The sequence below is a fragment of the Colwellia sp. BRX10-3 genome (assembly GCF_014077505.1).
GTDB lineage: Bacteria > Pseudomonadota > Gammaproteobacteria > Enterobacterales > Alteromonadaceae > Cognaticolwellia.
In genome coordinates, this window is sequence record NZ_JACGWA010000005.1 from 1 (window position 1) to 115,343 (window position 115,343).

At 37.7% G+C, this 115,343-nt stretch carries 106 protein-coding genes and 1 pseudogene (1 of these 107 running past the window's edge); 44 read left to right on the forward strand and 63 right to left on the reverse strand.

Annotation, left to right across the window (positions count from 1 at the left end):
* The first annotated feature begins 486 nt into the window (after positions 1-486).
* Positions 487-1,230: a hypothetical protein gene (locus tag H4J38_RS09310; RefSeq protein ID WP_182131529.1), complete on the forward strand. Its 744-nt coding sequence runs from the start codon at positions 487-489 to the stop codon at positions 1,228-1,230.
* A 114-nt stretch (positions 1,231-1,344) separates the two neighbouring features.
* On the opposite strand, the gene purD is transcribed toward H4J38_RS09310, so the two are convergent.
* The 6 genes from purD to prmA all read right to left on the reverse strand — a co-directional run bounded on the left by purD (position 1,345) and on the right by prmA (position 7,913).
* On the reverse strand, positions 1,345-2,631 hold the full coding sequence (gene purD / locus H4J38_RS09315; RefSeq protein WP_182131530.1) for a phosphoribosylamine--glycine ligase: 1,287 nt from the start codon (positions 2,629-2,631) through the stop codon (positions 1,345-1,347).
* Between the two features lie 64 nt (positions 2,632-2,695).
* On the reverse strand, positions 2,696-3,523 hold the full coding sequence (locus tag H4J38_RS09320) for a class I SAM-dependent methyltransferase (protein ID WP_182131531.1): 828 nt from the start codon (positions 3,521-3,523) through the stop codon (positions 2,696-2,698).
* Positions 3,524-3,750: 227 nt separating this feature from the next.
* Positions 3,751-5,346, reverse strand: coding sequence for a bifunctional phosphoribosylaminoimidazolecarboxamide formyltransferase/IMP cyclohydrolase (gene purH / locus H4J38_RS09325; RefSeq protein ID WP_182131532.1), 1,596 nt, complete (start codon positions 5,344-5,346; stop codon positions 3,751-3,753).
* A gap of 217 nt (positions 5,347-5,563) precedes the next feature.
* Positions 5,564-5,851 (reverse strand): DNA-binding transcriptional regulator Fis, encoded by a 288-nt coding sequence (gene fis, locus H4J38_RS09330; RefSeq protein WP_044832893.1) that lies wholly within the window; start codon positions 5,849-5,851, stop codon positions 5,564-5,566.
* 5 nt (positions 5,852-5,856) lie between these two features.
* The gene (dusB, locus tag H4J38_RS09335; protein WP_182131533.1) at positions 5,857-6,834 is read right to left on the reverse strand and encodes a tRNA dihydrouridine synthase DusB; all 978 of its coding nucleotides are present in this window, start codon (positions 6,832-6,834) and stop codon (positions 5,857-5,859) included.
* Between the two features lie 197 nt (positions 6,835-7,031).
* Positions 7,032-7,913 (reverse strand): 50S ribosomal protein L11 methyltransferase, encoded by an 882-nt coding sequence (gene prmA, locus H4J38_RS09340; protein ID WP_182131534.1) that lies wholly within the window; start codon positions 7,911-7,913, stop codon positions 7,032-7,034.
* Between the two features lie 186 nt (positions 7,914-8,099).
* On the opposite strand from prmA, the gene H4J38_RS09345 reads away from it, so the two are divergent.
* From H4J38_RS09345 to H4J38_RS09370, 6 genes are all read left to right on the forward strand, one after another.
* On the forward strand, positions 8,100-8,582 hold the full coding sequence (locus H4J38_RS09345) for a putative 4-hydroxy-4-methyl-2-oxoglutarate aldolase (RefSeq protein ID WP_182131535.1): 483 nt from the start codon (positions 8,100-8,102) through the stop codon (positions 8,580-8,582).
* Between the two features lie 70 nt (positions 8,583-8,652).
* Positions 8,653-9,618, forward strand: coding sequence for an NAD(P)-dependent oxidoreductase (locus H4J38_RS09350; protein WP_182131536.1), 966 nt, complete (start codon positions 8,653-8,655; stop codon positions 9,616-9,618).
* A gap of 487 nt (positions 9,619-10,105) precedes the next feature.
* A complete protein-coding gene (locus H4J38_RS09355) occupies positions 10,106-10,642 on the forward strand; it encodes a hypothetical protein (protein WP_182131537.1) in 537 nt (178 codons plus the stop codon).
* Positions 10,642-12,399, forward strand: a complete 1,758-nt coding sequence (locus tag H4J38_RS09360) for an OmpA family protein (protein WP_182131538.1) — start codon at positions 10,642-10,644, stop codon at positions 12,397-12,399. The genes H4J38_RS09355 and H4J38_RS09360 overlap by 1 nt, the downstream gene beginning before the upstream one ends.
* A gap of 125 nt (positions 12,400-12,524) precedes the next feature.
* Positions 12,525-13,019 (forward strand): Rab family GTPase, encoded by a 495-nt coding sequence (locus tag H4J38_RS09365; RefSeq protein WP_182131539.1) that lies wholly within the window; start codon positions 12,525-12,527, stop codon positions 13,017-13,019.
* Between the two features lie 3 nt (positions 13,020-13,022).
* Positions 13,023-15,155, forward strand: coding sequence for a bifunctional diguanylate cyclase/phosphodiesterase (locus H4J38_RS09370; RefSeq protein WP_182131540.1), 2,133 nt, complete (start codon positions 13,023-13,025; stop codon positions 15,153-15,155).
* A gap of 104 nt (positions 15,156-15,259) precedes the next feature.
* Here the strand turns inward: H4J38_RS09370 and H4J38_RS09375 are convergent, their stop codons facing one another.
* The 13 genes from H4J38_RS09375 to H4J38_RS09435 all read right to left on the reverse strand — a co-directional run bounded on the left by H4J38_RS09375 (position 15,260) and on the right by H4J38_RS09435 (position 26,284).
* A complete protein-coding gene (locus H4J38_RS09375) occupies positions 15,260-16,486 on the reverse strand; it encodes a cyclopropane-fatty-acyl-phospholipid synthase family protein (protein WP_310733461.1) in 1,227 nt (408 codons plus the stop codon).
* Positions 16,487-16,529: 43 nt separating this feature from the next.
* The gene (locus H4J38_RS09380; protein WP_182131541.1) at positions 16,530-17,348 is read right to left on the reverse strand and encodes a DUF1365 domain-containing protein; all 819 of its coding nucleotides are present in this window, start codon (positions 17,346-17,348) and stop codon (positions 16,530-16,532) included.
* Positions 17,341-18,624, reverse strand: a complete 1,284-nt coding sequence (locus H4J38_RS09385) for an NAD(P)/FAD-dependent oxidoreductase (RefSeq protein ID WP_182131542.1) — start codon at positions 18,622-18,624, stop codon at positions 17,341-17,343. The genes H4J38_RS09380 and H4J38_RS09385 overlap by 8 nt, the downstream gene beginning before the upstream one ends.
* Entirely contained in the window at positions 18,621-19,391 is a 771-nt protein-coding gene (locus H4J38_RS09390) for an SDR family NAD(P)-dependent oxidoreductase (RefSeq protein WP_182131543.1), read from the reverse strand. Before H4J38_RS09390 ends, H4J38_RS09385 begins: the two co-directional genes overlap by 4 nt.
* Positions 19,388-19,867 carry a nuclear transport factor 2 family protein gene (locus H4J38_RS09395; RefSeq protein ID WP_182131544.1) on the reverse strand — a complete coding sequence of 160 codons (480 nt, stop codon included), beginning with the start codon at positions 19,865-19,867 and terminating at the stop codon, positions 19,388-19,390. The genes H4J38_RS09390 and H4J38_RS09395 overlap by 4 nt, the downstream gene beginning before the upstream one ends.
* Positions 19,868-19,958: 91 nt before the next feature.
* Positions 19,959-21,362, reverse strand: a complete 1,404-nt coding sequence (phrB, locus tag H4J38_RS09400; RefSeq protein ID WP_182131545.1) for a deoxyribodipyrimidine photo-lyase — start codon at positions 21,360-21,362, stop codon at positions 19,959-19,961.
* A gap of 20 nt (positions 21,363-21,382) precedes the next feature.
* Positions 21,383-22,342, reverse strand: a complete 960-nt coding sequence (locus tag H4J38_RS09405) for a DUF523 and DUF1722 domain-containing protein (RefSeq protein WP_182131546.1) — start codon at positions 22,340-22,342, stop codon at positions 21,383-21,385.
* Positions 22,343-22,353: 11 nt separating this feature from the next.
* Positions 22,354-23,037 carry a ChrR family anti-sigma-E factor gene (locus tag H4J38_RS09410; RefSeq protein ID WP_182131547.1) on the reverse strand — a complete coding sequence of 228 codons (684 nt, stop codon included), beginning with the start codon at positions 23,035-23,037 and terminating at the stop codon, positions 22,354-22,356.
* Entirely contained in the window at positions 23,030-23,680 is a 651-nt protein-coding gene (locus H4J38_RS09415) for a sigma-70 family RNA polymerase sigma factor (protein ID WP_259365471.1), read from the reverse strand. Before H4J38_RS09415 ends, H4J38_RS09410 begins: the two co-directional genes overlap by 8 nt.
* Positions 23,681-23,747: 67 nt before the next feature.
* Complete coding sequence (locus H4J38_RS09420; RefSeq protein WP_182131548.1) at positions 23,748-24,323, reverse strand: LON peptidase substrate-binding domain-containing protein; 576 nt, start codon at positions 24,321-24,323, stop codon at positions 23,748-23,750.
* A gap of 257 nt (positions 24,324-24,580) precedes the next feature.
* The gene (locus tag H4J38_RS09425; RefSeq protein ID WP_182131549.1) at positions 24,581-25,141 is read right to left on the reverse strand and encodes a DUF3833 domain-containing protein; all 561 of its coding nucleotides are present in this window, start codon (positions 25,139-25,141) and stop codon (positions 24,581-24,583) included.
* The gene (locus tag H4J38_RS09430) at positions 25,138-25,779 is read right to left on the reverse strand and encodes a chalcone isomerase family protein (protein ID WP_182131550.1); all 642 of its coding nucleotides are present in this window, start codon (positions 25,777-25,779) and stop codon (positions 25,138-25,140) included. Before H4J38_RS09430 ends, H4J38_RS09425 begins: the two co-directional genes overlap by 4 nt.
* Positions 25,769-26,284, reverse strand: a complete 516-nt coding sequence (locus H4J38_RS09435; protein ID WP_182131551.1) for a DUF2878 domain-containing protein — start codon at positions 26,282-26,284, stop codon at positions 25,769-25,771. Before H4J38_RS09435 ends, H4J38_RS09430 begins: the two co-directional genes overlap by 11 nt.
* 141 nt (positions 26,285-26,425) lie before the next feature.
* Here H4J38_RS09435 and H4J38_RS09440 point away from each other — a divergent pair, with 141 nt between their 5' ends.
* A complete protein-coding gene (locus tag H4J38_RS09440; protein ID WP_182131552.1) occupies positions 26,426-26,842 on the forward strand; it encodes a DUF3429 domain-containing protein in 417 nt (138 codons plus the stop codon).
* 276 nt (positions 26,843-27,118) lie between these two features.
* On the opposite strand, the gene H4J38_RS09445 is transcribed toward H4J38_RS09440, so the two are convergent.
* The 4 genes from H4J38_RS09445 to H4J38_RS09460 all read right to left on the reverse strand — a co-directional run bounded on the left by H4J38_RS09445 (position 27,119) and on the right by H4J38_RS09460 (position 28,518).
* A complete protein-coding gene (locus H4J38_RS09445) occupies positions 27,119-27,334 on the reverse strand; it encodes a TIGR02450 family Trp-rich protein (RefSeq protein WP_182131553.1) in 216 nt (71 codons plus the stop codon).
* Entirely contained in the window at positions 27,331-27,597 is a 267-nt protein-coding gene (locus H4J38_RS09450) for a DUF3081 domain-containing protein (protein WP_259365472.1), read from the reverse strand. The genes H4J38_RS09445 and H4J38_RS09450 overlap by 4 nt, the downstream gene beginning before the upstream one ends.
* Positions 27,597-27,863 (reverse strand): DUF6482 family protein, encoded by a 267-nt coding sequence (locus H4J38_RS09455; protein WP_182131554.1) that lies wholly within the window; start codon positions 27,861-27,863, stop codon positions 27,597-27,599. Before H4J38_RS09455 ends, H4J38_RS09450 begins: the two co-directional genes overlap by 1 nt.
* Positions 27,864-28,014: 151 nt before the next feature.
* On the reverse strand, positions 28,015-28,518 hold the full coding sequence (locus tag H4J38_RS09460; protein ID WP_182131555.1) for a lactoylglutathione lyase family protein: 504 nt from the start codon (positions 28,516-28,518) through the stop codon (positions 28,015-28,017).
* Positions 28,519-28,612: 94 nt separating this feature from the next.
* Here H4J38_RS09460 and H4J38_RS09465 point away from each other — a divergent pair, with 94 nt between their 5' ends.
* The 5 genes from H4J38_RS09465 (at position 28,613) to H4J38_RS09485 (ending at position 34,490) form a co-directional block, all read left to right on the forward strand.
* The gene (locus H4J38_RS09465; RefSeq protein WP_182131556.1) at positions 28,613-29,485 is read left to right on the forward strand and encodes a LysR family transcriptional regulator; all 873 of its coding nucleotides are present in this window, start codon (positions 28,613-28,615) and stop codon (positions 29,483-29,485) included.
* A 283-nt stretch (positions 29,486-29,768) separates the two neighbouring features.
* A complete protein-coding gene (locus tag H4J38_RS09470; RefSeq protein ID WP_182131557.1) occupies positions 29,769-30,650 on the forward strand; it encodes a kinase in 882 nt (293 codons plus the stop codon).
* Positions 30,647-31,489, forward strand: coding sequence for a mannosyl-3-phosphoglycerate phosphatase (locus H4J38_RS09475; RefSeq protein ID WP_182131558.1), 843 nt, complete (start codon positions 30,647-30,649; stop codon positions 31,487-31,489). The genes H4J38_RS09470 and H4J38_RS09475 overlap by 4 nt, the downstream gene beginning before the upstream one ends.
* A 13-nt stretch (positions 31,490-31,502) precedes the next feature.
* The gene (locus H4J38_RS09480) at positions 31,503-32,729 is read left to right on the forward strand and encodes a glycosyl transferase (RefSeq protein ID WP_182131559.1); all 1,227 of its coding nucleotides are present in this window, start codon (positions 31,503-31,505) and stop codon (positions 32,727-32,729) included.
* 15 nt (positions 32,730-32,744) lie between these two features.
* Positions 32,745-34,490: a sugar phosphorylase gene (locus H4J38_RS09485; RefSeq protein ID WP_182131560.1), complete on the forward strand. Its 1,746-nt coding sequence runs from the start codon at positions 32,745-32,747 to the stop codon at positions 34,488-34,490.
* A gap of 17 nt (positions 34,491-34,507) precedes the next feature.
* On the opposite strand, the gene H4J38_RS09490 is transcribed toward H4J38_RS09485, so the two are convergent.
* On the reverse strand, positions 34,508-35,851 hold the full coding sequence (locus tag H4J38_RS09490) for a GGDEF domain-containing protein (RefSeq protein WP_182131561.1): 1,344 nt from the start codon (positions 35,849-35,851) through the stop codon (positions 34,508-34,510).
* A 13-nt stretch (positions 35,852-35,864) separates the two neighbouring features.
* Positions 35,865-36,824, reverse strand: coding sequence for an ABC transporter substrate-binding protein (locus H4J38_RS09495; RefSeq protein WP_259365473.1), 960 nt, complete (start codon positions 36,822-36,824; stop codon positions 35,865-35,867).
* 439 nt (positions 36,825-37,263) lie between these two features.
* Here H4J38_RS09495 and H4J38_RS09500 point away from each other — a divergent pair, with 439 nt between their 5' ends.
* The 3 genes from H4J38_RS09500 to H4J38_RS09510 all read left to right on the forward strand — a co-directional run bounded on the left by H4J38_RS09500 (position 37,264) and on the right by H4J38_RS09510 (position 39,183).
* A complete protein-coding gene (locus tag H4J38_RS09500) occupies positions 37,264-37,914 on the forward strand; it encodes a flavin reductase family protein (protein WP_182131562.1) in 651 nt (216 codons plus the stop codon).
* A gap of 134 nt (positions 37,915-38,048) precedes the next feature.
* Positions 38,049-38,474 (forward strand): thiol-disulfide oxidoreductase DCC family protein, encoded by a 426-nt coding sequence (locus H4J38_RS09505; protein ID WP_182131563.1) that lies wholly within the window; start codon positions 38,049-38,051, stop codon positions 38,472-38,474.
* Positions 38,437-39,183: an SDR family NAD(P)-dependent oxidoreductase gene (locus H4J38_RS09510; protein ID WP_182131564.1), complete on the forward strand. Its 747-nt coding sequence runs from the start codon at positions 38,437-38,439 to the stop codon at positions 39,181-39,183. Before H4J38_RS09505 ends, H4J38_RS09510 begins: the two co-directional genes overlap by 38 nt.
* 68 nt (positions 39,184-39,251) lie before the next feature.
* Here the strand turns inward: H4J38_RS09510 and H4J38_RS09515 are convergent, their stop codons facing one another.
* The 3 genes from H4J38_RS09515 to H4J38_RS09525 form a co-directional block, all read right to left on the reverse strand.
* Positions 39,252-39,863 (reverse strand): CIA30 family protein, encoded by a 612-nt coding sequence (locus H4J38_RS09515; protein ID WP_259365474.1) that lies wholly within the window; start codon positions 39,861-39,863, stop codon positions 39,252-39,254.
* Positions 39,864-39,906: 43 nt separating this feature from the next.
* On the reverse strand, positions 39,907-40,524 hold the full coding sequence (locus H4J38_RS09520) for an HAD family hydrolase (protein ID WP_259365475.1): 618 nt from the start codon (positions 40,522-40,524) through the stop codon (positions 39,907-39,909).
* Positions 40,525-40,801: 277 nt separating this feature from the next.
* Positions 40,802-42,901: a winged helix-turn-helix domain-containing protein gene (locus tag H4J38_RS09525; protein ID WP_182131566.1), complete on the reverse strand. Its 2,100-nt coding sequence runs from the start codon at positions 42,899-42,901 to the stop codon at positions 40,802-40,804.
* A 118-nt stretch (positions 42,902-43,019) separates the two neighbouring features.
* Here H4J38_RS09525 and H4J38_RS09530 point away from each other — a divergent pair, with 118 nt between their 5' ends.
* On the forward strand, positions 43,020-43,919 hold the full coding sequence (locus H4J38_RS09530) for a PHB depolymerase family esterase (RefSeq protein ID WP_182131567.1): 900 nt from the start codon (positions 43,020-43,022) through the stop codon (positions 43,917-43,919).
* Between the two features lie 44 nt (positions 43,920-43,963).
* Positions 43,964-44,761: a hypothetical protein gene (locus H4J38_RS09535; protein WP_182131568.1), complete on the forward strand. Its 798-nt coding sequence runs from the start codon at positions 43,964-43,966 to the stop codon at positions 44,759-44,761.
* 284 nt (positions 44,762-45,045) lie between these two features.
* Here H4J38_RS09535 and H4J38_RS09540 read toward each other — a convergent pair whose 3' ends face one another.
* Both H4J38_RS09540 and H4J38_RS09545 read right to left on the reverse strand, forming a co-directional pair.
* Positions 45,046-45,429 carry an MmcQ/YjbR family DNA-binding protein gene (locus H4J38_RS09540; RefSeq protein ID WP_182131569.1) on the reverse strand — a complete coding sequence of 128 codons (384 nt, stop codon included), beginning with the start codon at positions 45,427-45,429 and terminating at the stop codon, positions 45,046-45,048.
* A 377-nt stretch (positions 45,430-45,806) separates the two neighbouring features.
* Positions 45,807-47,885 (reverse strand): EAL domain-containing protein, encoded by a 2,079-nt coding sequence (locus H4J38_RS09545; protein WP_182131570.1) that lies wholly within the window; start codon positions 47,883-47,885, stop codon positions 45,807-45,809.
* Between the two features lie 419 nt (positions 47,886-48,304).
* Between H4J38_RS09545 and H4J38_RS09550 the strand changes: the two genes are divergently transcribed.
* Entirely contained in the window at positions 48,305-49,558 is a 1,254-nt protein-coding gene (locus H4J38_RS09550; RefSeq protein WP_182131571.1) for a S1C family serine protease, read from the forward strand.
* Positions 49,549-50,520, forward strand: coding sequence for an FHA domain-containing protein (locus tag H4J38_RS09555; protein ID WP_182131572.1), 972 nt, complete (start codon positions 49,549-49,551; stop codon positions 50,518-50,520). The genes H4J38_RS09550 and H4J38_RS09555 overlap by 10 nt, the downstream gene beginning before the upstream one ends.
* A gap of 165 nt (positions 50,521-50,685) precedes the next feature.
* Here the strand turns inward: H4J38_RS09555 and trpS are convergent, their stop codons facing one another.
* On the reverse strand, positions 50,686-51,690 hold the full coding sequence (trpS, locus tag H4J38_RS09560; RefSeq protein ID WP_182131573.1) for a tryptophan--tRNA ligase: 1,005 nt from the start codon (positions 51,688-51,690) through the stop codon (positions 50,686-50,688).
* A 52-nt stretch (positions 51,691-51,742) separates the two neighbouring features.
* Entirely contained in the window at positions 51,743-52,414 is a 672-nt protein-coding gene (gene rpe / locus H4J38_RS09565; protein WP_182131574.1) for a ribulose-phosphate 3-epimerase, read from the reverse strand.
* Positions 52,415-52,776: 362 nt separating this feature from the next.
* Here rpe and H4J38_RS09570 point away from each other — a divergent pair, with 362 nt between their 5' ends.
* Positions 52,777-53,421, forward strand: coding sequence for a TorF family putative porin (locus tag H4J38_RS09570; RefSeq protein ID WP_182131575.1), 645 nt, complete (start codon positions 52,777-52,779; stop codon positions 53,419-53,421).
* A gap of 105 nt (positions 53,422-53,526) precedes the next feature.
* On the opposite strand, the gene metL is transcribed toward H4J38_RS09570, so the two are convergent.
* Together metL and metB are read right to left on the reverse strand one after the other, a co-directional pair.
* A complete protein-coding gene (metL, locus tag H4J38_RS09575; protein ID WP_182131576.1) occupies positions 53,527-56,034 on the reverse strand; it encodes a bifunctional aspartate kinase/homoserine dehydrogenase II in 2,508 nt (835 codons plus the stop codon).
* Between the two features lie 103 nt (positions 56,035-56,137).
* The gene (gene metB / locus H4J38_RS09580) at positions 56,138-57,295 is read right to left on the reverse strand and encodes a cystathionine gamma-synthase (protein WP_182131577.1); all 1,158 of its coding nucleotides are present in this window, start codon (positions 57,293-57,295) and stop codon (positions 56,138-56,140) included.
* A 230-nt stretch (positions 57,296-57,525) separates the two neighbouring features.
* Here metB and metJ point away from each other — a divergent pair, with 230 nt between their 5' ends.
* Positions 57,526-57,870 carry a met regulon transcriptional regulator MetJ gene (gene metJ / locus H4J38_RS09585; protein WP_182131578.1) on the forward strand — a complete coding sequence of 115 codons (345 nt, stop codon included), beginning with the start codon at positions 57,526-57,528 and terminating at the stop codon, positions 57,868-57,870.
* Between the two features lie 347 nt (positions 57,871-58,217).
* Here the strand turns inward: metJ and H4J38_RS09590 are convergent, their stop codons facing one another.
* The 11 genes from H4J38_RS09590 to tsaE all read right to left on the reverse strand — a co-directional run bounded on the left by H4J38_RS09590 (position 58,218) and on the right by tsaE (position 70,481).
* Positions 58,218-59,459, reverse strand: coding sequence for a malic enzyme-like NAD(P)-binding protein (locus H4J38_RS09590; protein ID WP_182131579.1), 1,242 nt, complete (start codon positions 59,457-59,459; stop codon positions 58,218-58,220).
* Positions 59,460-60,074: 615 nt separating this feature from the next.
* On the reverse strand, positions 60,075-61,373 hold the full coding sequence (locus tag H4J38_RS09595; RefSeq protein ID WP_182131580.1) for an adenylosuccinate synthase: 1,299 nt from the start codon (positions 61,371-61,373) through the stop codon (positions 60,075-60,077).
* 126 nt (positions 61,374-61,499) lie between these two features.
* The gene (locus H4J38_RS09600) at positions 61,500-61,685 is read right to left on the reverse strand and encodes a DUF2065 domain-containing protein (RefSeq protein ID WP_182131581.1); all 186 of its coding nucleotides are present in this window, start codon (positions 61,683-61,685) and stop codon (positions 61,500-61,502) included.
* A gap of 146 nt (positions 61,686-61,831) precedes the next feature.
* On the reverse strand, positions 61,832-62,716 hold the full coding sequence (hflC, locus tag H4J38_RS09605; RefSeq protein ID WP_182131582.1) for a protease modulator HflC: 885 nt from the start codon (positions 62,714-62,716) through the stop codon (positions 61,832-61,834).
* Positions 62,717-62,719: 3 nt separating this feature from the next.
* Entirely contained in the window at positions 62,720-63,868 is a 1,149-nt protein-coding gene (gene hflK / locus H4J38_RS09610) for an FtsH protease activity modulator HflK (protein WP_182131583.1), read from the reverse strand.
* Positions 63,869-63,934: 66 nt separating this feature from the next.
* A complete protein-coding gene (gene hflX / locus H4J38_RS09615; protein ID WP_182131584.1) occupies positions 63,935-65,221 on the reverse strand; it encodes a ribosome rescue GTPase HflX in 1,287 nt (428 codons plus the stop codon).
* Between the two features lie 33 nt (positions 65,222-65,254).
* Positions 65,255-65,503: an RNA chaperone Hfq gene (gene hfq / locus H4J38_RS09620; RefSeq protein ID WP_182131585.1), complete on the reverse strand. Its 249-nt coding sequence runs from the start codon at positions 65,501-65,503 to the stop codon at positions 65,255-65,257.
* A gap of 119 nt (positions 65,504-65,622) precedes the next feature.
* Positions 65,623-66,579 (reverse strand): tRNA (adenosine(37)-N6)-dimethylallyltransferase MiaA, encoded by a 957-nt coding sequence (gene miaA, locus H4J38_RS09625; RefSeq protein ID WP_182131586.1) that lies wholly within the window; start codon positions 66,577-66,579, stop codon positions 65,623-65,625.
* 10 nt (positions 66,580-66,589) lie between these two features.
* Entirely contained in the window at positions 66,590-68,566 is a 1,977-nt protein-coding gene (gene mutL, locus H4J38_RS09630; RefSeq protein WP_182131587.1) for a DNA mismatch repair endonuclease MutL, read from the reverse strand.
* Positions 68,567-68,573: 7 nt separating this feature from the next.
* Entirely contained in the window at positions 68,574-69,893 is a 1,320-nt protein-coding gene (locus tag H4J38_RS09635; RefSeq protein ID WP_182131588.1) for an N-acetylmuramoyl-L-alanine amidase, read from the reverse strand.
* Between the two features lie 102 nt (positions 69,894-69,995).
* Positions 69,996-70,481, reverse strand: a complete 486-nt coding sequence (tsaE, locus tag H4J38_RS09640; protein ID WP_182131589.1) for a tRNA (adenosine(37)-N6)-threonylcarbamoyltransferase complex ATPase subunit type 1 TsaE — start codon at positions 70,479-70,481, stop codon at positions 69,996-69,998.
* Between the two features lie 377 nt (positions 70,482-70,858).
* On the opposite strand from tsaE, the gene queG reads away from it, so the two are divergent.
* Positions 70,859-72,004 (forward strand): tRNA epoxyqueuosine(34) reductase QueG, encoded by a 1,146-nt coding sequence (queG, locus tag H4J38_RS09645; protein ID WP_182131590.1) that lies wholly within the window; start codon positions 70,859-70,861, stop codon positions 72,002-72,004.
* A 21-nt stretch (positions 72,005-72,025) separates the two neighbouring features.
* On the opposite strand, the gene H4J38_RS09650 is transcribed toward queG, so the two are convergent.
* From H4J38_RS09650 to H4J38_RS09660, 3 genes are read right to left on the reverse strand one after another with little or no spacing between them, the layout of a single operon-like run.
* Positions 72,026-73,666 (reverse strand): response regulator, encoded by a 1,641-nt coding sequence (locus H4J38_RS09650; protein ID WP_182131591.1) that lies wholly within the window; start codon positions 73,664-73,666, stop codon positions 72,026-72,028.
* A 31-nt stretch (positions 73,667-73,697) separates the two neighbouring features.
* Entirely contained in the window at positions 73,698-73,904 is a 207-nt protein-coding gene (locus H4J38_RS09655) for a DUF1289 domain-containing protein (RefSeq protein ID WP_182131592.1), read from the reverse strand.
* Positions 73,901-77,527: a hypothetical protein gene (locus H4J38_RS09660; protein WP_182131593.1), complete on the reverse strand. Its 3,627-nt coding sequence runs from the start codon at positions 77,525-77,527 to the stop codon at positions 73,901-73,903. The genes H4J38_RS09655 and H4J38_RS09660 overlap by 4 nt, the downstream gene beginning before the upstream one ends.
* A gap of 347 nt (positions 77,528-77,874) precedes the next feature.
* Here H4J38_RS09660 and H4J38_RS09665 point away from each other — a divergent pair, with 347 nt between their 5' ends.
* Complete coding sequence (locus H4J38_RS09665) at positions 77,875-78,345, forward strand: hotdog fold domain-containing protein (RefSeq protein ID WP_182131594.1); 471 nt, start codon at positions 77,875-77,877, stop codon at positions 78,343-78,345.
* Positions 78,346-78,490: 145 nt separating this feature from the next.
* On the opposite strand, the gene orn is transcribed toward H4J38_RS09665, so the two are convergent.
* Positions 78,491-79,036, reverse strand: coding sequence for an oligoribonuclease (orn, locus tag H4J38_RS09670; protein WP_182131595.1), 546 nt, complete (start codon positions 79,034-79,036; stop codon positions 78,491-78,493).
* Positions 79,037-79,320: 284 nt separating this feature from the next.
* On the opposite strand from orn, the gene rsgA reads away from it, so the two are divergent.
* The 5 genes from rsgA (at position 79,321) to H4J38_RS09695 (ending at position 84,663) form a co-directional block, all read left to right on the forward strand.
* Positions 79,321-80,358 carry a small ribosomal subunit biogenesis GTPase RsgA gene (gene rsgA / locus H4J38_RS09675; protein WP_182131596.1) on the forward strand — a complete coding sequence of 346 codons (1,038 nt, stop codon included), beginning with the start codon at positions 79,321-79,323 and terminating at the stop codon, positions 80,356-80,358.
* Positions 80,359-80,387: 29 nt separating this feature from the next.
* Positions 80,388-81,269: an archaetidylserine decarboxylase gene (gene asd / locus H4J38_RS09680; protein WP_310733462.1), complete on the forward strand. Its 882-nt coding sequence runs from the start codon at positions 80,388-80,390 to the stop codon at positions 81,267-81,269.
* A gap of 45 nt (positions 81,270-81,314) precedes the next feature.
* Positions 81,315-82,061, forward strand: coding sequence for a glycerophosphodiester phosphodiesterase (locus H4J38_RS09685; RefSeq protein WP_182131597.1), 747 nt, complete (start codon positions 81,315-81,317; stop codon positions 82,059-82,061).
* Between the two features lie 223 nt (positions 82,062-82,284).
* Positions 82,285-82,671 (forward strand): BlaI/MecI/CopY family transcriptional regulator, encoded by a 387-nt coding sequence (locus H4J38_RS09690; RefSeq protein WP_182131598.1) that lies wholly within the window; start codon positions 82,285-82,287, stop codon positions 82,669-82,671.
* 33 nt (positions 82,672-82,704) lie between these two features.
* The gene (locus H4J38_RS09695; RefSeq protein ID WP_182131599.1) at positions 82,705-84,663 is read left to right on the forward strand and encodes a M56 family metallopeptidase; all 1,959 of its coding nucleotides are present in this window, start codon (positions 82,705-82,707) and stop codon (positions 84,661-84,663) included.
* A 2-nt stretch (positions 84,664-84,665) separates the two neighbouring features.
* On the opposite strand, the gene H4J38_RS09700 is transcribed toward H4J38_RS09695, so the two are convergent.
* Positions 84,666-85,157: a Spy/CpxP family protein refolding chaperone gene (locus H4J38_RS09700; RefSeq protein ID WP_182131600.1), complete on the reverse strand. Its 492-nt coding sequence runs from the start codon at positions 85,155-85,157 to the stop codon at positions 84,666-84,668.
* Between the two features lie 193 nt (positions 85,158-85,350).
* Between H4J38_RS09700 and H4J38_RS09705 the strand changes: the two genes are divergently transcribed.
* The 3 genes from H4J38_RS09705 to H4J38_RS09715 are packed head-to-tail and all read left to right on the forward strand — an operon-like array spanning position 85,351 to position 88,521.
* Complete coding sequence (locus H4J38_RS09705) at positions 85,351-86,052, forward strand: response regulator (protein WP_182131601.1); 702 nt, start codon at positions 85,351-85,353, stop codon at positions 86,050-86,052.
* On the forward strand, positions 86,052-87,458 hold the full coding sequence (locus H4J38_RS09710) for an ATP-binding protein (protein ID WP_182131602.1): 1,407 nt from the start codon (positions 86,052-86,054) through the stop codon (positions 87,456-87,458). Before H4J38_RS09705 ends, H4J38_RS09710 begins: the two co-directional genes overlap by 1 nt.
* A gap of 52 nt (positions 87,459-87,510) precedes the next feature.
* Complete coding sequence (locus tag H4J38_RS09715; RefSeq protein WP_182131603.1) at positions 87,511-88,521, forward strand: alpha/beta fold hydrolase; 1,011 nt, start codon at positions 87,511-87,513, stop codon at positions 88,519-88,521.
* A 29-nt stretch (positions 88,522-88,550) separates the two neighbouring features.
* Here the strand turns inward: H4J38_RS09715 and H4J38_RS09720 are convergent, their stop codons facing one another.
* A complete protein-coding gene (locus H4J38_RS09720) occupies positions 88,551-89,477 on the reverse strand; it encodes a cation diffusion facilitator family transporter (RefSeq protein WP_310733463.1) in 927 nt (308 codons plus the stop codon).
* A 90-nt stretch (positions 89,478-89,567) separates the two neighbouring features.
* Between H4J38_RS09720 and trmL the strand changes: the two genes are divergently transcribed.
* A complete protein-coding gene (trmL, locus tag H4J38_RS09725) occupies positions 89,568-90,032 on the forward strand; it encodes a tRNA (uridine(34)/cytosine(34)/5-carboxymethylaminomethyluridine(34)-2'-O)-methyltransferase TrmL (RefSeq protein WP_182131604.1) in 465 nt (154 codons plus the stop codon).
* A gap of 287 nt (positions 90,033-90,319) precedes the next feature.
* Here trmL and gpsA read toward each other — a convergent pair whose 3' ends face one another.
* The 4 genes from gpsA to H4J38_RS09745 form a co-directional block, all read right to left on the reverse strand.
* On the reverse strand, positions 90,320-91,327 hold the full coding sequence (gene gpsA, locus H4J38_RS09730; RefSeq protein ID WP_182131605.1) for an NAD(P)H-dependent glycerol-3-phosphate dehydrogenase: 1,008 nt from the start codon (positions 91,325-91,327) through the stop codon (positions 90,320-90,322).
* A 3-nt stretch (positions 91,328-91,330) separates the two neighbouring features.
* The gene (secB, locus tag H4J38_RS09735; RefSeq protein ID WP_182131606.1) at positions 91,331-91,840 is read right to left on the reverse strand and encodes a protein-export chaperone SecB; all 510 of its coding nucleotides are present in this window, start codon (positions 91,838-91,840) and stop codon (positions 91,331-91,333) included.
* Positions 91,841-91,903: 63 nt separating this feature from the next.
* Positions 91,904-92,164, reverse strand: coding sequence for a glutaredoxin 3 (grxC, locus tag H4J38_RS09740; protein WP_182131607.1), 261 nt, complete (start codon positions 92,162-92,164; stop codon positions 91,904-91,906).
* Positions 92,165-92,188: 24 nt separating this feature from the next.
* Positions 92,189-92,614, reverse strand: coding sequence for a rhodanese-like domain-containing protein (locus tag H4J38_RS09745; RefSeq protein WP_182131608.1), 426 nt, complete (start codon positions 92,612-92,614; stop codon positions 92,189-92,191).
* 275 nt (positions 92,615-92,889) lie between these two features.
* Here H4J38_RS09745 and gpmM point away from each other — a divergent pair, with 275 nt between their 5' ends.
* From gpmM to H4J38_RS09760, 3 genes are all read left to right on the forward strand, one after another.
* Positions 92,890-94,431, forward strand: a complete 1,542-nt coding sequence (gene gpmM, locus H4J38_RS09750; RefSeq protein ID WP_182131609.1) for a 2,3-bisphosphoglycerate-independent phosphoglycerate mutase — start codon at positions 92,890-92,892, stop codon at positions 94,429-94,431.
* Positions 94,432-94,471: 40 nt separating this feature from the next.
* On the forward strand, positions 94,472-95,626 hold the full coding sequence (locus H4J38_RS09755) for a murein hydrolase activator EnvC (RefSeq protein ID WP_220465500.1): 1,155 nt from the start codon (positions 94,472-94,474) through the stop codon (positions 95,624-95,626).
* A gap of 100 nt (positions 95,627-95,726) precedes the next feature.
* The gene (locus H4J38_RS09760; protein WP_310733464.1) at positions 95,727-96,491 is read left to right on the forward strand and encodes a divergent polysaccharide deacetylase family protein; all 765 of its coding nucleotides are present in this window, start codon (positions 95,727-95,729) and stop codon (positions 96,489-96,491) included.
* Positions 96,492-96,540: 49 nt separating this feature from the next.
* Here the strand turns inward: H4J38_RS09760 and H4J38_RS09765 are convergent, their stop codons facing one another.
* A complete protein-coding gene (locus H4J38_RS09765) occupies positions 96,541-97,305 on the reverse strand; it encodes a serine protease (protein ID WP_182131610.1) in 765 nt (254 codons plus the stop codon).
* 111 nt (positions 97,306-97,416) lie between these two features.
* Between H4J38_RS09765 and H4J38_RS09770 the strand changes: the two are divergent.
* Together H4J38_RS09770 and H4J38_RS09775 are read left to right on the forward strand one after the other, a co-directional pair.
* Positions 97,417-98,238 (forward strand): annotated as a pseudogene (locus tag H4J38_RS09770) (patatin-like phospholipase family protein).
* Between the two features lie 89 nt (positions 98,239-98,327).
* Positions 98,328-99,197, forward strand: a complete 870-nt coding sequence (locus H4J38_RS09775; protein WP_310733465.1) for a PEP-CTERM/exosortase system-associated acyltransferase — start codon at positions 98,328-98,330, stop codon at positions 99,195-99,197.
* A gap of 90 nt (positions 99,198-99,287) precedes the next feature.
* Here the strand turns inward: H4J38_RS09775 and prsT (H4J38_RS09780) are convergent, their stop codons facing one another.
* Positions 99,288-102,035, reverse strand: coding sequence for an XrtA/PEP-CTERM system TPR-repeat protein PrsT (gene prsT / locus H4J38_RS09780; RefSeq protein ID WP_182131611.1), 2,748 nt, complete (start codon positions 102,033-102,035; stop codon positions 99,288-99,290).
* A gap of 199 nt (positions 102,036-102,234) precedes the next feature.
* On the opposite strand from prsT (H4J38_RS09780), the gene H4J38_RS09785 reads away from it, so the two are divergent.
* Both H4J38_RS09785 and H4J38_RS17190 read left to right on the forward strand, forming a co-directional pair.
* Positions 102,235-103,089 carry a ThiF family adenylyltransferase gene (locus tag H4J38_RS09785; protein ID WP_182131612.1) on the forward strand — a complete coding sequence of 285 codons (855 nt, stop codon included), beginning with the start codon at positions 102,235-102,237 and terminating at the stop codon, positions 103,087-103,089.
* Between the two features lie 374 nt (positions 103,090-103,463).
* A complete protein-coding gene (locus H4J38_RS17190; protein WP_259365476.1) occupies positions 103,464-104,261 on the forward strand; it encodes a PEP-CTERM sorting domain-containing protein in 798 nt (265 codons plus the stop codon).
* A gap of 596 nt (positions 104,262-104,857) precedes the next feature.
* Here the strand turns inward: H4J38_RS17190 and prsT (H4J38_RS09795) are convergent.
* From prsT (H4J38_RS09795) to H4J38_RS17210, 5 genes are read right to left on the reverse strand one after another with little or no spacing between them, the layout of a single operon-like run.
* Positions 104,858-107,530 carry an XrtA/PEP-CTERM system TPR-repeat protein PrsT gene (prsT, locus tag H4J38_RS09795; protein ID WP_182131613.1) on the reverse strand — a complete coding sequence of 891 codons (2,673 nt, stop codon included), beginning with the start codon at positions 107,528-107,530 and terminating at the stop codon, positions 104,858-104,860.
* 44 nt (positions 107,531-107,574) lie between these two features.
* Positions 107,575-107,772 (reverse strand): UDP binding domain-containing protein, encoded by a 198-nt coding sequence (locus H4J38_RS17195; RefSeq protein ID WP_259365477.1) that lies wholly within the window; start codon positions 107,770-107,772, stop codon positions 107,575-107,577.
* The gene (locus tag H4J38_RS17200; protein ID WP_259365478.1) at positions 107,769-108,056 is read right to left on the reverse strand and encodes a hypothetical protein; all 288 of its coding nucleotides are present in this window, start codon (positions 108,054-108,056) and stop codon (positions 107,769-107,771) included. Before H4J38_RS17200 ends, H4J38_RS17195 begins: the two co-directional genes overlap by 4 nt.
* Before the next feature lie 19 nt (positions 108,057-108,075).
* Positions 108,076-108,309: a hypothetical protein gene (locus H4J38_RS17205; protein WP_259365479.1), complete on the reverse strand. Its 234-nt coding sequence runs from the start codon at positions 108,307-108,309 to the stop codon at positions 108,076-108,078.
* Positions 108,287-108,610 (reverse strand): hypothetical protein, encoded by a 324-nt coding sequence (locus H4J38_RS17210; protein WP_259365480.1) that lies wholly within the window; start codon positions 108,608-108,610, stop codon positions 108,287-108,289. Before H4J38_RS17210 ends, H4J38_RS17205 begins: the two co-directional genes overlap by 23 nt.
* A 618-nt stretch (positions 108,611-109,228) precedes the next feature.
* Between H4J38_RS17210 and xrt the strand changes: the two genes are divergently transcribed.
* The 4 genes from xrt (at position 109,229) to H4J38_RS09820 (ending at position 114,949) form a co-directional block, all read left to right on the forward strand.
* Positions 109,229-110,626: an exosortase gene (gene xrt, locus H4J38_RS09805; RefSeq protein ID WP_182131614.1), complete on the forward strand. Its 1,398-nt coding sequence runs from the start codon at positions 109,229-109,231 to the stop codon at positions 110,624-110,626.
* Between the two features lie 96 nt (positions 110,627-110,722).
* Entirely contained in the window at positions 110,723-112,921 is a 2,199-nt protein-coding gene (locus H4J38_RS09810) for a nitrous oxide reductase family maturation protein NosD (RefSeq protein ID WP_182131615.1), read from the forward strand.
* A gap of 38 nt (positions 112,922-112,959) precedes the next feature.
* On the forward strand, positions 112,960-113,898 hold the full coding sequence (locus tag H4J38_RS09815) for a glycosyltransferase family 2 protein (protein WP_182131616.1): 939 nt from the start codon (positions 112,960-112,962) through the stop codon (positions 113,896-113,898).
* Complete coding sequence (locus tag H4J38_RS09820) at positions 113,888-114,949, forward strand: GNAT family N-acetyltransferase (protein ID WP_220465501.1); 1,062 nt, start codon at positions 113,888-113,890, stop codon at positions 114,947-114,949. The genes H4J38_RS09815 and H4J38_RS09820 overlap by 11 nt, the downstream gene beginning before the upstream one ends.
* Before the next feature lie 35 nt (positions 114,950-114,984).
* Here the strand turns inward: H4J38_RS09820 and H4J38_RS09825 are convergent, their stop codons facing one another.
* On the reverse strand, positions 114,985-115,343 hold the final stretch of the coding sequence (locus H4J38_RS09825) for a glycosyltransferase family 2 protein (protein WP_182131618.1). Its footprint extends 544 nt past the window's final position; only the last 359 of its 903 coding nucleotides appear in the window; its start codon lies beyond the right edge, outside the window — the gene reads right to left on this strand; it ends in the stop codon at positions 114,985-114,987.

Consider the following 115,343-nt stretch of genomic DNA (forward strand, 5'->3'; position numbering starts at 1 on the left):
TCGTTGCTGCAGGCCTTGCCTGAAGCGAGATGCGCATTCTACGCACCTGAGTTTTAATGTCAACGTTTTATTTAAATTTATTTTAAAAGTTTGAAACTTTCAAAACCAACCAGTTTAAAACGTTACGTTAACTAATTCAGCCTAAACCGCGGTAGATAACTTATTAAAACAGCTCGTTGGGGTTACCCCTTGGAACTGGAGCGCATTTTAGAGATTTTTGGCTTCACGTCAACACCTAAAATGCATTTAATTGCGAATATGTGTTTGTTTGCTTTTTAATTGAACTAATCGGCTAATTTACAGACTAACCCTATGAAGTAAGCCAATTTTGGTGAGTCGTTTTCTTGTTTTCTTGTTTATTTGTTCATATGTACAAATAAACAGGAGATATAAAGTAACTTATACTCTATATTGATTTACTCATAAGAATAATAACCTTCAAATATAGTGGATCTTTCGACGATATTTGTACAGAGAGCATAACAAATGAAAAAAATACTCATCTTGTTAATGCTTGCTGGCATTAGTAGTACGGTTGTGGCGAAGGATGTTGCCGAATATAAACAGGAACGTTTAATAGCTAAGATATTAAACCAACAAGTAAAAAAACATAGAACAATTCAAAGCAGTGTCCATGCAATACTTTCACGCTATCCTGAAAAAGTTGATGTAGTTATGGCGGTTGCCTTAAAACGCTATCCGGAAGAGTATCGCCAAATTATGTTAGGCGCTTTATCAGCACAACCGGTACTAGCATGCGATGTCATAGAAAACGCCATAAAAGCTAAAGTCGCTCCTAGCAGTGAACTTGTTGAAATAGCCATAACAGCAGAGCCTGCTTATGCTCAAGAAATAGTTAACACTGCAGTTCAATTCAATCCAACTGAAATTGAAAATATTGTTCGAGTTGCTATACGAACTGAACCATACGATAGCAGTAATATAGTAAACAACACTGTATCTAGTTACCCAAGCAAAATGTTAAATATTCTGACAGCCGCTATTACAGCACTTCCTGAGCAGGCAACTAATATTGTCAAAGATATTTTAGCTTTATTTCCTAATGAAGCAGACACTGTAGTTGAAGCCGCAGTTCAACAGAGTAGTGATAGTCACAATAATGGTATTGTAAACGCTGCCATTGATTCAGGATTTGATAGGGATTCTGCAATTGCAGCCGCTGTAGCCGGTGGTGCCAAAAAAGAAACTTTGGTTACATTGAATAATTAGTAATTGGTCACTTTATTAATTCAATTGCTATAAAAAATTATGGGACGGGACACGTTCTACAAAAAAGCCCAGTAATTACTGGGCTTTTTATTGTCAAATTTTTATCAATTAATGTTAGCTTTGTTCTCGCTCAATAGCTCGATAAGCAATATCAGTACGATATTCAACACCTTGCCACGAAATTTGCTGCAATAACTCATAGGCTGCTTGTTGCGCTTGAGTAACATTATTACCTAGTGCTGTTGCACATAAAACACGACCACCTGCGGTAACTATGGCACCATTTTTTTCAGCTGTACCAGCATGGAATATTTTTCGATCAGATGCTTTATTTATATCTAGACCAGAAATAACATCGCCTTTGGGATAACTCGCCGGGTATTTAGCTGCCGCCATTACAACGCCTACCGCTGGGCGTGGATCAAAATCAATCGTTGCTTTGTCTAATTCGCCACGACAAGCCATCATACACAACTCAACAAGATCAGATTTTAATCGCATCATAATTGGCTGAGTTTCAGGGTCACCAAAGCGACAATTATATTCTATAACTTTCGGCGTGCCATCAGTATCAATCATCAAACCTGCGTATAAAAAGCCAGTATAAGGTGCGCCTTCTCTCGCCATACCTTCAACGGTAGGCATAATAACTTCATTCATAGCGCGTTGATGAATTTCAGGTGTAACAACCGGCGCGGGAGAATATGCACCCATGCCACCAGTGTTTGGTCCTTTATCACCATTGTAAGCACGCTTATGGTCTTGGCTAGTGGCAAATGCTAAAACATTTTTTCCGTCAACCATGACAATAAAGCTGGCTTCTTCACCTTCTAAAAATTCTTCAATCACCACGCGATGCCCAGCATCACCAAAAGCATTACCAGCAAGCATATCCTGAATCGCGTCTTCTGCTTCTTTAAGTGTCATAGCAACAATAACGCCTTTGCCTGCTGCAAGACCATCGGCCTTAACAACAATAGGGGCGCCTTGCGCTCGAACATAAGCAAGTGCCGGTTCAATTTCGGTAAAATTTTGATAACTACCAGTTGGAATATTATTTCTTGCTAAGAAGTCTTTAGTAAATGATTTTGAGCCTTCAAGCTGTGCAGCTTTTGCACTTGGCCCGAAAATCATTAAACCTTCAGCTTGAAAAGCATCAACAACACCATCGACAAGCGGTTGTTCAGGTCCGACGATAGTTAAAGCAACGTCATTGCGTTTAGCAAAGTCGACTAAGGCTGGAATATCGCCAGCAGACATCGCGATATTTTCCAGTTTAGCTTCTGTAGCTGTACCTGCATTACCTGGTGCAACAAAAACTTTTGTTACTGAAGATGATTGTGCAGCTTTCCATGCTAAAGCATGCTCACGACCGCCACTACCAATTACCAAAACATTCATTAACTTTAATTCCTAGTTTGTTAAATCGCTATAACTGTAGAAGTCAGGTTATAGCGGCTCAATATTATTTTACAAATTTTAATGTCATGCGATCACTTTCGCCAATCGCCATATATTTAGCTTTATCTTCATCGCCTAAGCGTAAAACTGGTGGTAAAGTCCAAACACCTTTTGGATAAACAGCCATATCTTTTGCGTTTGCATTTACTTCACTGCTTGCTGCGAATGTAAAACCAGCCGCTTTTGCTTGTTCAATAGTTTTGCTTTGCGATACATAGCCAACTGCATTTTTAGGGTCTACACCTTCAGGCAAGCGATGCTCAACTACACCTAACACGCCACCTTTTTTCAATGCTTTGTATGCGTCTTTAAAGGCTTGTTCTACCCCTTCATCACGCCAGTTATGTAAATTACGAAAAGTCAGTACCATATCGGCCGTGCCTGCAGGGGCAAGTTCACTTGCTTGACGTGGTACAAAGTTAGTTAACTCTACTTCACTAAAAACAGCATCACTGGCTAATTTTTTAACTAACTGTTTACGTGAATTGCTGTAATAGTTATCTTCGCCAGTATCAGGATATTGAGCTCCATACAGTTTACCTTTACCTTTTACTGCGGGTGCTAAAATTTCGGTATACCAACCACCGCCAGGTGTAATTTCAACCACTGTCATTGACGGATTAAAGCCAAAAAATTCTAAGGTTTCTTTCGGATGACGATATACATCACGCGCTTTGTTTATTGCTGAACGGTGATTTCCAGCGATAGCTTGTTCAAGTTGACTTTGCTGATGAGCATCTTGATGAGCGTTAACTAAACCAGAACATAATAAAGTTGCAGACACGATTGACGCGGTAAAAACTTTTTTAATCGTTTGAGTTGTTGTATGCATTGTTATCTTCCATTAACTAGTAAATTTTTATAGAGGATAGTTATAGCAGATTTCGTTAAGATGTTCAGTGCCGTTAGTCTTATCTTATCGATAAAAAACGACATTTAAACTTAATTGCGTGTATCTAAATATTAATTTTATTACACATTTACCTACCAACTATGATTTACACAACAAAAATGCTCAAGATAACGACTCTATCTGAGCATTTTCATCATCAGTATCAATTAATGGCGGAAGTGACGCATACCAGTGAATACCATAGCGATATTATGTTCATCTGCTGCGGCAATAACTTCATTGTCACGCATAGAACCACCAGGCTGAATTACTGCAGTTATGCCTGCTTCAGCCGCTGCATCTAAACCATCGCGAAATGGAAAGAATGCATCAGAGGCCATTACTGAACCAGCCACTTCTAAATTTTCATCCGCTGCTTTAATACCAGCTACTTTCGCAGAATATACTCGGCTCATTTGACCAGCGCCAACACCGATAGTTGAGCTATTTTTAACGTAAACAATGGCGTTCGATTTAACATATTTCGCTACTTTCCAACAAAATTGTAAATCGCGCATTTCTTTATCTGTAGGTTGACGTTTAGTCACTACCGTTAAGTCATCACTCTTTACGTTACCTTGGTCAGTATCTTGTACTAATAAACCGCCGTTAACGCGTTTAAAGTCAAAGCCTGTTGTTTTAGTATCCCATTGACCACACTCTAATAAACGCAGATTAGGTTTAGTGGCAACAATTTTTGCTGCAGCATCAGAAATGCTTGGGGCAATTATAACTTCAACAAATTGACGAGAAACAATAGCTTGTGCCGTATCTGCATCTAATTCACGGTTAAACGCGATAATGCCACCAAAAGCAGACGTTGGATCTGTTTTATAAGCGCCTTCATAAGCCGCTAAGATATCATCACCAATAGCAACGCCACATGGATTTGCATGTTTTACGATAACGCATGCTGGCTCATCAAATTCTTTAACACACTCTAAAGCGGCATCCGTATCAGCAATGTTGTTATACGATAAGGCTTTGCCTTGTAATTGAATCGAAGTAGAAACTGAAGCTTCTTCAGGACTTGCTTCAACATAGAATGCTGCGTCTTGATGCGAGTTTTCACCGTAACGTAAATCTTGCTTTTTAATAAACTGGCTATTAAAAGTACGTGGAAACTTTTGTTTTTCTACGCTAACAGCTTCATCACTGTTATATGCTGGTAACATTTTACCAAAGTAATTAGCAATCATACCGTCGTAAGCAGCCGTATGTTCATAGGCAGCAATAGCTAAGTCAAAACGAGTTTGATAAACCAAAGAGCCATTGTTCACCGCCATTTCAGCTAAAACACGATCATAATCATGAGCATTGACAACAATGGTCACATCTTTATGATTTTTAGCTGCAGCGCGCACCATCGTTGGCCCGCCAATATCGATGTTTTCAATGGCATTTTCTAATGAACAATTTTCATCAGCAACGGCATTAGCGAATGGGTAAAGGTTAACCACAACGAGATCAATAGCGCTGATATCATTTTCAGTCATCACTGTTTCGTCAATACCACGACGCGCTAAAATACCACCATGAACTTTCGGGTGTAAGGTTTTAACTCGACCATCCATAATTTCTGGGTGACCTGTGTAATCAGATACTTCTGTCACTTTAATGCCGTTTTCAGCCAATAATTTCGCGGTACCACCTGTTGATAAAAGGTCGACACCTTTTTCTGATAACGAGCGAGCAAATTCAACAATACCGGTTTTGTCTGAAACACTTAATAGTGCACGTTTGATTGGGCGTGGTGTATCCATGGTTTTTCTAATTACCTATAAATTAAAATAAAATGGTTGTCTGGTCTATGACACATGTCCGTCGGGTTGAGCAGTACTCTACATCACGTCCATTATCATTATTATGCATATTTACTTTTACGGAGTAAAAGTTGACTAACTGGATAACTTTTACATCTCTAAAAACAAAAAAGCACCCGAGGGTGCTTTTAATTGACAGGCTAACCTGTCGTACTTCTTAGTTCATGCCGTATTTTTTTAACTTCTTACGTAAAGTACCGCGGTTGATGCCTAATAAGTTAGCGGCGCGGGTTTGATTTCCACGCGTATATTGCATGACTTCTTCTAGCATTGGCGCTTCAATCTCTGAAAGTACAAGGTCGTACATATCATCAACGTCATTACCGTTTAACTGAGACAAGTAGTTTTTAATAGCTACTTTTGCTTGTGTGCGTAAAGGCGAGGCCTTTGTCTGAGTTTGTAGATCACCGGTAATAAATGGAGAGGAAATATTTTGTTCAAACATAAAGTTCAGACTCTTTCTAAAGTTAAATTATCAAAATACATAGTTAATGCGTCAAGTTGTTCAGTAACTGACTCGAGTGCATTAAAAATAGAACGAAACGATTTTCCTTGTTCATGCGTTTGCATGTACCAAGAAACATGTTTACGGGCAAAACGTACACCCATAAATTCACCGTAAAATTTGTGTAATTCCATTACATGTCCAATTAAAATTGAACGTACTTCTTCCGTTGAAGGAGCAGACAAATGCCTACCCGTTTTCAAAAAATGATTAATTTCTCGAAAAATCCAAGGTCTCCCTTGGGCACCACGACCAATCATAATTGCATCAGCCCCAGTGTAATTCAGCACTTGTTCCGCTTTTTCCGCACAAGTAATATCGCCATTAGCAACAACAGGAATATTCACCGCTTGCTTTATTGCTTTAATGGTTTCGTATTCCGCATTGCCTTTATAAAAGTCATTACGAGTACGGCCATGTACAGCAAGTGATTGTATTCCGTTATATTCGGCAATATTGGCTATTTCAATACCGTTGCGAGTGTTTTCACACCAGCCAGTTCGAATTTTCAACGTTACGGGAATATCTACCGCATTAACCACAGCTTTAACAATTTGCTCGACTAATGCGGGTTCTTTCAGTAACGCTGAACCTGCTAATTTTTTATTTACCTTTTTTGCTGGGCAGCCCATATTGATATCAATAATTTGAGCGCCATTATCAGCATTGACCTTAGCAGCAAAAGCTAATTCTTCAGGATCTGAACCGGCAATTTGCACGGAACGTATACCTGCTTCTTTACTATGCAACATACGGCGCTGAGATTTACCGGTATTCCACACTTTTGGATTAGATGACATCATTTCAGATACCGCTAGCCCTGCCCCCATCTGACAACATAATTGTCTGAATGGTTGATCGGTAATTCCCGCCATGGGTGCAAGCATAGTATTGCTTGCTAAAGTGTATGGACCTATCTTCACGCTGTTGTTTTTTTGAGCTACTAGTCAAAAGGGCGCTAAGTTTACGCGTTTTTTTTAGGATTGAAAAGGATATAAATTGAACAAAAAGCGCTTTTTTTCACGTTTTTTATATTGACATTTTCTAAAGTGTTGATGCGAGCAGTTTTTGTACAAATTGATACCAAAAGCTGCTCACTTTTTAAGACATTTATTAGCAACTAATAACGAACACCAGATAAACGCACCCATTCGTCTTGCACAGTAACTGGGTCCATCTGACAAAACTCACCATATATAGTTTGTAATTGCTCGGCTTGCTCTTCTAAAACACCCGATAGTGCAAGCACACCATGACTAGAAACATATTCAATAATCACCGGAGCAAGTTCACGTAATGGTCCAGCTAAAATATTTGCCACTACCACATCAGCTTTACATTTTGGTTGATCTTTAGGTAAGAATAATTCTAAACGGTCTTCACATTGATTGCGTTTAGCGTTTTCTAAACTCGCTTGCAACGCTTGCGGATCAATATCGATACCAATCACTTTTTTTGCACCTAATTTAAGCGCAGCTAATGACAAAATACCTGAGCCGCAACCAAAATCGACCACAGTTTTACCGACTAAGTCTAAACCGTCGAGCCAAGTTAGGCACAAAGCCGTAGTTGGGTGTGTGCCTGTACCAAACGCTAAACCAGGGTCAAGCATAACATTCACAGCAGTAGGGTCAGGAACATCTAGCCAGCTTGGACAAATCCATAAACGTTGACCAAATTTCATCGGATGGAAATTGTCCATCCATTCTCGTTCCCAGTCTTTATCTTCAAGTTGTTCAAGCTTGTAAGCCATTTTGTTTTTATCTGGATGAATACTTTTTAAATAATTCAGCACTTTATCCATATCATGACTGGCATCGTATAAGCCCATTACCACGGTATTATTCCAATAAATGACTTCATCACCAGGAAGCGGCTCATATATAGGGGTATCTTTAGCATCGATGAAAGTAACGGCTTGTGCGCCACAAGCACTCAACCAATCGCTATATTTTTCAGCAGTCTCTTCATCAGCACTTAATCTAAGCTGGATCCAGGGCATGTTTCTTCTCATTAAAATTTTTTTGCTAGTTTATCATTCTCTACCGCGACAAAACAGCCACTTTAGCCATATACTAATCTAATAATTGCGATAAACTTAATGTCTTAATAAACATGACAAGCAATGTTATCACCACCTATTTCAACACCGTTGCATGCTTTAATTATTCACATTGTAAGGATTAAAATGCTAGATCTTCTCCCCGATTTATTCGACGACCATGCTGATAAGCTTTCTTTAGCTGCCCCTATATTTAAAGATTACGGTGGTAACATTATATTTTATGGCGAAATTGTTACCGTCAGCTGTTATAACGATAATTCCAAAGTTAAAGAACTTGTTGCTACTGATGGTACCAATAAAGTTATGGTAGTTGATGGTAAAGCAAGTATGACTAACGCCTTACTCGGTGACATGTTAGCCGAGCTAGCCGTAAAAAATGGCTGGCAAGCCATTGTGATTAATGGCTGTATTCGTGATGCTGGCACCATTGCTACTTTACCCATAGCAGTAAAAGCATTGGGTTGCTGCCCAATAAAAACCGAAAAGTTAGGCAAAGGTGAAGTTAACCAAGTTATTAATTTTGCCGACCTAACCTTTAATCCAGGTCAGTATATTTATGGCGATAGTAATGGTTTAGCGATCAGTAAAGCACTATTATCCTTTTAATAAGCATAACCTTAGTGCAACCAGTGTCACTAAGATTATAAATAAAGCTAAACGTCAGAGTGTAATAACCATGAAGTATTTTCCTATATATCTAGACGCCAAACATATTAACGCGATGATTATAGGTGGCGGCGAAGTAGCGGCCCGTAAAATAGAGTTGTTGTTAAAATCAACAACTCACATTTCCATTATGTCTGAAACGCTTAATAGCAGCGTTGAGCGTTTAGTAAATTTACATCAATTAAAATGGCTCAAACATAATTATCAACCTGGCCACCTTAGCAATAGTAATATAGTTATTGCGGCAACAGACAGTATTGAAGTTAATAGCGCAGTAGCAGCGGAAAGCAAGCAGTTAAAGCTACTGACTAATGTGGTCGACCAACCGGAACTATGCACCTATATAACGCCAGCAATAATTGATCGAAGTCCTATAATAATTGCTATGTCGAGTTCTGGTAGCGCGCCTATTTTGCTACGTATGTTACGCGAGCAAATCGAAAAAACATTACCTAATGGCTATGGAAAATTAGCTGACTTTTCTTTTAAATTTAGAGATCATGTTAAAGCGCGGGTAAAAAGTATGCGTGAGCGTCGAACTTTTTGGGAACGCACATTACGTGGCAGTATTGGGCAAGCTATTTTAGCGGGCAGAACAACCTTGGCTGAACAACATTTAATTGCCAGTTTAAAAACACAAACACCGCTGCCTGATGGTGAAATTGTTTTTATACATACAGGTAACGGTAATCCCGACCACTTAACACTGAATGCCCATCGAGAAATGCAGTTTGCCGATGCGGTTTTTTATGACCAAGAAGTCAATACCGATCTGATTGAATACATTAGACGAGATGCCAGTAAATTCCCGCAAGATATAGCCTCAAGTGTTTTAATTAATGTGCAACATGCATTAGATTTAGCAGAACAAGGTGAAAAAGTTATCTACTTACTGAATGGTTCAGTCGAGTTGCCCGAAAATAAAACCCTAGCGCAAAGTCCAATTTATAAAAAACATATTTATAGCGGCAGTTAATAAACCCATAAAGCAGACTTTATATATGCCAAGTCACTTTTATGTTATGTCCGAATTTGAGATTATCCCCGTTAAAAAATCAATACTATCGCAAAAATTAATCACGCCCACTTGCCAATACATATAGCTATAGAGGGATTTTAGATTGCATTTATGCGACTAATGCAATCGCGGTTAACAATAGAATTATAGCAACCGCATACGCTTGATTGCTTATCGGCTTTGTCGTACTGACCACGGTACTATCTTCCATAAGTGACTCCATATTAAAATTTATTACTCTAATGGCACTATAGAGTCGATCTTAATAAGCTAAGTTCATCACTTTACGGATCTTTACATTCGGGTTATAGACAAACATTAACAAGTGTAATAATGTTGATAAGAGCTTGCTTTCAATAACTAAAACCGTGAGAAACAGGAAGTTTTCAAATTTTGCGTTACACTAAATTTAAAATTAAAGTCTAATTAAAATGGAATGTAGTAGATGCCTAACAATAAAAATGCAAAAAAAGAACCACAACAAAATGAAGCGCCCGTTAATGAGCTTGACCAGCTTAGACAAATTGTATTTGGCGTAGCCGAGCAACAATTAAAAAAGCAAATTGCATTAACGCGCAGTGATTTGGAACACGCGTTAAATACACAAAGCATTAGCTTCACCCATCGCCTAGATAAAATGCAGGAAAATATCACCCAACGATTTTCTGATATAGAGCAACAAATACAGCATTTAGATAAAACCCATGATGATAATGAATTAGTTATTCAAAAAGATCTTGCTAATTTAGCCTCTGAGCATGAGATGTTTGCCACTGCTACTCAGCAAGACTTTAAAACTATGGAACAGTCACTTGATATTGGCAGTCAGACGCTATCTCATAATTTTAATGAACAGCTTGAACAATTAAAAACCCATCTTGAAAGTGTTTCAAAAGAGCTTAGTTCGTCGAAAACCGATAGAAAAACACTGGCTAAATTACTAGCAACCATGGCGACTAATTTAGAAGATGACGAATTATAATGCCAACCGATGCAGAAAAAGAAGCTGAATCAGCGCAACAACTAGAGAAAGTTCGCACTCTTCTGCTTGGAAAAGACAACAGTAGAATAACAGAAAGTATAAAAAAAGATGCTCGTAAAATCGTGGCTGAAGTCATTACTGAGGCATTGCACGATAGACAAAAAAAAGACCATTCTGTTGATAAAGTACTGCAACCATTTGTTGAGGATTCTGTTCAACTATCTGTTACCCACAATAGTGAACAAATGGTTATTTCTTTATACCCCATTGTCGGTAGTTTAGTAAGAAAGTCAGTGGCGGCTTTTCTCAGTGACTTTATGGAAAAAACTAATCAGCTATTGGAAAACAGCCTAACAATAAAAGGACTAAAATGGCGCCTTAAAGCTCGGCAAGGCGGCGTTAGTTACGCACAGTATGCAGCATCTCAAACCTTTGTTTATCGCGTAGAGCATGTTTTTCTGATTCATAGAGAGACTGGCTTACTTTTGAATACCGTTGCATTGGATAATGAAAACAAAAGTGATGCTGATATCGTATCGGCAATGCTAACGGCAATTAATGATTTTGTTGGTGACTCATTTTTAACTAACGATGAACGACTAAAAGAACAATTACAATCAGTTAGTACCGAAAACTTTAATTTACTGATAAAGCCTGGACCAAGCGCCTTGGTTGTTGCAGCCGTAAGTGGTAATCCACCCCAAAGCATAAGTGACCAATTACAGCTAACGGTTGAAAATATACATAGTTTGTATCTTGAAGAACTCAATAGCTTTAACGGCGATAATCAACAGTTTGACAATACCGACAATCTGCTGCGTGACTGCTTATTAACAGAACAAAAAACAGCAACAGACGATAAGAAAAAAACACCTTGGTTTGCTTGGGCAATCGTACTTTTAGTATTACTATTCGCCGGCTACAAAAGCTTTAACTGGGTAAAAAGCTCGCAACTTCACAATAAAATAATGCAGTTAGACACACAGCCAGGTGTTATCATCAAACAACTTAAAATACATAGTCTTGATGATATAACGTTAGATATTTTACGCGACCCTGATGCGTTAAATATTACTGACTGGCTGAATAATAATGAAATGAATGCGGCACAATTCAAACTTATTGAACGGAACTATTATTCTTTTGATCCGCCAATATTACGCGAACGAGCGCAACGCATAATTAAAGCATACCCAAACATTACCTTTACTTGGCAAAACAATACACTTGTACTTGCTGGCACATTAGACATCACCAAAACTGAACAACTACTTAATACATTAGCTATAGCTGGATTTAAAAGCGATAAAAACTTAACCTCCGAGCAATTGCAGCTCACATCTTCTCTCCCTACGTTACAAAGTAAGCAAATCCAGCAACAAATATTTGATGACCTTATTGGCCGCATCGCCGCACTTCAACTAAATTTTCCCGTTGCTGTAGAAACTATTACCCCTGAAATGCATGTGTCACTACAAAAGCTTTATCAATATGTACAACAACTTGAGCCAGTAGCAAAAGCACTTAACATCAATTATGGCTTGTTAATATTGGGCAGCAGCGATAATACCGGCAATAAAACCACCAACAATATTATTAGCCTAAAAAGAGCCAACAATGCCTCTTATGAGTTACAACAAAAGGGCATAAACAAAGATAAAATGTTTGTTTTAGGCCTAGGACAAATAGAAATTACCGCGATTAGTAGTAAGGCAAGAACTGTTATGTTTAACGTGATACATATAAATCAGGAATAATAGAGTGACTCCGCTGAAAATAAGCGTAGTATTTTAATTATACTGAGGCGAACTTAATAATTGTTCATTTAGCAAGTATTAAAGCTTAGCAAAACCAATAAGATGTCGAATATGGAGATGACGCTTTGATTCAAAAAAAAATCTGCCTTCTAGGGGCGTCCAGTGTAGGAAAAACAAGTTTAGTCAAACAATTTGTAGAAGGTATTTTTAGTGAAAAGTATCTTACGACCATTGGTGTGAAAATTGACAAAAAAACCATATTTTTAGAGAATGAAGAAATTCAGCTTATGCTCTGGGATATGGAAGGTAATGATACTTATAACGTTTTCCAAGAAAGATATTTACGTGGCGCGGCCGGTTATATCATAGTAGTTGATCAAACCCGTGCAACATCATTACATGAAGGTTTAGATATCCACACCCTTGTTCGCCAAGTAACGGACTGCCCCGCCATATTAGCTATAAATAAAAGTGATTTACCTGCCACTTGGAATATGGATGACAGTGAAAATAAATCCTACCAAAATCTGTTTGATTTACAGTTTTCCACCAGCGCTAAAACAGGATCCAATGTGGAAGAAATGTTTTCAGCCCTGGCTAAGCTATTATTAAGGAGTTAGAAGATGACACAGCTACTGAATAAAGTCATCAATGCATTAGAACAAATTATTTTAGAAGTTATCGACACTAACACAGGCACAGTGAAATGGGTTGAAGGTGACGGCGAATGGGCGATTGACTTATTCCCAAACGCGGGTAATCAACAGGCATTTGCTATTAATGAAGAAACTCCATTTTTGCAGGACTTTCTTTTTGACGCCACATTAATATGGCAAGCAGCTGAAAATGGTAAGTTACGTTCAGGCTTATGGACCGAAACAACTCACACTAATAAAGAGCTGTATCTAGAAGCGATTGCCATCAAGCAAGACCAGCATAATCTTCTGGTTATCACCAATCAACGTGAAGATTTTGAATTTCAGCAAAAAACCAAACAATTAGCTCGTGAAGTTTTATTATCATACGATCGTCTTTTTTTAAAAAATGAATATTTACATACCCGTTTACTGTCTATTTTAAAACAGCCTCCTGAGCAAAGTAATATCTTAACAACACTCACTAAAGTTATTGAAAATGCAGAGTTTGCAGTGTTAATCGCGAGCAGTGACTTCAGCACTAATATTGAAAATTCAGCCGCAATAAAACTCTTCGATCAAGGTACTTTGATAAGCAGTCAACCGTCTCGCCCCATAGATATCATTCTTAGATTAATGCAAAACCAATTACCTGAGTACGAGCGAATTTTATCGACTAACTCTAGTTGGGATGGTGAACTATGCTGGATATCGCCACCATCAACACTTAAATGGCTTAAAGTTGCTTTTTATCCAGTTAAAAATAAACTCAACGAAGTTGAGAATTGGATAATATTCGCCAACGACATTAGTACAATTAAACACTTAATACAGCGCAATGAGCAACTTGCGCTGCAAGATATGTTAACTGAATTACCTAATCGCTTTTCTTTTTTGCAAATGTTAGAAAAACATATTGCGGCAAAACAGCCATTTTATTTACTGTATATAGACATTAATGACTTTAGACGACACAACGAATTTTATGGCCATGACCAAGGCGACAAGCTACTAATAGAGCTGAGTAAACGCATCAGTGCTGTGGTCAAAACTTCAGACTTTATCGCGCGAGTCGGTGGTGACGAGTTTGCAATAATGCTTAATAATATTGACAACCAAAAGGCCTGTAAAATTGCTATCCAGCGCATTATTGACAGCATAAATAAGCCATTTCATACTAAAAAGTCAGAAAGCTTTAATATTAGCATCAGCATTGGCGCTGCCAATTACCCTCATGATGGACAAAGTGTTGAAGAGTTAATGAAGTTTGTCGACTTAAGCGCTTATAACGGTAAAAAGAATAGAAAAAATTCGGTACAATTTTACTCGCAGTCAATGAAAGACGCCTCACATCATTTAATTATAGTGGAGCAAAATTTAAGGCAAGCAATCAAAAACAATGAATTTGAATTATATTTACAACCGATTATCGATATAAAAACTAATCGCATCAATAAAGCTGAAGCGCTGATCCGTTGGAATCACCCTGAGAAGGGTTTAATTAATCCGGATGATTTTATTCCTATCGCAGAAAAGAGTGGCTTGATCATCGCAATCGGCGAATGGGTAATTAGCCGAACTTGCCAAATGGCCAAACAAATTTGCGATCTTGGATTTGATATTAAAATATCAATGAACCTATCTCCTTCGCAAGTCACTGATAATAATTTATTTGCTTATTTAAGTACCTGCATTAACGATAATAAAATTAACCCCCGCTTATTAGAGCTAGAAGTCACCGAAGGTGTCTTAGTTGATGATTATTCAGCCGCAGAGAAGTTATTGAGCAACGTAAGAACGATTGGTATGAGTGTCTCAGTTGATGATTTTGGTACCGGTTACAGCTCGTTGTCGTATTTGAAAAAATTGCCTTTGGACTTTTTGAAAATTGACCGTTCATTTATTAAAGAAATTGTTGCTGATGACAACGATAAAGCGATAGTACGTGCGGTTATTTCCATGGCACATAACTTAAATTTATGTGTCACCGCGGAAGGCGTAGAAACAAAAGAGCAATTAAGTTTTCTGGTTGATAATTCATGTAATTCGGTACAAGGCTACATTTTTAGTCGACCAATTAAATTAGATTATTTTATCAAATTACTGCATGAACAAAAGTAATAAGAGGCAAACTTAAAAAAACCTCGAACTCAGTTGAGCTAACCTAAGTTCGAGGTATTTAAACTTTTCTGGCCATTAAACCGGTGTCATTGCAGCGATATTCGCTACTTTCTCGCAACTAAATGCACGGTACTGGTTGAACGCTCAAGAAAAGCGCCTTCACAGTAAGCTAAATAATAAAGCCAAAGTCGCTTAAATTTTTCATCATAGCCAAGTGGGTTCAGTTCTGGCCAAGACTTTAAAAAGGCTTCACGCCAATGTGCTAGCGTTTTGGCATAATCTAGGCCTATATCACTAATCGACTCAGTAACTAAATCAGTATATTCAGTCAAATGGCCTGTCAGCACAGTAACAGAAGGTAAAAAGCCTCCAGGGAAGATATAACGTTGGATAAAATCAACATTGTGTTTGTAATGTTCAAAACGCTGATCCGCAATGGTAATTGACTGTATTAACAATTTACCACCAGGCTTTAACCTTTCATTACACTGCTTAAAAAAGCTCGGCAAATATTCAAAACCAACAGCTTCTATCATTTCTATTGATACTAATTTGTCATATTCACCAGTTAAGTCTCGGTAATCTTGTTTTAACAGCGTTATTTTTTCTGTTAACCCTAATTGCTCAATGCGATCTTTAGCATATGCATGCTGCGCATCAGAAATTGTCGTCGTGGTAACCCTGCAACCATAATGTTGCGCTGCATAAATAGCTAAGCCGCCCCAACCTGTGCCAATTTCTAATAAGTGGTCATCTGCGGTTAACTCTAAACGTTGGCAAATAGTCAACATTTTGTGAACTTGCGCCTGCTCTAGGCTCGCTTCTTCGTTAGGATATATAGCCGACGAGTACATCATTTCAGGATCAAGAAAACGACTGTAAAGTTCATTACCTAAGTCATAATGTGCAAGAATATTCTTTTTTGATCCTGCCTGGCTATTACGGTTACCGCGATGAAGCAAAGCATATTTAAGCTTTGTTAACCAAGGTTTCTGCTTTTCAATACTATCAATTTCCTGCTGAGCGCGAGCAAATATGCGAATGACTGTGGTTAAATTTGGGCTACTCCACTTTCCAGCAATATAAGCTTCTGCAACTCCAATAGAACCGCCTTTTACAAAATCACGATAAACACTACTGTCATGTATATTTATACGACCCATTAAAGAGTTATTTTCAACAAACTCCGGAAAAAGAAAACGCTGAGTATGATCAACTAATTCAATTTGACCATAGTTAATTTTTGCAAAAACTGAGAAGACTAAACTACGACAACGTTTGTCTAGCCAATTTGCTTGTTTTTTGATTTTTAATCCTGACACTTGTTCCACCACTAAACTCCTGTTTTAGGTTTTGTTGGTTTACCTTTTTAGCTTATGTTCTTGGCTTACTTTTTTGGTAACCAATAAATGGTATACGTTTCAAGAACAGCTTCATGGCTTGCCAATATATGCCCAACACTATTTTTAATGTCATCACCGGTATATTTATCCAGAGTTGCCATAACGACGTTTTGGTAAACGGCGCTTTAATTAAATTCATTGTTACATCAAATATTTTTTCATCAGGTTTTATTTTACTATCATCATCGTTAGTACCCTTTAGATGGTTTTCTATATGTACTAATAATTTTGAACTAGTCATCGTTGGCGGTTTAATAAGCCATTTATAGCACATGTTCAAATCCATAAAAGGTGATACATGAAAGTTTTTATCAGTAATATGCGACGGTGAATCTTGGTTATTATGGTCACTGTTACCTAATGGTACTAAGTAATAATGCCGTTCATTCCATGGCGTATTACTAACCTCCACCAATACTTGCGTACAAGTTTCAGTGGCGTCATAACAAAAATAAAAATTTGCCGGACTAAAGTAAAACCCCAAACACCTAACCTGAACTAACATGGTAATGCGGCTTATGTCTTCAAAACCCGATAACATTGCTACTTTATTCTTTATACGTTGCTTAAGGCATTCAGGTTCACCTTTAAGGTAATCCTTTTCGTTAAACCTCAACAAGTTGAACCAAGAAAAGCCAAAAATCCCACGCGGGCTTTGCTTAGCGTGCATTTCATCAACATCTAGCGCCAGCATATATAATTGATAACTAAAGCTGTGCGATTTAGGCGTAAATCGTCTATGTCTTATTTGACCACGATAAATACGGCTATGTAGTGAAGGCTCAACCATTTTTAAGTTTCAATTCAGTTTTTTGCAAATAACAATCAAAGCGTTTTGCAACGTCTACGGCACTTCTAACACCGTCTTCATGAAAACCGCTATACCAATATGCGCCAGCAAAATGGGTTTTTTTCTGACCACATATGGTTAAGCGTTGGTGCTGAGCATTGATAGCATCAGTTGAAAATACCGGGTGATGATAAGTAAATTCACGTAGAATTTTGCTTGGGTCAATAGCTTCACGCTGATTCAAGGTCACGCAGAACACATGCTGTGAACTCAGTCCTTGCAAAATATTCATATTGTAAGTAACACTGGCAGGCTTGGTTCTGTTTGAACTCAATTGGTAATTCCAACTCGCCCATGCTTTTTCTCTTTTCGGTAATAAATTAATATCGGTATGCAAAACAACCGAATTCTCGCTGTAAGGTATTGCGCCCAGTATTTCTTGCTCTTGCTGGCTAGCGTCACCAAGTAGTGCCAAAGCTTGATCTGAATGACACGCTAAAACTACTTCATCAAAGCTTTGAACTTCACCCGTGGCAAAATGCAATTGCACCTCATTATTTTCACGAGTAACTTGGGTTATATCAGCATTAAGATAAATATTATCAGCAAATGACTTACACAGCGGGGCTAAATAACTTCTTGAGCCATTTGGCACAACATACCATTGTGGACGATCAGCGATATTCAACAAGCCGTGATTATGAAAAAATTTAACAAAAAAATGAAATTGAAACTCTTGCATTTGCACCAAGGAACTAGACCAAATAGCCGCCCCCATCGGTAATATATAATGCTCAGCAAAGTAGTATCCAAAATTATTCTCTTGCAAAAACTGACCTAAAGTTAAGCTATCGTCATAGTTTCTCGCATGATAACTTTGCTTGCAAAGCTTGTTAAATCTTAAAATTTCTTTTACCAACCACCAAAATTTGGGGTTAAATATATTGCGGCGTTGAGCGAATAAAGTATCGAGATTATGGCCATTGTATTCCAATCCGGTATCTGAATTGTGTACTGAAAAGCTCATTTGTGTTTCTTGCTTACCAACGCCAATTTCGTCCAGTAAGGCTAAATAATTTGGATAGGTTTTATTATTAAAAACAATAAAGCCGGTATCAAGGACATAGTGCTGCCCCGATAACTCAACATCAACCGTCGCCGTATGTCCGCCAATATGGGCTGACTTTTCAAAAACACTGACTTGATGCTTTTTCGATAATAAATAAGCGGCGGTTAAACCTGATACACCTGCACCTATAATGGCGATTCGCTTCATTTTTTATCATTCCTTACATTTTTGTCATTTGATTCATTTTTTAAAGCAATGCTTTGCCAAATAAAATTGGGCAGCAGTGAGATAAACCTCATTATCCAAGTTAATCTTTTAGGGAAATGCAGATATGATTTACGCTCACTTACACCTTGGTAAATACGACTGGCTGCTTGTTCGCTGCTGAGTAAGAACGGCATAGGAAAATCATTTTTGTCAGTTAATGGCGTTTTAATAAACCCTGGATGTACTAAGGTAACGGCTATGTTCTCTGCTTTTAAATCCAAACGTAAACTATTAGCCAGATAATCTATCCCAGCTTTAGAGGCACCATACGCTTCTGCCCGCGGAAAAGGCAGTATAGTGGCACTTGAGCTAACAAATACTATTTGCCCACCGGTAATAACTTTTGGCAAAAAGTATTCAAGTATGTGACCCAGAGATTGTAAATTTGTAGCAATAACGCTGGCAAACAGCGCACCATCAAATGCTTTAGCATTGTCGATATAACGACAATCGCCAGCATTAAGCATTAAAATATCAATGTGCTCTATTTCGTTTATTTTATTGGCGGCTTTGCATATTTGTTCGGTATCAGTGACATCAAAAGCAAGCGGGATAACATGGGCATTATCATGTGCTAATTGTTTTAGCTTTTCCTCATTACGACCACAAGCAATAACCTGATAGCCTTTGGATATATATCGATGTAGTAAAGACTCACCTATACCAGAAGTAGCACCTGTGATGAGAATAGTAGGCTGCTTATTCATTCTGTAACCGCCCTATTTTTAAGCCAGCGAATAACACGTCCAAAAAAAGGAAGTTGCTCATAAAGCATAGCCCCTAAGTCTAGGTAATCACGATGGTAAATAACTTTATCACCATCGCCTTTAAGATGAGAACTACCTTGCACAGTCACGATTTCACCTGAATTTAAGCGTGGATGTTGAAAGCTCATTTGCCAATATATAGCGGCCTCTGAATCTTGAGCTATTACCTGCTCAATTTTGAATTCACAATAACTAAGTTTTTGGTAAAGCTTATTAAAGTAATTCTTTAGTTGTTCAAAACCGGCAAGCTGATGCATTGGGTCAATAAATATTATATCTTGATGATAAACGTCAGCTAACAACTGTAAATTATCCGTTGATAGCTTCTGGTAAGTATCAATGAATTTAACTAACCACAGTGCATCTCGGGGTTGGGATTTCAGCTCATCCACTTGTGTAACATTTTGATTTAACATAAATACTCTTAAAATTTGATATGTATACCCGTTCGATTTAAAGCTGCAAAATACAGCAATCTTTAACAGGTAAACTCAAGTCATAAAATAGCTACCTATAAAACTCAAGAGCCGCTAATCTAGCTTGCTTGTGTTCGACTATTGCCGGCCAATAAAGTGATAATTTTTCTTTAGCAATATATTGATGAGGAAAGTGAATTTCTTTATCAGGTAACTGCGCCAGCTCTGGTATAAATTTACGTATAAACTCGCCTTTTGGATCAAATCTTTCGCTTTGTCTGATCGGGTTAAAGACACGAAAGTAAGGCTGAGCATCACAACCGGTACTTGCTGCCCATTGCCAGCCACCGTTATTAGCAGCGAGATCGCCATCAATAAGCTGCTGCATAAAGTATTTTTCTCCCCAGCGCCAATCAATCAGTAAATGCTTTGTTAAGAAACTCGCTACCACCATACGCAGTCGATTATGCATCCACCCTGTTTGATTAAGTTGTCTCATCGCAGCATCTACCAGCGGATAACCAGTTTTACCCTGACACCACTGGGTAAACAGCTCATTATTATTAGGCCAAACAACACCGTAATATTTAGGGTTAAAACATTGATGTTTAGATAAGTTTTGTCGATGAAAAATTAAATTACGGTAGAATTCTCGCCAAATCAGTTCATTTAACCAGGTAAATTCCTCACTGTCTGAGGCGACTAAAATATCAGGAAAACGCTGGATAAATAACAAAAGTAAGTATCTAGGGCTAATAGCGCCTATCGCTAAATAGGGTGATAAACCAGACGTGGCTTTAATCGCGGGAAAATCACGTTTTTTGCCATAACTTGCCACTTTATATTCGTAGAAATCAGGAATAACTTGTTGTTCAACTTTTTCAGCTAAAGGCCATGCGTCGGATACACCTGAACAATTTAATGGCGGCTTAAATGTTAGCTTGGCTTCATCATTTTTTTCTGTTGAAACCCTAGCACTAGGTTTACCAAGGTAAGCAAAACCGTGTTGCTTTACATACGTTAACCAAGCCCGTTTATAAGGGGTAAATACCTTGTACATCTCGCCAGTTTTGTTTAACACTTTACCTTTTTCGACAATGACATCACTTTCAAACATACGCAATGGAACACCTTGTTCAAGACAAGACTTATCCCGTTGTTTTTCATTAAATTCTAATTCTTGATTAGCCACCACCTCACTAACATTATGCTGTCGGCAATATTGTTTTAAAAATGAAATTTGCGCTGAAAAATCGTCACAATGAACCACTTCCAAGTTAATATTTAGCGACAACAGTTGCTCAGTAAGGGCGTTGACATGGCGCTTGATAAAATCAATTTTGATTGCAGACCAGTCATGGGCTAGCCATTGTTTTTCACTGACAAAAAAAATCGCCTTAGCCGTTTCTAAGCCTTTATTTTTCTGTAGAAAATAATCTAATGCTGGATTATCATGAATTCTAATATCGTTGCGGAACCAAAGTAACAAGGACATTCCTTAATAATTAAATGAGCTTAATAACCGTATCTAAGCTTTAAAGACTCAGGGTAAGGGTTTAAGTAAGCTTGTTGGGCTAAATAGTTTTTGGGATATGCTAATAAGTAGTGATTAATCAGGGTTAATGGCACCATTAATGGCATTAAGCCTGCACGATAAGCATCAATTTGTTGTGATAATTCTTTACGTTGATCTTTATTTAAATGCTTAGAAAAATAGCCTTGAATATGAGATAACGTATTGGCATGATTCTTACGCGTTGCGACAAGCTTTAATGCGGTCATTAAACCAGAAATATATTGCTCTGCCATTTCTTCAACAGCAATATCTGCACTAGCCAACAAACGACCTAACTGCTTATATGCAATAAGATCATGGCTCATTAACGTGTACTTATATTGGGCATGAAAAGTGGTCAGTTTATGCTTACTAATTCCTGATTCAACTACGGTTTGCCAATGGCGATAAGCATAAACGCGAGCAACAAAGTTTTCTCTGAGGATAGGATCATTCAAACGGCCATTTTCTTCACAAGGTAACAAAGGGTTGGCTTTCATAATTTCTCTTGAAAATACACCGATGCCTTGGACTTGTAATGGGTTACCTGTAGGTGAATAAACTTTCACGCGCTCCATGCCGCAGGTTGGGCTCTTAGCACAAAATACATAACCGCTAAGGTTTTGAGAAATAGATGCTATTTTTTTTCCGTAGGCTTTTATCGCAGTTGTTACGTCGCCAGAACCGTCGGGCCTGGCAACTTTTATTATTTGTTCGTCTTTAATCAAGCGGATAGTGGGCCGAGGTATTGGCATGCCAACAGCTACTTCAGGGCAATAAGCTTTGTAAGTTACATGCTGCCCCAGCTCCTTATTGCAGAAGTTTGACGGTTTGTTACTGGCATCAAACCTAACTTTTTCACCGATTAAGCAGGCACTGATACCGATAACAACATCTTCTTTACCAAAATCTTTATACATAGCCACCTCGACTAGTAAATGAAAGCACCAATAGGGTTTAGTAACTTATTTATACCTTGGGTAAAGTGTAGTGCATCATTGGCAACAGTATAACAAAGGCAGCCATGTTCAGTTGCTGGTTGATGCTGATGGCGTTTATCAAGCATAATAAAATCGCCAGCCACATATTCACCTTGTTCATCAGCAAAAGTACCGGCTAACAATAATGTAAGTTCAAAGCCTTTGTGCGTATGTTCAGGTATTGAACCACCAGGCCCAATGTGCAATAAATTGGTATGAATTTCACCTTCACCTAAATTTAAACGAGCACGCGATAATTTACCTATTTGAGCTGTTTTACCTAACTCCATATTGCGCAGTGTATTTGGTAAGGTGTACTCCATACCTTTAAAAGTAATTAAACGTTCTTCATGAACAACTGCCGCCGGTTCAACGTCATTAGACGCGGTAATTTGATCAATAATTTCATCAAAGCTCATTGCTGATATTTCAGGGGAAATATCAATAACAGCAGATTTAGGTGATAAATCTTGCTCAAAACTCGCCTCTGCAACTTGTTCAGTAAGATGACCTATTTTCTGTTGGCAAAATGCACACATATCGGCATGTATCGCTATACCAGCAGCAAGTGAAGCGGGTAAGTCACCATCGACAAAACTTTGTAACAACTCAAGTTTAGGGTGATGTTTAATCATGGTGGTCTCCTAGTTTCAACTTCAGTTTGCCGAGTGCAAGCCTAAGTCGCGACTTTATTGTGCCTAGTGGTAAATCAAGATGAACGGCTAACTGCTCTTGTGACATTTCCATAAAGTAAAAACCTTTAACCACTTGTTGTTGGTTTTCAGGCAGGGTATCAATAATACCTTGTAGATTTCGACTTTGAATGTGGTCACTAAACACCTCTTCTTCGGTGTTTAAAGATTCAGCTAGTGGCCATATGTCATCACTAAGATTATCTTCTTTATTCGCTTTCATTTTACGCAGTAAATCAAAAGTGACATTACGCATGATGGTATAAACCCAAGTGGTGGCAGCTCCTTTGCTGTCGTCAAACAGGTGCGCCTTACGCCACACATTACTCATAGTGTCTTGTACAACTTCTGCTGCGAGTGCTTCACTGTTGATTTTACTTTGGGCAATGCGTTTTATTTTGGGTGCAAAAAAACTAAACACCTCAGTGAATGCTTGCTTGTCTCTATCAACAGCTATTGATTTAAGCCATTGGCAAAGTTGGGGATGATCGATTTTATTAGTCATGTTACTAGAGGTGGCATAGGTCATGATACTAGATGTAGCATCTGTTCTGTGACTTGGCAACTCTGAATGCACTAACTGCATAATTCTTACCCATTATTTTGTTATAGTGCCCTATACGATGCGCAAACTAGATTAGATCAAATTATTTTTATTTTTGTTCATCTGATAAAATAATGCGTTGTAAAAGTTGCTTCGCTTGACTAAACGAGTTTTCGTTAACAAACAAAGTTTTTTCAGCAAGCTTAACAGGTAATAGCTCTAACCAACGAGCAACCACCCAATCACCTTGCTCAAGATATTGTTTTGGATATAGGCTACTTAACTCATTATTTTCATTAAAGAGTTTCCTTAACGACTTGGCGAGTTTATCGGTGGCTTTATCTAGGCTGACTTCAGGCCAATGGTTTTTACTCGTGACATCGCCGTGATGTAGTTTGTCACTATCTTGGGTAATTGCTTTTATATCAACTAAGCACTTGCAGCGAACATCAATCAATAATATGCCATCTTCGCCTTGGTCAAAGTTAATAATTTCAACCCAGCTACCGACGGCCATAGGATTAACTTTTTCATCTTTGTCATGCGAAAACACCACAAAGCCTCGGTTTTTCATTGCCAGCGATACCATTTTTAAATAGCGCGCTTCAAAAATACGCAGTCGAGTTACCCCTTGAGGTAACAAAAATATCGGCAGCGGAAATATAGGCAAGTTATTAATTGGCATAAGCTTAAAGTGATTAATGTAGTTGAGTTAATGCTAGTTATACGTTGCAAAGATAAAAAACGATCAAAAAAAAGCCTCAAAAAGAGGCAAGGGTTCACACAGAGAGTAAAATAATGTTCGTATTGATGTCTGTCTATATCTTAGTTATACGGCAGAAAATAAAAAAAGATCAACTAAACTCAAATGAAGGTAAAATTAGATTTAACAACTAGGCAGCTGATTATCACATCCCCCTTTAAAATCATTAAATTCAATGATTAAAAAACTTTATCACAAGTTTTAACAGGTAACTGTTTATCAAAAAACAAGGTGATTTCGGCTACAGCAACACCAAATTTTTTCATTTTTGTACGATTAAAAACACGGTACTCATCAATTTGATACATCCAATCATCAAGTGAAAGCTGAATTTCATCGCCATCTACAGGGACAAGTAAGTCATATTGCCACTGAAAGGCGAAGCCCACTTGCTGGCCGTTTGCATTACCAACAACATCTTCTGCATTACCCAAGTATTTACCTTGCTTTAATTTTTTAAGTTGCCAGTTACGAAAGCTGACTTCGCCATCAGCAAAGTAAAACACTTCTTTTAACAAGCCTTCATCACCTTGCCACTGACCATCGAGTTCAACACAAAAACGACGTGTAACCTTATTTGTGTAATCTTGTACCATTCCCCAAGCAATGGATTTACCAGAGAAGTATTGCTGAATATCGAGTTTAGGTGACGTGGCTTGGTAATCTTCTAACTGGCTTGTACAGCTTGAAAGCGTATAGGCTAAACAAAAAATCATCGCCAATTTTATATTCTGCTTCATATACTATCTCCTAGTAGTTTTAATCTTAATTTAGGTTCGCTGGTGTTTTCATCTAACCAAATACCAAGAAATGTTTTAGCAAAAGTTACACTTTGTATTTCACCTAAATATTTTCGGTTCAAATAAAATATGGTTGTGCCCTTTTGGTTTAGCATTGACAGGCGATCGCCAGCGTTAATATCTAGCCATATATTTTCTAATAAAGGCAGAAAAGCTGAATATTCATTTTCATTAATTGATAAATGTTGCCATTGCGAAATCGTATTATCTAATAATTCTTTTTTACTGATAGCTCTTAAATAATGTATTTCAAACAATGAATGCTGACATGTATTACTAAAGGGTCGTTGGCCATCGGTAGTTAAAAGTGAGCTTTCATAAATATCCCAAAACAACACAGAAAATTTAGCTTTGCCCAATAACGTAAAATGCTGTTCGGTGACTGTTTTTGTTAAGTCGCTAAATATAAGAGGCTCTGACTTGTCAACGCCACATACTATCTGACTTATTTTACTTTGATCATCACTTAAAATATTACTTTTAACCGTGTTTTGAATCGCACTACCACCCGCAGCATTCAAAGACCATAAGCAAACTAATATTGCAAAGGTCGGCAGAATATTAAAACTAGCTGGCATGATTTTCTTCCTCTAACACTAGCAACCAGCGACTCAGGCTAAAAACAACTAACATTAACGGCCCCCACAAGCAGGCAAGTAATAAATAACTAAAGCCTAATGATGGTACTAAATAAACCACTGATAGTTTCGCGCCCGCGAGATAACTCAAAGGCGCGAACAGTGAACCAACAAAAAATTGCAGCACTTTCGATTTTGCTAGAAAAGCTAAGCTGTGGCGTATGGTCCCTGCAAACAAAAGCCACAGAGTCATCAGCCAGAAAGGAATACCTTCGGTCTCAGGGAAAATAAAAACACCTGAATATACTAAAGCGAAATCTAACCAGATACCTATAGTGGCTACCAAACAGATTAATAGTATTTCGTTTTTAGTGGCTTGAAAGTACCAAAGCTGAGCACAAAAAATAATGGAAGCAATTGGAATAAATAAATTCCCTATAACCACCAAACCAAACCATGCAGCATTAAACGCCACTAAATTCCATAACGCAGATTTCATTATCATCGTATAACCTTTTAACCATCCTACTTATTCATACGTAATAAAATACAAATGGGATTAGTCTGATGTTTAATATGATCTAAGTACTGATGGGTGTCGTATAGATTTCTTATGTAAATCAATCAACCTTGATAAGACCTTTCTATGCAAACGAAACAATACTTAGGATATTTGGGGTTGTTACCCTTTGTACTGACATTCGCTTTTGAATCATTCAGTGAAGAATTATTTAATTTCCCGGCTGTAAAAGTTTTTATATTTTACAGTGCTATTATTCTAAGTTTTATTGCTGGTACCCTTTGGCGAAAGCACAATGATAAATTAAGTATTAAGCTACAAATTTTCAGTAATATTTTTAGTTTATTGGCTTTTTTTACTTTGTTTTTGCCCAACTATATTGCACTTGTAGCCCTGACCAAAATTTACCTACTCATTCTGTTGTGTGAATATCACTTCGATCATAGCAACCCTGAAAACCATGACTATTTACAAATGCGCATGCACCTTACGGCGCTAGTAGTATTAATGCACATTATTGCTTTTTTAATCTGGTGTACTTAGTAAGTTTGGGTACTAAGATAATGCTAACTCAGTTAAAACTGTAAATTTATGTTAAATCAAATCGTATAACTAAACTTATGGAAGGGTTTAATATATTCTCTTATTCAGTAGTGATTTAGCTCATATTATTAAATACCAAGTAGCATCTTAAAAATTAATGAAAACTAATTTATTAATATAGTAATGGCAGATAAACCGGTCATATTGATATAGCTTACTTTAAAATTTACTAGCGCGCTTTAGCCTTCAGTATGTTTTTCAGGGCAGTGTTGTATTTTACTGCCAGCCAAAGCGCCAAAGTGTCGGTTGTTTCAAATCTCGCCAGTTGATCAGATATTCATTATTATTTATCACAGCTGTGATTAGACATTCGATAACATTTTTCTGCTCATCGAATTCCACCTGTGTAATAACAAAATGTTTTTCTCGGTTTTCAACAATCATTTTTGTCCACTTACTATGAAGCAATACTTTCGGGTTTACTCTGTTCATGCGTTTGAAACCAATAATTTGTTAACCTTAGTTAAAAAAATATCCATAGTTTCTTGATGCACAAAGCCGAAGGTATATCGACCATGAAATAACAAGGTTAAAGTCAAATCTTTATAGCCTAAAAAGCAAGTGTAACCATCAAAATCATGCCAAGCTTTTATACCTTGATATTCATAGTTACCCTCAGTTTTACTACCATGAGTGATAACCAAATTAAATACCTGTAATAAATCACTTAAGGCGACATTGTTATTTTTCATCATTAGCATAATATCCTTTGTCGGTAACGGCTACTTTTTGATTGACCACACATTTCATCGAAAGCACTGTCCATCTCAAGCAATGCAGAAAAAATATTATTGTTACGCAAATACGCTTTTGCTTCAACTATCGAACCGACAACTTCGCCTGAGCCTTGTCTTAATCCGACAAAGTTATTATTTGAATCAACTACACCGACAAGATAATGATTGGTGTCGGCAACAGCGATTATTATGGCCTCTAAAAAGGGCTTTGAACTTGATTGCATTATAAACTTCCATTGTTCACATATTATATTAATTGATCATGTTTATTTACAATGTATACGGTTTAAAAGGTAATAAAGTTCAATCTTATTCACCTATATCTCCAAGCAGACTCATTTATTAATCCGCTTGAAGTAACACCAGCAACTTACGTTATTGATAAGCGCCTTGAGCATAAGTTAATTCATAACTATGACTGTAAATTTCTAAAATATTGCCAAAGGGGTCTTCCATATAAATCATACGGTAGGGCTTTTCACCTGGATAATAGTAACGGGGCTCTGCCATACGTTTTTTACCGCCAGCCGCGACAATTTTTTCCACCAATTCTTCTAGATTTGGATCTTGCACACAAAAATGAAAGACACCGGTTTTCCAATATTCAAAGTTATTTTCTGGGTTTTGCTGATTTTTAAATTCAAATAACTCCACGCCGATACGATCGCCAGTAGATATATGGGCGATTTTAAATTTATCCCAATTAGCGCCGAATACATCTGTGCACATAACACCTATAGCACTGTCGTCTTCAACAACCTCTGTTGGCTCCATAATTAAATACCAACCTAAAACTTCCGTATAAAACTTAACGGCTTTTTCTACGCTCGGTACTGAAATACCGATATGTGAAAATGTTCTTGGATATGCTTTGCTCATGTTAATAATCTCCTTTAATTTGATGGACAAAGTATAGGTGCTATTATAAATTATAAAAAATTATCATTAATTATAATCATGAGTACGTTTTGTTATGATAAATCTTGTTTGGTTAAAAACATTTTGCACTTTGGTTGATGTTGGTCATTTCACTAAAACTGCCGACATGCTTTTTATGACGCAGTCTGGGGTTAGTCAACAAATAAAAAAACTAGAACAGCAGCTAAACACACCATTACTAATACGTGAGGGTAAATCTTTTTCGCTCACCGATGCCGGTATCAAGCTGCACCGACAAGGGCAAACCTTATTACAAAGTTCGGCTGAGCTAGAAAAATCAATCAAACAAGATGATCCGCATATAGGTACGGTAAAAATGGCTTCGCCGGGCAGTATTGGCTTAAAGCTATATCCTTATATGCTCGATATTCAACAGGAGCATACGCAATTAGCCATCGACTATAAATTTGCCCCTAATAAAAATATTGAACAAGACTTAGCTGAACGTAAAATTGATATTGGCTTAGTCACCGAACTGAGTAAATCGTCAAACATTGTTAGCCATAAAGTCGCTGTTGAGCCACTTGTGCTAGTAACCTCAAGTAAAATAAACAGTGTAAATTGGCAAAAACTGAACAAACTTGGCTTTATAGGGCATCCTGATGGTGAGCATCATGCCCATGCTTTGTTAAGTAAAAACTATGCCCAATTTGAACATATAAGCCAATTTGATCACCAAGGTTTCTCTAATCAAATTAGTTTAATTCTTGAACCCGTTAGTCGCGGACTTGGTTTTACCGTTTTACCTTTGCATGCTGCTAACGCTTTTAGCAAAACAGAAAAAATAAGGGTACATAAATTAGAGCATTCGGTGAATGAAACACTGTATTTATGTCAGAACCGCCACTCACTTGAAAACAACCGCAGTAAGTTTATTAAAAAGACAATTATAGATTTCATTGGCTAAGATACATCATTTTCGTAACATTACTCAAAGCCACCATATTCTGCTCGTTCAAGATCGTTTACCCAATATCGAGCTTAATTGAACACAACAACTAATTGCACCAACATAGAGCAAACTAGTTTATTTAGTGCTCATTATGTCATCCTGAAAATTTTTTATAAATTAACCAATATATATAAAAATCATTATTTTACAATGCCCTACTCTAATATTTTACAGTCTAGAGATAGTGGCATAAGAGTTGAAGGTATTATGATATTAATATTTAGCTATGGTAAAAATTATGCTTTCAACTTTTATTAAACAACACAATTTACCAGCAAATTTTAGACTAACAGCGGCAGAGCACTATCAACCACTCGCCGAACGAATTTTCAGTCAGTTTAAAAAAAGAAGTAGTACTTATTTTGTTGGCATCAATGGCTGCCAAGGCAGTGGAAAATCAACCCTCACTGATTTCGTTGCCGAATACCTAACTAAAACACATAAATTAAATATTGTCGTGATGTCGTTAGATGACTTCTATTTCACTGGTGAGAAGCGTAAACAGCTAGCCCATGATATTCACCCTTTATTAGCTACACGAGGTGTTCCAGGTACTCATGACGTGGCTATGTTAGATCGTATATTAGTAAAATTAAAAGCCAAGAAAACAGCGTTTTCAATCCCAAGGTTTAATAAAGCTACCGACGAACCCTTTCCCGAAGCGCAATGGCAAGAAGTTAAGAAACCAGTAGACATTATTTTATTAGAAGGCTGGTGTTGGGGCGTAAAACCACAAACAGCCGAACAATTAAAAACTCCGGTCAATGAGCTTGAACTCAAATTCGATAGTAGTGGTGACTGGCGTAATTATGTTAACCAACAACTTAAAAATAACTATGAGCCTTTGTATAAAAAAATGGATTTCTGGCTTGCGCTGCAAGCACCATCATTTGATTGCGTTTACAAATGGCGTTTAGAGCAAGAGCAAAAATTAAAAGACAAAAATATTGGCTTACAAAATTCAAAAATAATGGAATCTACTGAAATTTTAAATTTCACACAATATTTTCAACGACTTAGCGTACAGGCATGCCTTACAATTTCCCAATCTGCTGATGCAATTTTTTACTTAGATGACGCGAGAAACATTACTAACACTCCATTGATGGAAGATGTATGAGTACTGAGAAAACCATTATTTTCAGTGATCTAGATGGAACCTTGCTTGATCATTATAGCTATCAAGCAACACCAGCAATCCAAACACTGGCACAATTGCGCCAGGCTAACATTCCAGTGATTTTAAATACCAGTAAAACCTTAGCTGAATTAGAGGTTATTCGTACCGAACTCAAGCTTGATACGCCATTTATTATCGAAAATGGCGCCGCTATATTTATCCCAATCAATACCTTTCATGCTCAGCCTGCAGATACCGAAATAATTGCTAACTATTGGGTTAAATCGTTCTGTTTAACAAGACAGCATTGGTTAAGTGTTCTCACTGAGCTCAGTGTTGAATTTGGTCAATTTTACCAAGGTTTTTCATCGTTATCGGTTAACGAGTTGAGCGAAATTACCGGTTTAGATTTAGCGCAAGCTGAACGGGCAAAACAACGACAGTATAGTGAACCAATACAATGGCTCGGGGATGAAGTAACAAAAAAAGCCTTTATAGAGCATTTAGTTGAATTAGGCGCCAGCGTTGTTCATGGCGGCAGATTTATTCATGTTGGTGGTTACTGTGACAAAGGCCAAGCACTTATCTGGTTAACTGAGCAATATCGAGAACATTACAACAAAGATTCGGTATACACCATTGCCTTAGGTGACGGTGAAAATGACACCCCTATGTTAGACGCGGCAGACATTGCCGTACAAATACGCTCACCGGTTCATAGTTTCCCAGCCTTGTATCGACAATTTAACATTAGCCAAACCCAGTTATACGGCCCCGAGGGCTGGGCAGCATCAATACAGCATCTCCTAGCTGAGCAATTACTTTCACACTCAATTTAATCAGAGGTATATCATGGCTGACTTTTATCAAAATGGCACAGTTACTACGTTACATAATTTAGCCCAACGCGAGCCAGAAAATATGGCTGCTGAGTTACTCGAGTTCTCTAAAAAACGTTCACTTGGGCTTATTTTGCCTTCGCTATTTTCCGAATTAGAAGGTAAAGCTTTACCTGATATTATTAACAAAATAAAAGACGTTAAGTATTTGTCTGAAATTGTTATTGGCTTAGACCGCGCTGATCTAGCGCAATACAAACACGCTTTGTCATTTTTTGGACAGCTACCCCAACACCACCGTGTATTATGGAATGACGGTCCTAGGTTACAAGCAATAGATGCGAAATTACAAGCACTGGGCTTAGCACCAAAAGAGCTCGGTAAAGGGCGCAACGTTTGGTATTGCATGGGTTATATTTTATCGTCAGGTAGGGCAGAATCAATTGCACTACATGACTGCGACATTTTAACTTATGAAAAGGAGTTACTTGACCGGTTACTTTATCCTGTGGCCAATCCGTTATTTAACTATGAATTTGCCAAAGGTTTTTATGCCCGTGTTGCCGGCAAAAAAATAAACGGTCGTGTTTCTCGTTTGCTAGTCACCCCGTTGATCAAAGCGTTGAAAAAAACGGTTGGCCATTGTGACTATCTCGAATATATGGACAGTTTTTTGTATCCTTTAGCGGGTGAATTCTCTTTTCGTCGAGATGTATTAAGTGATATTCGCATCCCAAGTGATTGGGGATTAGAGATTGGTGTATTATCTGAAATGTATCGCAACTACTCACCAAATCGATTGTGCCAAGTAGATATTGCCGCCACTTACGATCATAAGCATCAGGATTTGTCGTTGGATAATACTGCCGGTGGTCTTTCAAAAATGTCGATTGATATCAGCAAAGCCTTTATTCGTAAACTTGCCACACAAGGTGAAACTTTCAGCGCCGAAAAATTTAGAACATTAAAAGCGACTTACTATCGCATTGCTTTAGATTATGTTGAAACCTATCGAAATGACGCCATGATGAATGGTCTTGAGCTCGATATTCATAGTGAAGAAAAAGCGGTAGAAATGTTCGCGCAAAATATTTTAACGGCAGGAAATACCTTCTTAGAAAACCCAATGGAAACCCCTTTTATTCCTTCTTGGAATCGAGTTGTCAGTGCTATTCCAGACATTTTATCGCAATTAAAAGAAGCGGTAGAGCTAGACAACCAAGAATTTTATCAAGCATAAAGGAAAATGTCGATTATGTCCGAGCAAATTGAAACTATAAAAAGCAAATTAATTCAACAGCTTTCGACTATTTATCTAGATGTAACGCTTAAGCAGTCAATGGATGATATTGCTGATGCATTGATTAATATTATGCGACTACCAAGCGATGTTGTTGCGCCAATGCCTTTTACCAATCATTGGTCAGAAGCTGACATAGTATTGATCACCTATGGTGATAGCATCATAAAAGCAGACCAACCTCCGCTGCACACATTAAAACGCTTTTTAGATAATCATGTGAAAAACACCATTAATAGTGTGCACATTTTACCCTTTTTTCCCTATAGCTCTGATGATGGTTTTTCGGTCATTGATTACTCTTCTGTCAATGAGTCGCTGGGCACATGGCAAGATATCACCGAGATAAGTGAAAATTATCAATTTATGTCAGATTTGGTCATAAATCATTGTTCAAGTCGCAGTGCGTGGTTCGATAATTTTATAAAAGGCGAAGGACAAGGGCATGACTTTTTCTTTACCGCACAGTTAGACGACGACTTGTCTAAGGTTGTTCGACCAAGAACATCGCCATTATTAAAAGAAGTGATTACCGGCCAAGGGAAGAAATTCGTTTGGTGTACTTTTAGTCACGACCAAGTCGATTTTGACTTTCGTAACCCCGAAGTATTAAAAGCCTTTGCTTCTATCATTCGACAATACCTTGATAGTGGAGTGAAAATATTTAGATTTGATGCCATAGCATTTCTCTGGAAAATTGTTGGCCGCGATTGTATCAACTTGCCTCAAACGCATGAAGTTGTACGATTATTGCGCACGCTAATCGAGTCTGCAGACCCCCAGACAATCATCATTACTGAAACTAATATCCCTAATACCCAAAACCTGACCTACTTTGGCAACGCCAATGAAGCACACGGCATTTATAACTTTTCATTGCCGCCACTGCTGATAAATACATTACTCACAGGTAATTGCTTATATTTAAAGCGCTGGCTAATGAGTATGCCACCTTCACAAGACGGCACTATGTATTTCAACTTTATTGCCTCACACGACGGTATTGGCTTGCGTCCTGCTGAAGGATTATTAAGTGACGCTGAGCTTGGTACGCTAGTTCATACTGTCGAAAACTTCGGCGGTAAAATTTCATGGCGAACGTCAGACAATGGCGAACAAAAAGCTTATGAAATGAATATTGCGCTTTATGATGCTTTTCAAGGCACGGTGAAAGGAAAAGATCAGTGGAATTTTGAACGCTTTATTTGTGCTCATGCCATTATGTTTGCCCTTGAAGGAGTTCCAGGGGTTTATATCCACAGTATGTTGGGCACACAAAACGATTATAATAAACTCGCCAACACGCAAAACAATCGTTCAATCAATCGCCATCGTTGGCAAGAGGAAGAACTAGAGTTGGCACTTTCCAACAGTGATTTACATCACGCGAAAGTGCTGTCAACGTTGAAGGCATTGTTAAATATTCGTATTAAACAGCCCGCATTCCACCCCAATGCCACCCAATTCACCTTACATTTAGGCTTACAGTTATTTGGTTTTTGGCGACAAAGCCAAAATAGAAAACAAAGTATATTCTGTGTCAGTAACATCTCAGATAAGCCTGTCGTATTACCGTTAAGTGAGCTCAATTTGGTTGTTACACAAACTTGGGGCGAATTAATTAGCGGGGAACAGATATCCGGATTAACGCAAGATATTATGTTATCTCCTTACCAAACGGTGTGGATATCAAATGTGTAGAACGTTAAATACTGGTATTAATAAGAAATATTGTTGTCACTAATGGCGGTATCTAAGCTAGTATCATCTGTAGCTTCTTCGTCAGGTGAATCATCATCCATGACCTCGATTCTGTTACGGCCATTTTCTTTGGCTCTATACATGGCGAGGTCAGCATCTTTTATTACGTCTTCAAAGCTAGTATGTTTATTATTAACCATGCAGATACCAATACTTATAGTCACACGAATATCTTTGCCTTCAAATAGCAAACAATTATTCGCTAATGAGTCCTGAATACGCTCAGCGGTTTTAACGGCGCCACTTAACTCACTATCAGGTAAAAGGATGATGAACTCTTCGCCTCCATAGCGAGCAAAAAAATCAATGTTACGAATTTCTTCAGAACATATTTTGCAAATGCATTTCAAAACCTCATCACCGCATGAATGACCGAACTGATCGTTCACATCTTTAAAAAAGTCACAATCTAGTAAAATAATCGTAAATTGGCTTTTGGTTCTTTGCACGCGAGCGAATTCTGCATTTCCTCGTTCAAATAGTGAACGGCGATTACCTACATTTGTTAACGGATCAGTATTAGACAATTGTTCTAATACTTTTGTTCTTTCCTCAACAATTTTGGTCATTGACTCTAAAGAAACGGTTGTCTCACTTAACTCTGTATTCATGTCATTAAACGCGTTTGCAATACTTTCAAACTCTTCTGATTTATTTGAAAGCTGTATTTTTTGAAAATTTCCGCTACGATTTTTTGCAAAGGCAAATTTAACTTCTTTAAGTGATGTTCTAAATATTTTAACTAATTTAAATGCACCATAAACCAAAATAAATAGCGTAAGAGATAATATCGATAAAACTAAGATAAGCTGTTGTCTAATAACATTATTAATATCCACTTGAACCGTATTGAAAAGCTGTATTGAATCAGCTTTAATCGCCTCTAATTGTGTTATTAACCTTACTTTTAAATGCGTTTTAATTTTCTCATCAGCATTGATTAATTTATTTTTATTTATCGCATTAAATAAACGCAATACATTCTTATTTTGACTTACAATACTATTTTGAATCGTTTGTTGTTGCGGTGTCAAACTCGGTGTAAGTTCCAGTAACTCATTAAACTTACGATCTAAAGCTAACCAACTATCAGTATTAAAATCGCTAGCATAAATATTCTCTATACTAATAAACTGTTGTAAAATATTGGCATGATTCTCAACTTTATTAGCATACCTTTCTCTTTCTAATGCGACATTCACCACTTGAATTGACCATAAGATACTGATCACAAGTACAATAAAAAATAAACAACTACTCAATGTAAAAGAGTAAATACTTTGCTGTAAGCTTAACTTCATAGAATATCCTTATTTACAATGTAAGGTTTACAGACCCAGGGTCGACCTTTGATAGTGCTCTACTATCAATAAAGCTCTCTGAGTTTTGGACGCTCTTAAGTCCTCCTATTTGCGCTCCCTTTGCCCAAATAGCTTGAGATTTAATATTTAATATCAGTGAATTATTCAAACTTAGCTTAAAAATATAATCAGACCAAACCCATTCAATAAAGGCAGGGTCTACATTAAGTTGATCTATCACTATTTTTTTAGATTCTTCAGGGTTCGAAGCAATATAATCAATGGCGATACGTAACCCTTGGATCACACATTCTGCTTTTTCCACCAGCAGGCTGTCTGCAGTTTGAGAAATCAAGTTAAAGCTCAACGTGCTTAAACTTTTCGTGTCATGAATTTTTACTTTGTTCTGCAGTAATTGTCGCGCTTGAAATGCAAAAGGTTCCCACGGAAGAATGGCGTCAACCTCATCATGACTAAAACCTTGTTGTAATTGTTCCGGCTTGTAATCGTGTAACTCAACATCCTCAATGGTTAACCCTTCAATGGCCAACAAAGTACTTAATATATATTCACTCGCTGTACCTTTGGTAACCCCTATCCTTTTCCCCTTAAGGTCTAATGTTGATTCAATATTATCAGTAGCACGCGTTATTAATTTTACGTCATTATCAGATTGCACAAACATGGCGTGGGTAACAAACGACTGTGCAGTTAAACTTTGAAAGGCAATAACCGAGTCAGAACTTGTACCAAAATCAACGTTGCCACTCATCACTTTTTCAAATGCGGCATGGCCACCCATCACCTCATCATATTCAACCGTGACACAAGTTTGATCAAAAGCATCTATCGCTTTGGCGATATAGAAAGGGGTAGATAGTGGTGTTTTAGAAACCGCGATGGTGATGGGATATTTGTCTTGGCTCCAAGCCTGCTGTAAATAAAAATAGCAAACTCCAACGCCTACAATCATGAGCATTATAATTAAATATACGAGTGAGTTTTTTTCATGCAAAGTTTTCAACTACTAATTTTGCCTTATCCACACTTTTGTATGTCATGTGTATGATTTTTGATGCTTATTCCCCTATTAACTGAGGATACTATCCTGATTAGTCTCAGTAACTAGCCATTAAACAATAATCTTAGCCGCTAAATGAATACTATGCTTTTTTTATTTATAGCATAAAAAGTCAAAAATTAAACCTTGAGCACTCTAGTTAAGGTACAGTATTTTTCATATAGCACAGTTTTTGCTCTACAAGTAGTAATGTTTTGACAATAAAAGTACTTATAAAACTATGTCCATCAAAGAATATATGTCTCTTTTTCGTTTAATCAAGACCATTATCTGATCGTAAACCCCACTCGTTACGTATTATAAATACCGGTAACTACTATGGCAGCATTTAATGAAATATATCAATCACGACGATTTAGTGAACATGGCACCACGATATAGAGCGCAAATTATTAACAGTTTATCCGGTTTTAAAAGTGCTAATCTTATTGGCACTCGCAATGAGAAAAATATAAATAACCTAGCTATTTTCAGCTCTGTGTTCCACCTTGGGGCCTCACCGGCTTTAGTCGGATTTATTTCACGGCCCGACAGTGTTGAACGTCATACTTTAAAAAATATTCAACAAACTAAACAGTTTACGATAAACCAAGTGAGTGAAAATTTTTGGCAAGCCGCACACCAAACATCGGCAAACTATGCTGATGACGAGTCTGAATTTCAACAAACCGGATTAACGACCGATTTTATTGAAGGTGTTAATGCGCCGTTTGTTAAAGAAAGTCAGCTTAAGTACGCGCTAAAATTAAAAGAAATAGTGCCTATTCCTCTGAACAATACCTTGCTTGTTATTGGTGAAATAACAGATATTATTTGTGAGCAAGCGGCGATTAAAACTGACGGTTACATTGATATTGAGTCATTAAATACCGTGATGGTTTCAGGGCTCGACAGTTACCATACTAGCCAACGACTTTCTCGGTTAAGCTATGCAAAGCCAGACAAGTTACCAACAAAAATTTCACTCGATAACGAAAAATAAAATCTATTTAGTAAGCTCAAAGTTATCGCTGTAGCGCTCAATATCAATGAATAAACCATTGGTTATAATAACTTAGTTCGTATTATGTTTTGATAAATGTAATTTACGCAGACAAAAATTTTAGCGGGTAATTCATGTTAACAATTTTTTATGATGGCAACTGCCCATTATGTGCAACAGAAATGGCGCACCTGAAAAAGCATGATCAAAACAATGTTATTAGTTTGGTAGATATACACCAAAACGACTTTGCTGCGATCTACCCTAGTGTTAGCTTTGATGCAGCCATGAAAATATTGCATGGCCATTACAACGGACAGCTTTTATTAGGGCTAGCGGTAACACACAGGGCTTGGACTTTGGTAGGTAAAGGCTTTTGGGTTGCACCATTAAATTGGCCGGTATTTAAAACCATAAGTCATTGGGTATATTTAGGTTTAGCTAAATACCGTCATCAAATTTCGGCGCTACTGGCAAAAGCATTTAACATTAAAACCACTAACTGTAATTCAGGAACTTGTTATGACAACAGAACAAACACTGATCATCGGCGCAAATAGCGATATTGGCAAAGCCATTGCTGCGCAAATACAAACTTCAGAAAACACTGACTTAATCTTGATTAGCAGAGGACTAGCTAACAGTAATTTAGTGGCTAGCGAGACAATAAAAGCTAAGGTGACAACCATTACGGTTGCAAACTATCAGCCAGAGTCAATTGAGAAAGCTATCGAGCAATTAGTACAATATAATCATGCACCAATAACACGCGTATTTGTCTGTAATGGTATTTTGCATAGTCAAAATATTAAACCAGAAAAACGTTTAGAAGACTTTGATGCACAAGCGTTTATCGACGTTATTACATCAAACAGCTTAACGCCTATGTTGTGGATTCAAAAATTAACGCCTTTATTGACAGGGAAGTCACCTTGCAAATTTGTGCTATTTAGTGCTCGAGTAGGCAGTATCAGTGATAATCGTTTAGGTGGTTGGTATAGCTATCGTGCATCAAAGGCCGCTTTAAACATGATGGTTAAAACCGCGGCAATAGAGTTAGCCCGCAGAGCCAAAAATATAAAGTTAATTGCTTTTCACCCAGGTACAACTGACACGCCTTTATCAAAGCCATTTCAAAAAAATGTGCCCGCAAATAAACTCTTTACTGCAGAATTTGTCGCTAAACAGCTATTAGCCATTGTCGAAGAAACACCATTGGATCAAACTGCAAGTTATCTCGATTGGCAGGGAGATACGATTAACTGGTAGCTACTATCAATAACTAACTACGTCTTCAATGAAAAAGGTCGCTTTCTGATTCAAATGCACAAACATTGTTATTTAAAAGACAGACTAACAATAGCTAAAGAAAATGCTCCAGCTGTCTTCCTCGTTACTAAAAATCCGACTTCACGAATATTTTCAGATTGTAGAACCGGTGCATTGGGAATATTTCGTCCTCGAAATGATGCTTGAAAGTCAGCCAATGAAAAAGTTAACTCTGCTTCTTGACCTGCAATCGTATTAAAACTTTGCTTATAAGCTAAACGATAACCGTCAAGGTTTACGACCATTCTTAACTGATAAGTCAGTCCATCACCTATGATATTAATAGTTACCGTCTCAAGTTCTTTAGGCAAGGGGTCTATCATGTGAAATACTGAACTGAAACCGCCGTTATTATCCAGTGAAATATCACCTTCGAATAGCGCTTTATTTTCTTGTAATAAAAAACTACCTTCAGATTTCCCCCCCATAACACCATCGTTAGTTATGCGCCAACTATCCAGTTTTTTTTGCTCGGTAAAATCAATCATCAGGGCAGACTCTTTTTTGTCAGTAACATGCATTGGTTTATTTTGCTTGTGTAGTTTTTGGATATCGGGACTGGCAGCAGAAAAACCAGCGAAGAGTGTCAATAATGATAGAGAATAAGCTGCGGTTCGCATTCTATTTGCTCTCTTACTTTTCGAGGATTTTAACCCAGAGTTTTTATACCGAAGCATCGGCAACTTCACAGGTAAAGCTTTGGGTAATTACGTCATTTAATTCGGTGAGTTCGTTCACTACAATACTTGCTAGGTTAGCATAATCAAGGGTTTCGCCATGCGTGACAAGGCAAGACATAGTATTGGCATTTTGTGCCGCTTGTAGATCATATAAATAGTCACCCACGTATAATAAATTTTCAGTGGGAAGCTGCCAAAATTGGGCTAAATACAATAAAGCATCTGGCGCAGGCTTTGCTTTGTGATCAGCTCTAGTTAACAGTATTTCAATATTGATATTGTTATTTTCAATCTTTACCAAAGCCGCTTCTCGACAGTTTCGCGTGACAATAGCGCAAGGAATATCTAGTTGAGATAACAGCGCTAAGAGTTGATCGGTGCCGAGCAGCTTTTTCGCGTTCAGGGCGTCATTAACTTCAAATTCTACTAGCAATTTATTGGCATTAGCTTGCTGGCTTTTTGGTAGCGCATCAACAAAATCTAATATGTCGATATTATTTTTGCACCCTAAAGTCGCTCTTATCTTCTCAAAGTTTAACGATGAAGAAACTAAGGTATTATCTAAATCAAATATAACGCCCAACAATTTATTTGCTAACAATTTACCCATACTCCTATTTTTCTTAACCGAAATTAACCACAATCGTGCATTAATTTATTATCAATTCAATTACAGATATTTTTTGATATTTACCCATAAGCTTTAGATAAAAGAGCAACCTGAATACCTAAGTAATTGCCGTTGCGAGCAATGTAATTGGCACCATGTTTGTATTCATAAAAAACACATCAGCTGCTGTGTAATATCATTACGGGCTAGTCCTAGATTAAGATCAAATCATAGAAATTGATAAGCAAGGAGACTATTAGAATAGCAACTAGGGTAGCAACTGAATTTGCCATATATTACTGGAGTTAAATTCTACTTGTTCGCAGGCAAAAAAGTCGTGCTTATAGGAAGTATGGCAACTATTTGGCGTTCGACCTTCAAAGGTATGCACAACTTGCTCAATCGAGTTATCAAGGTTTAGTTCCATGTAACTTTTGTCTAACAAATAATAGATTTTATTGTCACGCAATTGCCAATGTCGCCATCCAGAAATGGGAAAGCCTTTAATGATGACTGACTCAATACCCGTTTTTAAATCTAATTGGTATAAGCCGTCATGATTGAACTTAGTGAAATATACTTTCTTATTGTTTCCTTGAACACTATACCCCCCTTTTGTTGTTATTTGCTTTACTTGTTCATTAGCTAGCGATAGCTGCCATATATTCCACTGTCCATCGACTTCAGCACTAAACATGATGGTTTCTTCAACATAAGCGACTTGGTGCACTTGTGTGAATGTTGCCGCAATTTTTTGCCATTGCTGACTTTCTAAAGAATATAGGTATAAAGCATTATTGATACTGGCGACAAGCTTGTCATCTTTAGGCGACCACGCTATACCACTGATATAATCAATTGACTCATTAAACTTTGCCACAACAGTCGTTTCATCTGCAGCTTGAATATATATTTGCTCTTCACCCGTTCGATCAGATTTAAAAGCTAGCACGTCAGACCGGTTTCCAAGCATTGGGGTGAGATTAATCCCACTATTTTTTGTTAGCGGTTTTATCCCAGCCTGATCCTTTGAATAGCTGAATATGTTAATCGTCGTTTGGCTGCGTTCTGTTAATATCGATCGGTTATCATATCCCTGAGAAATCCCGCCAAATTGATCGCTGTTCTCTTTTAAGATTAAGGAGAGATTATTAACATTAAATTCAAACAATCCATCGCTATTTGAAGCTAAAATTTTGTTGTCATCACGCCAAACCAGACCGTAAACATGGTCAATAAATGGTGCGCTAGCCATAATAGAATTATCATTGAGATCAACTATCTTAATTTTATCGACTTCATCACCATTGTATTCAACAACCGCTAAGGTTTGGCTGTCTTCGGATATAGCAAAAACATAATCTCCGGCATTATTCCCCGCTTGTACAGGGTGCGTTATCTGTTGTTTTCTACCGGTATCAAGTTGGTAAGAATGAATTGAGTATGGCTCAGAAATACTCGGCCTAGATTTATAGATAAGTCGTCTTTTTTTATCGTCGAATACTAATTTGGTAACGACCCTTTTACCGCAATCCATTATCGGAGTAAAACGCTTTGTTGCCGGCTCTATTTGAACTATTTCGCAGTGTCTTTGCTGTAAGTTGTTTAATCTTGAGGCGTAGATAAAACCATCAGTTCCATATAGGACATCAGTGTAATAATAATCGTCATTTGAAATAACTTGCGCTGGACCCATGGCTTTTTTCATATGAATTTGAGCGCTGGCGTCTGCGTCTGCTCGATACAGAAAAAGAAGTGTATTGGTTTTTGCATCATAAAACCCGTTAAACGCGTTACCCATGGTAGAAGTAACTGGCTGCCTACCGACCACGCCAAATGTTTCGCTGGGGTTTTGTGTAAAGAGTGTTTTATAGACAAAAATAATAAACAGGGCTAATACCGCAATCAGTAAAATCCATTTTCCATTAAGTGTCGATATTGGAGCAGAGTTATTGTTGGTCACTTGAAGTTGTTTTACGTCAACTATCAAAGGTTCAACTGGTGTTGTTTCCGGTTCGGCAATCCTAGGTTGCTCTTTATGCGCTAAATCGTGATCTTCTTCTAAAGTGGGTATTACCGCTAGTCGATACCCTACTTTGCTCACTGTTTTTATCCATTGTGGAGATGATGGGTTATCTTCTAGTAATTTACGTAATTCCCCAACAGCTCGGTTTATCGCGGCATCACTGACAATTCGACCGCCCCAAACTTGTTCGACTAATTCCTCTCTAGAAATAGCTTCTTGTGGGTGTTTGCAAAAAAACACTAATAGTTCAAAAACTCGCGGCTCGAATTCGATTTGTTTTGCGTGTTTAGTTAACTTTATCTGTTCGGCGTCAACAACTATATCGCCAAATACAAAACGCATTTAAAACTCCACTATTTTAGTCATCATTATCATTTCATTATTAAACCATTGTTACCTCTTTATTGTATCAAATCAAGAAACTGACAAACTCAAGCTTCAAATACTTAAAAGGAATATTATGAAAAACACCATGGTTAATACAACCCTGCTAACACTTGCTATATCTTTACCAAGCTTACTTATGGGATGTGGGGGTGGAGGCAAAGACCCGGTAAAACCACCGGTAAAACCGCCAATTAGTGGTGCAGCTCAATGTGCAGGAAAGTCGCTTGATGAAGGAACAAGCTGTATGACTTTAGAGAACCGAGATGCGATTGTTTATAAACCTGCAAGCCCCCTAAAAGGCATAGCATTATTTTTACATGGTTCGCCTGGTTCAGCTAAAAAAGTCAGTCTACTTTTTGACGCTAAATCTATTAGTGACAGCCAGCAATTAGTATCAGTATCTCCTCAAGGTTTGGATAACATGTGGGGATGGAACAGTTTAAATACTCAAGCTAATCAAAGTAATGCGGATGTCGATTATATTGTTAATTTGTTCACTAAACTTAGAGCTGAAAATAATATTACTAGTGATAAAGTCTATATATTTGGCTACTCAGCGGGAGGATTTATGGGCTATAAGTTAGCTTGCCAAATTCCAGAACAGATAACCGCTTTTGTTTCTATTGCAGGACAATTTCGCGGTGACTTTAATGAATGCTCAACCTCTACACCTATCACTTTACATCACTTTCATAGCCCACAAGATTCAGAAGTTCCAATCAATGGAAGAAATACGGGGGGAATAAAGTCAGTTCACGAAACACTAGCTCATTGGCGGTTAATTAATGGTTGCAGTGAAATATCCACCACCTTAGAACACCCAAAAGTGATAGAAGCTAGTGAAGGTACTAATACTAAAATTTGGCAAGATTGTGTTAAGCCTGTAAGCTTTTCAACTATGAAGAATGTGCCACATGAGAGTAGTTACGACACTGATGTGCTGCAGCAGATTTATGCCCCTATTTTTAACTAAAATCTAAAAACATCAGTAAACTTAACTTTAACAAGGGGAGCACCATGCGCTCAATCTACTGTCTATTTATTATATTACTAACTTTATCTGCTTGCTCTGGTGACTCAACTGAAAAAAATAAGCCGGATGATGATCCAGAAAACTTAGTTCCGCCTAGCGCTAACTTAGCAATTCCTGATAATCGCTTTACCAATAATTACCAAGTAGTCATCTTTGGCAATAGCCATGTGGCGGGACTCGATAGCTTAATTAAAACTCTTATCAGCGCTGGTAATCCCTTTGCCAAAATTAACATTAGCAATGCGGGAGGTGGCTTTTTAGATGACCAATTCAATAGACAAAGAAGAGTAACTTTACTCGAAAACAGGCCATGGACACATGTTATCTTGCAAGGTCAAAAGTATTCTCAGTCTGGGGCAACAATTTACCCCACAATCGCTGCGAGAGTTTGGATAGATAAGGCTAAAAATCGAGGTATAACCCCAATACTTTTTCCTGAACATCCACAAAAAGATAATAACGAAGAAGGAAAGCGAGTTCACAAAATCCACACTGGTATTGCGGCAATACAAAAGTCATGTGTCGCACCAGTGGGTTTAACTTGGGACAAGGTCATTATTACAGAGCCTGAACTTGCTTTACATAGCAGTGACGGCAACCATGCCTCTGTGATAGGAAAATTACTCACTGCTTTTGTTTTTTATGAAGTTATCACAGGTGAATCGGCAGATTTATTGCCCTTTATCGACGGCATTGGTGTAGATCAAGCAAGCCAGCAAATTTTAAGGCAATTTGCATCAGAAACCATTCAAGCTTTTCAGCCTTGCATGTTTGATACCTAAGGAGTTTATATTATATATTTATTTTTTTACTCAGCTAACAGAGCCGAATTTACTTAGTAATTTAAATAATAGCTTAGGAATAACTGAGCTATTATTTATTAATTATTTGAGTCATAACAGAAGGTTATTACTTGTGATGAGTTCAGGGTATTATAGCCAAGTTAAAGGGGCTTATTTAATAATGAAGTGATGAAAGGGTTCAATAAATCACAACACTTAAATCACTTTATATTCATTAGCTAACAACGACAAAGCGAAGTTTATAGTCGCTAAATGTTTATATGCTAAAGCAACGAAGCCTGATCTTTCTTAGCCATTTTACTCACGACTAACTTATATGAATTATCAATCATGCGTTCAATTTCACCTTGTGGGATAGAACCATCTAAAACAACCGTGTTCCATTGTGCTTTATTCATATGATAACCCGGTATAACCGCGCTAAAAATATCACGTAACATAATGGCTTCAATAGGCTCGCACTTTAAGTTGATACAATAGTACCCTGCCATCTTACCATTGGTCCCTTTTTCATTACCTTTTCCTAAAGCTAATGTGGCAAACATTTTATGCTTGACCTTAAAAACACTAACATCTGACCCAAAAGGGAAGTATTCGATTGCTTCAACTTTATTGAGTAAATAACTTTTTGCTTGAGTGTTATCCATAATTTCAATACGACACCTTAAAGTGAATGAGCTATAGACTATGCTGTTTCGTAATTTTCAACAAGATAAATAGCGCTAATAAAGGCTATGCATATCAAATTAAAAAATTGACCACTTATCGATAATTGAATTCTTTTGCTGTTAACGATAATAAATCAAGGTAGGTATGGTGACAATATTTTCTATTCCCATTTTAACTCGTTATGAAGAGTAAAGACACCATTAAAATAACAACAGTGATGACCAACGAAGCTGTTTGTTAATGTCATTGGTCAATAGTTTTTTAACTGAACATTTTCCAATAGTAACGATATTAGTGAATATGAGTAAATGTTAGTGAATACTTAATAGCCGGAGACTAAAAAAGTACTTTCCACTTATAAAAGTGCCACAGAAAAATCAAGTAACTGTTTTGCGGGGATCGGTTTACTATAATAATAGCCCTGCACGACATCACAACCTAATTCATTCAATAAAGTCAGTTGTTCTTTCGTTTCAACACCTTCAGCCACAACCACCAAACCTAAACTATGTGACATGGCTATAATTGCTTTAACTAAGTTACAATCTGACTTATTTAACGTGATGCCATTAATAAAGCTTCGATCTATTTTCAATATATCAAAAGGATAATCCCTTAAATAACTTAACGATGAATACCCTGTACCAAAATCATCCATGGAAAGTTTTATACCGAGTGCATTAATTTCAACTAAGGCGTCATTAATATAAGATTGCCCCCCCATTAATACCCCCTCTGTAATTTCAAGCTCAAAACATTCAGCACTAACATTCATCTCATTCAGCGTTTTTTTGATCAAGCTGAGTAATTCGGTATCCTTAAATTGGCGAGGAGATAAATTAACCGCCATGGTGTATTTTTTCTGGTCATGGCTTTGCCAAACATTTAAAAAACTTAATGCTTGTTTAATAACATACTGTCCAATAGGCACAATAAGACCCGTATGTTCAGCAATGGGTATAAACTCATCAGGTGTTACGTTACCTAACGCTGGATTATGCCAGCGTAATAAAGCTTCAGCGCCAATAATATGTTCTTGTTTAACATCGAATTGAGGTTGGAAATATAATTCAAATTCCTGGCGTTCGAGTGCTCCGTGCATTTGCTCTTCAATCGCATAGCGGCGTTGCATTACAATATTCATTTCTTGAGTAAAAAATGAATAGGTATTACGCCCTAAAGCTTTTGCCTGATACATTGCGGCATCAGCATTACGAAGCAAATCAGAGGCGCCACTACCATTTTCAGGATAGACAGCAACGCCAATACTCAATGTCCGTATTAGTTCTCTGCCATCAATTTTGAAAGGCTCTCTAAACGTATTAAGTAAAGTTTCAGCAATGGTTAAGACATCATGATGATCTGCCAGCCCTCTTAGTAAAATAATAAACTCATCACCGCCTAAGCGACCAACAGTATCTTCTTTTCGCAATACTTGCTGCAGTCTATGAGCTGACTCTATTAAAAATTTATCGCCTACTTCGTGACCTAAAGAGTCATTAACTTTTTTAAAGTCGTCTAAATCAAGAAAAAGTACTGCGGCTTTTCCATTATTACTTTCTGCTTCAATCAAAATTTGTGTTAAACGATCTAGGGCTAAAAATCGATTAGGCAATAAGGTTAAGCTATCAAAATAAGCTTGATGGTGAATGAGTTCGGCTGATTTATGTTGCTCGGTAATATCACGAATAATAATCATGATTTGCTGATACGTCGAAAGGAGGCTAATTCTGGCCTCAAAATATGCTAGGCCATGAGGTAAAGTCAGTTCGTATTCAAAACTTATCATTTCTTCTTGCTGTAATGCTTTAGTAATATGGTTTTGAAATTTTTTAGCCACTTCATCAGGTAAAACATCGACCATTTTTTTGCCAATAAATTGCTCTGGTGACACGTAAAGAACACTCTTATTACTGGCTCGATAATCAATAATAGTGCCATCAAGGTCCATCAAGAAAAACAAATCTGGTATAGCTTCAAATATAGTTTCAAGCATATGCTCTTTAAATATGGCTTGTTCTTGCGCTTCCCTAGTCTCAGTTAAATCAATATCAATGCAATACATTTGCTTGTTGTTATATTGATTTGTAAACATCACATGGCTTGAAAAAACAGATATATCATTGCCACTTTTATCACATAAAGTAACTTCTGCTGCGGGAATTTCTACATCTTTTTCTATCCAATTGGTATGTGCTTCAATCACTACTTCACGCATAAACTTAGGAATAATGAGATCTTCGATTTTTTGTCCCCCAGCCTCTTCCTTGGTATAACCATAAAGTAATTCGCTGGCTTCATTCCAATAGATAACTCGGCGGTCTTCATCGTATCCCTGTACAGGAATAGCATTTACTGCATCAAATAATTCGTGAAGAGGATCATTAATAATATATTGATGGCTTAAGGCACTGACAACTTTATTTAATTTCATATATTGCGGTGGTTCCAATAATGGCATTACCTTAATAGTAGTCATAAATATAAATTAAGCATGTTTAAATACTTTTCAAATTTAGTCAGATATCTGCAGAGTAAGGTATTAATATCAATTTGTTATGCTATACATCCCTAGCTAAATGACTATCAGAACTTGAGCAATAGCTAGCGTATGCAAAAAGTGATGACTTTTATTTATAAAAGCTACTTATGCAAAAACCGCAATGTTTGTGGTTATTGGCGATAATCTTTTTTATTACGATTTAATGAACTATGCCATGCAACAGACAAAACAGTCATTTTGTCGGATAAAAGATGACAAATTTGATTACACTGGCACAATGGTGTTCAGACGCGTACTGCTTTGCCTAAATATCAAACAGTTTTTCAGGTAATAATAAAAAAGGATATTCAATGAAAGCTATTTTTGCTCTGCTACTTATGTGCTTTAGTACATTAAGTTCTGCAACTGAGCAGGCCGAAGAAATTTTTAAACAATTGGCCCCATCTCTTTATCAAATTCGCTTAATTGACAAAGCCAGTGGTGAAAAATCATCTATTGGATCGGGTTTTCAAATTAGTAGCGATGGGCTTATTGCTACTAATTATCATGTTATTTCTGGTTTTGCGCGCCATCCTCATAAATACACTATCGAATATTTAGATAACAAAGGTCATAAAGCGGCGCTGACCTTAAAAAGTGTTGATGTAATTAATGACCTAGCCATAGTGCAACGTGATGTTAGTAAACCAATGCCCTTTTTTGAGATTGCTAAAAAAGCACCAACCAAAGGTGAAGAACTGTATTCATTAGGTAACCCACATGATTTAGGCATGATAGTGGTACCCGGCACTTATAATGGTTTGAAAAACGAGTCATTTAACGATCGTATACATTTTACTGGCTCGGTAAACTCAGGCATGAGTGGCGGCCCAGTTGTTAACAAAAATACCGAAGTTGTTGGTATTAATGTTGCCACATCAGGTAACCAAATTGGCTTTTTAGTACCACATGACAAGTTACATGCCCTTTATCTAGAATATAAGCAGAACCCACCAAAAAGTATTGAACAACAAATGGCTGCGCAGTTAATGCGCAACCAAGAGAAGTTGATCACCACAATATTGAACAGTGAATGGCAATTAAAACAACTTGGTCGAGGTTTAATTCCAACCATCGATGTACCCTTTGTGCGTTGTTGGGGCGAATCGAACTCAGATAAAACTGACGCACAAATTATGGCAGCTGTTGCTAATTGTGACTTAGATGAAAACACTTACATTTCTTCTGACTTCTTTACCGGCTCGTTAGAAATGGAATATCGTTATATGGAATCAGATAAAATCGGTAGCACTAAGTTTTATCATATTTTTGAACGCCAATTAAACCAAGTAGCACCGGGTAATCTTGCCGGCAAAGATGATGTGACTGACTATCAATGTCACCACGACCTTGTGATGCCTCAAACCAGTAACATTAATAATAAAGCCGTATTTTGTACTCGCGCTTATAAAGATTTTCCCGCACTTTACGATGTACTCTACATCGCCATATCGGTAGATCACGAACAATACGCGCTGCTCAGCCATTTTACTATTTCTGGTGTTGCACAAGAAACCTCATTAGCCTTTTTAGCTAAATTTATGGAGTCGGTTTCATGGAAATAATTATTGAAGAAATTAGTCATGGCCACAAACTATTAAGCCGCCATAAATTTGCACCTAAAAACATTACCATTGGGCGCGGTTACGATAACGATATTATTATCAGTGACCCACACGTTTGTGCTGAACACTTACAAGTGCATTTTAATGGTGAACATTGGCTAGTTGATGACCAAGGTTCTATTAATGGTAGTTTTCTTGAGAACAGTGAAGACAATGTTATTCAACATCAAGTACGCTCTGGCGATATCATCACCATTGGCAAAAGTCAGGTGCGCTTTGTGTTTCCAAATCATCCGGTTTCAGAAAGCATCGCCATTAGCCCATTCGAAAGTTTAATTAACTTAGCCCGTCATCCTGTAGTAGTTGCTCTAAGCATGGTTTTATTTGCTTTTATTGGCGGTTGGATTATTAATTTAAACAATGCCAACGAAGTGACCTTGACACAAATGCTAGTACCAACCATCGGCTTAACACTAGGTTTTACCTTATGGCCAGCAGGTATTGCATTGGTGTCGCATTTAACCAAACACGATGCGCGTTTTTGGACCCAAATGGGCATTAGCTTTATCTTCTTCAACTTAATGTGGCTCAGTGATATTTTTGAAAACATTGTGCACTTTAATACTTCAAGTAACTCTTCAATGTTATGGCTCCTTGCCATCATTCCTTTGTTACTGGCCTTTTGTTTATTTTGGCTCAACTGTTACGTGGGCTTTCATATGACCTTACGTCGCAGAAATGTTGTCGCTTCAAGCCTAGTATTATTATTATTTGGCGGTAGCTTCATAATACAAATGAGTAAACAACCAGACTTTAATCCGCGTCCTCGGTTTGACACCACAATAATGTCACCAGTTTTTTTATTCGCGCCAAGTAGCGATGTTGAGACATTTGTAAGTGACGCTAGTAAGTTATTTGAAAAAGTTACCAAAAGTGCAGAAGATGAAGCGAATAAAGAGTAACACTACATTCAACACCACCATTTATTTATCTAAACTAAATGGTAATTAATTACCTGATCTTTAAATCAGTAATGCCCAGAAAGGCATGACACTGAGCATAAAAAAGCCTGAATAATTTCAGGCTTTTTTATGTCAAATCAATAGCGTTTTGGCTGACTAGTTTTATTAAGGCTTGGCGATAAAACCAACCGCTTGATAAACTTCTGCAAGTAATTTACTTGCGCGCGCAGAGGCTTTCTCAGCGCCTTTACGCATAACTTCATCGAGATAAGCTTGGTCATTACGAAACTGATGATAACGTTCTTGAATTGGCGCTAATAAAGCAACGACAGCTTCAGCAACATCACCTTTTAAGTGACCATACATTTTATCTTCATATTCAGGCACAAGCTCAGCAACAGTTTTACCGGTAGTACATGATAAAAGTGATAACAAGTTAGAAACACCCGGTTTTTCAGCAATATCAAAATAGATATTCGCTTGCTCGTCAGAGTCGGTTACCGCACGTTTAATTTTCTTAGTTATTTTCTTGGTATCTTCTAATAAACCGATAAAGTTACCTGGATTGGTATCAGACTTTGACATTTTTTTAGTCGGCTCTAGTAAGCTCATTACACGGGCACCAAATTCTGGAATAAAAGGCTCTGGCACCTTAAAAGTTTCACCGTGTAAATTATTAAAACGCGTTGCGATATCGCGTGCTAACTCTAAATGTTGTTTTTGGTCATCACCAACCGGGACTTTGTTTGCGCCGTATAATAAAATATCTGCCGCCATTAATACCGGATAAGTAAATAAACCTGAGTTCATATTAGCTTCAGATTTAGACGACTTATCTTTGTATTGCGTCATACGATTAAGCTCACCCATTTGAGTGTAGCAATTTAATACCCAACTCAATTGTGCGTGCTCTGGCACATGTGACTGGATAAAAATGGTGCTTTTTTCTGGATCAACACCACAAGCTAAATACAAAGCCAAGCCATCTAATGTCGCTTTACGCAAAGCTTCAGGCTCTGGACGAACAGTAATGGCATGTTGATCAACCAACATGTAATAACATTCGTGACTATCTTGCATGCTTACCCATTGCTTTAACGCGCCGAGGTAATTACCAATAGTTAACTCGCCTGATGGCTGACAGCCACTTAATACAATAGGTTTGCTCATTTGTTATCCTTCAATTTCTCTGAATTATTTAATCTGTTAATTAACTGTTTTATTATTTTACTGTCGACAATTCTGCGCGCATTTCATCAATAGCGACTTTGTAATCTGGCTTTGAGAATATAGCTGAGCCTGCAACAAACATGTCGGCACCTGCATTAGCAATGTCAGCAATATTATCGGCTTTAACACCCCCATCAACTTGCAAACGAATGTCGTAACCACTGGCATCAATTTTTTCACGCACTAAACGCAGCTTATCTAAAGTCGTTGGAATAAATGACTGCCCGCCAAAGCCAGGATTAACTGACATTAACAAAATAACATCGAGCTTATCCATCACGAAATCTAAAACATGCAATGGTGTTGCTGGGTTTAACACTAAACCAGCTTTACAGCCATGATCTTTAATTAGCTGTAACGTTCTATCAATATGGTCGCTGGCTTCAGGATGAAAAGTAATAATATCAGCGCCCGCTTTAGCAAAGTCAGGAATAAGGCTATCAACAGGTTTTACCATTAAATGCACGTCAATTGGTGCAGTAATTCCGTAGTCTCGTAATGACTTACATATCATTGAACCAAAAGTAAGATTTGGCACAAAATGATTGTCCATTACATCAAAATGAATTACATCAGCACCAGCGCTAAGCACGTTTGCAACCTCTTCGCCCAAACGAGCAAAGTCTGCAGATAAAATTGATGGAGCAATTAAAAAATTAGACATAATGATAACCTTGAAAAAATTTGCGCTACTTTAACTTAATTGCAGTAATTTTGCGACTGAGTAAAGCCACAAAATCGATTATAAACACAATCGCACTTATTAGATAATTCCATATCCTTTCAAATTTCACCTATTACCCTACTAATTAGCCGTTAATATTTTGGCTAAAAATATTGCACTTTTTTTGCACATTTGCAGCTAAATTTGCACCAACCCAGTACAAACGAACAATCAACCAAACTAAGTATCACATTAAAATATTCGCTAAGCACCTGATAGTAATGTATTTATAAAAACATTCATTACATAGGCACTGTCTTTGCAATGTCCTTAGTAATTATAAAAACTTAGTGGACTAAAACATGAATAAAACAATTACCTCTCTATCAATTTCGATGATATTAGCGGCTTCAGCACTTACAACAACTTCAGCATCAGCTACTGACATTGAAGGCTTAAGTACCAATGTTGGCGTAGTATCACAATATATCTTCCGAGGTATAGTACAAACAGACACAGCATCGGCTAGCGCTGGTGTTGATTATGAAAACAGTGGTTTTTATGTTGGTGCTTGGGCAGCTGACGTTCAAGAGGGTTTAGAAGTAGACGTTTATGGCGGTTACGCTGGCGAATTTGACGGCGGAATTGGTTATAGCCTTGGTTTTACTACTTACCAATACACGGGCGATTTTGATACTTCATATAATGAAGTAAACTTAGGTCTAAGCTACGGTATGTTCTCACTCTCTTATAACGTTGGTGAGTGGGAAGTTGAAGCGGGTGCAGACCAAGACTATGATTTCTTATCTGCGACGGTTGAGCATGAAGGTTTTTATGCAACTTACGGCACTTGGGGTGACGATTTTGATGGTGATTACCTAGAAGCGGGTTACAGCACAGAAGTTTCAGGTTTCGATGTTGGCATTGCCGTTGTAGCTAACTCAAAAGAATTATCTGGCTCTGAAAGAGATGAAAACTTAGTCTTTAGCATAGGAACATCTTTCTAAGGCTAAAACTTTACCGATACTAAAGAAATTTCAGCAACAAAGTTGTTGATTAATCTAGTGGTGAATTTGGCGCGATACAGCAGATAAAAGTATCGCGCCACACATTTAATTTAGCCCTTTAATTTTAACTTGCTGCTGACGATGATTCAGCTGCTGGCAAATAGTCACTAAATCGGCATGAATACCACCTGCAGTAACATCACGTCCTGCGCCTGGACCACGAATAATTAGCGCGTTATCTTGATACCATTCGCTTTTAATTTTAAAGACGTTATCGCATGGTGTTAATTGTGCAAATGCATCATCATGTCTCAACTCCTCCAAACTTACTTTCGCGCTAACTTGGCCGTTTTCATTAGCAAAGCGTGCTACAAAGCGAATACCACAGGCCTTTTCCTGTGCTTGCGTTAAGCGTGATAAAAACAATTCATCAAGCTCGGTAGTTCTACTTAAAAATTCTTTCAACGATATATCACGTAATGTCTCTGGCACTAAACTCTGACAGGCAATATCAGCTAACGACAATTCAAAACCAGCAATACGTGCGAGAATTAAGAGTTTACGCTGTACGTCTCGGCCTGATAAATCTTCTCGGGGATCCGGTTCGGTAATACCTTGCGTTAAAGCATCGGCTAAAAGTTCTGAAAATGGTGTTATGCCATCATAATACTGAAATAACCACGATAATGTGCCTGAAAATATACCAGAAATTTCTGTTATCTCATCACCACTGTTAATCAATTCTTTAATCGTTGAATTTATGGGTAAGCCGGCACCAACCGTGGTATTGCCAAGCCAAAGACTATTGTTTTTTTCTGCGCTTGTGATCAGTTGTTGATAATTTTCAGTGCTTGAAGACGCTGCCCATTTGTTTGCGCCAATCACGTGAATACCGCGAGCAAAAAATTCTTGATACAACTGACTAAAATCTTCACTGGGTGTGATATCAACAATAATCAACTCATCATAAGGGTGATTTGTTAACCAAGCTAACAGTTCTTCTCTGTCATATGGCTGAGCTTGTTGTTGATAATGTAAAAGTGCATTGGCGACATCTATACCATCATTATTTATCAAAGCTTTACTTGCACCGACCAAGCCGACTAAATGGACATTTTCTAAGCCTGAAACACGCGCTATTTGTTTTGGTAACATAGTTAAAAATCGCTGACCGATATTACCTAACCCGGCGACAACAAGAGCAATGTTTTTGGCGTCTTTAGTCATATCCGCGTGGACATTATTGAGTATTTCACTCGAACATGGCTCAGGCAAAACCGCAATATAACTATGCTCATTAAAGGAATGTAAAAAATGTAAGGTTGGTTGATGCTTGAGCGCTCTTTTAAATCTTGCGCGCATATCGCCTTGTTTCGCTACGCTATGGCCAACAATAGCAATAATCGCTACCGGCTTAAAAGTGACCTCCGTGTCATGGCTGGCGAGCCATTGGCTGACCGATTTTTGCTGAGCCTGCGTTACAACTATGTACCCTTCGTCAAGATTGTAGCAAACGGGTGTAAACTCATTTACCGCTAATACACCTGACTTAGCTAAAAAGCTGGTCGATTTTGCTAATATTAAATCGTTTAAGCTGGTGACTGAAAGTTCTTGTTTCGCTATTTGGCCGAACTTTCCTATTTCACTACCGCTAATATCTGGCGAAAAACTGCTAGCTACATGTAAATGGGTATTATGATTTTTTAACGGTTGTAAGGTTTTTGCATGTAAAACGGGGTTGCCCAGACGACCCAGTTCATTGGCAACGGCATTGGGTAAGCGGTGTAATTTTCTCGCTAGCGGCACAACTCTAGGGTCAGCACTATAAATACCATCAACATCGGTCCACAACGTAACATTGCGCGCCCCTGACAAGGCCGCCATTATGGTTGCTGAGTAATCACTACCGTTACGTCCCAAGGTACAAGCTTGCTGCTGTTTATTGCGTGCAATATAACCGGTAACTATCACCAGTTGGCCTGGTTGTCGAAGCTTAGCAAAGCCTGCTTCGCTTTCGCTATAATCAATTGAGCAATTTTTTTCATCTTCTAACAAAAGAAAATCTCTCGCGTCCAACATATAACTTGGGCAAACACTTTCACTTAATACCGCTGATAACAATCGCGCCGACCAAACCTCACCAAAGGCCAATAAGTTATGTTGATAACTAATGGGGTCACTGAGGAGTTTTTCTGATATTTGAGCAATATTGTCACTCAGTAAATTTTTTAACCTAGCGGCGCTACTGGCATTTAATAGTTCGTCAAGTAACAGGGCTTGCCCAATATTTAATTCAGCAATAGTATTAAGTAGCTGCGCGTGTAAGGTATTTAATTGCTTATTGGTACTCGCTTGCACAGGCTTAAGTAAAGTTACTTCCTGAAGCTCGACAGCCAGTTGATAAAGGTTAAATAACGCATCAGTAGTATTGCCATTGGCAGACACCACAATAATGTCATTCAACTGACAATGCTTACGAATAATATCAACCACTCGCCCTATGCAGGCACTTGTCGCTAAACTGCTACCGCCAAATTTATGGACATTACAGGCAATTTTTACTAATTTATTTTTTTTAGAGCTGAGCGTTACCGCTGCATTTGAATCGATCATTTTATTACCACAGGTGCAACAAACCTTGTCACACCAGATTTAATTTATTTATATATGACACTTAAGCCAGATTACATTTATGACTAATCAACAAGATATTACTTTATGCTTGGCTTGCGTCTAAAGCTTGAGAAAGGTCGGCAATAATATCGTCAATATCTTCAATCCCTACAGAAACTCGCACTAATGATTGGGTAATGCCAGCCGCAAGCTGTGCTTCAATTTCCATACCCGCATGGGTCATGGTTGACGGATGGCTTATCAAGCTTTCAACGCCACCTAATGATTGTGCTAGGGTGAAAAATTCAAGTTTATCAAACAGCACTTTAACCGCTTCAACTCCACCTTTAAGTTCGAAGCTCATCATGGCGCCAAAATCATACTGTTGCTTTTTAGCTAACTCATGCTGTGGGTGATCAGCTAAGCCCGGAAAGTAAACTTGTTCAATAGCACTATGTGTTTGAAGAAAAGCGGCGACTGCATTGGCATTAATTTGATGTTGTTTCATCCTAATAGGTAATGTTTTCAATCCACGCAAGGCCAAATAACTATCAAATGCTGAGCCTGTAATACCAATACAGTTGGCCCACCAAGCGAGTTCTTCACCTAAGGTTTTTTCTTTGGTAACCAAAACACCACCAACCACATCACTATGGCCATTAATATATTTAGTGGTTGAGTGAAAAACAATATCAGCCCCCAATAATAATGGTTGCTGCAATGCCGGTGACAAAAAGGTGTTATCTACGGCGACTAATGCGCCAACTTTATGTGCTTGTTTGGCAACAGCGGCAATATCAACTAAGCGCAACAACGGATTGCTAGGTGACTCAACCAAGACTAATTTTGGTTTGGTTGCTAATGCTTGGCTCAACGCGACTTGATTGTTTTGATCAACCACTACTAAATTAAACTGTCCGCGTTTGGCAAGATGGGTAAATAACCGAAAACTTCCGCCATAACAGTCATGTGGAATAACCACAGTATCTTCAGTATTTAATAACTGACAAATAAGGAGTACTGCTGACATCCCCGTACTGGTAACAATACCGACAGCACCTTGCTCTAAATCAGCAATAGCTTGGGCAAATGTAGCGCGAGTTGGATTACCCGTACGTGAATAATCAAACTGACGCTTTTCGTTAAAACCTTTCAGAGCGTAGGTGCTTGAAAGGTGAATCGCTGGAATAACAGCACCGTGGTGTTGGTCACTATTAATACCAGCTCGAACAGCAGTAGTGGCAATTTTTTTCTCGCGCATATGTACTCCAGATTGGATTTTTTCTATTTAGATGTTTGGACGTCTATCAATCTAAATGGTTTAAAGTGTACGGTCAAGAACTTTAGACATCTAAACTTCTACACATTCGTTATTGACTCGCGCCCCACAACCAGTAAAATCAGGTGGTAAGATAAAACTTATCGCTAACTGGTATACCAGAAAAGCTAAAGATAAGTTTATCGCAATTAATTAAGCATAGAGGAATATTCATGGCAGAGTGGAATGGCGAGTATATTAATCCTTACGCCGAGCACGGGAAGAAAAGTGAACAAGTAAAAAAGATCACCGTGTCTATCCCTTTACGTGTGTTAAAAGTACTAACTGACGAACGTACGCGCCGCCAAGTGAATAACTTGCGCCATGCGACGAACAGTGAACTATTATGTGAAGCGTTTTTGCACGCATTTACTGGCCAACCATTACCTGACGATAGTGACTTGGCTAAAGACAACACACAAAAATTACCAGCAAGTGTTCGCAGAGCCTTAGAAGCACAAGGTGTTACTGACTTTAGCGAGTACGAAACTGAAATTGAAGAAGAAACAGAAGATTAACCGAGTAATTAACCCCTGGGTTTATAAATGACAAAAGGCGCCTAGTGCGCCTTTTTTATTGCCTGAAAATTATCTTTTACGGTTAAATTTTCTCGACAAGTTTGATTATTTTGATCTATTCAACAAGATCAACGGGATAAATAGTACTAAGCCCCCCATATGCATGACACTTCAACTCTGGTCGCCTTGTAGCATTTATCCGTTTCGTGCAGGTTATATCTTGGCTTTGCATATCTTCGTACTCTCGCCACGAAAGGATATTACTGAATTAAATGAGGCGTCAATTTGACGCCTCATTTAATTTATCAATAACTAGACGATAGCGTTACTATCGGCAAAATTAATAACTAACCGTTATAGTTTTCTGGCATGGGTAGCGCAGCAACACCTGAATCTACCGCCGCTTGTGCAACCGCAATAGCAACGGCTGAACGTAAACGTGAATCCATAGGTTTAGGAATAATATAATCCTTACCAAATGTTAAACTGTCACTGCCACTAGCGGCTAATACTTCAGCCGGCACGGGTTCTTTCGCTAAGGTACGAATGGCATGGACAGCGGCAATTTTCATTTCGTCATTAATGGTACGCGCGCGCACATCTAACGCGCCACGGAAAATGAATGGGAAACAAAGCACGTTATTTACTTGGTTCGGATAATCTGAACGACCCGTAGCAATAATTAAATCATCACGCGTTGCTAAGGCAAGTTCTGGTTTAATTTCAGGATCTGGGTTTGAACAAGCAAAAATTACGGGCTTTGCCGCCATCAGTTTTACATGCTCAGGCGATAAAACGTTAGGACCAGATACCCCAACAAATACGTCAGCACCGTCAATCGCTTCTACTAAAGTACGTTTGTCTGTGTTGTTTGCAAATAGCTTTTTATATTCATTTAAATCATCACGGCGGGTGTGAATAACGCCTTTAGTGTCGAGCATGTAAATTTTTTCTCGTTGCGCGCCACACTTTATCAGCAGTTCCATACAGGCTATTGCTGCAGCACCAGCACCCATGCAAACGATGTTGGCATGTCGGAGTTCTTTACCTTGAATTTCTAGCGCATTGATCATACCGGCAGCGGTTACAATGGCAGTACCATGCTGATCATCGTGAAATACTGGTACTTTACAACGTTCGATTAGCGCTTTTTCAATGACAAAACACTCAGGGGCTTTAATATCTTCTAAGTTAATACCACCAAAACTGTCAGCAATATTGGCTACCGTACTAATAAAATCTTCAACGGTTTTATGTTTAACTTCAATATCAAACGAGTCAATACCTGCAAAACGTTTAAATAATAAAGCTTTACCTTCCATAACCGGTTTAGCCGCCATTGGTCCTAAGTTTCCTAACCCTAAAATAGCGGTACCATTGGTAATAACTGCAACGGTATTACCTTTACCAGTATATTTATAAACATCATCAGGATTTTCAGCAATAGCGCGAACTGGCTCAGCAACACCAGGGCTATAAGCGAGCGAGAGATCTAGGCTAGTTTCAGCTGCAGTCGTTAATTCAACACTAATTTTACCCGGTGTTGGGTATTGGTGATAATCAAGTGCTTGTTGGCGAAGATCCGTCATGTCTATTCCTAATGTGAGAGTTTGGTGTGTGAGTCTAATGCGTGAGTATTATGTTTAAGCTTAAGGCAATGTGATTATTGTGCTTTACATGTTATTGCAATGCACTGGCCAATTTCAAGCTATTTTGTATATATTAATTCGCTACTATCTATAAGTAATATAGCCTTATCAGTTTCATAATTCACATAACTTAGCTAAATATTCAGCATAATCTATTAACTATTCATAGATAAATAACGATTAGAACGCCTTATTAATCCAAAAAGCGTTTAATCATCAAAATTTAGTTTACGTTAGTTGTTTTACTTATAAAGCTATTCACCTTTGTATCATTTCAACACAGATAACAGAACTTAGCTGCAGTTCACTAGTACTTGTCCATAACTCTGTGTTAACTCTAATTCTAGCCTTGACTGAACTGGTTAACCTGAAGATACCAAATACAATCCACCACAACGTCAATGTAGATAGTTTAAACAATTTAAAGCAAATGAATATGTAGAGGTTTAGGTTGTCACTTATTGACTTTTGTTACCGAGACAGAGCTTAAATTTTGTGCATAAAAAAACCACCTTGTGGGTGGTTTTTAAGAGGTGCTTAAAACGCTGTTATTAATTATTCGTCAAACGGATTAACTAAAATCATAGTTTCAACACGATCTGGACCAGTAGAAATAATATCAACAGGAACGCCGGTAATTTCTTCAATACGTTTGATGTAAGCAATCGCATTTGCTGGTAAAGCGTCAACAGACGTTGCACCAACAGTATTTTCGCTCCAACCTGGCATTTCTTCATATACTGGGGTAATTTTATCGTAACCTTCAGCTGCTGTTGGTGGCACAGTGATAATGTCACCTTCAGCCGTTTTATAGCCTGTACATATTTTTAATGTTTTCAAGCCATCTAAAACGTCTAACTTAGTTAAACAAAAACCGCTGATGCTATTTACTTGCACTGCGCGATGCATTGCAACCGCATCAAACCAACCACAACGACGTTCACGGCCAGTTGTAGCACCAAATTCATGGCCTACAGTACCTAAATGATGACCAACTTCGTCATCTAATTCGGTTGGGAATGGACCTGAACCAACACGCGTGGTGTATGCTTTAGTAATACCAAGAACATAATCTAAGTAAAGAGGACCAAAACCACTACCCGTAGCAACGCCACCGACAGTTGTATTAGACGATGTTACGTATGGATATGTGCCATGGTCAATATCAAGTAATGTGCCTTGTGCACCTTCAAACATGATAGATTCACCCGCTTTACGCGCTTGATCTAGCATTTCTGAGATATCAGCAACCATGCCTTTAATAACTTCAGCAACCGACATAGCATCGCTAAGTACTTCTTCGTAGCTTACTGGCTCAGCTTTGTAGTATTCGGTTAATACGAAGTTATGGTATTCCATAATTTCTTTTAATTTTACGGCAAATGACTCTGCGCAAAATAAATCACCAACACGTAAACCACGGCGAGCAGCTTTGTCTTCATAAGCTGGACCAATACCACGACCAGTAGTACCAATAGCTTTGCTACCACGCGCTTTTTCACGAGCTGCATCTAATGCGTTGTGGTATGGAAGAATTAACGGACATGCATCGCTAATTAAAAGACGCTCACGTACAGGTACGCCACGTTCTTCTAACATTGCCATTTCTGTCATAAGTGCTTTTGGACAAAGAACAACACCGTTACCTATTAAACATTTTACGTTATCACGTAATACGCCAGAAGGAATAAGGTGTAAAACGGTTTTTTCACCGTTAATGACTAGTGTATGACCCGCATTGTGGCCACCTTGATAGCGCACTACATATTTTGCTTTATCAGTAAGTAAGTCGACGACTTTACCTTTACCTTCGTCACCCCATTGGGTGCCTAGAACTACGACGTTTTTACCCATGTTCACATATTGGTAAGAAAATTAGGCGGGGATTCTATCAAATATCAATATTGAGTCCAAGCAATAATTGTTGATTTTTAACGCGATAAAAAAAAAGCTAGTAATAGTGCAGAGTTAGCAAAGCAATTAATTTACTACCCAAAATAAAATCACACCTATTAACACCAAAAAAAATCCAATTTGACGGATATTATTGACCGGTTCATTGGCTAATTTTAAAACATAGGCCCGCCATTTATTCGGAAATAGTGCAGGTATCAGCCCTTCAATAATTAACGCAATAGCAAGTGCCATGAGCAGTATAGATAACATATAAATTCCTTATATATTCATTTGTAATTAACACCAAGTTATTGGTGTTAGGCAAAAAACATCGAGCATGCTAAATTTATCAGGAGATAAAAACACAAAAGCCATGACAATGTCATGGCTTTTCTATCACGAATCAACTGAGCGTATTACTTCGTTTTTTTACCGTTTTTTAGGTAATTAAAGAAGTCACTATCAGGTTTAACAACCATGATATCGCTTTTAGAACTAAAACTTTTCTCGTAAGCTTCTAAACTACGAAAGAAGTTATAAAACTCCGCGTCTTGGGTATATGAATCAGCATAAACTTTCGCTGCTGAGGCATCGCCTTCACCACGAATTTCTTGTGCATTTTTCTGCGCTGTAGCTAACATTACAGTAACTTTTGCATCAATAGTTGCCCGAATGATTTCAGCTTGCTCTTGACCTTGTGAGCGATGTTCTTTCGCCACAGCGGTACGTTCAGCACGCATACGTTCGTATATCGACGTACTAACTTCAGTAGGTAAGTTAATCGCTTTGATACGAACATCAATCACTTCAATACCTAAGTCTTCACGGCTACTTGCAGCACTTTCAAGTGCTTTCGCCATAATGTCATCACGTTCGCCAGAGACTATATCTTTAATAGTGCGCGTACCAATTTCGGTACGTAGACCATTATTTACTTTCTGTTTCAATAACGCACGTGCATTCTCAATTGAACCTGAAGTACGTAAATAGTAAGTAGAAAAATCAACGATGCGCCATTTAACAAATGAATCGACCATTAAATCTTTCTTTTCAGATGTAACGAAACGATCTGGCGCGTCATCTAAGGTTTGAATACGGGCATCAAGTTTACGAACCGTGTTAATAAACGGAAATTTAAAATGTAAACCTGGTTCATAAACCTTCATGTCGCCAGTATCACTGTCACGCTTAATTTTTGAGAACTGGAAAACAATGCCACGTTGACCTTCAATGATAACAAAAACAGACGAAACCGTTAGCACGAGTATTAAGGCAATAATTGCCAATAGAAAATTCTTCATGGCTTAGTCTCTCCCATTATTGAAACGGTCATTACGACCGGATAATGTTGGTGCAGTATTATTGCTATTTGACGATTGATTTATCGTCGTCGGCGCTGATTGTTGAATAGTACGTTGACCGCCAGATTGCTGTTGCATAATTTTATCTAGTGGTAAGTAAATCATGTTATTGCCACCGTCAACATCAACCATAACTTTGCTGGTGTTGCTATACACTTTTTCCATCGACGTTAAATACATACGTTGACGAGTAACTTCAGGTGCTGCTTGATATTCAGGTAATAGCTTGTTGAAACGAGCTACGTCACCTTCAGCATCAAGTAGTATTTGCGCTTTATACGCCAAAGCTTCTTGCTCTAAACGCTTAACACGACCACGGGCACGCGGTTCAATACCACGAGCATAAGCTTCAGCTTCACGTAAGAAACGAACTTCATCTTCTTGCGCAGATATAGCATCATCAAAAGCGTCTTTAACTTCTTCTGGAGGACGAGCGTCCTTGAAGTTAACATCAACAATGATCAAGCCTAGATTATAAGGTTCGATAATTTTTTCTAGCTCTTTCCAAACCGCTTGACGAACAGCTTCTCGACCACTGGTCAAAATGTCGTCCATATTCGCGTGACCAACAACATAGCGCAAAGCACTATCAAGTGATTCACTTAAACTTTCATCGGCATTAGTAACACTAAAAATGTAATTACGTGCATCAACAACACGGTATTGAATTTCCATCTCAACACGAACAACGTTCTCGTCTTTCGTTAGCATAAAGCCCGAAGAAGGAAGGTTACGTGTGGTTTGCATATCAACTGGAATAATACGTTCAGCAAACGTCCATTTCCAACGCAAACCTGGCTCAACCGTGCCGGCGTACTGACCAAAGCGCAAAACAATACCTTTCTCAGCTTCTTTAATGGTAAAAAAGCCAGCGAAGGCATAAGCCAAGATCGCTATAACAAGCACTACCATGATGCCAATACTAGAAAAACTTTTTCCAGATCCGCCTCCTGATTTGTTGCCACCGAAAATACCGCCAAATTTATTGCCGATATCTTTTAATAAATCATCTAAGTCAGGTGGGCCTTGGTTCTTGCCACCTTTATTTTTCCAGGGATCTTTCTCATTATTCCCCGGTTCATTCCAAGCCATGCTATTCTCCGCTATAAAAAATTAATGCGCTAACTGCTATATAAACAACGCTAATATATCAGTCTGTTAAGTTTGAATAAAGTGCTCTATTTCTGCTTCGTCTTGTTTTAGTAACTGATTCCACTCTCTAACTGGTAATTTTATATCTAATAAGCAATTACCTTGCTCATCATAATGTTCGTCTGTAATACAATTTAACTGATAAAGTTGACCGCGAAGCTTACCGGCACTAGGGGGTAAACAGAGTAAATGTTTGATGATTTGTTTACCTAATCGTTCCGAAAGTGCTTGAAATAAAAGTTCAATGCCAACACCTTGCTGCGCTGACAGCCAAACACGAATAGGTTGCCCTTGGTCGTCACGATCTATTCTCGGCTCAACATCATCTAACCGGTCTATTTTATTACAAATCAATAATTGTGGAACATCACCCGCTTCGATTTCTTTTAAAACTTCTTCTACTTGTTCAATATTTTCGCTACGTCGTTCATCAGAAATATCAATAATATGAAGCAACAACTCTGCTTCTCTTGTTTCTGTTAACGTGGCTTTAAATGCTGCCACTAAATCATGGGGAAGATGGCGTATAAATCCTACTGTATCAGCAAGAATAACACGGCCGACATCATCCACTTCAATTTTACGTAGAGTTGGGTCCAGGGTTGCAAACAATTGATCAGCTGCGTAAACACCCGCCTGAGTAACTTTGTTAAATAATGTGGATTTGCCTGCGTTAGTATAACCGACCAAAGAAATAGTTGGGATCTCTGCTCTAGTTCTCGCACGACGCCCCTGTTGCCTTTGCTTTTCAACTTTACCCAAGCGTTTACGAATATTGACCATACGCTCATGCAGTAAGCGCCTGTCTGTTTCAAGCTGGGTTTCACCTGGTCCGCGTAAACCAATACCACCTTTTTGGCGTTCTAAATGAGTCCAACCGCGTATAAGGCGCGTACTCATGTGACGTAATTGCGCTAACTCTACTTGCAATTTACCTTCATGAGTTCGAGCTCGTTGGGCAAAAATATCCAAAATCAACGTAGTGCGATCAACCACACGACATTCACACAAGGCTTCAATATTTTTTTCCTGAGATGGCGACAAACTATGGTTAAACAAAACAATATTCGCATCGAACATACGCACAGCGTCTGCAACTTCTTGCACTTTACCTGTACCAACAAAATATTTCGGATGCGGGGTATTGCGTTTACCTGTTATGGTATTTAACGCGGTTATACCAGCAGAGTCTACAAGCATTTCGAACTCTTGTAGGTCTTCGCGGGTATTATCATCTGGGAAATCTAAATGAACAAGTATCGCCTGCTCACCTGCTTGATACCTATCAAACAAATGAGCGACTCCATACAATACTAGCTTTTTGCATTAATCTTCTGAATCCTGGTTGGCTTGTGGGGCTGGCATAGTAGTTACTGCTCGCGCTGGCACTACTGTTGAAATAGCGTGCTTATATACCATTTGACTGACGGTATTTTTAAGTAAAATTACAAATTGATCAAATGACTCTACTTGCCCTTGTAGTTTAATGCCATTGACTAAATATATTGCTACCGGAATACGATCACGACGTAACGCATTCAAAAATGGGTCTTGTAAAGATTGCCCCTTTGCCATTATTTGGCCCCTTTTGTTATTTTTAGTAAAGTTAAAGTTATTTTCTATTATTTTAGTAAATTTATTCAATAAAACTAGCTGGTTAATGCGCAACTATTATTTTAATTATACATCAATGTTTAAAGTTTGCTTACTGCCGATAAAATTACTTTTAAATTATTTTCATCTTCCATATGCAACCAGTGTAAATTTTGCCAACTTCGTAACCAAGTTAATTGTCTTTTCGCTAACTGACGTGTTGCACAAATACCTTTAAAAACCATCTCATGGTGCTCATAGTCGCCTGCTAAATATTGCCACATTTGTCGGTAGCCAACACAGCGAATAGCTGGTAAATCAAGGTGTAAGTCACCTCTTTCTTTCAACGTGATAACTTCTTGTTCAAAGTTCTGTTCTATCATTTGCTGAAAACGTAGTTCAATTCGCGCGTGTAAGTCACTGCGTTCTTTAGGTGCTATAGCAAACTGTAAAACATTTCCGCTGACTTTATTACCTTTTATTTCGGTCAATTGTGTCAAAGTATTACCTGTTTTTCGGTAAACCTCTATAGCTCTTGCTAGTCGCTGCGGATCATTTGGATGAATACGCTCTGCTGAAACTGGGTCAAAACTTTGTAATTCTTCGTGCATAGCAAGCCAACCTTTGTCAGCCGCTTCTAACGCAATCGCATTTCGAATGCTTTGGTCAGCTTCTGGCAATGGCGAAATGCCTTCAATCAAGCTCTTAAAATACATCATAGTACCGCCAACCAACAAAGGTATACGGCCATTTTCTCGACTTTTTGCTATCGCCTTTAGCGCATTTTGGCAAAAATCAGCGGCAGAGTAACTTTCGCTGGGATCTCTAATATCAATTAATTGATGTGGGTATACGGCTAATTCCTTCGCTGTTGGTTTCGCTGTACCAATATCCATACCTTTAAAAACTAGCGCTGAATCAACACTAATAATGTCGCAGGGCAGTGCATCATATAACGCCATTGCTAAGGCAGTTTTACCTGATGCTGTAGGCCCCATTAAACAAATAACAGGCGGCTCTTTCACATCAATGTGTTGTTGGTTTACCACGTTAGTCATACCGGAACATTTACTCTGACTTATTTATAGAAGATGTGAGGTCTATAACGACAGAATTCAAGCGTAGTTGTTGTTCAAATTGACAATTAAAATAACTTTCAGCATTTCGCCAAACTTGTAATGCGTGTGCTTGAGTGGTTTCCTCGCTTAGCATAAGTGCGGCCAATGCCATTTGCCAGTCAATTTCTGAGTGTACGTCGTTATAATTCTCCACATCTAACTGCTTAATTAGCTTATCAAAACTGTGGGTTATATCTTTGTTTCTTAGTAAAGCCGGAAACTGCCGAATTTGTAATGTGCGGGGATTTACCTGGCGAATTTCCATGCCAATATGTTGAAATTGGTTTTCATTTATTTGCACAAATGTTGTTACTTTTTCACTCACGGTAATTTTTATCGGTAGTAATAGTGGCTGGCTTACCAATTTTTCATGCCAACGTTGCTTAATAGTTTGCAACCTTAATAATTGATCTAGTTTGTTAACGGATAATAAACGTAGCTCTTGGCGTTGTTGAAAAACTAAATAATGTGGTGCCTGCCAAAATAAAATTTTAGTCGCATCTGTAATGTCGTCCTGAATTAATGATGCTGCATTGACTGAAGCAGGCGTAGTTACTTCTGTTTCAGTCAAATGAGATGTTACATGGGTTAATTCTGGCTCTGTTACTTGTGAATCAACCACTAATGGTGTCATCAAATCACTATAGGCTTTACTCGCTTGCGGATTTATTTTTGCAGAATAATGCTGTGAACTGGCGCGAGAAAAATTAGCGCTGCTGCGCTGGCCTTTATTATCACCTTTGTATTCAGCCGTTTGGCTAGAAGGTTGATAACTGGTTGACACGTCACTTTGTTGATTACTTTCAAGACTTACCTTTAAAGGAGTAATAAAACTGGCGTTTTGCACTTCAGCTTGCTGGTGAGTTTCAACACCCTTCTCGTTATCAGGCGATATAATTTCGCCAGTGCTATTGTCAATATTTAAGTCTAACTCATGATGTAAAGCACGATTACAAACAGAATAAATAAAATCATGTACATAGCGCCCTTGATGAAAGCGCACTTCATGTTTTGCCGGGTGAACATTCACATCTACTTCGCTAAAGTCGAGCTGTAAAAACAACACAAAGGCAGGAAAACTGTCACTGGGGAGTAGGTCTGCGTAAGATTGGCGAATAGCATGATTAATTAACTTATCGCGCATCATACGATTATTAACATAACTGTAGCTGAGATCGTTTTGATTACGGAAATAACTCGGCTGGGCAATCCAACCATGCAGATGCAAGCCATTATGTTCACAGTCAACTTCTATGGCATTATCAATAAATTTTTGCCCACAAACTTGCGCAACACGTTTACTGCGCTGTATTGATGAATTAGCGACCCTAAATTGTTTAATTATTTTATGGTTATGAGTGAGGACAAAACCGATATCAAAATTTGCTAAGGCAATGCGCTTGATTACCTCTTCAATATGAGCAAATTCTGTTTTCTCTGTGCGTAAAAATTTACGCCTTGCTGGAGTATTAAAGAATAAATCGCTGACATCAATGGTGGTACCATTTGGGTGAGCAGCAGGTTTGACCGACACCGCCATATCACGCCCTTCCGCAATCGCTTGCCATGCAGATTCTTGTGCTTCTGGCTTGGACGTTAGCGTTAAACGCGCGACAGAACTAATACTGGCTAATGCCTCACCGCGAAACCCCAAACTGCTGATAGCTTCAAGATCGTCAAGGTCTTTAATTTTACTGGTCGCATGTCGGCTTAAGGCTAAGGCTAATTCATTTTTGGCAATACCATTACCGTTATCTATGATACGAATACGCTTAGCGCCGCCTTTTTCGATATCAATTTTTATTGTGGTTGCGCCAGCATCTATACTATTTTCGACGAGTTCTTTAACGACGGAAGCTGGGCGTTCTACCACTTCACCTGCGGCAATTTGGTTAGCGAGGCGAGCGGGTAATATTGCAATGGTCATGCGAGCGTTAATCTGCCTGTGGTATTTTTAATGTTTGGCCAATTCTAACCACATTCGATTTGAGGTTATTGGCTGATTTTAATTGTCTAATGGAAACTTTATAGCGTTGGGCCACCACAGAAAGCGATTCACCTCGGCTGACTTTATGCTCACGAATACGTGTCGCCGCGAGTAATGTGCCATCAGGAGGATTACGAGAAAAATAATCATCAACGGCAATGTATATCGCTTTGGCCAACTTTTGTTGATGGTTGCTGTTGTTCAGGCGTCTCTCTTCTTGATGATTAGAAATAAAGCCAGTTTCAATTAATACTGACGGAATATCAGAAGATTTCAACACCGCTAAACTTAAGCGTTCAGGCTTATGCTTATGTAGTTTCGTAACTTTTTTTAGCTGCTTAACCACATGTTCGGCAAAATCGTAGCTACTCGCCATGGTGTATTCTTTTTTCATATCGCCAAGGGCAATCGCTAAATTATTATCTTTAGTGCTTCTTATAGTTTCTCCTGCACCACCTAATAACTCGGAATTTTTTTCTCTGTTTTGAATCCAGCGGGTAAATTCAGAGTCTGCACGACGCGTTGCTTGCACTAGTACTGATGCACCACTGGGCTTTGATGAAGTGAACGCATCCGCATGAATGGAAATAAGTAAATCCGCTTTCGATTTTCTTGCTAGTTCTGTTTTACGATTGTGGTCAACATAATAGTCACCGCTGCGGATCATCACCGCTTTTAGGCCTTGTTTTTTATTAATTAAATTAGCAAGCTTTTGCGCTATTTTTAAAGTAATACGTTTTTCATAAGTACCTGAAGCACCAATTGAACCTGGGTCTTCACCACCATGACCGGCAACAATAGCAATAACAATATCGCGTTTACCTTTGCTATTATCATGGGTGGCAATCGGCTGACTGTTTTTATCATAAAGATCAATAACTAAACGGTCGCTGTATTGCCCTGCTGGCGCTAATGGAAAGACCGAAACTCGATAATCTTCAGCTAATTCTAAAACTAAACGTGTAGTACCTTTTTGCTTTGATCTACTGGTGCGAATTTTTTGTACCCGTCGATCTGCCTTTATCGCTGACATTAATTCTGCATTATTTTTACTGTTTTTAAAGTCAATAACTAAGCGTTGTGGAGATTTTAATGAAAAGTATTTAAAGTCTGGTTTTTCACTGAGATCAAAAACAATACGGGTGTTTTCAGGTGCTGGCCATATCCGCACACTCTCAATACTGTTACTTGCGTTAACAACGGTAACTAAGGCAAGCCAGAGCGTAAGTACAACCGTTAATTTTTTTACAATACTCGTTAAACGCATTGAATTTATTACCTTATAATAACTTTGTTACTGATTATTTTTCTTATTATATTATTTAACTTATCAAACTCTTTACTGAAACTGCCCGTGAATAAAAACTCTCTACTGCGCTAAAATCGACAACATGTTTTCACCCAAAGCTGTTTTAGCCTGAAGTGAAACTTGGCGTTGCTCGTCATGATAGGCTAAATCTATAATCATATCTGGCGCTGGTAGCATACCCTGACCTTTTTCAGGCCACTCAATAAAGCTACAACAATTACTGTTAAAGTAATCGCGAATACCCATGTATTCTAATTCTTCCGCGTCAGCTAAACGGTATAAATCAAAGTGGTACACTTGCCAATCTTTTAAATCATAGGGTTCAACTAAAGTGTAGGTTGGGCTTTTAACATTACCAACATGCCCCATTCCTTGCACAAAACCTCGTGTTAACGTGGTTTTTCCGGCCCCGAGATCACCATTTAAAAAAACAATAATCCCTTGTTTCAACTCTATTTTTACAATATCGGCTAATTGTTTACCTAAAGCGATTGTTGCCAATTCATCGGCTAATATAAAGGTTTGTTTTGTCACAAAATTATTCATCGTATCGTTATTACTTCTAAAGTATCCCATCTACTGCACAATTACCATTAATAAGCAGCGCAATTTTGGCGCTATAGCTCACTCTCTAACAAGCCTATTTGACCATAATTTTTAACAATAATATCAGCTGAGCGACTATGAATATAGTCACTTAGCAGATTGCAAAATAAGTATCGACTAAATTAATGTACCAAGTAAGACTACTTAGCACATCGTCCATGTCATGATTGCCATATTCGTATTCAGCATATGTTTATTACCATATACCCAGCTATTTTTTCACCACTAAAGTATGGTCTGATTAACCTTATATCTGTGTTGTGTTAAACTTGTCGACACTTTGAATACCACCCTTATCGTTTTAATATTCGGCTGCCATGACTACAACTGCTATTAACTATCAAGATTTAACAAAACAAATCAAACTTTGGGGTCAAGAACTGGGCTTTTCACAAGTAGGTATTAGCGATGTTGATCTATCTGAACATGAAGCGGCTTTAACCCGTTGGTTAGAAAATAACTTTCATGGCAACATGGATTATATGGCCCGTCATGGTTTAATGCGCGCAAGGGCTAAGGAATTGGTAGAAGGTACACTTAATGTTATCAGCGTGCGCATGGATTACCTGCCTAGCGATGCTAAGTTTGCCCGTATTTTAAAGAACCGAGATCACGCCTATATCAGTCGGTATGCTTTGGGCAGAGATTATCATAAATTAATGCGTAAACGACTAAAGCAATTAGGCGAGAAAATTAAAGCACATTGTGAAAACTTTAATTATCGCCCTTTTGTTGATTCCGCGCCAATCCTTGAAAGACCTCTCGCTGAGAAAGCTGGCTTGGGCTGGGTAGGCAAGCATTCCTTACTTATTAACAAGCAAGCAGGCTCGTGGTTTTTTCTGGGCGAGCTCTTGGTTGATTTACCCTTAATTAGCGATACTAAAGCAGAAAATGGCTGTGGCACTTGTGTAGCCTGTATAAAAATTTGCCCCACCCAAGCGATAGTAGAACCTTATGTTGTCGATGCAAGACGCTGTATATCTTATCTTACTATTGAATTACGTGAGGCTATACCGGTAGAGTTTCGTCCCTTAATCGGTAATCGAATTTATGGATGTGATGACTGCCAATTAATATGCCCTTGGAACAAGTTTGCAAAACTGGGCAGTGAAGATGATTTTAAACCCCGACAGAACTTAGACAATATCGCTTTGTTGACTTTATTTGCGTGGGACGAAGCAACTTTTTTAAGTAAAACTGAAGGTTCACCTATTCGTCGTATTGGCTTTGAATGCTGGCAGCGAAATATTGCAGTTGCGCTTGGTAACGCTGATTTTTCACCCCGCAATATTGAGGCCTTAACGGATAAAATAGCACATTCAGCCCCTATGGTGACAGAGCATATCGAGTGGGCATTATCACAACAAAAACTTAAGCAACAAGCATTAGCTAAAGATCAAAACTTACGGTTAACCGCTCGATTGATTCGTTCAGTTGAAAAAGGTATGCCTCGTGACGCGTAGGTCAGCTAAAACAATTTACCGCTAGTTTAATTTTTGCCATTTAAGCGTGAGTTCATCAAAAGTTGTTAAACTTTTACCTTCAAGATTTAGCGCGGATAGTACAGCGAGAATTCCCTCAACCGACACGAGGTGATCAGGTATGTCCTGATCTTCCTGCTTAATTTTTATCAATATTTTTAATTTACTGAACAGTAACTTAACATTAGTTGGGTTAAGTTTTAATGCCTGATTAATGGCATCAAGCGCTGGCAGTAAACGGTCCTTTTGAAAATGCTCAACTGCCATGGTGTTAAGCTCTTTGGCGGTAAAGTGTATCTCTTCTCGTTGTTGGCTTTCTTGCGCTATATAGCGCCTAACAACTTGACTATTTAACGAGTCACCGGCGATTTGATTATTGATCGCCTCGAGCAATTCTATAGCGTCTTCGCGCATCCCTAACTCATGCAATACTTTTACCCTATCTAAATTATCCTCAACCACGGTACTTGGCTTAAGTGACATATGATTTTCAACCAATTTTTTCGCTTTAACTTGTTCATTACGCACATTGTGTAACCTAGCTTTAACCACTAACAATTGCTGCTTAAAAAGGTTCGCATCTTGGCTGTCATGCTCAAACTGGGTAATATAACGATCAGTTTGTCGCAATATTTCATTAGCACTTTCATCCGGTGTCGCACAAGCCAGATCAATCCCCGCTCGAATAACATTAAGTAAAAGCTCGGGCGAATCATGAATAGAGTTTTTCGCTTGTTGAGCTATGTTTCGCGTCGCAAGATATTGCCCTTTATGATCATGTGTTAAGCGCGCTAAATCCCATGATTTTTTATTACGTTCAATATTTCTCGGTGCCAGCGCCATGGCTTTTTTAATTTCCTCATAGGCTTGCTCGTATTCTTCTTGTTCGATGAAGTACTGCGCCATCATATCATGAGCACCGAAGCGCGTGTCTGGCTTATCAATCAAAGTTTTTAGCATGTCGCTAATTTCATCTAAACGGCCTTGCTTTAACAAGGCTTTGGCATATCCTAAATATACCCAAGAATATTTATATACTTTCAGCAATTTGCGATAAAAAGTTTCCGCTTCTTCAAACTCAAGCAAAGCAAGATATGATTCACCCTTAATGCGGTTAATATTAGGATGGTAATGTGCTAGTTTTTCATTTTGAAGGTGTCGGTCGGCAAAATAGAGCGCTTTAGCATAGGCTTTTTTGTCAATCGCACTGTTGATATTAAAAAGCACCTGTTTTACTTTTAATGTTGCAATCAAACGGGTTCTAACTTTATTTATCGCTAATGGCTTGGTCCAGAAATCATCCGGTTGTAACTCAATAATCGAGTTCACTAATGACTCATTGGTTTCTGTGCTGAGGAAGATTAATACGGTAGTTTTAGTGACATGACCTTTAAATTTCAACTCTTCTAATAAATGAAAGCCATCTTTGTCACTTTTTACATTAAATGCGCAAATAACAATGTGAAAATGCATTTCATCACACAACCTAAGTCCGTAATAGGCATTTTGTACACAACGAACTTCCTTTATGCCTAATGCAAATAAACTTTCTTTTAAAATACTGTGCACTAGCAAATTATCGTCGATAACCAAAACATTGAGTTGATCGAGCTGCGCTAATGTATTTTTTTCAACATCTTCCATTATATACCTTACTGACTATTGCCTTAGGCTACTATTTTCCAAACTGTTGCTGACGTTGCCGGCATTGACTAAGCACGTCTTTCTTTGCCGCCACATTAAGCTTGCTCCATGCCATAATTTCATCAATATTTCGAAAACAACCTAAACAAACATCCTGTTCATTTAAACAACAATTGCGCACACAAGGGCTAGCAACTTCTTCAACATTGTCTATTGGTTGGTAGTATTTAACACTCATATCGTTTCTGCAAATTCAGTTAACTGTATTAAACACAGTTTGAGATGATTTAGCTGACGTTGCAATTCTTCTTTTTGTTTCGATGAAAACACGTCACTCGCACCTGTTTTACTTATCAACTGACTCAGCTGCCTACATTGCGCTAATAAAGGCGTGGCGGCAATAACTTTTGCCAAGGTCGTTAATGACGCTAAAAGCGTTAATGCTAGCGGGTAATCTTGCGTCTCTATTGCAATACTTAACGCTTGAGTGTTGGTACTAATGTCAGCCAAATATTCATTTAACATAAAAGCGGCTAACTCAGCAGAACCTTGATTTTGCGCGAATTGGCTTAAATCAAAAGCATCATATGTCGGGTTATTTATTTGTTCAAGGTTGAGGGCAAAGTCTAATGACTGATCAATTTCAGCCAACTTTAATGCTTGTTCAAAAGTAGCATCAATTTCGTTAGATGTATTTTTTGGCACGACTTGCTGCTTATTACCTTGTTTACGCTGCTGTTTTTGTGGGGCTGATGCTAGCTTATCTTCTCCCATACTCGTTTGTGATTTTAACCACGGTGATAATTGCTGGGTGAGTTTTTGAATATCCAGTGCCGATGCTAAATAACCACTATACCAAGATTTTGGTAAGTTGAGCTTGTGGAAAAAGTCTGCCTTGCTGTCATTATTTTTAAGCACAGCAAAAATGCCACGCACTGTAGATACTGAGTCACGAATATCGACATTAAAACCAACAAACTCGGAAATAACCACTAAGTAACGCCCTGACTGCCATAAGCGCTCAAGATGCTCTACTTGAGAAACCACGGTAACCTGCAAACCAAGCCAGTGCAATATTCTAATTAAAGCATCATTTTCACGTTGCTCTGCCACACCCAGTAAAACTTCAACTTGGCTAGGCATAAAACGATAAGGTGAGAAAATTTCTGGCTCAACGGATAAATTAATCTTGGTAGTTCCACTGAGTAATTGCGCAACACTGGCAATTAACTCACCGGTGAACCAAGGCAAATTACTGGCCGAAAACAAGCCAGTTCTTTGTAATGAACCGCAATGAAATGGTTGAATAACCTGTATTTTAGGTTGTAATTTAGTCGGTAAACTAGCCAAATGTTTAGTGATTAAATCATAATCTGAAAAGTATACTTCTGGCGATAAAATAATAACATCTAAGCGATTTTTCGTTAGATGCTTAATACTGATTTGGCGTTGAAATAGCGACAAATCTTGCATTTTTTCCACTACAGCTTTGCTATAGCTGAGTTGGTGACAAATTCTTTCACGGCTGCGCTTGTCAGTCGCAATCACTAAAAGTGTGCATTTAGCTAATTTTACAGGCTTGTTTTTGCTCAATTGGTTTAGGTTTTCGGCAACGGTTAATGAGAATTCAAAAGTAAACTTTCCCGCCGACTCTAATTGTTGACTGACTTTATTACTGACATTGAAAACTAACTGTAAATCTCGTAAATAATTATCAACAGTATTATCAAAATCAGCACCTATTTCGTCATCCACGGCTAATTCACTGACCATTTGAGATAACATTTCTGCATGCGATGGTTTATTAACGAGAAAACTCATTCGTACGGTTTGCTGCGCGCTATTTACGTCAATAACTTGCAAGTCGACTTCGAGCTCAACCCCGCGCTGTTCGGTCAACATTTTTTGACAAATTGTGCGAACCATGGCTTGAAATAATTCACTTTCAAGCGTCACCAAAGAGGCTAAGTTATCTGATATATTTAAATAAATGAGATTGTCGTTATGCACTTGCACCAAGCTAACATTGGTCAGTGCTGTGTGCATTTCATTAGCCAGTGTCACTGTTGATAAAGTCAAAACAAAATCGTCTCGACGTAATTGCGCGCTGGTTTTTAGTTGCTCATTACGGCTTATTAACTGTCGTAATTGCTGATATGCAAACTGTTCGTCACCGTCAGTTAATGACAACATTTGCCTTGCTACCATAGCTTTACTTATCAGAACTGAAGCCTCTTCGCTATGAGCAATAATGGCGAGTTTATCGGCTTGGTTTTGCTGTTGAAGTTGTTGCTGTAATTGTGTATTGCCATCTTTAAGTGCGCGATACTCTTCTACATTGGATAAACTGCCACACCAATTGCCATCAAGGTATTCGATAGTTAAAGCAATGGCTTTTTCTTGATTGCTGATTAAGGAGATTTTTTCAACGCCCTTATGCTTTTTAGCTTGTCGTGCAATAGATAAAATTGCGCGAACATCTATCCGACTAAAGCACTTACGCCAATGTTTATTCGCATGTTTAACACCTAATAAAACACGTAATTGCTGTTGTTGCTTATCTGACAGTTCAGGTAATTGCCAAAAAACATTCCCGGTATGGCGAGACATATGCGCCGTATGATTTTGGTGTTGTTGCTGCTGCTGTTTAAAGTCAGCCTCACTGTGTAATGGCTGAGTAAGCTGTTTAATAGAATTGATGATTGCGCTAATTTCAAGACCAGGTATTTCTGCTACAACCTCACCTTTAGTCACAAACTCATCAACGACAACGGTACTTTGCACACCAAAGTGTTTAATTTGTTTGCGTAGGCTCAAAAGTAAGCTGATAAAAATAAGACTAAGCAGAACAAAAACACACGTAATCAGCCAGATATAATGTTTAGGTTGTAAACTTATATTGATTTTCGCCAGCCATGTCAGCAACTGCTGCTCGATAATAGATGATTTTAGCGGCTGCACGACAAGTGCTTTATCCAGTAAAGGTATTAAATCACGCTTTTGTGTTGTTATCTCTGCCTGAAAGTCACTAGCCCTGCGTAACTGACCCCGCCATTTTGCAAAGGTATTTTGTTCGCTAAACAGTAATTCGTTAAGCATTGTGGTTTGTTCGATTAACGCGATTTCGTTAGCCGTTTTGTCTGTCACCTCGGTCATATTTGTTAACCAAAGGCTAATATCACTTTGAATTTTTTGTTGAATATAATCAAATTCGACTAAATCATATTGCAAGTCAAGTTGGTTAAACATCACTAAAGTATCAATTAAACCTTGGTATAATTCACGGTTGATATTTAAATTATTAACAATATTACTCAGCGTTTTAGCACGTGTAGCTGTGGCTCGAGAGGTTAAGTTGTTTTGGGTAATTAGACGATATAAAATTTGTTGCTGATTGGCTTGTTCAACAATTAAACTAGACAAGCTATCTGTAACTAAGGTTAATTGAATAGTGACGCTGTCTTTGAGTTGCAAGTTTCGTCGCTCGCTTTGAGTCAAGCGCGAGACATTTTCTGCCTGCAATTGTAAACGCTGAATAAGCTGTTCTAATAATTGTCGATTGTGTCGACTTAACACGGAAATATTATTTAAGTTTTCATTTAAGGTTCGATAATTAGCACCAAAATTTGCAGCATATTTACTGTGCAATAAATCATTGAGCAATCGATCATTTTTAATCAAGAGTAATTGTTGTTGATTGTGCTTTTCAATAGCCGGCAATTGCTGATATTTAAGGTGTGCTAAATCTTGTTCATATTGAAAGTAAAACGAGAAGCCCACAAAAAAAAGCAAGGAAAAGCTTAAGGCTAATAAATAAAATCGGCTGTTAAGCTGACGATATAGCGGCAGTGTTGAATCCATGAACGAGGTAACATCCTAACAAGTCAAATACATAATGGGTCGTTTATATAGGCAAACCAGTTCAGCAAGTTTTCAATTGGTTTGACTATATAACAGTGTATGGGTTTAACTTTAATAAGCAACGATTAATGTACCACTCAGGTTTTAAGCTTTAATATATTAAAGCAATTTTTAAGTCATTTAGCGCCGCCAACATAATGGTCAACGACTCAACCCTCATTGTTACTGTTGCTGTTTTTATTGCGCTATTACAGCAATCTCAATATTACAATAAAACTAGATCAACATAACTGAAAAAATGCGGTAAGATGCCAACATACCGAAATATGAACAAAGGTTGGACCAGTATGAGCCAAACGAACTACCTGCTAAAACTCCAAGAAAAATTTCTTAAATATCCATTTGGGCGCACTTTATTTAGTAAAATGTTTGCATCCCAAGCGCCATACTTTAAATCAATAAAACCTCGTATTTTGAAGTTAGAGGAAAACTTTTGTCAGGTATTACTACCAAAGCGTAAGCCGGTACAAAATCATATTGGTACTGTCCATGCTATTGCAATATGCAACGCACTAGAAATGGCGATGGGTGCAATGACAGAATCCTCTATCCCAAAACATTTACGATGGCTACCAAAAGGTATGAACGTAAATTATCTTGCTAAATCGACAACAGATATTATTGCAGAGGCTAAAATAAATCCTGAACAATGGCAGACTGGAGATGTTTCAGTGTCTGTGCGGGCATTAGATACTAATGGCACTGTTGTTGTTGATGGTGAAATCAGATTATGGCTATCTGAAAAGCCGATAAAGTAGCGCTATGACTTGATGCAGGTTAGAACAAAATGAACATGAAGATGCGCGAATAATGGAACGGTGAACAAAAAAAGTTACCAAAGATTAGAGTGATACTTTTGGTAACTTGTTTAAAGTTATTAAGGTTGCAGCAAAGTAATTAAGCTTAAAGCTTAAAGAAATGTTCTTGGTACACTTTTAATTCTGCAATAGATTCACGAATATCATCCATCGCTAAATGTGCACCCGTTTTAACCACTTTATCTAATACCTCTGGCTTCCAACGACGCGCTAGCTCTTTTACCGTACTCACATCTAAATTACGATAGTGAAAGTAATCTTCAAATTCCAGCATGTACTTATTAATAAAACGCCTATCTTGGCCAATACTGTTACCACACATAGGTGATTTACCTTTAGTCACGTAAGGCTTAATAAATTCCAAAGTTTGTGTACTTGCATGCGCTAAACTCGTTGAACTTTCACGACACCTTTGGGTAAGACCTGATTGACCATGATGTTCGATGCACCATGGATTCATATTATTTAATACTTCATCGCTTTGATGAATAGCAAACACAGGACCTTCAGCTAAAATATTAAGTTGGCTATCGGTAATTATTGTCGCAATTTCTAAGATAACGTCAGTGCTGGGTTCAAGGCCTGTCATCTCTAAATCTAACCAAATTAAATTACTATCGTTAACACTCATTGTTATTCCTAGGTTAATTACTTTTCATCAAGTTAGTCTCTTTTAACAAACCCGCTACATGGCGTTGAGTCGGTAAAAGGCGCGATTACACATGCATTTATATAATGCTTGAGTATATAATACGTCAGAATGTAGCATGATTAAATTTATTTGTCGGTTGCCTGAACAGATTAGCCTTTATACCCGATCTACTTCAAGATACTGATTCCCTAGCTTAGCGCTGAAACTGCATACTGAAGTACAACAGATATACATGCTGACTTAACATAAAATGAGACTAACTTGTGGCTAAAGCCAAAAAACTAACCAAAGGTCAAGCGCGGCAGATCAAAGCTAACCAAAGTAAGAAGTTACGCAAATCTACTGAAAAGGTGCAATGGCAAGATGACGAACTAGCTGCAGTCGAAACCGGTACAATTATCAGTCGTTTTGGTCAACATGCTGATGTAGAAAGCAGCGATGGCGAAATTTTTCGTTGCAATTTACGTCGCAGTATTTCTTCTTTAGTGTGTGGCGACAAAGTACTTTGGCGTAAAGGCAAGGAAACTCAGCACAGTATTTCTGGTGTTATTGAAGCCGTTCACGAACGAGACTCTGTGCTAAGTCGCCCTGACGTATATGATGGTGTTAAACATATTGCCGCCAATATTAGCCAAATACTGATCGTTTCATCGGTATTACCAGCTTTTAATGCTGACATTATCGATCGATACTTAGTGGCGGCAGAGCAAACCGGCATTACCCCGGTCATTTTATTGAACAAAGTAGATTTACTCGATGATAGCAATCGTGAAGCTATTGAAAATCAATTAAATATTTACCGTAAAATTGGCTATCAAGTTACTTATATGAGTAACGAAACCGGTGAAGGTATTGCCGAGTTAAAGTTGCAGCTTAGCCAACACACCAGCGTATTTGTTGGACAATCAGGCGTAGGTAAGTCAACACTTACTAACACCTTGATGCCTGAATTAGGTGTGGTAACTAAAATTGTTTCAGAAAATTCAGGGCTTGGACAGCACACCACTACCGTTGCCCGGCTGTATCATTTTGAACAAGGTGGTGATTTAATTGACTCACCAGGCATACGAGAGTTTGGCTTATGGCATTTATCACCCGAGCAAGTCAGCAATGGTTTTATCGAGTTTGACGAGTACTTAGGCACCTGTAAATTTCGTGACTGTAAGCACCAAAAAGATCCTGGATGTGCATTAATTGCCGCCAAAGATGAAGGTAAAATTTTCCCTGAACGCTTAGCCAGTTTCCAAAAAATATTAGCCAGTTTAGGTGATAATACCCTGACCTCACGCTTTAATGATTAAACAGTTAAAATATAAATTAAGGAAAAATAGTGTTAGTTAATAAAATAAAAATCGCTTTGCAATATATGATGCCAAAACACGCCATTTCACGACTTGTGGGTAAATTTGCTGCTGCAGAAGCGGGCTGGCTTACCACCAAGGCCATCAGTAACTTCATTAAAGCTTACGATATTAACATGGCAGAAGCTAAGTTAAAAAATGCTACAGATTTTAAAACCTTTAATGACTTTTTCACTCGTGAACTTGAAGACGGCGCACGTACTATTCTCGAAGATCCCGATACTGTTTGTTACCCTGTTGATGGCGCCATTAGTCAACAAGGCCCAATTGAACAAGGGCAACTTATACAAGCAAAAGGCTTTAATTACAGCTTAGAAACTCTACTTGGTGGCGATAAAGCAACGGCAGCGCCTTTCCAAGACGGTGAGTTTTCATGTATTTACCTTGCTCCGAAAGATTATCACCGTATTCATATGCCCATTGCTGGTACTTTACGAGAAATGATTTATGTGCCTGGTGATTTATTTTCAGTAAACCCGTTAACAGCGAACAATGTGCCTAACTTATTTGCCCGTAATGAGCGTGTTGTCGCTATTTTTGATACGGCGCATGGCGCGATGGCAATGGTACTTGTCGGTGCAACCATAGTTGCCAGTATTGAAACAGTTTGGGCCGGCACTATTACACCACCTGCTGGTAAAGATGTATTTCGCTGGCAATATCCCGCTGATGGCACTGGTGCTATAACGCTGGAGAAAGGCGCTGAAATGGGTCGATTTAAATTAGGCTCTACAGTCGTAACTACCTTCGCGCCGAACATGGTGAAATTTAACCAAGCAGCCGGACCTGAAACCGTCACTCGACTTGGTGAACATTATGCTGATTTAGTGAAATCTGATGAAAGTGCTTAAGGCTTCTCTTATGGTTTTACATTTCAGCCTTGGGCATTACAAAAGATGCAAATAATTGCCCATCGAGGTGCTAGTGGTGAGTTTGCTGAAAACTCACTTCTGGCATTTGAGCAAGCCATATTACAAGGCTGTGATGCTATTGAATTTGATGTGCAATTTCATCAAGCCAGTGGGGAGTTTATTCTCCTACATGACAGTTACCTTTGGATTGACAAAAATAGCGGCGAAAATACTAGCGGAAAAAAAGTCCATTTTAATCAACTACCGCTCGATGAACTGGTTAATAATTCATCTAACGCCAAATTCAATATTTGTACCCTAAATCAAGCTTTGCAATGTATTAACACTCAGTGCCTGATCAATATTGAATTAAAATCTGCGGCACAAGGCGCTGAACTTGCCGATGAAATGCAAAAGCTCGAACACATAATTCAACAAGCACAACAGCGTGAATTAATTTCTTATCAACAACTTATTATTTCTTCATTTAATCATCATGCACTTATGCATGTATCAACGTACTTTCCTGCCGTAACCACAGCAGCACTGATAGCTTGTTGTCCTCTTGATTACGCTGCATTTTGCCAAAAATTAAAGGTTAAAATGCTAAACCTTTCAGTTGAATGTATGAATCCTGAAATTATTAATGACGCGCATCGCCGAGGCTTAAAGGTTTGGGTTTATACTGTTGATAATTCGGATCAAATTAAGCAATGTCTTGAATACCAAGTTGACGGTATATTCACCAACTTTCCACAACGTACTCGTCAAATTATATTGGCCCTTACTTAACACTGACTAGACAATAAACAGCAACAACCTAGCTCTTTAGTTAGCAATTAAATCGAACAATTGAGTAATTGCTATTGCTCATTTATTCCTCTCAAGATAGGATAGAGAAATAAGATACGAGTATTTTCGTATAAAATACCAAACTGATTAATTCTCATTGAGTGAAAAATACATAATCCGCTTGGTATATTAATTTTAGATAAATTTACCTTAAGGAATCTCAATGTCACGAGATAAATCAACTATTAAGCCTACAGAGGCAGAACTGACCTTGCTTAATATTCTTTGGAGAATGGGACCTGCTACGGTTCGTCAAATCCATGAAACAGTTAGCCAAACTCAAACAACTGGCTATACTACTGTACTGAAAATATTACAAATAATGCACGAAAAAACGCTTGTTATTCGCGATGAAAGCAACCGAGCACATGTTTATGCTCCTGCAAATAGTGAAATGGTTACGCAATCGTCTTTATTGAAAGATTTAGTTTTAAAAGCCTTTGGTGGTTCAACATCTAAATTAGTTATGCGAGCGTTAGATAATTCAACCAGCAAAGAAGAAATTGAAGATATTAGACAGTTACTCAATCAATTAGAGCAGCAATCTTAATTAACTTAGACTTTAGAGGGAATTTACATAGGCATGTCTCAGGAAAGCTTAATAAATAGTCCGTTATTAGCTGCTTTAGCCATAACTCTTATCCATTTTCTATGGCAAGGAGTTCTAATTGCAGTGGTATTAAAAGCTTTACTATCGCTAATTTCCCATCAAAAATCTCAACTACGCTACGCATTAAGCGCTATGGCAATGCTTGCCAATCTAATTTTACCTACTATTACTTTCTTTCTTGTTTACGATAGCGGTTATCGTCAAGCGACGAACTTTGCTCAAGCCTTACCTTTACTCGACCAAAACTTTTATTTAGAGCAAATACAAGCAAATGCTTGGTATATGGAATGGTTAGAATTTTTACCGCTAGTGACTATGGCTTGGCTTGCTATTGTTAGCGTGCTCGCGCTTAAGTTAATCATAGAGTTGTACAATGTTAACAAACTGCCGTTGCAAGGCTGCACTGCCGTTGATATTGCACTACAAAAGCGTTTTGATGCGCTGATATCTAAGGTCGGCTTGTCGAGAAAAGTAGTATTGTTACTTTCTAGCAAAACCGATGTTCCTATGGCTATTGGTTGGTTAAAACCTGTGGTACTTGTACCCTTTAGTATGTTGTCGGGATTAACCCCTCAACAATTAGATATGTTATTGCTGCATGAGTTAGCACATATTCGACGTCATGATTACTTAGTCAACTTTTTACAAACTCTTGTCGAAATATTACTGTTTTTTCATCCGGCAGTCAGTTGGGTTTCAAAACAAATGCGTAACGAAAGAGAATATTGTAGCGATGATATTGCTGTGCAACATTGTGGCAGTTCGCTTGCTTATGCGCACACCTTGGCAGATACCGCATCTTTGTGCGAAAAACATCGCCATCACACCATTCCAAGTATGGCAATGGCCGCTTCCGGTGGCGATTTAAAGCAACGCGTGGTTCGTCTGTTAGACAATCAACAACACTGCACCAAAACTACTGACTCAGGAAAATGGCTCGCTTCTTTTACCATTTTGCTGACCATTATTTTCCTGTTCTCGAAATACTCACTCACCTTGCCGGTTATTGATCTGCAGTCAGGGAGTATTTCATTACATAACTCTGCCACCGTACTCAGTAAAAGTGCAATAACACATATACCTTTAGCATTTGAACAAGCAAAGACTAACACCTCAATTGCTAGCCGTTTATTAGCCATAGACAACTCAAGTGCTAGCGAAGTATCGGCACTGAAAAAAACAATAAACTCGCCTCAAGCGATTATCGAAAGTCGTAAAGTTATTGCAAAAAAATCGGTAGATAAGTCTAATAGTATTAACAAAAATCCAGCAACGCCTTATTACAACGAGTTGCCATTTGTTAGCACAAACTCAAGCAATAAAAATAATATTGCACAACAAAACGTAGCATTAAAAGAGGCTATACAAACTAACCAATACCCTACAATAGCTAAAACCAAATCGATTTCTCAATTAGCATTTGAACGCACTGACTCAAAAAGTAAGTCAGCAACAGCAAACCCATATAAGCAACAAATTAACGCATTATCAAATGAACCTATCATCGCCAAAAACACGCCAATAGCTGTTTTAAACAGGACGCAATATGGTCTTAGCTACCAAGAACAGGCTGATAACAATGCACAGTTAAGAAACACACTTTTTAGTCCAAAAAAGCTCAGCAATAGTGTAGTTGAACATAAGAGTTTACAAGCTAATACTGTTGCTGCGAGGCTATTAGACTCAATTGAACCTAAATATCCTGCTTCGGCAAAAAGAAAAGGGATAGAGTTAGAGATCATGGTGGAGTTTAATATCGATAGAAATGGCTTAGTAAAAGACATTCAATTTGAATCTGTAAGTAAAGCTAGCTACTTCCGAAATACCATTCGTAACGCAATGGAAAAGTGGCGCTTTCTACCTGCCAAGAAAAATGGTCGAGCGGTAGAAAGCAAAATGTCTAAAATATTCTCCTTTAGTCTTTTAAAATAAACTCAGCGATTTTTTCGCATCGATAAATATTTTTCTTGCTGTTCTGGTGTTAATACTTGCATAACGCCATGGCGAGCTTTTGCCTTTTCCATAATCGCTTGTTGAAAGTTTGGCTGATATTGTATGTAAAGTGCATTAAACTTATTTTCATCAAATTGGCTTGCTTGCAGTAATGATTTAACTTCTTCTTTAAAGCCAGAAAGAGCGGCTTTATGCGCCTGTCTATCTTCTTTCATATGAGTAAAAATCTCCTTAATTTCACTGCGCTGCTCTGACGTTAAATCTAATTTTTTCGCTAAGCGATGCAAATGCTTTTTCATCTTTTTATCTTGTTTATCAACACCACCACCATTTTCATGACTGATGTATGAGTGATGGTTTTCACTTTTATCGGCCATAGCATTTACATTAGCACTAAGACTACTGATACCAAGCACAAATAAACTTATTGCAGCATATGGCTTTATAGTTGAATAAAGTTTTTGTATTTTCATAGTTTTGTTCCTCAATTAATTCACCATCAGTATAATTTGTGCAACGAAAGGAAACGCAAACCAACGTAAATGTTTTGTAAAGATAGCCATTAGTCATTAATTTATGCGTTATTATAATGCTAATCAAACCAGTTAAATGATCTCATGGTTATTAGTACTCATTACTCAACTCTAGTTATTAGCGAGAGCAACAATGAAAAAACATAAACTTCTATTGATAGACGATGACAAAGAACTTGCTGAGTTATTGTCTGATTATCTTGCTACAGAAGGTTTTGAATTAGTATGCTGCTATGACGGTATCATAGGATTAGAGAAAGCCTATGATGACAAAATCTCACTGATTTTATTAGATGTGATGATGCCAGGCTTAACCGGCTTCGAAGTACTAAAGGCATTAGGAGGCAATCACAAAACGCCCATATTAATGCTGACCGCTAAAGGTGATAACGCCTCGCGAATATTAGGCCTAGAACTTGGGGCTGATGACTATTTACCAAAGCCCTTTCAACATCGTGAATTGCTGGCCCGTATTAACGCCATTCTTCGCCGCATAGACATTGTAAAAAACAGTAAAGAGCAAACGTCTGCGTTACAAGTTAACGGCGTAAAACTTAACCATGCTACCCGCCAAGTGAGTTGTCACAACCAACACATCGAACTTACCGGTACTGAATATCAAATTATTGAACACTTGATGTCAAAACCAGGGGGAATTGTCAGTAAAAGTGAAATATCTGAACGGGTATTAAAACGTAAGTTAAGTGCTTTTGACCGTAGTATCGATATGCATGTCAGTAATATAAGGCGTAAACTATTACCTTTTAGCCCAAGCGACAAACTTAAAACTATTCGTGGTGCTGGTTATATTTTCTTGGCTGGTGAATTAAGTTAATGTTGAGAGTTACCGGTAAATTTTCTTCAATTGGCGCTAAGCTATTTATCTGTTTTTGGTTAATTGTTATTTTAACCATTGGCGCCACTAGGTTGGTGTCGGAGCAATTTAGAACAAAAAGTTTTATTGCTCCTACTCATCATGCTGATATGGCTAAAATAGAGCGAATTAGCCGCCAAATCAAACGTAACCCTGCAACTAGTGTGCAAAAAGTGCTGTCAATGTTGCCGAAAAGAGAAGGCCGAGAATTACTCTTAAAAAATGTGACAACTAATGAAGTACTTGCTTCAGAAAAATGGCAAATAGTCAGTTTACAAAAATTTTTAACCGAAAATAACCTAGAAAGCCTGACGACGGTTAAGTTTGAATTCTACAGAATGACAGGGCCGCTAGCGATTAATGTTGCAGGTACTCCTTACCAGTTATTTCTTGCAAGCCGTGACCGAAAACCTCCTTTTGGCAGTATTATACATCGTATTCCCACGTGGCTACGTTTGGCTATTCCGGTCATTATCAGTTCTATTTTACTCTGGTTACTCACTCGCTCATTAACCAAGCCATTAATCGCTATGCAAAAAGCTGCAGCACGTTTTGGTGATGGTGAATTTACCGCGCGCATCCCCTTAATAGCACAACGCAATGATGAAATTGGTGCATGTGCGGTAAGCTTTAACTTAATGGCTGAAAAGCTAGAACAAAATATTGGTTCGCATCAACGACTCATGGCAGACGTTTCTCATGAATTGCGATCACCGATGACCCGGTTACAAATCGCCCTAGGACTTGCACAACAAAACAATATAAGTGAAGACTTATTACACAAGCATTTACAACGATGTGAACTTGAGGTCGCTAGGCTCGATGAGATGATCTCAAATGTATTATCGTTATCTCGAATGGAAAACACCATTAGCCAAATGGAATTGATGACGGTCGATCTTAAACAACTATTAACCCTTTGTATTGAAGACGCACAATATATCGCCAATGAAAAGTCCATTACCATTGCCTTTGAATATCCAGAAACAGCACTACTGCAGGCTGATGCAAACTTATTATCCAGTGCCATCAATAATATTTTGATTAACGCGATAAAATATAGTCATAAAAACCAGCAAGTAAAAGTGTATTTAATCAAAACCAATAGCCATTTCGTGATCAATATTATGGATACGGGTAGTGGTGTTCCAGCGAATGACTTACCTAAGTTATTTGAAGCCTTTTATCGAGTGGCACAGTCGCGTGAACGCACGACAGGTGGTACGGGATTAGGTATGGCCATAGCCAAACAAGCTATTGTTGCGCATAATGGCAACATTAGTGCTCAAAATAATAGTGAGAATGGCCTCACGGTTACCATTGAGTTACCGTTAGAGATCAGTAAAAATAGTGTTAATGAATCATAAAAAATTTTATCAGCTAGTTTTCTTTATTTGGGTATTATTAGGAATATCAGCAATGGCTAACGCAAAAAAATTAGAGAGTAAGCGAGCGCTTACATCAGAAAAAATCGCTGCTATTGCAACCTTTTGGCAAACTGTAGTTCAAACTTCATTCACCACAGATGACAATATCAGTATCGCCTATGCGACTAATTTTAAACGCCCAGAAACGCCTTACATTGTTATTGTGCCTGGCCGCTCAGAAAGTTACCTCAAATATCAAGAGTTAGCTTTTGATCTAGACAGTCAAGGGTATGATAGCGTTATTATAGATCATCGTGGGCAAGGACTTTCTGCGCGTTTCACGCCTAACCGCTTACAAGGGCATGTGGTTAAATTTGACCATTACGCTCAAGATTTACATCAATTACTCAACCTGGTGTTACCCGCGCAATATCCGCAACATAAGCAAGGCGCTTTCATGCTTGCACATTCTATGGGCGGCGCAATTGCCTTACGATATTTGCAACTTTATCCAAATAATATCAAAGCACTCACCTTAAGTTCGCCCATGATAGCCATATCAAGTGGTGGCGCGCCAAATTGGCTAGCAAAAGCATTAATAAAAACGGGCTCGACAATAAACCGCTGGCTGTCTAAAACACCATGGTATTTTTTTGGGCAAAGTGATGTAAATGTAAGTTCATTTGCTGAAAACCGGTTAATGCATTCAGAGCCACGTTTTAAACATTTTCAATCTTTATATCACGCACAACCAGAGCTAAAACTTGGCGGTGTAACATTTAACTGGCTTGAGCAGGCTATTTTAAATTCAGACAACCTATTACTTGATATAGAAAAATTGTCGCTGCCTATACAAATGTTACAAGCAGGAAGTGAGCACATTGTTGACAATAATGCTCAGCAAGTTTTTTGCCAGCAGCTAAATAATGTTAATAGCAGAGCTTGCCCTGATGGGAAACCGGTTATCATATCTGGCGCCTACCACGAGCTTTTTTTCGAATTAGATCAATACCGAGATATCGCGATAGATAATACCATCGCCTGGTTTGAGCAACATCGATAGCTATATTTAAATTGCGCTTAGCTTAGTAATTAAACTGGTTTTATTTCATCCGTTGACTCTTGATGATTGGCCGCTGACAAAGGGTCATGATGAATAAAAACCTCACACGGTGCTAACGCTGCAATAATTTCAACTTCAATAGCCTCGCCAATAGTGTGAGCCTCTAACAAAGACAAATCACCATCTAATTCTAAGTGAAATTGAATAAAACGATCAGGCCCTGCTTGTCGTGTTCTTAACTCATGTAAACCATGCGTACCTTCATGTGCCAAGACAATTTTCTTTATAATAGTAAGCTCTTCTGGGGTAAGTTCATGATCCATTAATTGATGGACACTGGTCCAGATTATTTTACCTGCACCAATTAACAAAAATATACCTACAGCAACAGTAAAAAATCCATCTGCTTGCAACCAATAACCTTGACTTAAAAATAGCGCAGCAAGCACGCCTAAATTGAGAATTAAATCAGATTGATAATGCAACGCATCAGCACTAATCGCGACAGACTTTGTGCGGTTAATAACATATTTTTGTAACATTACTAACATCAAGGTCATAACAATAGCGATAATTGACACCCCAATACCGACTTCGGTTCGCACGACTTGCTGCGGATTAATAATGCGGTCAACACCATTAAACACTAACAACAATGCCGAACCCAAAACAAATGCGGCTTGCACTAATCCAGCTAAACTTTCCGCTTTACCGTGGCCAAACTTATGCTCTTTATCGGCAGGGGCTAAGGCGAAGCGTAAAATCACCACATTCATAATTGAGGCAAATAAATCTAAAATCGAGTCAGTGGCAGAAGCCAGCATAGAACTAGCATCAGTAACAAAAAAAGCGTAGAGCTTCAACACGACTAAAGTAAATGCGGTTGCTGTTGCTGCAAATGACGCTAGCCTAACTAAGTCAGCATATTGGTTTGAATCTATCTTGTTAGCCTGCACACGGCCCTCCTAATGAAAAATATTAGCTTAAGCATTCGCTACAAGCACGGTATAATACCATCTTATTATACAATTTATTAAGCACTTGATATGTTAGATGTCGTTTTATTTCAACCGCAAATTCCTCCCAACACTGGCAATATTATTCGCCTATGTGCTAATACTGGCTTTAGATTGCACCTAATTGAACCACTTGGTTTTGATTTAGAAGATAAAAAATTGCGCAGAGCGGGATTAGATTACCATGAATTTGCAGCGCTTAAACGACATGCAAACTATCAAAGCTTTATTGAGACTGAACAACCTAAGCGTGTATTAGCGGTAACTACAAAATCTACCGGTTATTATGGTGATGTAAACTTTCAGTCGGGTGATTATCTTTTATTTGGCTCTGAAACGGGCGGCTTACCCGAAGATGTAAGACAACAAATTCCCGATCAAGACAAAATCAGGATCCCGATGCTAAAAGACAGTAGAAGTATGAACTTATCGAACGCTACTGCCGTTATTGTTTATGAAGCATGGCGACAATTAGGTTTTGAAAATTCAGTTTAACCAGCTGACCGTACATCCTGTACATCTTCACTCATTCACATCGACGTACACGGATTTACTAATGCAGTGGCGCCATGGATGGCTAGGAACGGCCATGTGATCGTGACATTGCCGACATGGATGTTGGTACTTAGTTTTTGTCTGGAACAAAAAAACTGACCGTACATCCTGTACATCTTCACTCATTCACATCCATGTGAACGTGACATACCGTACATCCTGTACATAAAAAAGGCATACAACTTAACGTTTATATGCCTTTTCTTACAAAGTTTGTTTAACTGAAACTATTCAAATTTACGATCACGCGACAATAAATCTGCGGCGGCCAATCTGGCGTCTTTACCGCAGTACAGCACTTGATAAACCTGCTCAACAATAGGCATTTCAACGCCCATTCGCTGTGCTAGCATATAAACTTCTTTGGTGTTGCGATAACCCTCTACCACTTGACCAATATCGGCAATGGCTTGCTCAACACCAGCGCCACCACCTAGTGCTAAACCAAAGCGACGATTGCGCGACTGATTATCAGTACAAGTTAAGACTAAATCGCCTAACCCTGCCATACCCATAAATGTTGACGGTTCTGCATGCAGCGCACAGCCTAAACGAGTCATTTCCGCTAAGCCACGAGTGATTAAAGCGGTTCGTGCATTGGCGCCAAAGCCAATACCATCGGCCATACCTGCACCAATCGCAATAACGTTTTTAACCGCGCCGCCTAATTGCACACCAATAAAATCTTTATTACTGTAAACACGAAAAGTGCGCTCACAGTGCAATAATTTCGATATATCTTCAACGAAAGCATCATCTGTTGACGATAAAGATATCGCTGTTGGTAATCCTGCCGCCATTTCTTTTGCAAAAGTAGGTCCAGAAAGTACAGCTAACGATATATCATCACCTAAAATCTCTCGTGCTACATCTTGCAATAAACGCCCCGTATCGTGTTCTAAACCTTTAGTTGCCCAAACTAAACGGGCATCTTCTCTCAGAAAAGGCTTTATTTTCGTCAGCATTTCACCAAAAACATGGCTAGGCACAACTAATAAAATATTTTTACTGGCGGCAACTACGCTTGCTAAATCATCACTAACTACCAAAGCTTCAGGAAACTTACTACCCGGTAAATATTTTTCATTAGCCCGTGAGCTCTCCATTTCAGCAACGTGATTATTATCACGCCCCCAAAGCAATGTTTTATGGCCATTACGCGCTAAGCATATCGCCAGCGCTGTGCCATAAGAGCCAGCGCCAACTACGGAAATGGCGGCAGAGTCAGGGTTCATAAACTAGTGAGTTTCTGTGCTTGCTGGTGCTTGTTCGGCATTCGCTTGTGCTGCACGTTGTTGCACATAATTTGCGAATAAGGCTTCAAAGTTCACCGGTGCTAAGTTAATTTGTGGGAATGAACCACGGCTAACCAAGTTGGCAACTGCTTCACGCGCATATGGGAATAATGTGGTTGGACAAAATGCGCCAATAGTATGAGCTAATTGTGCTTCAGGTAGATTACCAATAGTAAAAATACCCGCTTGCTGAACTTCAGCTAGAAATGCAGTTTGATCTTCAACTTTAGCGGTAACAGTGAGTGATAAAATCACTTCAAAAGTATCGTCAGCAAGTTTAGTTGATTTTGTATCTATATCTAACTGAACTTCTGGCTTCCAATCTTTTTGAAAAATTGCCGGTGAATTTGGCGTTTCAAATGAGATGTCTTTTGTGTAAACGCGTTGAATAGCAAATTGTGGAGCTTGTTGTTCGGCAGTTGCTTCTGCGCCGTTTTGAGTTTCGTCAGCCATGTTGTTAATTCCTATATATTTATGCCATTTTTTAAGGCATTTAATTGTACGTTTTTTTCACTCTTACTGAGAGGTTAAAAGTGAAGCTAATTTTCCTTGAGCATGTAATGCAAATAAATCGTCACAACCGCCAATATGCGCATTGTTAATAAATATTTGTGGCACTGTTGAAGCGCCCTCGCTACGTATGATCATTTTCTCACGCAGTGGTGCATCACCGTCAATTTTTATTTCATTGTAAGCAACCTTCATATCATCAAATAAGGCTTTCGCTCTCACGCAATAAAAACAAGTCGCTTTAGTATATATGTCAACTGCCATCATGATAATCCGTTGTTGGGGTTTATGTTACTTAGTTACAGGTAAACCTGCACTTGACCAAGCATTCATTCCACCTTTTAGTAAGTTTACGCGAGTAAAGCCCGATTTTGCTAACTGGCTAGCCACTTTACTGGCACTCATACCCGCACTACATACTACAATAATGGGATTATCTTTATGTTTTTCAAGACTAGTGAAGTCATTTTTACTGACTTTTTCATTGCCAAGATGTATAGCATCGACAATATGTCCGGCTTTAAAGTCTTTCTCGCTGCGGCTATCAACCACAACACCAGACTCTCTATTAATTAAAAAAGTCATTTGCTGTGTGCTTAATTGCTTAATAGGCGACATTTGAATTTTAATCGTAATAACAATAATCATTAAAACAATAACTAGCCAAGCAGCGCTAAGCAAAGGCTGGCTCATTGCGAAAGTAATAAGTTGATCCATAAGTTTTACATTCTAATTAACTAAAAATTTTCCACAGTATACAGGCTAATAAACTAAACCCAAACTGAACTTTTCATAGAAAAACACAATAATGAAATAACTTGGCACTGATGACTGCTTTTTGATTTTAAATCTGATCTTAAATCTGAAACATTTTGTCTAAACAGACACAAGATATTCACTTCGTGACTTGATATACTGCTGCTGAAAATTATTTTCATTTATCTTTGCTTGTATTATTTTTATCTATCTTTGCTCGTATAAAGGAAGCCGTGATGCCAAACAAGAAGTCTACCGTTCTTATTATTCTAGATGGTTGGGGATATAGAGAAAACACAGAATCTAATGCTATTTTTCATGCCAATACCCCAGTGTTAGATAACTTAATGGCCAATAAGCCCAATATGTTGATTGAAACATCGGGCATGGCAGTGGGTTTACCTGACGGGCAAATGGGTAATTCTGAAGTTGGCCATGTCAACTTAGGTGCAGGCCGTATTGTTTATCAAGACTTCACTCGCATTACCAAAGCGATTAAAGATAAAGAGTTTCAAAGTAACCCTACTTTAGTTAATGCGGTAGACAACGCCGTAAGCAACAATAAAGCCATACACGTTTTTGGTCTATTATCTCCTGGTGGCGTGCATAGCCATGAAGATCATATATTTGCCATGTTAGAAATGGCGGCAAAAAAAGGCGCAAAAGCGATTTATTTACATGCGTTTTTAGACGGTCGCGATACACCACCACGCAGCGCTGAAGCGTCACTAATCAAAGCACAAGCAAAATTTGCCGAACTTGGGTGTGGCCAAGTAGCCTCAGTTATTGGCCGTTATTATGCCATGGATAGAGACCAGCGTTGGGATCGCGTTGAATCCGCTTATAATTTAATGGTTTCAGGCAAAGCAGAATACCAATTCAGCAAAGCGACTGACGCTTTACATGCTGCTTACGAGCGTGATGAAAATGACGAATTTGTCAAAGCCTCTGCAATTACCAACATCAATGGTGAAGTTATTCAGGTACATGATGGCGATGCGATGATATTTATGAATTTTCGTGCCGACCGTGCACGCCAATTTACCCGCTGTTTTACCGACGCAAAGTTTTCAGGCTTTAAACGCCAGCAACAACCTAAACTCGGTGATTTTGTCATGCTGACCGAATATGCCGCTGATATTGATGCGCCATGTGCATTTCCCAAGGTCAAACTTAACAATGTATTAGGCGAATGGTTAGAAAAGCATGACAAAACACAACTGCGAATTTCAGAAACCGAAAAATATGCCCACGTAACCTTTTTCTTCAGCGGTGGTAAGGAAGATACATTTAAAGGTGAAGAGCGAATATTAGTGCCTTCACCACAAGTAGCCACTTATGACTTGCAGCCAGAAATGAACTCAACCCTATTAACCGATAAGTTAGTTGCGGCGATTGAAAGTGGCGATCACGATTTTATTGTTTGTAATTATCCCAATGGTGATATGGTGGGCCATACTGGTGATTTTGATGCCGCCGTAAAAGCCTGTGAGGCAGTAGACGCTTGTATCGGTAGAATAGTTACCGCATTAGAAAAAACGGGCAGCGAGGGTTTAATTACCGCTGATCACGGTAACGCAGAACAAATGACGGATCCAGTATCAGGACAAGCGCATACCGCACATACTTGTGAACCTGTACCATTAATTTATTTTGGACGAAACGCAAAAATGGCAAAAACCGGCGCGCTCAGCGATATCGCTCCAACTATTTTATCATTAATGAACCTGCCTCAACCCGAAGAAATGACAGGGTGTAACTTATTAAAGTTAAATTAACAATAACGTGATTTTTAACGTGAATATCAGGTACCCAATATTGAAACTTAGCCGGCTTACCCCTGGCTATGCTTTTTTTATTGGGCTAATACTGTTGTTTTGCTCGTTACATGTTGTTGCGCAAGCAGACGCCAAGAACAATGAAAAAACAAATCAGCAACTTACTGATATTCAACAAGCCATTAATCAACAAAAACTTAACCTATCAAGCACTAATGTAAAAATTAGTGATTTAGAACAACAATTAAAAGCTGATGATCTTGCTATCGGTAAAATTGCTAAAAATTTAGCAAACACGACTAATGACTTAGTCACAACTCGCGAAAAACTAGCCCAGTTAAGCTCTGAAAAAAAGCAACTTGAACTTGCCAAAAAACAACAAGAACACATATTAGCCAAACAACTTAGAGCCGCATATTCTACCGGTCATCACGACTATATAAAGTTAATTCTGAATCAAGAAAAACCCAGTAGCGTGCAGCGTACTATTACACATTATCAATACCTCAATGCTGCTCGTATTAAAGAAATTGAAGCATTTAAAACTACGATTACTCAATTAAATGACGTAACCAAACAATACCAACAACAAGCCGAGCAATTAACACAATTAACGCAAACCCAAAACCAGCAAAAGCAAATTCTCGAATTATCAAAAACCAAACAAAAACAAACATTAATAGCCTTGAATAAAAAGGCACTTACCGGACAACAAAAACTAGCTAAGTTAGAACGTGAAGAATCAGCATTAGTTGCTTTATTGAAAAGAATGGCGGCTGCGGCAAAAGAAGTTGAAAACTTAGTCGGTTTGAGTAAATTAAAACGTAAACTCAGTTGGCCTGTTAAAGGGCGAATTAATCACAGTTTTGGTTCAAGTAAGCAAGGATACTTAAAATGGAAAGGGGTATTTCTTTCAGCACCGATTGGCCGAGAAGTTAAAACTATTCACAATGGCACCATTTTATTCTCAGATTGGCTTAAAGGTTATGGGCTAGTCACTGTTGTTGATCATGGTGATGGTTACATGAGTTTATATGGCCATAATCAAGCATTACTTAAATCAGTTGGTGATCGTGTTGAAGCAGGTGAACCAATTGCCTTAGTAGGCCAAAGTGGTGGTCAAGCTAATTCAGGACTGTACTTTGAAATTAGGCATACGGGCATCGCTGTCAACCCTAAACTCTGGTGTAAGTAGTATTGCTTATTATTACAATTAATATTATGCATTGAACTAGTCGATTTTGACCATCTGAACTGCTATTCTACATAACGACTTATAATAAGAAAAAATTAACGTGCTTCGATTACTGCCAAAACTCCTGCTTACATTAAGCTTACTTTTCCCTGTTTTAGTTTATGCTCTACCCGCGCAAGTAGCTATTATTATAGACGATATTGGCTATCGAAAAAGCGATGTTCATGCACTCTATTTACCTGGAAGTATCAGCTATGCCATTCTTCCTCACACGCCATATGGTAAAAGACTAGCGTTGCAAGCAAAAGCGAAAAATAAAGATGTTATTTTGCATATTCCTATGGAAGCAAAAAATGGCAAAAAGCTAGGACCTGGCGCACTAACCAGTGCAATGAACGAAAACGGCATTCGAGAAAGTTTAAGCAATGCCTTTGCTGAAATTCCCTTTGCCTTAGGTATAAACAACCATATGGGCAGTAAACTTACCGAGTTATATCAACCCATGGCTTGGACCATGCAATTTTTGCGTGAACGAAATTTAATGTTTGTTGACAGCGTAACCACCAACGCTAGCCAAGCGGAACAAGTTGCGATAAGTTTTGGTGTGCCAAGCTTACATCGCCATATTTTTCTAGATAATAAATTAGAGCACAATTATATTCGTCGACAATTTAAACAGTTAATACGCGATGCTAAACGCTATAAAACTGTTGTCGCTATCGCACACCCGCATCCTGAAACAATCCGTTCATTACTCAAACTTTTGCCATTACTCAAGAAAAACAATGTCGAGCTAGTGCCAATATCTCAATTACTTAACAATAAAATGGCAACAATTAACCAGCAAATATCGGCTGAAGATTAAGCCAACTTAGCCTACACAAAGTGTAAAACTTTCTGACAAAGCATTGTAACTAACTCTTTATATTATGTTTTTTAAGTAGCTTATGTAGATATTTCACAGGTATCGCATAAGTAATACCGCTCGGCGCACTAATTACCGTTTCTTTACTCTGCTGAACAAACACTTTATTAATAATACCGACAACTTCACCTGTTTTAACGTCATACATCGCGCTACCACTATTGCCAGGATAAGCCGTAGCGTCTAATTGATAAACTAAGTACGGATCTCGTAAACGTTTAAGCATAGCAATACTAATTTGTCTCGAGTCATCCACCGGAATAATAGTTGGAGTAACAGCCGCAATAATACCTTGGTGTGTTACGGGATAAAGCCCTAATACTGCACCAATAGGGAAGCCGGTAAACGCGATACTACTACCATCCTTTATGAAGTCACTCTTCGCTAATGCCAAAGCGGGTAAAGCCTGTCCTTCAATTTTAAGAATCGCTAAATCATGCTCTTCATCGATGGCAATCAACTTAGCCAACCTTACTTTCGCCGCCTGCCCCTTACCGATAAAAACAACTAACTTTTGTAATAAGTTCTCATCTAATTCTTTATCAATAACATGGTTATTGGTAACAATATAAGTACCATCGCCAACAACAAAGCCAGTACCATAAAGTTGGTTCTTCTGCCGACCTGTTGGCGTATAAATACCAATACCAACCACCGATGGTTTGACCAAACTAACCGTATCTATCAAATTAGCATGGCTAAAAGAGCTATATATCAGCCCAAAAACAAGTAATGATTGTAATAAACGATTCATATTTCACTCTTTTAAAAATTCTAAACTTTACCTGAACTTAGCACATTTTTTTCTAGCGATTTCTAAATTATTGCCCATAATTAAATAATAATAATACAAGGAGGAAGATAAGTGGCGAATATAGTGCCTATTTTAGCTGGCGGAGGAACCCGCTTACCTGCTCATATCGGCGTGCTGCAAGCATTGAACGATTTACATATCGACTTTACTCATCTTGTTGGTGTATAGGGGGGCAGTATTATTGCCAGTTTATACGCCTCAGGGCTGTCGATAGCTGAAATTAAACATATTGCGATATCCACTAATTACAATCAATTCAAAGGCTTCTCATTAGTGAGCTTAATTCGCAATGGTGGTTTAAGTTCTGGTGACGTTTTTGAGCAATGGGTTGACCGTCATTTGCATGGCAAAACCTTCATCGAGTTAGACTATAACTTACATATAGTCGCAACCGATGTAAAAACGGGTCGTCCAGTTATATTTAACCGAGAAAGAACCCCTGGCATGAAGGTATCTCTGGCAGTACGCTTTTCTATGTCAATTCCATTGGTATTCAGTTTTAAAAAGTTTGGTAAACATTTAATGGTTGATGGCAGTATTTTATCTGAAGATGCTGTACACCGGGATTGGGCTAAAGACGGCACGCCCATTCTGTGCTTTAGGTTGCGCGGTGAACATGAATACGACGAACTTAAAACCGATGGATTATTCCCTATTATTAACTATGTAACCCTACTTATTCGCACTTTTATGACGACAATATCACGCGAGTATATTAATGAAGCATTCTGGCACAATACCATCATTATCAATACAGGCCTAAGCTCTGCAGTTGACTTTGGTATGAGTGAAGAAAAAAAGTTTGAGTTATTTGATATCGGTTATAAAACCGCAATGGAAATTGTGCCAATTAAAACTAAACATGGTAGTTAAACACCTAAAATATAAAAGTTATTAATAAATTTTTAACAAATATATTCCATAATCATTAGATAAAATGCTAAATTAATTATTAAGCTATAATGAAAACAAGTAATAATAGTAATTACGCCTCACCTAATAAAGCGCTAGGAACAGAAGAAATAATGAATTGGAGCAAGAAGTTACTAAACGCCCCGGTAATTGGAAATATCACCAAACGCCTTGCATCAATGAAAGTTAACCATGATGCAATGAATATTGCCGTGCATTTCACCCAGTTCTTAAAACCTGAAGTGGCGGTTAGCGACGAGTTACGCGACGAAGTTTTCCGTATTCGTCATAATGTTTATTGCGAAGAACTGGCCTTTGAAAAAGTTAAAGCTGAAGGTAAAGAGCAAGATGAGTTTGACGCGCAATCCATTTTCTCCATGATCAAACATAAACCTTCAAATACCTATACTAGCTGTGTACGCGTAGTTAAGTCGGCAAACGAGTCGGAATTATTACCAATTGAAAAATATTGCCTAGCTTCCATACAAAATAAAGAGCTACACCCCAGCAACTTTCCACGCCATGAAATAGCTGAAATATCTCGCCTCGCTGTAAAAGCTGATTTTAGACGACGTAAAATGGATAAATTTAAAGGCTCAGCGGTTGGTGCGATTAATGTACCAACCTACTCAGAAACTGAACTTCGTTGTTTCCCATTTATAGCCATTGGGCTATATATGGCAGCCGCAACAATGAGCATGGAAACAGGTGTTAAACACGTTTACGTAATGATGGAACCTAGGCTAGCGCGTAGCATGCGCTTTGTTGGCATTAACTTTATTCAACTTGGCCAAGCTATTGATTATCATGGTTTACGGGCACCTTACTATATTAACGCGAACATGTTTATGGAGGATTTATCTCCCGGATTCAAATCCTTATATCTTGAGATACAAAAAGAAATTGGCAGCCAACTTTGAGCTCTATGAAAAAGTTAGCCAATTTTATGTATTTATAGTAAATATCATACCCCCCTCTTTAGCCTCGCACTAAAGCAAGAGGGGCCGGTTTTATTCAGATAATCGTTGTTTTTTCTCTTTTTGCGCAGTGGTAACGCCAGTTATTCCACTTAATAATTTGTGAGCTTCTTTCGTATTATTATTTTCTAATAGTGTTTCAACTAAGTTCAATGCAATATCAATATTATCACCCTTAGACAGCGCATAAGCCTCTTTAGCTTTTACTAATGCCTCTGATTTTTTATCAGACTTCAACAAAGCTTGAGCGTAGGTATCAACTACATTGGGTATTTTTGAATTCAGATCATAAGCTTGTTTTGAATGCTTCAATGCCTGAACTAAAACACCTTGTTCCATATAAAGCCAAGATAAGTTATTTAATGCCACAATATTGTTAGGCTGCGCTTTAATAAGTTTTTCATATTCTATAACGGCTTTATCTTGATGCTCAGCTAAATACATATTCGCTAAGCTCAGGCTAATTCTGGGATCAACAGCATTACCTACTGCTTCCTTATTAGAAAACTGCTCCAGCAGTTCAATAGCTTCAGATTTTTGATTATTCCCTTCTAAAGCAAAAGCAAGAAATGTTGCGCTAATACTGTTAGGTTTTGCTTCGTATTGTTGCCTTAACATTGGGACAGCTTCGGCAAACTTTCTATCTAGCAATAAGATACGTCCTGATATCCCAGCAAGTAAGCTTTCATTAACATTGAATTTATCTAACTCTTTAAATAAAACTTTAGCATCAGAGTTTCGATTGTTATCCAATAATATCTGCATTTCAACCAAATACAGCATCAAATTATTTGGATGTTTTTCATTTGCTTTTTGTAAAACTCTTAACGCTCTATCCGGTGATTTTTTACCCATCCAATAATTGGCTAGTAAAAAAGTAGACTCAATATGATAAGGGTTAGTCTTCTGCCATTGTTCTAAAATAGAATAAGTATCTTTGCCATCAGGATTTTGTGCATTAATAGCAAGCATTAATTGCCAGTATCGCTTAGGGGTTTTAACATCTACTGAATAATCATCTAATACAGAGTTGGCTTGCTTAAATTCTTTCAAAGATATTAGCGCTTCAGCTAATAAAATTCCGTATTTAATATCATCGACATTATTTTCTCGAGCCTGCGCCAAGACTTTTATTCCGATATCATTTTTATGAAAATCAAAATATTGACTCAATATTTGAATATTATTAGGGTAAGCTTTTATTGCTTGCTCAGTTAATAATATCGCCTTCTCAGTATCTTTTTGGTAAGTAGCTAGTTTAACCATTTCAGTTAACGCATAAACATTATCAGGCTCTAGCTGTAAACTTTTTTCTAACGCAGCTTCACCTTCTATTAAATCTTCTTTTTTAAAATAAATTGCAGATTTTAGGTTATACCCACCTGCATTTTTAGGATATAGCTTCAACCACTTATCGGCTATTGCTGTTGCCCGAGATAAGTCTCCTGATTTAATGGATGCAAAAGCTAATGCAAGCTCCGCAGAAATTAATTCAGGATTCTTTTGTAATGCTAATTCTAAATTATCAATACCAGAGGGATCGTTCATCATCAACTTTAACACACCAACTCTTGCTGCTTCTTCAGCAGTTATATTAGTTGAGTCTGAAACATAATTAGCCATTTCTTTTGCTTGTTCGAATGCTCCTACTCCTATTAATTCATAACTTATTGTTGCTAAAAACTGAGCATTATCTTTGTTTGTTGAATCATAACCACTTAATGTTTCGCTAATATCATCTATCAAACCTAATTGTAATTGGCTCACCGCAAGCATTTTTTTAACAGGATGATCAATAGTAAGGTAAGGCATTAACTCTGTTAAGTAATCGATACTTTGTTGGTGATTTTTTAAATAAAATGCACTTGCACCCGCAACCAACTTTAAACTAAAGGAGTTAACCCCAGCGTTTAACGCTTGAATGGCAAAACGGCTGGCGGCTTCATAGTCTTTATCTTCAAAACGTGCTCTTGCCTTAATATATTGTAAAAAAGGCTGCGAAGGCACGTTAGCGAGTATGGAATCTGCAATTGCTTCAGCTTCTTTGTATTGACCATTTTTCAATAGCGCGTCTGCAATAAATAGCTGTACTTTACCGGAATTAGGTTGCATTTTTTGATATTGCTGAAAGCTATTAACAGCCAAAGCATAATTTTTTTCAACTGATGCTATTTGGCCTTGCAACATAAGTGCATCAGCATTGTTTGGATTCGAAGTTAAAATACGCTCAACTAATGTACTTGCATGTAGAGTGTTTTGTTTCGAGAACTCTAAATAGGCACTCGCCAGCATGCTGTAGCCATCAGCCTGAGAAAAAGAAAGAGCAACATCAACCGTAGTTTGAGCTAGTTCATTATCTCCTGTACGTAATAATGCCAGTGTTTTATATGCGAGGTATTGAGTGTTTAGCTGTGATAAAGATTGCACTTGTACTTCAAGTGCTAAAACATCTGAGTCTGATTCAGTTAATATATAGGCTCGAGCTAGCAAAGGTATAAGCTGATCAGCAGAATAATTCAATTTATTGGCGCGCTCCAATTCTTTTACGGCGCTTTCTGCATTGCCTGTACTTAAATATAAGCGACCCAACAAAAACCTTGCATAAGCATTTTCTTCATCAATTTTTATTGCATTTTTTAGGGAAATAATAGCGGCGTTACTTTGCTTTTCAAGAATTGAATTCTCTGCTTTAGCTATATAAGTATTAGCTGATTCATTGTCGATACATGCTGACAACACAAAAACAACACTTGCACATACTAATGATTTTGAAAAATTCATTTAAACTTCCTGTTTTGAGTTTAATAGGAGTTTCATTAAAGTATGATAATAAAGCATTAATTTCTCTTTTAATATGATATTAAAATAATCAACGTTTATACAATGCACTTATCACTGTGTATATTTATTACATCGTTTACAGAGTATAGTTTATTCTTTCAGTGGCTCGCATAATTACAAGCTTAAAAAGGAGTGTAAAATGTTTAACTATGAAAAAGCCTTCTCAAGGAATATTGGCTGGGTTACAGAAGAAGAACAACAAGTTCTGCGAGGAAAAAAAGTTGCGATAGCTGGAGCTGGAGGGGTAGGCGGCGTGCATTTACTGACATTAGCTAGATTAGGTGTCGAAAACTTTCACATCTCAGATTTTGATGACTTTGAAGTACATAACTTCAACCGTCAATCCGGCGCGTTTATGTCGACATTAGGCGAGCAAAAAGTTGATGTTATGGAGCGAATGGCGCTTGATATAAACCCTGAAGCAAACATAAAATCTTTTCCTGAAGGTATTTTTGATCACAACGTTGATGAATTTCTTGAAGGTGTTGACTTATATGTTGATGCCTTAGACTTTTTTGCTTTACAAGCTAGGAAAACAATTTTTAAAAAATGCTATGAAAAAAACATCCCAGTGATTACTGCAGCACCACTTGGCATGGGGGCCGCTTTTTTATGTTTTATGCCAGGTAAAATGACCTACGAAGAGTATTTTCGTTTTGAAAACAAAAAATCTGAAGATGATCAACTTATTCAATTTCTAATAGGCCTATCTCCTGCAATGTTACAACGACCTTACTTAGTAGATAGCAGCCGAGTAAGCTTTAAAGAAAAGCGAGGTCCTTCAACACCTATGGCTGTTAACCTTTGCGCAGGAATAGCAGAAACTTACGCGCTTAAAATATTATTGGGTCGTGGTGAAATAATAGCCGCGCCATACGGGCTTCACTTTGATGCTTACCGAAACAAATATAAAAAAACATGGCGACCATTCGGTAACGCAGGCCTAATACCGAGAATAATGTTTCATATAGCCAAAAAAATTGTTGAGAAATAATGTATCACTTGTATTCTTAATAACTATACCTAACAAGTTTTGTCAGAATTAATTCTAACGGGCATGAGGCAATTTATTATCGAGCATAATTTACTTAACCCTTAAAACAATAACGGTAGAACTTTATTTAGCCTAGTTCAATAAAAGAAAGAAGCTTCACTTACTCGGCGTGTTAAGTGTTAAGTGTTAAGTGTTAAGTGTTATAAATAGTTAAAAACAGTGTCAGTTTTCTTTACACTATAATATTCCTCCCTTAACAGCCCAAACATATAAACCTCAAAAACAATGACTTACAAAGATGGCACTCAAGTTGCATTATTAGATTTAGAAATTACTAACTAACAAAAAGTTGCTACAACTTTAAAGGATTTAAAATGAAAACATTTACTAAACTATTATGTGCAGCAGCGGTGGCGTCTGTTGGTACTTTTGCAAACGCAGACGTAATTATTAATTCTGGTTCTACGGGTACTACAGGTGCTGCAACTGAACTACAAGTTAACCTTCAAGCTACTTCGACTCTTGCTGGTGGTACTTGTACTGGTACTGAGTGTTCACCACTACCTACCTCTACATTTACAGAAGCAGGTACTGGTGTAGTTACTAGTTTGCTACCTGGTGGTCAATTTGGAGTTTTTAACTCTGGTTTTAATTCTACCTGGTTCTTAAATGCAGTATATCAAGATTTGTCTGGTGGTTATGCCTTTGGCTTCCCTAACTTTAACGCTACTGGTTATGTTGATCTTTTCTATGTAGAACAAAGTACTGGCAACACAGAACAAATGGCTCGTCTTTTAGTTGGTGGTGGGCAAGTTGAACCAGCTAACGTTAATCTTTCGGGCATAGTAGACTATAGCTGGTTAATGTCTGCTACAGATACTGGTAACACAGCTGCAGATGCTAAGACTTTCTTTGAACATACTAGTGCTTCAAATGGTTTCACTAAGTTTTATGACATTTGGGCTGATACAACTACTGCAGATGTTGCTTGGGACTTTGACTTTTCAGTTGCAACGCCAAACGCTCCATACAATGGTGATACTACAAGCGCAACTCGTTCAACTGACTTAAACGGTCAAATAGTTTTTAATGTTCCAGAGCCTTCTTCAATTGCTATTCTTGGTCTTGGTTTACTAGGTTTAGCTGGCGCAGCTCGTCGTCGTAAATCTTAATTATATTTAAGTGACCAATGAAAAGCCTTCTTAATGAAGGCTTTTTTTTGTCTAAATATTGACTAGTCTAAAATAAGATTGACACTTTCCCAGCAATTAATTGGAGAGTGCTATGGAATGAACCACTAAACGTACTCAAAAAATTACTCCCTCGCTTTTAAATTAAGCGTCATTTTGTAAAGTGCTAAGTTAAAGAAACAGAGAAATAACGTATTAGTGCGCCATTCAGAAAAAGGTGCTCAATATCGCTCAAACCAATACCACAGCTCTACAAGTAATACCATATCAATTGATTAATGATTAATGATTAATGATTAATGCCGTTGACAACTATTGTTATCAAAGTGCCCTAACTGAGCCTATCAAAGGCATACTGAAGAATAAATACTTACTTTAATGGTAAAACCCAAAGGCTTGAAGGATACAAAGAAAATGGCTAGGGGATGCTGTGATGCATATAATGAACGAAGGTCACATGAGAAGCTAAAATACAAAACGCCTGATGAAGTACATCAGGCGTTTTATTTTTATGTGTCAACCATACTAGAACGGCAACATCAGGTTTCTTTAAAGCAAAACAATAACGATTAATTCTACTATTTGATAATTGACAAATAATGCTGCTTTATTTCGTTATTATGAGGTGCTAATAAATAAGCCTTTTTAATTAATTGTTGAGCTATATCTATATTACCCCTTTGCTGTTGTATCAAAGCAGCGGTATCTAAAACTGATGGGTTTTCTGGTTGTAATTTCAGCGCCTTAGATATAACAACATAAGCATCTTCATTTTGATTGCTTTTAAGGTGTATCCAAGCCAAATTATTTAGATACTGAATATTATTGGGATATTTAACCAATAATTCTCTATAAGTAGCTTGAGCAAGTTTACTTTCTGAATTGATAGCAAGTTGTGCTAGCAACGCTTTAGAAAAATAATCGTCTGAATATTCAGTTACGTGCTTTTTCAAAAAATCTAAAGCGTCCATACTTCTATTTTGTTCAATAAATGCAGTATAAATAAAGTTTACATTTTGAGAAGATGGTTGCATTTTATATAATTCGATTAAACCAGGTAATGCCCTTTTGAAGTCACCTTCTTTATAGGTTATTTGTGCTAGTAAGCCTTTAACATAATCAGTTGCTTTGAGTTCATCAGATAATTGATCAATATTGAATTTCGCTAAATCCAGCTTATCATTTAGCATTAAATAATAAGGGTACACCAATGTGGCTTTTGGGTTATCTGGTTGTTTACGTAGCCATGATTCCGTAGTAACTAATGCCAAACTATGCTCACCACTACTTTCTAAGCTTACTATTTTTCCAAGCCATGCATTCTCTTGAGTTGAGTCAGCTTTTATCCACATATCAAAGACAGCGGCAGCCTGATCAAACTCCGATAAAAATAAATGGCTTTTACTTAACAGTGCCCAATATAGTTGGGGTGTATCTTCATTAATAGACACCACATCAGTTAACAAATTTACAACTTTTGCATAACTTTTTTCCGAAAATAAAACTTTACCGTATATCAACCGCACATTTAAACTTTCTTGATTTTTTTCAAATAATGCTTTTACCTTAGCTATCGCATCATCTGGTTTGCCTATTAATGTAGCTATGCGATAGTTTTGAATTAACACCAATAAATTGTCAGGTGATTTATCTAATAGTAGTTTAATTTTTACTAGCGCTTGACTGAAGTTTTTGGCTTGAATATCTTGTTCAATAAAATATTGCAGCGCGAAATCATTATCAGGTTCAAGCGTCAACACTCTTTTAAACGCTAGTTCTGCTAATGACTTTTCATTTTGCAATAAATAAATTTTTGCCGCTAAATTATGTCCTTGAATTTGGCTTGATTCACTCTTTTGCCATGACTTGGCGAGTGTTAATGCTTTATCATAATCTTTAGTTGAAATATATGCTTGTGCTAGAGCCAATTTTGCCATGGGTAGATTTGGATCAATTTGTATCGCTTTTTCTAAATCAGTAATTCCGTCCAAATCGTTAATTGATAATTTTAGAATACCTAGTCGAGTAATTTCTTCTGGCTTATCTGATTGCAAATCATAAGATTTTTCAATTAGTGATTTAGCTTGCTCAAATTTACCATCTGTTAATAATTTAAAACTTGCTGTAGTCAACATTTCAGTATCATCAACGGTAAATTCTGTCATGTTGACAAGTTTATCAATTGCATCACCAGTATAACCCAGCTTCATTTGAACCATAGTCAACACTCGTTGAATAGGATGATTCGCAGGTAAATCATTAACAGTTGAAACCAAATACTGATGGGCTAGTTCATACTTTTCCAATTGAAAAGCACTTAACCCGGCAATTACTTTATTAGAAGAAGTGTTTAGTCCGTTTTGAATTGCCTTTTCGGAATAAGCTAACGCAAGTGCAAATTCTTTATTTTCAAAATCAATAATGCTTTTTAGTTGATTAACAAATGGTTGTTCCGGTAATTGAATCAGCAAAGGTGCTAGTTGTTGATTTGCTTCATCGAATTCACCATTCTTGATATAAGTGTTTGCCAAATATAATCGTATTTTTATATTTTTTGTCACTAATGACTGATAATTTAAAAAAGAGGATATCGCTTGGGGGTAATCTTTTTCTACAAAATACAGCTGACCTTGAAGCAGCAGGGCCTCCAATAAATCTGGTGACTGCTCAACAACTTTATTAACCAACTTCAATGCACCAGCAATGTCTTTATCATCCGCTTGTATATAAGCACTACCTAGTTGACTAAATACAGATTCTGCAGAAATTTCATTAGCTTTAGCAATAGCATTTTTAGCTTCTGCTTTTTTATCTAAGTTAATATAGGCGAGTACTTGGTACAGCAATACTTCAGGTAAAACCTTTGGATTCACATCTCTATATACATTCATAGTATCGATGGTTTCAATGATTTTTTGATTATCATCAAGTAAATAAATGGCAGACAACAACTTAGGGAGCACAATGTTTATATCAACATTTAAACTGATAGCTTTTTCAAATTCTTTTTCTGCCGCAGCAGCTTGGCCTAATTCTAAATATACATTGCCTAATAAAACACGAGCTTCACCATTATTTAAATCATTACTAACAGCATTTTTTAAATCAATTACTGCTTCAGCATTTTTATTTTGCTGAATATGGCTTTTCGCACTGCTAATATATTCTTCAGTCGATTTATTGGGCGAGCAAGCACTTAAAGCTATCAATATACAAGTTGCTAAGGTTATCTTTTGGGTTTTAAATCTCATTAGTACTCTATCCCTGATTATTAGGTAAATTCGCTATAATATTTTTATTGTAAAACACCACACGCATCAATAATATTTGCACTCGCCACCAAGGTTTTATAACTATCATGCCCTGTAACAATCACAATAACATCTGCCCACTTAAGCATATCATCAATACTCTCAATGCGATCACATTGCCATTTAGGTACATGTTCATCATGATACTTAACATTAAATCCTTGCGACTTAATATATTTCAATATTGGCTCTGCAGGGGTTTCTCTGCAATAATAAGAGGCCTGTCGTTATTAAGCTTTCTTGCCAAACGTATAAACTCACCCGTTTTAGTGCTTTCCACTAAAAACCATGGATCAATAGGTATACAATGTCCACCGACACCAGGTCCCGGATTTAATACATTCACTCTAGGGTGTCGATTAGCTAGTTTGATCACGTCATTCACATCTACATGCAACTCTTTACACACTTGGGCGAGTTCATTAGCAAAAGCAATCCCAACATCACGAGAAGTATTTTCACGCATTCGGCTGAAGTTAAATCAGCTAAAAACACCCACCTTCTACAAAACTTTGATATATCGCTTTAACCTTTTGTTGAGCTTTAGCGCTTGAGGTGCCAATAATTCTATCATTATGAACTAATTCATATAATGTTTGCCCAAGAATAGCACATTCAGGACAGTGCACTACATTAAGGCCTTTTGCCTTTAAGACGTTTTTCCACTTCCAAACTTGTTTGCGGAGAAATAGTAGACTAAACAATAACGGTTTGTCCATCTTTAGCCACTTCTGTAATCGCATCTATGGCAGAAATCACATAAGTGCGTTCACAGCTATTACCTTTAGCAAGCCCGTTATGTGGTGTAGACACGGCGACCAAATAAGTTTCACTTGAAGGGATTTTTGTCGAGGCGGTTAAATAACCTTGTGACACTACTTTTTGAACTAACTCAGGCATACCTTCTTCATCAAAAGGACGCTCGCCTCGATTAATTAAGTCAACCTTATCTTGGTTTAAATCAACACCCGGAACAGAATAACCAGCTTGTGCTAGTAGGCTTGAAATAAATAACCCCATTTAGCTCAAACCAACAACTGTTAAAGTCTCATTTTTAGCCACTATAGATAATTCTACAAGCTCACTATTATCAGCAATAATATCAAGTTCTTTAACGGTGTCTAAAACTCTACCAACAGCTAAGCATGCCCTCACTAAAAAACCTTATTCCACCATTTTCAGGTGCTAACTTAACCGCATTTTTTAACGCTATAATTGATTCTTTAAATTGGTTTTCTTTTAAAAAGGTGTTTGCCTGAGTAAGCTAAGTTTGAACGTTTTCTTTGTCACCACAAGCAGATATTGCGAGCACAAGGGATAAACATGTTATTAGCTGGTTGATTTTCAAACTATCAACTCCTTTTATTATATTATTTATATTTTGTTGCCGCTTAGTATGCACTTTTCATCGAAATAAAGTAGTAACACAATTCATTTTCTTAAATTATTATTCGTTCACTCAACTAAATATAACAACTTAACAATCTTTAAATAAAGACAAATCATTAAAAGCTTGTTAACTTAATTAGATGAACACTCAAATTCAATAGAAATAGCTTTTAACTTTACAATGTGTCTTTAAGAACACTTAGATAAAGTTTTCATTTATGAACCTGATTATAATACAAATAAAGTAGTATGATAAAATTGAACACACTCATTGAAATAGCTCGCACTTTTTTTAAAACACCACTTCTAGGTGTTTTGCTTATTATATTCACTGTCTCACTTTTAAACATTCCAGTTTTAGAAACTCTATGGCGTCATAGCTTTGACGATGGAACCTATTCACACGCTTATTTAATTCCAATTATTTCATTATATTTATTTTATATACTACAAAGTGCCGGCAAAATAACTTTCAGAACACAGCTATCTATTCCCGCTACTGCAATTTTCATTTTGTCTTGCCTAGCTTTATATATAACGAGTAACGCACAAATAAGCTTAGGTTACTGGTGTTCAGTGTTAGCAGTGCTAGTAACAAGCATTAACATGCTATATAAATTCAACAAATATATTGTATTTCCTAGTTTATTTTTTATATTTATCTTACCCGTTTGGGGCATCCTCAATTCCACTCTTCAAGCCATATCTGTGAATGCAGTAAAGTTTTTGATGAGTTATACCGGCATTCCTACATATGTAGAAGGTAACTTTGTTACTATTCCTGCGGGCGTTTTTCAAATCGCAGGTGGCTGCAGTGGCCTTAGGTATTTTATTGTTTCATTAGCAATCAGCTCAATATTTACTTTTCTTCATATTAAAAGCACTAAAAAAGCATTAATGTTTTTTAGCATCGCAATTGTGGGCGCACTAGTAACTAACTGGATAAGAATTACGGCATTAATACTTATTGGTGAATATACCGATATGCAAAGTAGTTTAATGGATGATCATAATACCTTCGGTTGGTATTTATTTATTCCTTTCATGATTATATTATTTTGGTGGGGTAACAAATTAGCAGATGTTGACGTGTTAACTCCTTGCAAAATTGAGAAAACGAAGGCTATACCCAATCTATACATTGTTATGTTTTTGCTGTCAGCGTTAACTTTATCATCAACTAGCTTGCAGTCACTTTTGCATAAGCCCATAAATGAAATATCCACTCAAATACAGCTTGATAAAACTTCCCCAACTATTTACATGTATTCAAGCGTAAAAAGTGTACCGTTAAATAGTAATAAAACTATTTATCAAATATTTTCTTTCAGCGCTCAAGATTTAGACGAGAAGCCCAGTTACTTTGGAAATGACATACTTCCTGAAGGATATAAAACCATTAAGACTGAAACAAAAAATGGTTGGAATCTAACTTATGCGCGTTTAAATAAAAACAAAGCAGTCATTTTACACAAATATGAAATTGATAATATAACCTATACAGATATAAGAAATTTTAAGCTAGCGCGACTTAAAAAAGCACTATTTAATATAAAGAACACTAAACTGCACTGGGTATACTTAACTTGTGATAGTAACTGTGAAAGCACAATAGAAGACTTTTTTAACTCTCAAGAAAGTAATTAATCATATTTATGAGTTAAAAAATTTATATACCTTATAAATTACAGTATCAAAAATCACCACACACAATAATTTAAAAGATAAGCAGAGCATAAAGCAATGAATAAAAATATAAGTACATTAATGTGGATATTTTTACTCTGCGCTTCAGCATTTGAGTCATATGCGACTAGTTGTGAGATTTTCCCTCCTTCCAACATCTGGAATACAAAAATAACCAATGCGCCTGTACATGAACACTCGTTAACCTGGCTAAATGCAATAGGCAAAGGCGTTAAATTACACCCTGACTTCGGCTCTAAAAGATTTAACAAACCCGCTGCTGGCATTCCAGTAAACTACACTAATAACAGTACACCGAAACATACGGTTTTATTCAAATATCAAAGTGAAAGTGATGTTGCTGAATATCCAATACCCAAGCATGTAAATGTTGAAGGCGGCATACACGGTAAAGGTGATCGTCATATCATTTCATTAGACACTGACAACTGTGTGCTATATGAATTATTCCACGTCAGCAGGAGAGACTCAGGTCAATGGACAGGCGGCTCTGGCGCTATATTCGATCTAAAAAGTAACGACTTGCGGCCAGACAGATGGACTTCAGCTGATGCTGCAGGTTTACCAATATACCCTGGCTTAGTTCGGTATGACGAAGTTAAAACCGGCGAAATAAACCACGCCTTACGTTTTACAGTACCAACCACTAATAGACAATATTTATGGCCGGCCAGGCATTATGCATCTCGGCATAACAATACCAACCTACCTCCAATGGGTATGCGCCTGCGTCTAAAGCAGGAGGTAGATATTTCGAGTTTCTCTCCGCAAGCTAAAGTTATCGCTAAAGCGTTAAAAACTTACGGCATGATCTTAGCTGACAACGGCGGCTCAATGTTCATTTCAGGAGAGCCAAATGAAAACTGGAATAATTGGGGCTTAAAAGACTTAAAAAAACTGGTTAGCAATAACTTTGAAGTTATTGATACTGATTTCCTCCAAGTACACCCAGATTCAGCGAGCACCGATAAAAGTGAATTAAGCAAAATAATCAGCAAAAAAAATGAGATAAAAGACCAGCTAAAAAAAACCAAAAAAGTAAACTATAAAAATAAAGCAAAATACTACACTGATTTTTATGTTTCACCCTACGGCCATGACTCATACGACGGCACCAACGAAAGGCCTTGGAAAACATTACAACATGCTGCAAACCTTGCTGAGCCAGGCGACACAATTAATGTTGAAAAAGGCAATTACGCGCCATTTAAAATATCTAAAAGTGGTAAACCTGGCTTACCAATTACCTTTAGCGCCGACAATGCGGTAATTGACGCTTTTAAAGGTGGCACTAGAGATGGCATTGAAATTAAAAAAGCTCACTACATTACTATTCGAGGCTTCGAGGTACACCACGCCAACAGAGCAGGTATCAGTGCCGTAACATGTTCAAATATCACCTTAGAGTGGAATAAGCTTAATAAAAATCAAACATGGGGTATATTCACCGGTTTTTGTGATGACTTAACAATTAGGCATAACATTGCTACTTCATCAAAAAAACAACATGGCATATACGTTTCAAACACTTCAAAAAATATTCTAGTGCACAACAATACATCACACTCTAATCATGCCGCTGGCATTCACCTTAACGGCGACAAAAACATGGGCGGTATAGGGCTAATAACTAATGCAGAAATTTATAATAACTTAATTTACAACAATGGTAGAGCAGGCGGTGCTGCTATTAATATGGACGGTGTTCAATACTCTAAAGTTTATAACAATATTTTATACAACAATTATGGTACCGGCATTGCTTTATTTAAAGGCGATAGTGCCGATGGTTCTAAGCACAACCAAATCATGCATAATACGGTTATTATGCCGAGAGATGGACGATGGTGTGCCATGTTTAAAAATAACAGTAGCCACAATAGTTTTATAAATAATGTTTGTGTAAGCAAGCATCATCATCGCGGTGCAATAAGTATTGACGACAGTTCAGTTATTAGTTTTACTAGCGACTACAACGCCTACACACCAAAATTTACTTTTGATGGTGGCGAAAGTACGATATCTTTTGAAAAATGGCGCAGCATCACAAAGAACGATCAAAATAGTGTAACAGTTAAAGATATTGATACCTTATTTAATTACCAATTTAAAAACTTTAAGCCTAGCATCAACAGCCCACTTATTAATAATGGAACTTTTCTGGATGAGTTTAATTACGATTTTAACCAACAATTACGTAAAGCCCCTGCCGATATTGGCGCAATAAATCACTGATTTAAAATTTAATTTACGAAAACGGAAAGTAATACAACATGCCGACTAATACCACAAAAGCGACTATAGCTATCATTACTTGTCGTAGGCCACAATGGCTAAAGCGCTTACTTGAATCACTTATACAACAAAAAGTTGATGACAATGTTGAGTTAGATATTATCGTTGTCGACAATGCAGGCGAAGAAAGTACAGCAAACGTGGTAAAAGCTATCGCTGATGTTAGCCCTTACACTGTTCATTATTTCCACGAAGCGAATGCAGGCATCGTGTTTGCTCGCAACCGATGCGTATTAGAATTTTTAAAAACAAACTCTCAAAACCTTTTTTTCATTGATGATGACGAATGGCCAGAATCCAATAATTGGGCGCAACTGTTACTCAACAAACAATCAGAGAAAAAAGTAGATATTGTTACTAGCCACGTTATTTCGGTTGGTAGTGAAGGCACACCAACCTGGGCTATTGAATTAATTTATGGCAAAAACAAGTTGGTTGAAGGTGACTTGGTTAATGTTTTCTACACCAACAACTTATTAATTTCTCGTGAAGTACTACAGCAAATAAATCCTCCGTTTGATAAACGTTTTGCGATGACCGGTGCAAGTGATTATCATTTTGCTTTAAAATGTCAAAAAGCTGGATTTAACGCCTTCTATACAAATGCCCCCGTTATGGAAGAATTCCCCAAATCAAGAGCGACTGTTAAGTGGTTTCTTAAACGAGGCTTTCGTTCAGGTATCGGTTTTACACGTAGTCACTTATTTGAAGATTCACTTATTAAAGCAATCTTTCATTGTACTTTAATGTCAGGAATCAGGTTCATTCGTGGTATTGGCTACTGTGTTATGGGTGCTGTAACACTAAACAAAACAACGTTTGTTGATGGTTTATTTAGATTATGTTCCGCAGTAGGTACAATCGCAGGTTTTTTTGGCATTAAACATAACGAATATAATACTATTCATGGTCAATAACGCTTCAAAAACGGCTATAAAATGGTTATTGATTGAAGACCTGGCATGCTTAAAAGAATATCTTGCACAATGGAAAAAACTGTCTATTGAAACCCAGTCTAACCTTTTTTGTTCGCCAGAGTGGATATTAACTTGGATAGAAATATATTGGCAATCTAATTGGCAAATTAAAACAATCATTGGTTTAAAGAACAATAAAATGGTAGCTATCTCGCCACTTTACTTACAGAAAAAAACACAGCTATTCTCATTCTCAAAGTTACTCCCATTAGGTCAAGGTGAACCTGAAAATAGTGAAGTTCTCTCAGAATTTCAAGATGTAATTATAAGAAATGAATATAAAAATGAAAGCATTTATACTGAAATTGCAAATCAAATACTAGCGATAAAATATGACCAAATAAAGTGCCATTCCCTGCTACCCAGCTCAAATTGGTTTAAAATATTATTGCATCTAAACAATTTTACGCCTAAAGCTGTTGGAAAAAGATATTTACTCGCTGAAAACACCAACTACGAACAAACACTTAGTAAAAATAACAGAGTAAAATGGCATAGATGTCGCAAAAAATTAGAGAACCTCAATGCTCAATTTATTTGGGTGCCTGAAAAAAATCATCACGAATTTTGGTCAAAATTAGTTTTATTTCACCAACAAAGGTGGAATGCAAAGGGAAAACTAGGCGCTTTCTTTCACCAGGACTTTACAAACTTTCATACCCGATTACAAGAAGAGAAAAAAACTAGAATGAGCGCTATTTTGATCAATGGCATTCCCATAGTAATAAACTATTACTTAAATGATCATGACACTTTATATTTTTATCAGTGCGGTTGGAACGAAAGCGAATACGCTAATTTATCACCGGGCTTTTCATTGCATATATGGAGTATTATTAATAATCCATTAAAGCGCTATGACTTTATGATGGGCGATGCTTCAGATAACTATAAAGAGTCGTTCAAATGTAATGCGATAGAAAATATGTACGATATTATTGTTTATAAAAACTCATTTGTAAGTCTTCTATCCAAAAGACTAAAAAATTAAAGGCTCAATATGAAATTGGCGACTAAGATTGGCCCCTAATATTTTGACCTTACAAAACAGATACAATACTTAATAATAATTTTGAATAGTAAATGAATGCCTCTATAGCTCATTTTAACATTCAGTGAACGAAAACAAATATTCAACGCATGAATGTACTTGTTTTTCCAAAGTAAATCTTCACACCATGAATTCAAAACATAAACGTTCATTGCTCTAAATTTCTTTTCAAAGCTTACAGGTAAACAATCAACATTTTTATTAAAAAATCTTGTAATCACATTTAAATTATCTTCATATGAGCTTAAAGTAGTTCCTAAACTGTATTCAATATCATACTTAATACATAAATTTTCTGATAACTCACCTATTTTACCAAGTAAGGAAACTTTAA

Coding starts and splice junctions, on each gene's coding strand:
- H4J38_RS09310 (WP_182131529.1), top strand. CDS start 487: ATGAAAAAAATACTCATCTTGTTAATGCTTGCTGGCATTAGTAGTACG.
- purD (WP_182131530.1), bottom strand. CDS start 2,631: ATGAATGTTTTGGTAATTGGTAGTGGCGGTCGTGAGCATGCTTTAGCA.
- H4J38_RS09320 (WP_182131531.1), bottom strand. CDS start 3,523: ATGCATACAACAACTCAAACGATTAAAAAAGTTTTTACCGCGTCAATC.
- purH (WP_182131532.1), bottom strand. CDS start 5,346: ATGGATACACCACGCCCAATCAAACGTGCACTATTAAGTGTTTCAGAC.
- fis (WP_044832893.1), bottom strand. CDS start 5,851: ATGTTTGAACAAAATATTTCCTCTCCATTTATTACCGGTGATCTACAA.
- prmA (WP_182131534.1), bottom strand. CDS start 7,913: ATGCCCTGGATCCAGCTTAGATTAAGTGCTGATGAAGAGACTGCTGAA.
- H4J38_RS09345 (WP_182131535.1), top strand. CDS start 8,100: ATGCTAGATCTTCTCCCCGATTTATTCGACGACCATGCTGATAAGCTT.
- H4J38_RS09350 (WP_182131536.1), top strand. CDS start 8,653: ATGAAGTATTTTCCTATATATCTAGACGCCAAACATATTAACGCGATG.
- H4J38_RS09355 (WP_182131537.1), top strand. CDS start 10,106: ATGCCTAACAATAAAAATGCAAAAAAAGAACCACAACAAAATGAAGCG.
- H4J38_RS09360 (WP_182131538.1), top strand. CDS start 10,642: ATGCCAACCGATGCAGAAAAAGAAGCTGAATCAGCGCAACAACTAGAG.
- H4J38_RS09370 (WP_182131540.1), top strand. CDS start 13,023: ATGACACAGCTACTGAATAAAGTCATCAATGCATTAGAACAAATTATT.
- H4J38_RS09380 (WP_182131541.1), bottom strand. CDS start 17,348: ATGGTTGAGCCTTCACTACATAGCCGTATTTATCGTGGTCAAATAAGA.
- H4J38_RS09385 (WP_182131542.1), bottom strand. CDS start 18,624: ATGAAGCGAATCGCCATTATAGGTGCAGGTGTATCAGGTTTAACCGCC.
- H4J38_RS09390 (WP_182131543.1), bottom strand. CDS start 19,391: ATGAATAAGCAGCCTACTATTCTCATCACAGGTGCTACTTCTGGTATA.
- H4J38_RS09395 (WP_182131544.1), bottom strand. CDS start 19,867: ATGTTAAATCAAAATGTTACACAAGTGGATGAGCTGAAATCCCAACCC.
- phrB (WP_182131545.1), bottom strand. CDS start 21,362: ATGTCCTTGTTACTTTGGTTCCGCAACGATATTAGAATTCATGATAAT.
- H4J38_RS09405 (WP_182131546.1), bottom strand. CDS start 22,342: ATGTATAAAGATTTTGGTAAAGAAGATGTTGTTATCGGTATCAGTGCC.
- H4J38_RS09410 (WP_182131547.1), bottom strand. CDS start 23,037: ATGATTAAACATCACCCTAAACTTGAGTTGTTACAAAGTTTTGTCGAT.
- H4J38_RS09415 (WP_259365471.1), bottom strand. CDS start 23,680: ATGCAGTTAGTGCATTCAGAGTTGCCAAGTCACAGAACAGATGCTACA.
- H4J38_RS09420 (WP_182131548.1), bottom strand. CDS start 24,323: ATGCCAATTAATAACTTGCCTATATTTCCGCTGCCGATATTTTTGTTA.
- H4J38_RS09425 (WP_182131549.1), bottom strand. CDS start 25,141: ATGAAGCAGAATATAAAATTGGCGATGATTTTTTGTTTAGCCTATACG.
- H4J38_RS09430 (WP_182131550.1), bottom strand. CDS start 25,779: ATGCCAGCTAGTTTTAATATTCTGCCGACCTTTGCAATATTAGTTTGC.
- H4J38_RS09435 (WP_182131551.1), bottom strand. CDS start 26,284: ATGATAATGAAATCTGCGTTATGGAATTTAGTGGCGTTTAATGCTGCA.
- H4J38_RS09440 (WP_182131552.1), top strand. CDS start 26,426: ATGCAAACGAAACAATACTTAGGATATTTGGGGTTGTTACCCTTTGTA.
- H4J38_RS09445 (WP_182131553.1), bottom strand. CDS start 27,334: ATGAACAGAGTAAACCCGAAAGTATTGCTTCATAGTAAGTGGACAAAA.
- H4J38_RS09450 (WP_259365472.1), bottom strand. CDS start 27,597: ATGATGAAAAATAACAATGTCGCCTTAAGTGATTTATTACAGGTATTT.
- H4J38_RS09455 (WP_182131554.1), bottom strand. CDS start 27,863: ATGCAATCAAGTTCAAAGCCCTTTTTAGAGGCCATAATAATCGCTGTT.
- H4J38_RS09460 (WP_182131555.1), bottom strand. CDS start 28,518: ATGAGCAAAGCATATCCAAGAACATTTTCACATATCGGTATTTCAGTA.
- H4J38_RS09465 (WP_182131556.1), top strand. CDS start 28,613: ATGATAAATCTTGTTTGGTTAAAAACATTTTGCACTTTGGTTGATGTT.
- H4J38_RS09470 (WP_182131557.1), top strand. CDS start 29,769: ATGCTTTCAACTTTTATTAAACAACACAATTTACCAGCAAATTTTAGA.
- H4J38_RS09475 (WP_182131558.1), top strand. CDS start 30,647: ATGAGTACTGAGAAAACCATTATTTTCAGTGATCTAGATGGAACCTTG.
- H4J38_RS09480 (WP_182131559.1), top strand. CDS start 31,503: ATGGCTGACTTTTATCAAAATGGCACAGTTACTACGTTACATAATTTA.
- H4J38_RS09485 (WP_182131560.1), top strand. CDS start 32,745: ATGTCCGAGCAAATTGAAACTATAAAAAGCAAATTAATTCAACAGCTT.
- H4J38_RS09490 (WP_182131561.1), bottom strand. CDS start 35,851: ATGAAGTTAAGCTTACAGCAAAGTATTTACTCTTTTACATTGAGTAGT.
- H4J38_RS09495 (WP_259365473.1), bottom strand. CDS start 36,824: ATGATTGTAGGCGTTGGAGTTTGCTATTTTTATTTACAGCAGGCTTGG.
- H4J38_RS09500 (WP_182131562.1), top strand. CDS start 37,264: ATGAAATATATCAATCACGACGATTTAGTGAACATGGCACCACGATAT.
- H4J38_RS09505 (WP_182131563.1), top strand. CDS start 38,049: ATGTTAACAATTTTTTATGATGGCAACTGCCCATTATGTGCAACAGAA.
- H4J38_RS09510 (WP_182131564.1), top strand. CDS start 38,437: ATGACAACAGAACAAACACTGATCATCGGCGCAAATAGCGATATTGGC.
- H4J38_RS09515 (WP_259365474.1), bottom strand. CDS start 39,863: ATGCGAACCGCAGCTTATTCTCTATCATTATTGACACTCTTCGCTGGT.
- H4J38_RS09525 (WP_182131566.1), bottom strand. CDS start 42,901: ATGCGTTTTGTATTTGGCGATATAGTTGTTGACGCCGAACAGATAAAG.
- H4J38_RS09530 (WP_182131567.1), top strand. CDS start 43,020: ATGAAAAACACCATGGTTAATACAACCCTGCTAACACTTGCTATATCT.
- H4J38_RS09535 (WP_182131568.1), top strand. CDS start 43,964: ATGCGCTCAATCTACTGTCTATTTATTATATTACTAACTTTATCTGCT.
- H4J38_RS09540 (WP_182131569.1), bottom strand. CDS start 45,429: ATGGATAACACTCAAGCAAAAAGTTATTTACTCAATAAAGTTGAAGCA.
- H4J38_RS09545 (WP_182131570.1), bottom strand. CDS start 47,885: ATGAAATTAAATAAAGTTGTCAGTGCCTTAAGCCATCAATATATTATT.
- H4J38_RS09550 (WP_182131571.1), top strand. CDS start 48,305: ATGAAAGCTATTTTTGCTCTGCTACTTATGTGCTTTAGTACATTAAGT.
- H4J38_RS09555 (WP_182131572.1), top strand. CDS start 49,549: ATGGAAATAATTATTGAAGAAATTAGTCATGGCCACAAACTATTAAGC.
- trpS (WP_182131573.1), bottom strand. CDS start 51,690: ATGAGCAAACCTATTGTATTAAGTGGCTGTCAGCCATCAGGCGAGTTA.
- rpe (WP_182131574.1), bottom strand. CDS start 52,414: ATGTCTAATTTTTTAATTGCTCCATCAATTTTATCTGCAGACTTTGCT.
- H4J38_RS09570 (WP_182131575.1), top strand. CDS start 52,777: ATGAATAAAACAATTACCTCTCTATCAATTTCGATGATATTAGCGGCT.
- metL (WP_182131576.1), bottom strand. CDS start 56,034: ATGATCGATTCAAATGCAGCGGTAACGCTCAGCTCTAAAAAAAATAAA.
- metB (WP_182131577.1), bottom strand. CDS start 57,295: ATGCGCGAGAAAAAAATTGCCACTACTGCTGTTCGAGCTGGTATTAAT.
- metJ (WP_182131578.1), top strand. CDS start 57,526: ATGGCAGAGTGGAATGGCGAGTATATTAATCCTTACGCCGAGCACGGG.
- H4J38_RS09590 (WP_182131579.1), bottom strand. CDS start 59,459: ATGACGGATCTTCGCCAACAAGCACTTGATTATCACCAATACCCAACA.
- H4J38_RS09595 (WP_182131580.1), bottom strand. CDS start 61,373: ATGGGTAAAAACGTCGTAGTTCTAGGCACCCAATGGGGTGACGAAGGT.
- H4J38_RS09600 (WP_182131581.1), bottom strand. CDS start 61,685: ATGTTATCTATACTGCTCATGGCACTTGCTATTGCGTTAATTATTGAA.
- hflC (WP_182131582.1), bottom strand. CDS start 62,716: ATGAAGAATTTTCTATTGGCAATTATTGCCTTAATACTCGTGCTAACG.
- hflK (WP_182131583.1), bottom strand. CDS start 63,868: ATGGCTTGGAATGAACCGGGGAATAATGAGAAAGATCCCTGGAAAAAT.
- hfq (WP_182131585.1), bottom strand. CDS start 65,503: ATGGCAAAGGGGCAATCTTTACAAGACCCATTTTTGAATGCGTTACGT.
- miaA (WP_182131586.1), bottom strand. CDS start 66,579: ATGACTAACGTGGTAAACCAACAACACATTGATGTGAAAGAGCCGCCT.
- mutL (WP_182131587.1), bottom strand. CDS start 68,566: ATGACCATTGCAATATTACCCGCTCGCCTCGCTAACCAAATTGCCGCA.
- H4J38_RS09635 (WP_182131588.1), bottom strand. CDS start 69,893: ATGCGTTTAACGAGTATTGTAAAAAAATTAACGGTTGTACTTACGCTC.
- tsaE (WP_182131589.1), bottom strand. CDS start 70,481: ATGAATAATTTTGTGACAAAACAAACCTTTATATTAGCCGATGAATTG.
- queG (WP_182131590.1), top strand. CDS start 70,859: ATGACTACAACTGCTATTAACTATCAAGATTTAACAAAACAAATCAAA.
- H4J38_RS09650 (WP_182131591.1), bottom strand. CDS start 73,666: ATGGAAGATGTTGAAAAAAATACATTAGCGCAGCTCGATCAACTCAAT.
- H4J38_RS09655 (WP_182131592.1), bottom strand. CDS start 73,904: ATGAGTGTTAAATACTACCAACCAATAGACAATGTTGAAGAAGTTGCT.
- H4J38_RS09660 (WP_182131593.1), bottom strand. CDS start 77,527: ATGGATTCAACACTGCCGCTATATCGTCAGCTTAACAGCCGATTTTAT.
- H4J38_RS09665 (WP_182131594.1), top strand. CDS start 77,875: ATGAGCCAAACGAACTACCTGCTAAAACTCCAAGAAAAATTTCTTAAA.
- orn (WP_182131595.1), bottom strand. CDS start 79,036: ATGAGTGTTAACGATAGTAATTTAATTTGGTTAGATTTAGAGATGACA.
- H4J38_RS09685 (WP_182131597.1), top strand. CDS start 81,315: ATGCAAATAATTGCCCATCGAGGTGCTAGTGGTGAGTTTGCTGAAAAC.
- H4J38_RS09690 (WP_182131598.1), top strand. CDS start 82,285: ATGTCACGAGATAAATCAACTATTAAGCCTACAGAGGCAGAACTGACC.
- H4J38_RS09695 (WP_182131599.1), top strand. CDS start 82,705: ATGTCTCAGGAAAGCTTAATAAATAGTCCGTTATTAGCTGCTTTAGCC.
- H4J38_RS09700 (WP_182131600.1), bottom strand. CDS start 85,157: ATGAAAATACAAAAACTTTATTCAACTATAAAGCCATATGCTGCAATA.
- H4J38_RS09705 (WP_182131601.1), top strand. CDS start 85,351: ATGAAAAAACATAAACTTCTATTGATAGACGATGACAAAGAACTTGCT.
- H4J38_RS09710 (WP_182131602.1), top strand. CDS start 86,052: ATGTTGAGAGTTACCGGTAAATTTTCTTCAATTGGCGCTAAGCTATTT.
- H4J38_RS09715 (WP_182131603.1), top strand. CDS start 87,511: ATGGCTAACGCAAAAAAATTAGAGAGTAAGCGAGCGCTTACATCAGAA.
- trmL (WP_182131604.1), top strand. CDS start 89,568: ATGTTAGATGTCGTTTTATTTCAACCGCAAATTCCTCCCAACACTGGC.
- gpsA (WP_182131605.1), bottom strand. CDS start 91,327: ATGAACCCTGACTCTGCCGCCATTTCCGTAGTTGGCGCTGGCTCTTAT.
- secB (WP_182131606.1), bottom strand. CDS start 91,840: ATGGCTGACGAAACTCAAAACGGCGCAGAAGCAACTGCCGAACAACAA.
- grxC (WP_182131607.1), bottom strand. CDS start 92,164: ATGATGGCAGTTGACATATATACTAAAGCGACTTGTTTTTATTGCGTG.
- H4J38_RS09745 (WP_182131608.1), bottom strand. CDS start 92,614: ATGGATCAACTTATTACTTTCGCAATGAGCCAGCCTTTGCTTAGCGCT.
- gpmM (WP_182131609.1), top strand. CDS start 92,890: ATGCCAAACAAGAAGTCTACCGTTCTTATTATTCTAGATGGTTGGGGA.
- H4J38_RS09765 (WP_182131610.1), bottom strand. CDS start 97,305: ATGAATCGTTTATTACAATCATTACTTGTTTTTGGGCTGATATATAGC.
- H4J38_RS09775 (WP_310733465.1), top strand. CDS start 98,328: ATGAAAACAAGTAATAATAGTAATTACGCCTCACCTAATAAAGCGCTA.
- prsT (WP_182131611.1), bottom strand. CDS start 102,035: ATGAATTTTTCAAAATCATTAGTATGTGCAAGTGTTGTTTTTGTGTTG.
- H4J38_RS09785 (WP_182131612.1), top strand. CDS start 102,235: ATGTTTAACTATGAAAAAGCCTTCTCAAGGAATATTGGCTGGGTTACA.
- H4J38_RS17190 (WP_259365476.1), top strand. CDS start 103,464: ATGAAAACATTTACTAAACTATTATGTGCAGCAGCGGTGGCGTCTGTT.
- prsT (WP_182131613.1), bottom strand. CDS start 107,530: ATGAGATTTAAAACCCAAAAGATAACCTTAGCAACTTGTATATTGATA.
- H4J38_RS17200 (WP_259365478.1), bottom strand. CDS start 108,056: ATGCGTGAAAATACTTCTCGTGATGTTGGGATTGCTTTTGCTAATGAA.
- H4J38_RS17205 (WP_259365479.1), bottom strand. CDS start 108,309: ATGGACAAACCGTTATTGTTTAGTCTACTATTTCTCCGCAAACAAGTT.
- H4J38_RS17210 (WP_259365480.1), bottom strand. CDS start 108,610: ATGGGGTTATTTATTTCAAGCCTACTAGCACAAGCTGGTTATTCTGTT.
- xrt (WP_182131614.1), top strand. CDS start 109,229: ATGATAAAATTGAACACACTCATTGAAATAGCTCGCACTTTTTTTAAA.
- H4J38_RS09810 (WP_182131615.1), top strand. CDS start 110,723: ATGAATAAAAATATAAGTACATTAATGTGGATATTTTTACTCTGCGCT.
- H4J38_RS09815 (WP_182131616.1), top strand. CDS start 112,960: ATGCCGACTAATACCACAAAAGCGACTATAGCTATCATTACTTGTCGT.
- H4J38_RS09820 (WP_220465501.1), top strand. CDS start 113,888: ATGGTCAATAACGCTTCAAAAACGGCTATAAAATGGTTATTGATTGAA.